The organism is Azospirillum sp. B510, assembly GCF_000010725.1.
GTDB classification, from domain to species: Bacteria; Pseudomonadota; Alphaproteobacteria; order Azospirillales; family Azospirillaceae; genus Azospirillum; species Azospirillum lipoferum_B.
This window is the reverse complement of sequence record NC_013860.1, coordinates 115,344-230,686: the sequence shown is the minus strand read 5'-3', so window position 1 is coordinate 230,686 and position 115,343 is coordinate 115,344. Positions and strand designations below refer to the sequence as shown.

General features: G+C 65.6%; 71 protein-coding genes and 8 pseudogenes (2 of these 79 cut by a window edge). 40 read left to right on the top strand and 39 right to left on the bottom strand.

Annotation, left to right across the window (positions count from 1 at the left end):
• The 3 genes from AZL_RS33800 to AZL_RS33795 all read left to right on the top strand — a co-directional run.
• A protein-coding gene (locus tag AZL_RS33800; RefSeq protein ID WP_012978701.1) for a class I SAM-dependent methyltransferase crosses the window boundary here: on the top strand, window positions 1-422 show its 3' portion. 2,179 nt of this gene lie to the left of the window's left edge; the window shows 422 of its 2,601 coding nt (coding positions 2,180-2,601); its start codon lies off the left edge, out of view; its stop codon occupies window positions 420-422.
• A gap of 229 nt (window positions 423-651) precedes the next feature.
• Window positions 652-5,415 (top strand): glycosyltransferase, encoded by a 4,764-nt coding sequence (locus AZL_RS33105; RefSeq protein ID WP_012978700.1) that lies wholly within the window; start codon window positions 652-654, stop codon window positions 5,413-5,415.
• Between the two features lie 58 nt (window positions 5,416-5,473).
• Window positions 5,474-9,196, top strand: a complete 3,723-nt coding sequence (locus AZL_RS33795) for a tetratricopeptide repeat protein (protein ID WP_158306038.1) — start codon at window positions 5,474-5,476, stop codon at window positions 9,194-9,196.
• A gap of 137 nt (window positions 9,197-9,333) precedes the next feature.
• On the opposite strand, the gene AZL_RS33790 is transcribed toward AZL_RS33795, so the two are convergent.
• Window positions 9,334-10,521, bottom strand: coding sequence for a DUF5672 family protein (locus tag AZL_RS33790; RefSeq protein ID WP_052293839.1), 1,188 nt, complete (start codon window positions 10,519-10,521; stop codon window positions 9,334-9,336).
• 250 nt (window positions 10,522-10,771) lie between these two features.
• Between AZL_RS33790 and AZL_RS33090 the strand changes: the two genes are divergently transcribed.
• From AZL_RS33090 to AZL_RS33075, 4 genes are all read left to right on the top strand, one after another.
• Window positions 10,772-11,695, top strand: coding sequence for a GDP-L-fucose synthase family protein (locus AZL_RS33090; RefSeq protein WP_371304270.1), 924 nt, complete (start codon window positions 10,772-10,774; stop codon window positions 11,693-11,695).
• A gap of 62 nt (window positions 11,696-11,757) precedes the next feature.
• On the top strand, window positions 11,758-13,719 hold the full coding sequence (locus tag AZL_RS33085; RefSeq protein ID WP_052293838.1) for a tetratricopeptide repeat protein: 1,962 nt from the start codon (window positions 11,758-11,760) through the stop codon (window positions 13,717-13,719).
• A 101-nt stretch (window positions 13,720-13,820) separates the two neighbouring features.
• Entirely contained in the window at window positions 13,821-14,408 is a 588-nt protein-coding gene (locus AZL_RS33080) for a D-sedoheptulose-7-phosphate isomerase (RefSeq protein ID WP_012978695.1), read from the top strand.
• Between the two features lie 99 nt (window positions 14,409-14,507).
• Window positions 14,508-16,517, top strand: coding sequence for a hypothetical protein (locus AZL_RS33075; RefSeq protein WP_012978694.1), 2,010 nt, complete (start codon window positions 14,508-14,510; stop codon window positions 16,515-16,517).
• A gap of 127 nt (window positions 16,518-16,644) precedes the next feature.
• Here the strand turns inward: AZL_RS33075 and AZL_RS33070 are convergent, their stop codons facing one another.
• Window positions 16,645-17,874 carry an acyltransferase family protein gene (locus AZL_RS33070; RefSeq protein WP_042447026.1) on the bottom strand — a complete coding sequence of 410 codons (1,230 nt, stop codon included), beginning with the start codon at window positions 17,872-17,874 and terminating at the stop codon, window positions 16,645-16,647.
• A 365-nt stretch (window positions 17,875-18,239) separates the two neighbouring features.
• On the opposite strand from AZL_RS33070, the gene AZL_RS33065 reads away from it, so the two are divergent.
• From AZL_RS33065 to AZL_RS33055, 3 genes are read left to right on the top strand one after another with little or no spacing between them, the layout of a single operon-like run.
• Window positions 18,240-20,396 (top strand): peptidase domain-containing ABC transporter, encoded by a 2,157-nt coding sequence (locus AZL_RS33065; RefSeq protein ID WP_012978692.1) that lies wholly within the window; start codon window positions 18,240-18,242, stop codon window positions 20,394-20,396.
• A gap of 10 nt (window positions 20,397-20,406) precedes the next feature.
• Window positions 20,407-21,804, top strand: coding sequence for an HlyD family type I secretion periplasmic adaptor subunit (locus tag AZL_RS33060; protein ID WP_012978691.1), 1,398 nt, complete (start codon window positions 20,407-20,409; stop codon window positions 21,802-21,804).
• Window positions 21,801-23,159: an SEL1-like repeat protein gene (locus AZL_RS33055; protein ID WP_012978690.1), complete on the top strand. Its 1,359-nt coding sequence runs from the start codon at window positions 21,801-21,803 to the stop codon at window positions 23,157-23,159. Before AZL_RS33060 ends, AZL_RS33055 begins: the two co-directional genes overlap by 4 nt.
• A gap of 59 nt (window positions 23,160-23,218) precedes the next feature.
• On the opposite strand, the gene AZL_RS33050 is transcribed toward AZL_RS33055, so the two are convergent.
• Entirely contained in the window at window positions 23,219-24,985 is a 1,767-nt protein-coding gene (locus AZL_RS33050; RefSeq protein ID WP_012978689.1) for a tetratricopeptide repeat protein, read from the bottom strand.
• A 617-nt stretch (window positions 24,986-25,602) separates the two neighbouring features.
• Between AZL_RS33050 and AZL_RS33045 the strand changes: the two genes are divergently transcribed.
• From AZL_RS33045 to tnpB (AZL_RS33025), 5 genes and pseudogenes are all read left to right on the top strand, one after another.
• Window positions 25,603-33,858, top strand: a complete 8,256-nt coding sequence (locus tag AZL_RS33045) for a beta strand repeat-containing protein (protein ID WP_148219837.1) — start codon at window positions 25,603-25,605, stop codon at window positions 33,856-33,858.
• The gene (locus AZL_RS35160) at window positions 33,821-36,442 is read left to right on the top strand and encodes a glycosyltransferase family 4 protein (protein WP_148219836.1); all 2,622 of its coding nucleotides are present in this window, start codon (window positions 33,821-33,823) and stop codon (window positions 36,440-36,442) included. The genes AZL_RS33045 and AZL_RS35160 overlap by 38 nt, the downstream gene beginning before the upstream one ends.
• Window positions 36,442-37,395 carry a lysylphosphatidylglycerol synthase transmembrane domain-containing protein gene (locus AZL_RS33035; protein ID WP_012978686.1) on the top strand — a complete coding sequence of 318 codons (954 nt, stop codon included), beginning with the start codon at window positions 36,442-36,444 and terminating at the stop codon, window positions 37,393-37,395. Before AZL_RS35160 ends, AZL_RS33035 begins: the two co-directional genes overlap by 1 nt.
• 203 nt (window positions 37,396-37,598) lie before the next feature.
• Window positions 37,599-37,997, top strand: a complete 399-nt coding sequence (locus tag AZL_RS33030; protein WP_042447023.1) for an IS66-like element accessory protein TnpA — start codon at window positions 37,599-37,601, stop codon at window positions 37,995-37,997.
• A pseudogene (gene tnpB / locus AZL_RS33025) lies at window positions 37,994-38,155 on the top strand (IS66 family insertion sequence element accessory protein TnpB); the annotation flags it as partial. The gene AZL_RS33030 and the pseudogene tnpB (AZL_RS33025), both read left to right, overlap by 4 nt.
• A gap of 19 nt (window positions 38,156-38,174) precedes the next feature.
• Here the strand turns inward: tnpB (AZL_RS33025) and AZL_RS33020 are convergent.
• The 3 genes and pseudogenes from AZL_RS33020 to AZL_RS33010 form a co-directional block, all read right to left on the bottom strand.
• Complete coding sequence (locus AZL_RS33020; RefSeq protein ID WP_012978683.1) at window positions 38,175-40,265, bottom strand: recombinase family protein; 2,091 nt, start codon at window positions 40,263-40,265, stop codon at window positions 38,175-38,177.
• A gap of 153 nt (window positions 40,266-40,418) precedes the next feature.
• On the bottom strand, window positions 40,419-40,631 hold the full coding sequence (locus AZL_RS33015; protein ID WP_012973089.1) for a hypothetical protein: 213 nt from the start codon (window positions 40,629-40,631) through the stop codon (window positions 40,419-40,421).
• 6 nt (window positions 40,632-40,637) lie between these two features.
• A pseudogene (locus AZL_RS33010) lies at window positions 40,638-41,832 on the bottom strand (IS66-like element ISAzs20 family transposase); the annotation flags it as partial.
• Window positions 41,833-42,009: 177 nt separating this feature from the next.
• Between AZL_RS33010 and istA the strand changes: the two are divergent.
• Window positions 42,010-43,524, top strand: a complete 1,515-nt coding sequence (gene istA / locus AZL_RS33005) for an IS21-like element ISAzs2 family transposase (RefSeq protein ID WP_012972683.1) — start codon at window positions 42,010-42,012, stop codon at window positions 43,522-43,524.
• 10 nt (window positions 43,525-43,534) lie between these two features.
• Complete coding sequence (gene istB / locus AZL_RS33000; RefSeq protein ID WP_012972684.1) at window positions 43,535-44,290, top strand: IS21-like element ISAzs2 family helper ATPase IstB; 756 nt, start codon at window positions 43,535-43,537, stop codon at window positions 44,288-44,290.
• A 148-nt stretch (window positions 44,291-44,438) separates the two neighbouring features.
• On the opposite strand, the pseudogene AZL_RS32995 reads toward istB (AZL_RS33000), so the two are convergent.
• From AZL_RS32995 to AZL_RS32985, 3 genes and pseudogenes are all read right to left on the bottom strand, one after another.
• Window positions 44,439-44,897, bottom strand: a pseudogene (locus AZL_RS32995) (IS66 family transposase); the annotation flags it as partial.
• An 82-nt stretch (window positions 44,898-44,979) separates the two neighbouring features.
• Window positions 44,980-45,327, bottom strand: coding sequence for an IS66 family insertion sequence element accessory protein TnpB (gene tnpB, locus AZL_RS32990; RefSeq protein ID WP_012973092.1), 348 nt, complete (start codon window positions 45,325-45,327; stop codon window positions 44,980-44,982).
• Window positions 45,324-45,716, bottom strand: a complete 393-nt coding sequence (locus AZL_RS32985; RefSeq protein WP_012973093.1) for an IS66-like element accessory protein TnpA — start codon at window positions 45,714-45,716, stop codon at window positions 45,324-45,326. Before AZL_RS32985 ends, tnpB (AZL_RS32990) begins: the two co-directional genes overlap by 4 nt.
• A 207-nt stretch (window positions 45,717-45,923) precedes the next feature.
• On the opposite strand from AZL_RS32985, the pseudogene AZL_RS32980 reads away from it, so the two are divergent.
• Window positions 45,924-46,325 (top strand): annotated as a pseudogene (locus tag AZL_RS32980) (transposase); the annotation flags it as partial.
• Window positions 46,326-46,363: 38 nt separating this feature from the next.
• On the opposite strand, the gene AZL_RS35155 reads toward AZL_RS32980, so the two are convergent.
• The 7 genes from AZL_RS35155 to AZL_RS33785 are packed head-to-tail and all read right to left on the bottom strand — an operon-like array spanning window position 46,364 to window position 52,539.
• Entirely contained in the window at window positions 46,364-47,236 is an 873-nt protein-coding gene (locus AZL_RS35155) for a DUF4422 domain-containing protein (protein WP_012978679.1), read from the bottom strand.
• A gap of 56 nt (window positions 47,237-47,292) precedes the next feature.
• Window positions 47,293-48,573, bottom strand: a complete 1,281-nt coding sequence (locus AZL_RS32975; protein ID WP_012978678.1) for a protoporphyrinogen/coproporphyrinogen oxidase — start codon at window positions 48,571-48,573, stop codon at window positions 47,293-47,295.
• Window positions 48,574-48,575: 2 nt separating this feature from the next.
• Window positions 48,576-49,511 carry an SDR family oxidoreductase gene (locus tag AZL_RS32970; RefSeq protein ID WP_148219834.1) on the bottom strand — a complete coding sequence of 312 codons (936 nt, stop codon included), beginning with the start codon at window positions 49,509-49,511 and terminating at the stop codon, window positions 48,576-48,578.
• Window positions 49,453-49,872 (bottom strand): WxcM-like domain-containing protein, encoded by a 420-nt coding sequence (locus tag AZL_RS32965; RefSeq protein ID WP_042447018.1) that lies wholly within the window; start codon window positions 49,870-49,872, stop codon window positions 49,453-49,455. Before AZL_RS32965 ends, AZL_RS32970 begins: the two co-directional genes overlap by 59 nt.
• On the bottom strand, window positions 49,869-50,978 hold the full coding sequence (rfbG, locus tag AZL_RS32960) for a CDP-glucose 4,6-dehydratase (RefSeq protein ID WP_012978675.1): 1,110 nt from the start codon (window positions 50,976-50,978) through the stop codon (window positions 49,869-49,871). Before rfbG ends, AZL_RS32965 begins: the two co-directional genes overlap by 4 nt.
• 5 nt (window positions 50,979-50,983) lie before the next feature.
• Window positions 50,984-51,754 carry a glucose-1-phosphate cytidylyltransferase gene (rfbF, locus tag AZL_RS32955; protein ID WP_042447119.1) on the bottom strand — a complete coding sequence of 257 codons (771 nt, stop codon included), beginning with the start codon at window positions 51,752-51,754 and terminating at the stop codon, window positions 50,984-50,986.
• Window positions 51,755-51,813: 59 nt separating this feature from the next.
• Entirely contained in the window at window positions 51,814-52,539 is a 726-nt protein-coding gene (locus AZL_RS33785) for a class I SAM-dependent methyltransferase (RefSeq protein WP_012978673.1), read from the bottom strand.
• A 166-nt stretch (window positions 52,540-52,705) separates the two neighbouring features.
• On the opposite strand from AZL_RS33785, the gene AZL_RS32945 reads away from it, so the two are divergent.
• Window positions 52,706-53,935 (top strand): ISAs1-like element ISAzs5 family transposase, encoded by a 1,230-nt coding sequence (locus AZL_RS32945; protein ID WP_012973506.1) that lies wholly within the window; start codon window positions 52,706-52,708, stop codon window positions 53,933-53,935.
• Here AZL_RS32945 and AZL_RS37365 read toward each other — a convergent pair.
• The 6 genes from AZL_RS37365 to AZL_RS36490 all read right to left on the bottom strand — a co-directional run bounded on the left by AZL_RS37365 (window position 53,932) and on the right by AZL_RS36490 (window position 72,177).
• A complete protein-coding gene (locus tag AZL_RS37365) occupies window positions 53,932-54,741 on the bottom strand; it encodes an IS3 family transposase (protein ID WP_012978672.1) in 810 nt (269 codons plus the stop codon). The two genes, AZL_RS32945 and AZL_RS37365, sit on opposite strands and share 4 nt — an antisense overlap.
• A gap of 192 nt (window positions 54,742-54,933) precedes the next feature.
• The gene (locus AZL_RS32935) at window positions 54,934-56,394 is read right to left on the bottom strand and encodes an efflux RND transporter periplasmic adaptor subunit (protein WP_012978671.1); all 1,461 of its coding nucleotides are present in this window, start codon (window positions 56,392-56,394) and stop codon (window positions 54,934-54,936) included.
• Window positions 56,391-57,227 (bottom strand): efflux RND transporter periplasmic adaptor subunit, encoded by an 837-nt coding sequence (locus AZL_RS32930; RefSeq protein WP_247894590.1) that lies wholly within the window; start codon window positions 57,225-57,227, stop codon window positions 56,391-56,393. Before AZL_RS32930 ends, AZL_RS32935 begins: the two co-directional genes overlap by 4 nt.
• Window positions 57,224-59,302: a TolC family protein gene (locus AZL_RS32925; RefSeq protein WP_247894589.1), complete on the bottom strand. Its 2,079-nt coding sequence runs from the start codon at window positions 59,300-59,302 to the stop codon at window positions 57,224-57,226. The genes AZL_RS32930 and AZL_RS32925 overlap by 4 nt, the downstream gene beginning before the upstream one ends.
• Before the next feature lie 79 nt (window positions 59,303-59,381).
• On the bottom strand, window positions 59,382-71,810 hold the full coding sequence (locus AZL_RS33780; protein ID WP_052293836.1) for an Ig-like domain-containing protein: 12,429 nt from the start codon (window positions 71,808-71,810) through the stop codon (window positions 59,382-59,384).
• A gap of 220 nt (window positions 71,811-72,030) precedes the next feature.
• Window positions 72,031-72,177 (bottom strand): hypothetical protein, encoded by a 147-nt coding sequence (locus AZL_RS36490; protein ID WP_158306037.1) that lies wholly within the window; start codon window positions 72,175-72,177, stop codon window positions 72,031-72,033.
• Between the two features lie 268 nt (window positions 72,178-72,445).
• Between AZL_RS36490 and AZL_RS32910 the strand changes: the two genes are divergently transcribed.
• Entirely contained in the window at window positions 72,446-73,354 is a 909-nt protein-coding gene (locus AZL_RS32910; protein WP_042447015.1) for a phage tail protein, read from the top strand.
• A 254-nt stretch (window positions 73,355-73,608) separates the two neighbouring features.
• Window positions 73,609-74,181 (top strand): D-glycero-alpha-D-manno-heptose-1,7-bisphosphate 7-phosphatase, encoded by a 573-nt coding sequence (locus AZL_RS32905; protein WP_247894588.1) that lies wholly within the window; start codon window positions 73,609-73,611, stop codon window positions 74,179-74,181.
• 57 nt (window positions 74,182-74,238) lie between these two features.
• Here AZL_RS32905 and infC read toward each other — a convergent pair whose 3' ends face one another.
• The 3 genes from infC to AZL_RS32890 form a co-directional block, all read right to left on the bottom strand.
• A complete protein-coding gene (infC, locus tag AZL_RS32900; RefSeq protein WP_012978665.1) occupies window positions 74,239-74,703 on the bottom strand; it encodes a translation initiation factor IF-3 in 465 nt (154 codons plus the stop codon).
• Between the two features lie 125 nt (window positions 74,704-74,828).
• Entirely contained in the window at window positions 74,829-75,023 is a 195-nt protein-coding gene (locus AZL_RS32895) for a hypothetical protein (protein ID WP_042447012.1), read from the bottom strand.
• A 356-nt stretch (window positions 75,024-75,379) separates the two neighbouring features.
• Entirely contained in the window at window positions 75,380-76,252 is an 873-nt protein-coding gene (locus AZL_RS32890) for a hypothetical protein (RefSeq protein WP_012978664.1), read from the bottom strand.
• A 212-nt stretch (window positions 76,253-76,464) separates the two neighbouring features.
• On the opposite strand from AZL_RS32890, the gene AZL_RS32885 reads away from it, so the two are divergent.
• Window positions 76,465-77,853 carry a nucleotide sugar dehydrogenase gene (locus tag AZL_RS32885; protein ID WP_148219847.1) on the top strand — a complete coding sequence of 463 codons (1,389 nt, stop codon included), beginning with the start codon at window positions 76,465-76,467 and terminating at the stop codon, window positions 77,851-77,853.
• A 61-nt stretch (window positions 77,854-77,914) separates the two neighbouring features.
• Here AZL_RS32885 and AZL_RS32880 read toward each other — a convergent pair whose 3' ends face one another.
• From AZL_RS32880 to AZL_RS32865, 4 genes are all read right to left on the bottom strand, one after another.
• Window positions 77,915-78,583, bottom strand: coding sequence for a DUF2076 domain-containing protein (locus tag AZL_RS32880; RefSeq protein ID WP_042447009.1), 669 nt, complete (start codon window positions 78,581-78,583; stop codon window positions 77,915-77,917).
• A 382-nt stretch (window positions 78,584-78,965) separates the two neighbouring features.
• The gene (cysN, locus tag AZL_RS32875; RefSeq protein WP_012978661.1) at window positions 78,966-80,912 is read right to left on the bottom strand and encodes a sulfate adenylyltransferase subunit CysN; all 1,947 of its coding nucleotides are present in this window, start codon (window positions 80,910-80,912) and stop codon (window positions 78,966-78,968) included.
• Window positions 80,912-81,850, bottom strand: a complete 939-nt coding sequence (gene cysD, locus AZL_RS32870; RefSeq protein WP_086935529.1) for a sulfate adenylyltransferase subunit CysD — start codon at window positions 81,848-81,850, stop codon at window positions 80,912-80,914. The genes cysN and cysD overlap by 1 nt, the downstream gene beginning before the upstream one ends.
• 152 nt (window positions 81,851-82,002) lie before the next feature.
• Complete coding sequence (locus tag AZL_RS32865) at window positions 82,003-84,237, bottom strand: biotin/lipoyl-binding protein (RefSeq protein ID WP_012978659.1); 2,235 nt, start codon at window positions 84,235-84,237, stop codon at window positions 82,003-82,005.
• Window positions 84,238-84,342: 105 nt separating this feature from the next.
• On the opposite strand from AZL_RS32865, the gene AZL_RS32860 reads away from it, so the two are divergent.
• Together AZL_RS32860 and AZL_RS36150 are read left to right on the top strand one after the other, a co-directional pair.
• Complete coding sequence (locus AZL_RS32860) at window positions 84,343-84,519, top strand: antitoxin MazE-like protein (RefSeq protein WP_042447006.1); 177 nt, start codon at window positions 84,343-84,345, stop codon at window positions 84,517-84,519.
• Window positions 84,516-84,689 (top strand): type II toxin-antitoxin system PemK/MazF family toxin, encoded by a 174-nt coding sequence (locus AZL_RS36150; protein ID WP_148219832.1) that lies wholly within the window; start codon window positions 84,516-84,518, stop codon window positions 84,687-84,689. The genes AZL_RS32860 and AZL_RS36150 overlap by 4 nt, the downstream gene beginning before the upstream one ends.
• Window positions 84,690-84,867: 178 nt before the next feature.
• Here AZL_RS36150 and AZL_RS35150 read toward each other — a convergent pair.
• Window positions 84,868-85,448, bottom strand: a pseudogene (locus AZL_RS35150) (ISAs1-like element ISAzs11 family transposase); the annotation flags it as partial.
• 270 nt (window positions 85,449-85,718) lie between these two features.
• Here AZL_RS35150 and AZL_RS32850 point away from each other — a divergent pair.
• Together AZL_RS32850 and AZL_RS32845 are read left to right on the top strand one after the other, a co-directional pair.
• A complete protein-coding gene (locus AZL_RS32850) occupies window positions 85,719-87,437 on the top strand; it encodes a hypothetical protein (RefSeq protein WP_148219831.1) in 1,719 nt (572 codons plus the stop codon).
• An 11-nt stretch (window positions 87,438-87,448) separates the two neighbouring features.
• Entirely contained in the window at window positions 87,449-88,414 is a 966-nt protein-coding gene (locus AZL_RS32845; RefSeq protein ID WP_012978655.1) for an NAD-dependent epimerase/dehydratase family protein, read from the top strand.
• A 40-nt stretch (window positions 88,415-88,454) separates the two neighbouring features.
• Here AZL_RS32845 and AZL_RS32840 read toward each other — a convergent pair whose 3' ends face one another.
• The 4 genes from AZL_RS32840 to AZL_RS32825 all read right to left on the bottom strand — a co-directional run bounded on the left by AZL_RS32840 (window position 88,455) and on the right by AZL_RS32825 (window position 94,099).
• Window positions 88,455-90,050 carry a GMC oxidoreductase gene (locus AZL_RS32840; protein ID WP_012978654.1) on the bottom strand — a complete coding sequence of 532 codons (1,596 nt, stop codon included), beginning with the start codon at window positions 90,048-90,050 and terminating at the stop codon, window positions 88,455-88,457.
• On the bottom strand, window positions 90,047-91,231 hold the full coding sequence (locus AZL_RS32835; protein ID WP_012978653.1) for a glycosyltransferase family 9 protein: 1,185 nt from the start codon (window positions 91,229-91,231) through the stop codon (window positions 90,047-90,049). Before AZL_RS32835 ends, AZL_RS32840 begins: the two co-directional genes overlap by 4 nt.
• Window positions 91,232-91,403: 172 nt before the next feature.
• On the bottom strand, window positions 91,404-92,390 hold the full coding sequence (locus AZL_RS32830; RefSeq protein WP_042446999.1) for a lysylphosphatidylglycerol synthase transmembrane domain-containing protein: 987 nt from the start codon (window positions 92,388-92,390) through the stop codon (window positions 91,404-91,406).
• An 89-nt stretch (window positions 92,391-92,479) separates the two neighbouring features.
• Window positions 92,480-94,099, bottom strand: coding sequence for a hypothetical protein (locus AZL_RS32825; protein WP_148219830.1), 1,620 nt, complete (start codon window positions 94,097-94,099; stop codon window positions 92,480-92,482).
• 363 nt (window positions 94,100-94,462) lie between these two features.
• Between AZL_RS32825 and AZL_RS32820 the strand changes: the two genes are divergently transcribed.
• On the top strand, window positions 94,463-95,482 hold the full coding sequence (locus tag AZL_RS32820; protein ID WP_063828262.1) for a glycosyltransferase family 2 protein: 1,020 nt from the start codon (window positions 94,463-94,465) through the stop codon (window positions 95,480-95,482).
• Between the two features lie 88 nt (window positions 95,483-95,570).
• Window positions 95,571-96,764, top strand: coding sequence for a glycosyltransferase family 4 protein (locus AZL_RS32815; RefSeq protein ID WP_012978649.1), 1,194 nt, complete (start codon window positions 95,571-95,573; stop codon window positions 96,762-96,764).
• 36 nt (window positions 96,765-96,800) lie between these two features.
• Here AZL_RS32815 and AZL_RS32810 read toward each other — a convergent pair whose 3' ends face one another.
• Window positions 96,801-97,592: a class I SAM-dependent methyltransferase gene (locus AZL_RS32810; RefSeq protein ID WP_148219829.1), complete on the bottom strand. Its 792-nt coding sequence runs from the start codon at window positions 97,590-97,592 to the stop codon at window positions 96,801-96,803.
• Window positions 97,593-98,129: 537 nt separating this feature from the next.
• Here AZL_RS32810 and AZL_RS32805 point away from each other — a divergent pair.
• The 9 genes and pseudogenes from AZL_RS32805 to AZL_RS36145 form a co-directional block, all read left to right on the top strand.
• The gene (locus AZL_RS32805) at window positions 98,130-100,043 is read left to right on the top strand and encodes a DUF2142 domain-containing protein (RefSeq protein ID WP_012978647.1); all 1,914 of its coding nucleotides are present in this window, start codon (window positions 98,130-98,132) and stop codon (window positions 100,041-100,043) included.
• Between the two features lie 4 nt (window positions 100,044-100,047).
• Window positions 100,048-100,911 carry a formylglycine-generating enzyme family protein gene (locus AZL_RS32800; RefSeq protein WP_012978646.1) on the top strand — a complete coding sequence of 288 codons (864 nt, stop codon included), beginning with the start codon at window positions 100,048-100,050 and terminating at the stop codon, window positions 100,909-100,911.
• A gap of 285 nt (window positions 100,912-101,196) precedes the next feature.
• Window positions 101,197-102,291 carry a GDP-mannose 4,6-dehydratase gene (gmd, locus tag AZL_RS32795; RefSeq protein WP_012978645.1) on the top strand — a complete coding sequence of 365 codons (1,095 nt, stop codon included), beginning with the start codon at window positions 101,197-101,199 and terminating at the stop codon, window positions 102,289-102,291.
• Complete coding sequence (locus AZL_RS32790; protein WP_012978644.1) at window positions 102,288-103,280, top strand: GDP-mannose 4,6-dehydratase; 993 nt, start codon at window positions 102,288-102,290, stop codon at window positions 103,278-103,280. The genes gmd and AZL_RS32790 overlap by 4 nt, the downstream gene beginning before the upstream one ends.
• 161 nt (window positions 103,281-103,441) lie before the next feature.
• The gene (locus AZL_RS32785) at window positions 103,442-104,293 is read left to right on the top strand and encodes an ABC transporter permease (protein WP_148219828.1); all 852 of its coding nucleotides are present in this window, start codon (window positions 103,442-103,444) and stop codon (window positions 104,291-104,293) included.
• Between the two features lie 5 nt (window positions 104,294-104,298).
• Complete coding sequence (locus AZL_RS32780) at window positions 104,299-105,072, top strand: ABC transporter ATP-binding protein (protein WP_012978642.1); 774 nt, start codon at window positions 104,299-104,301, stop codon at window positions 105,070-105,072.
• 227 nt (window positions 105,073-105,299) lie between these two features.
• Window positions 105,300-105,542: a hypothetical protein gene (locus AZL_RS32775; RefSeq protein WP_042446992.1), complete on the top strand. Its 243-nt coding sequence runs from the start codon at window positions 105,300-105,302 to the stop codon at window positions 105,540-105,542.
• 37 nt (window positions 105,543-105,579) lie between these two features.
• Window positions 105,580-105,915, top strand: a pseudogene (locus tag AZL_RS37355) (IS256 family transposase); the annotation flags it as partial.
• A gap of 1 nt (window position 105,916) precedes the next feature.
• A pseudogene (locus tag AZL_RS36145) lies at window positions 105,917-106,138 on the top strand (integrase core domain-containing protein); the annotation flags it as partial.
• A gap of 223 nt (window positions 106,139-106,361) precedes the next feature.
• Here AZL_RS36145 and AZL_RS32765 read toward each other — a convergent pair.
• Entirely contained in the window at window positions 106,362-108,047 is a 1,686-nt protein-coding gene (locus tag AZL_RS32765; protein ID WP_012978640.1) for a hypothetical protein, read from the bottom strand.
• Between the two features lie 157 nt (window positions 108,048-108,204).
• Complete coding sequence (locus AZL_RS36765) at window positions 108,205-108,495, bottom strand: hypothetical protein (RefSeq protein ID WP_211114173.1); 291 nt, start codon at window positions 108,493-108,495, stop codon at window positions 108,205-108,207.
• Here AZL_RS36765 and AZL_RS32760 point away from each other — a divergent pair.
• The 3 genes from AZL_RS32760 (at window position 108,494) to AZL_RS35140 (ending at window position 113,855) form a co-directional block, all read left to right on the top strand.
• Entirely contained in the window at window positions 108,494-110,422 is a 1,929-nt protein-coding gene (locus tag AZL_RS32760) for a tetratricopeptide repeat protein (protein ID WP_012978639.1), read from the top strand. The two genes, AZL_RS36765 and AZL_RS32760, sit on opposite strands and share 2 nt — an antisense overlap.
• 22 nt (window positions 110,423-110,444) lie before the next feature.
• Window positions 110,445-112,223, top strand: coding sequence for a tetratricopeptide repeat protein (locus AZL_RS32755; protein ID WP_042446986.1), 1,779 nt, complete (start codon window positions 110,445-110,447; stop codon window positions 112,221-112,223).
• An 81-nt stretch (window positions 112,224-112,304) separates the two neighbouring features.
• Entirely contained in the window at window positions 112,305-113,855 is a 1,551-nt protein-coding gene (locus tag AZL_RS35140) for a tetratricopeptide repeat protein (RefSeq protein WP_012978637.1), read from the top strand.
• Window positions 113,856-114,025: 170 nt separating this feature from the next.
• Here AZL_RS35140 and AZL_RS33920 read toward each other — a convergent pair.
• A pseudogene (locus tag AZL_RS33920) lies at window positions 114,026-114,998 on the bottom strand (IS1380 family transposase); the annotation flags it as partial.
• A 156-nt stretch (window positions 114,999-115,154) separates the two neighbouring features.
• Window positions 115,155-115,343, bottom strand: the end of a protein-coding gene (istB, locus tag AZL_RS32745) for an IS21-like element ISAzs2 family helper ATPase IstB (protein ID WP_012972684.1). It continues 567 nt past the right edge of the window; the window shows 189 of its 756 coding nt (coding positions 568-756); its start codon lies off the right edge, out of view; its stop codon occupies window positions 115,155-115,157.

The following is a 115,343-nucleotide window of genomic DNA, read 5'->3' as shown; positions in this document are numbered from 1 at the left end:
ACAGCACCATCGCGCGCCGGCCGATCGCGGCGCTGCGCTCATTCGCCGCGGAACGCGGGATCGCCGCGACGCTGGAGGGGGTGCGCCGGCTGCGACAGGACATCTTGGACCTGCCCGCCGACCACCCCGCCCGCGCCGTGACCGCCTCGCCCGATTTCTTCACGGCCAGCGGCTGCCGCGACCTGATGCTGCATGTCCATGAGCTGTCGACCAGCCTGCCATGGCTGGAGCAGGCGCTGGACGGCCTCGACCTCACCCTGCTGGGGTTCGAATTTGAGGATCCGGCCCCCTATTCGTTGTACCGCCAGCGGTTCCCGGACGATCCGGCGATGACGTCTCTGGCCCGCTGGACCCGGTTGGAAGAGGCGCACCCGACCCTTTTCGGCCGGCTCTACCAGTTCTGGGTCACCCGACGCAGATGAGCCGGCCCCCACCAGCATGGCATCAAATCATAAGAAGGAGTATTATCATGATATAAAACCATGATTTTATGGTAACATGACCTCATATCAGGAGCCTATTTGCGGGGATGGGCGATCCTCCGTCTTCGGGACTGGACGGGAACCAGGGTTAGCGGCCCATAGGCAAGGCCGCTTGCTTTCGACTAGAGTGCGCCCGCCCTGACCATTTTGCTTATGACCGGAGAACCGCATGCCGCCGCTGACCATGGATGGTCTGCCCAACCTGCAGGTTCTGTTCTGCGCACTGGCGAGCCCCGCCCATTATCCGCGTCCGTTCCTGTCCGGGCGCGAGGTGTTCTGCGGTCCTGATTGCCAGACCACCATCGAGGGGGACAGCGTCCTCACCATCGCGACGCCCCCCGGCGATTTCGACATGGCAGCACTGGTTGCCCGGCTGCCGGCCCATCAGAAGCCCGACCTCATCGTCATCAAGGCCGATGCCACCCGGCGCAACCTGGCCCGCAACCTTGATTCCATCCCCTGTCCGAAGCTGCTGCTGATCGGCGACACCCACCATCTGGCAGCCCCGATCGGCAATTTGATCCGCTATGCCACCAACGAGTGCTTTGACGCCATCATTCTCGACCATACCCGTCACCACGGTCATTTCTTCATCGAGGCCGGCTTCGATCGGGTCTGCTGGATCCCGGCGCTCGATTACGCGTTGCGTCACCGCGTCCTTGCGTCAAGCTTCCACCATGACCTCACCTTCGTCGGACAGATCGGGGGCTTCCACCCCTATCGCCGCCATGTACTGAGCGAGGTGATCCGGGCCGGGCTGCCGCTGCGGACTCTGCGCGGCACGCCGGAGGAGGCGGCCGATCTCTACGCCGCTTCGGCCGTCACGCTGAACTGTAGCCTGAACGGCGATCTGAATCTGCGGGTGTTCGAGGTCCTGGGGGCTGGCGGTTTCCTGATCACCGATGCCCTTTCCCCGGACTCCGGGCTGGAACGCCTGTTCACCCCTGGACGCCATCTTGTGACCTACCGCTCGCCCGGTGAACTGGTCGAGATGATCCGTCATTACCTCTCCCACCCGGAAGAGGCCCTGGCGATCCGCCAAGCCGGGCAGGCGCATCTGCTGGACACCCAAAGCCCCGCGATCAAGCGGGCCCAGCTCTATGGCCTGCTGGGAGGGGGACCGATCGATCCGGCGCTCCAGCTGGAGGCCCGGCCGGCTGCGGCGCCACTGCCCGCCCGCGGCCAGATGTTGGGCCACCGCATCGCCGCCTATGAGGCGGTCCAGCATCTGCACCTGCACGCCACCCGTCTGACGCTCCTGGCCGGGCCGGACGACCCGCTGGGTATGGCCTCGGCCGTCCTCGGCCTGCCGCGCGTGGTGGTGCCGACCCCGGATGTCCCGCCGTCCGACGCCCTGCCTCTGCCCCAGGCCGGGGGGGACGACCGCCTGGGCGAACGGCGCGTGGTGATTCTATCCTGGTCGACCGGACAGGGCGGTGTCGAGGAGTTGGTCGATGGGCGGCTGGCCAATGCCGCCGCCGAGTTTGCGGTTGTCGCCGGACCGGGCTGGGCGGCACGGAATGCCGCGGCGCTCCGGCTGGCCGAATGGGGCTTTACTCCGGACAAGGGGGCCGCCGGCCTGTACCGCTGCACCGACCGGATCCGCTTCACCGAACGCTCCATCCGCCTGGCAAGGAGCGGCCAGCCCTCTCCGCTGGCCGGCGCGCGCCTCACGGCCCTGGTGGCAGACGCCACCGGCACCGACCAGGCGATGGCGGCGGCACGGTTGGCGCAGCTGCTGGGCGACGCCGGGCTGCTGGAGCGCGCGGTCCAGCGCTGCGTCGCCCTTGACCGCAACCATGATGACGGGCTGCGGGTGCTGGCGACCCTGGCCGAGGCGAATGGCCGGCCGGCCGATGCCTGGCTTCTGACCGCCGAGCGGCTGCGCGCCCGCGGGCTGCCGGTGGATGCGGCGGTCGCGCTGCCGGGCGCGCCCGACCTTGCCCTGCTGGACCGGAAGGCGGCCGGTGACGCCCGCATCGCCCAGTACCGCGCCCTGATCACGCCGACAGTGGAACCGACCAAGACGCCGCGCCGGATCCTGGTGGTGACCAACCTGTTTCCGCCACAGGAGTTCGGCGGCTACGGCCGCAAGCTTTGGGAATTCTCGGCCGACCTTCTACGCCGCGGCCACGATGTCCGCATCCTGACCGCCGACGTTCCCGACCTCATCCGTCCCGGCATGGCGGGCACGGAGGATCTGGAGGAGCGGGTCGAGCGCGGCCTGACCCTCCATGGTTACTGGCGGGAGGGGAGGGCGTTCAATTTCGACGACCGCGAACGCTGCATCGCCATCCTGCGCGCGAATGTCGCCTGCGTGCTGGAGGCGGTCCGCCGTCATGGCAGCGAGGTCTGCCTGATCGGCAACCTCGACCTGATCGGCGCCCATTGCCTGACCCCGCTGACCCAGCAGGGCATCCCGGTGGTGCATTGCCTGGGCAACCAGCATCCGGGCTATGGCGTCGCGGAGGCGCCGCGTTCTCCCCTCTACCGCCCCGGCCCCGCCAGCCGATGGGTCGAGGCCCGGCTGGCGGAGGTGGGGTATGATTTCCCCGAGACGTCGCTGCTCTACCCCGGGGCGCGGGTCGATTATTTCTACCGGCCGGTCCTGCCGGAGCTCGACCGGCTGCGCATCGTGTTCGCCGGCCTCTATGTCGCCTATAAGGGACCCCAGATCCTGCTGAACGCCTTGGCCCTGCTGCATCAGGCCGGCATCGACTTTGAGTGCGTGATGGCGGGGGAGGGGGCGGATGCGGAACTGCTGGAACGCTCGCAGGCCTTTTGTCAAAAGCATGGCCTTGCCGACAAGGTGCGTTTCCAGGGCTTCCTCGACCGCCGCGGCCTGTTCGATCTGTTCGCCCGCTCCAATGTGCTGGTGTTCCCCAGCGTCTTCCAGGAGCCGTTCGGCATCTCGCAGGTGGAGGCGATGGCGGCCGGACTGACGGTGGTGACCAGCGCCACCGGCGGCAGCGGCGAGATCGTCCGCCATGGGGTGGATGGTCTGCGGTTCACGTCGGAGGATCCGGCCGATCTGGCCGCCAAACTGCGCGGCCTGCTGGACGACCGCGCCGGTTGGGCCCGGCTGGCCCAGGCCGGGCGGACCCGTGCCTTCGCCTTCACGGTGGGGCGCAGCGTCGACCGCATCGAGGCGGTCTTCACCGAACTGCTGGCCCGGCGCGGCAGCCGGGGGCAGGTGCTGCGGGCCGCGCCGGACCTGACCGGCTTGTGCGAGGACGCCGAGCTGATGACGGCTCTGCTGACCGAAGGCTGTGACCCGCGGGCGCTTGCCCAGGCGGTGGAGCGGCTCGACAACGGGCGTTGGACATGGCGGCCGCACCCGCAGGCGGAGGCGGCGGTGCGCGCGGCGCTTGACGCCCCCTCCCCCTCCTCCAGCGATCGGGCGGCGCGCAGCCTGGCGGCCCTGCTGCTGGCCCCTCCCTATGCCTGGACCGGGCTCGCCCCGCTGGCGGATATGCCGGTCTTCGCCTGCGAGCGTTATGCCGCCACACTGCTGGCCGCTCCCAGACTGTTTCAGGAGGTCGGGGAGGCCCGGCGCTATGCCGACCATATGGTGGCGGCGTTTCCGGCCCTTGCCCAGGCGGTGGAGGCCGAGGGTGACGAGGCGCGCAGGAACGCCACTCTGCGGGGGGCCACCGCCGTCAGTCTCGTTCCACTCTATTTCAATGATTGCAACCTGCTCCCGGCCTTGCGGGCGCGCTCGGCCCTGTACAGGGCCTTCCTGAGGATGCATGGGCTTGAGCCGGACTGGACACCGCCGTCCCGTCCCGACCGCCCTCTGCGCGTCGGCATCCTGGCGTCGGCGCTGGTGCCGCGGCCGGAAAGCTTCGCCGTTCTGCCGCTGATCCTGCATCCGCCCCCCGGTGTCGAGCTGATTGTCTATGCCCTGGGGCGAACAGGGCATCCCCTGGAGCAGGCGGTCACGGACACGGGCGCCCGCCTCTCGGTCCTCCCCGAAGCCCTCAACCAGCAGCTGGACGTTTTGCGGGCGGATGATCTGGACATCCTGTTCTTCGCCTCCAACATCGCCGCCGTCTTGAACAGCAGTTCGGCGCTTGCCTGCTGCCGCGTCGCCCGCGTCCAGGTGTCCAGCGTCGCCTCGGTGGTGACGAGCGGCTCTCCTTGTGTGGATTACTATGTCTCCGGCGCCCTGAACGAGACCGCACCGGACGCCGAGTCCCAGTACAGCGAGACCCTCATCCGTCTGCCCGGCCTGGCCCATTGCTTCCTCGACCCTGTGGAGGAACATGAGCCGCTCGACCAGGCGGCCATCCGCATGCGTCTCGGCCTGCCGGCGGATGTGGTGGTGTTCGGCTCCACCGCCAACGTCAACAAGATCATCCCCGACCTGCAAGAGGTGTGGGCTGCCATCCTGGCACGGGTTCCTGGCTCGGTGCTCCTCCTGATGCCCTATGGCCCGCATTGGAACCACTCCTATCCGGAGGCCCTGTTCCACGACAGCTTCCGCCAGCGGCTGCGCGCTGCCGGGGTGGCGGAGGATCGTCTGGTCATCCTGTCCGAGCGCGGGTGGGACCGCCATGATGTCCGGCGGGCGCTGGGCGCGGCCGACATCTATCTGGACTCCTTCCCCTTCTCAGGCTCGACCTCGCTGATCGAACCGATGGAGGCGGGGCTGCCGATCATCTGCCGCGCCGGCGCCACCTTCAGGGGCCAGATGGGAGCGGCCATGCTGACGGATCTGGGCTGCCCGGAACTGGTCGCCGGTTCCGACACCGATTACATCGAAAAGGCCGTTCGGCTCGCCAGCGATCGGGCGGCGCGGCGCGCGGCGGCGGCCCAGGTCGGTGCCGGCTTCGTCCGCCCGCCCCGTTTCAAGGACGCCGCAGGCTATGCGGCCGCCATGTACCAGGCCATGACGATGATGGTCGGGACATCGCCGGAACTGATCGAGTGAGTGGGAAAAGCCGCCGCTCCCCCATCCCTGACCGCCTTTCATGCCTTGGCAGCCGCTTATGACCCAGCTCCCTCCCCCGCACGCCGTACACCAGCCGTTACCCGTTCCGGCACCAACCGCCATCGACCTCTTCAACAAGGGAGTGGCACTGCTGCAGAATGGTCAGCGGGAGAAAGCCCGCGCCCTTTTCCGCAGTTTGGCCGCTCTCGTTCCCGACTTCGGCTGGTCGCATCTGGCGCTGGGGCAGATGGCGCTCGACGAGGGCATGACCGACAAAGCCGTCACAAGCTTGGCGGTCGCCCTGCGGACCGGTTGTGGTGATGCGGTGATCCGGCTCGTCACCGTGACAACGCGGCTTTGCCAGGAGGGGAGGCCCGGGGAGGCGGAGCGGGCGGTGAGGGCTCTGGATGTCGCCGCTATTCCAGAGACGGCAACCGGGCCCCTGGCTAGCGCTCTGGCCGACATGGGCGCGCTCTGGCATTTGCGGGGGCAACTGCATCGGGCGATGTGCTGGATGCGTCGTGCCTTGGCCCTCAGCCCCGGGGACACCCGCATCTGGGGCAATTTGGCGGCAAGCCTCAAGGTACAAGGATTGCTGGATGATGCGGAGCGGGCCTGTCGCCACTCCCTGGCACTGGACCCGTTGAACGACAGCACGCATGTCAACCTGTTGCAGACACTGGAGCATCAGCCGGATTTGTCGGAGACGGCCCTGTTCGAGGCCCATGCCGCCTGGGGCAGGCTTTATCAGGCGCAGGCGGCCGGCCGCCTGCCGCCCCCCGGCATCTCCCGCATTCCCGGACGCCGGTTGCGGATTGGGTATGTGGCGCTGAATTTTGCCGGTGGTCCGCGGCGCCTGTTCCTGACTCATCTGCTTGAGCATCGCGACCGCGAGGCATTCGAGACCATCTGCTACTCCGCCGATCCTGCGGAGGCCTCTCCGCCACCACCGCTCCGCGACGCGGCGGAGCAATGGCGCACGACGGCGGGGCTGAGCGACGAGGCGCTGGTTGCCCTCATCCGTGCCGATGAGATCGACATCCTGGTCGATCTGGACGGCCACAGCAACGGCAACCGTTTGCGGGCCTTTGCCCTGAAGCCGGCCCCAGTGCAGGTGAGCTGGATCGGCTATTTCCATACCACCGGCCTGCCGGCGATGGATGCCATTTTCATGGACGCTGCGATGGTTCGTCCTGGGGAGGAGGGGCGGTTCGTCGAGCGGGTCATCCGGCTGCCATACAGCCGATTCTGCTACAAGGCCCCCGACTGTGCCGGGGCTGTCGCCCCGCCCCCATCCGTCCGGCGCGGCGCCGTCACGTTCGGCAGCTTCAACCTGATTGCCAAGCTCAATCCCCGGGTTATCCGGGTCTGGAGCCGGGTGCTCCAGGCGGTTCCGGCCTCCCGGCTTTTGCTGAAGTCGATCAACTTGAGCGACCCGGTGGTCTGCCATCGTCTGGAGGAGGCCTTCGCGGTCCATGGCATCGGCCGGGACCGTCTGGAGCTGCGTGGTCCCAGCAGCCACGCGGCAATGTTCGAGGAATATGGCGATGTCGACATCGCTCTCGACCCCTTCCCCTTCACCGGGGGGATCACGAGCTGTGAGGCCCTGTGGATGGGGCTGCCGATCGTGACGATGCCGGGCGAGCGGCCGGTGTCGCGGCAAACGGCCGGCTTGCTGGATATTCTGGGCTTGAACGGGCTGATCGCCCGCGACGAGGACGAGTATGTCCGCATCGCCGCGGCGCTCGCCTCTGACTCGGAGCGGCTTCTGGCACTGCGCACCGGCCTGCGTCCCCGGATGGCCGCTTCCCCCTTGTGCGACAGCGCCGGCATGATCGGTCGGGTGGAGGCGACCTATCGCATGCTGTGGCAGGACCGCTGTGCCCGGTCTGAAGCGCGGGCCTCAGCCCTCCGGCTTGCGGCAATGGCCCCCGACCAGGCCTGCATGGCCCTGCTGGAGCGGACACGCACCCATCTACAGAACGGTCAGTCGACGGCGGCCTTGTCCTGTGGTCGGGCGGCTCTCGCCTGTGCCCCGCAGCATCTGGCGGCCATGATCAATCAGGGCACCCTGCTGATGCAAGGGCAGCGTCCGGTGGAAGCGGCCCTGTGGTTGCGCCGCGTAGTGGCGCTCGACCCGGCCGTTTGGCAAGCGCAGGCGGCGCTGTTGCGTGTCTTGGCCGAGGCCGGACAGCATTCTGCGGCGGTCGAGGCGGCCCATGCCGCCATGCGGCGCTGCCCGGAGCTTCTGCTGTGGGATCGCGACGCCCTTGTCGCGGTGTTCAACGCCGCGGTGGCGCTTTATCGGCGGGGGGATGCCCGAACGGCTCTCGCTGCGTTGGAAATGGTCGGACAGGCGGCTCCTGACCTCGCCCAGCTGAAAAAGGCCTTGTGCGCGTGCCACCATATGCTCGGCCAACAGGCGATCCAGGCCGGCGACCTCGGCACCGGGCGCCATCATTATGGTGCGGCTCTGCAGATTGATCCCGCGATCGCCGAACTGCACGCCGCGATGGCCGGGCTGGAGGTCAAGGAGCGACCCTATGCCGCAGCGCGGCACAGCCTGAGGGCTTGGGAACTGGAACCCGGCAATGCCGTCATTTACAGCGGCGCCTGGCAGCTGATGAACAAGATCGGCAGCGATTTCTCCTCGCTGGAGGAGCTGTCGGCCGATCTGGCCCGGCAGTGGAGCTACGCCGCCCAGATCGGCGTCGGCAACGCTTTGCGCCAAGCCGGTCGGGCGGACGAGGCACAGGCAGCCTACCGCATGGCAGCCTGCCTGTGCCCGTCCTATCCTTTCACCTATACGCGCCTTGGCTGCCTTTATGCCGTCACCGGCCGCCATGAAGAGGCCGACCGCTGCTTCGAACGGGTTGGCCACATCGGATCTCCGACGCGCGAGGAGGCGATCCGACTGTCGCCGGCATTCCTTGAGCGTCTTGACGGGGCTGGGGTTTCCCATCCCGGTACTGTCGAGATGCGCGATACCCCCATTCCGGACGGGATCGACCATATTCTGTTTTCAAGTGGCGACGCCGCCTACATCACGAAATTCGCGTTCTCGCTTGTCAATTCCATCAACCAGAACCACCCCCACCCCGCCGTCCTTCACATCCATGCGATCAATCCGGATGCGCGGTCCGACGCAGAGATCGCAAGGATAAAGAATGGCTTTCCTAGAATCCAGATCGTTTACAGTTTCGAGAAGACGGATATCGAACCATTCGGTGACGAGAAAAAAACCTATTTTGCCTGCGCCCGCTTTTTGATTCTGCCGTGTCTTCTTCAGATGTACGACAAGCCGATCCTGATGCTCGACATGGACCTGCTTTTGCTGCGCGATCCCTCCCCCCTCCGGGACATGGTGGGCAAGGCCGATTTCGCTGCGGTTGGCGGCAGCATGATGGAGATTTGGAACGAGATGTGGGCGGATGTCGTCTACATACAGCCGGGCAGGCGATCGGTCGATTTCTTCGACTTCGCCGCCCGATACATGCTCCATTTCCTGGTCACCGGCCGCTCCCGCTGGTTTCTCGATCAGATCGCCCTGTTCGTCGCCCGCCACCGCCAACAGCCTGACGAGAAGCGGGCAGAGATCCACATCCTGCCCAGTTCCATCCACAAGATGGAAATGGTCGTTCTCAGCGACGGTTCGATCCGGGGAGGCGACGACGCCTTCTTCTGGTCGGTCCATGCCAGCCTGCCGACCAGTGCACAGCAGATCACATCGCCCCAGTTCCAATCCTATTGCAAGTCCACGCCACTCGGCGAACCCTCATGACCCCCTGTGAAGGGAAAGGAATGGATAATCCCGGACACCGGACGTCGGAAGGGTAAGGCGGAACGATCATTCCGCGCGCTCGATGGGAGCATGGCCTGGGGGCTGACCATCGGAAGTCTTGACGGGTGTCGAAGCCTTCAGGAGCCGTTTTGTTGCTGCAAGGTTTCGGCCGCGGCCAGGATTTGCTCGAGCACGCCCCTGTCCTTATGCTCTGGCTCCAGCCCGAGAATGCGTGACGCGATGATCTGGGCCTGGATCGGACGACCGGTGTTCAGGTATGACACGGCCAGCAGGATCATGCTCCTCCCGATCAGGCTTGAGCGCGGCACATCATCGAGGAAATTCTCCAGCTGATCGGCATCAAGCAGGGTGTGCATGCGGAAGAGGCTGTGGAAGCCGAAGGTCTCCACTGGCTGTGTCAGCTCGGCACCGTGCTCGATGGAGAAACGATCAGCCAGCCCTGCCGGGGCATAGGTGATGCCGTAGCGCTCCTGCAGCAATCTCCGATAGGTCCGGCACATGTGGTAGTCTTCCGGATGGCACTCGACCACATCAGGATCGGCCGTCGCCTGGAGAAGCCGGCGGGACCGCAAGGAGAACCCGCCATTGCCCACATTCGCCTCGTCGGTGAACATGGTCCAGCGCGCCCCGATATAGTCGAAGGCGCGGAACTCCTCGGACCACAGGCGCGCGTCCTGGATGAACCCGTCCCATTGAACCAGAAGCACGTAGGGGGTTTCGATATGGCGGTGAAGTTCCTTAAGGACGAAGCGGCTGTAGGCCTCCGAACTGGGCAAGCGGTCGATCAGCCGGGTGCGGATGGTCGGCAGGGGAAAATCGCGGTCGCTCAGGAACAGCACATCCTCGAACTGACATTGGGCCAGGCAGTTCTTCAAGGCGACCAGCGCATAGTCATGGTAGAAGGTGTCGATGCAGCACAGGGTGACACCGGGAAGCTGTAGGCGGAGTGCCGGATCAGGCGCGCGCGTTCCGGGGCGCACCAGCAGCCGGCAACCGGGGCGGATCGCCACGTCGGCGGCGAACAGCCGGGCCAGATGATCGAACTCGCCGCGCCCCCGCAGGGCGCCGCCCAGTTCGGCGTCGAACAGCCGCACTTTGGGATCCTGGGCGCAGGCCTGGCTCGACAAGAGCTCGGCCATCAGCCGGTCGCCCCGCTGCCCCCGCAGCACCCCCCACAGGTAGAGCGCATCGGCGGCCTGGGGCACCTGCCTCAGAATCGCGCCATAGACCCCCTCGGCCTCGGGCAGGCGTCCGGCCTTGTGGTGCTGGATGGCGATCGCGAGCGCCTGCGAGGACGAGACCATGGATAAGGAGCAATCGGCAGGAACGGTGGATGGGGCTCTTATACCCGTGATCCTCCATTGATCAAACGGCCCGTTGCGCGGCGTGCCGCCCGACCCCGGCGCTATGGCGCGCGCAACCATGCCTGGACCCGATGCCGGTGCAATGCTAGGAATTCGCCGGTTTCCCGATTGGCAAGGATTGGTGCCGGTGAACAAGACGGCGGAATTCTCTTTGGACGGCAAGCGTGTTTGGGTGGCTGGGCATCGCGGCATGGCGGGATCAGCCGTCGTGCGCCGGCTCGCCCATGAGGGCTGCGAGGTGCTGACGGCCGATCGCGCCACGCTTGACCTGCGCCGCCAGGAGGCGGTTGAGCAGTGGGTGGCCCGGGAGCGGCCCGATCTGGTGTTCGTCGCCGCCGCCACCGTTGGCGGCATTCTCGCCAACTCCACCCGGCCCGCCGAGTTCCTCTATGACAATCTCGTCATCGAGACCAACATCATCCAGGCCGCCTACCGGACCGGTGTGAAGAAGCTGGTCTTCCTCGGCTCCTCCTGCATCTATCCCAGGCTGGCGGCCCAGCCGATGGTGGAGGAGGAACTGCTGGCCGGCCCGCTGGAGCCGACCAACCAGTGGTATGCCGTGGCCAAGATCGCCGGCATCAAGCTGTGCCAGGCCTATCGGCGCCAATATGGCTGCGACTTCATTGCCGCCATGCCGACCAACCTTTATGGCATCGGTGACAATTTCGACCTGCAGAGCGGGCATGTGGCGGCCGCGATGCTGGCGAAGATCCACCGCGCCAAGATCGAGGGACGCGACAACGTGGAAATCTGGGGGACCGGCACGCCCAAGCGGGAGTTCCTGTTCGCCGACGATCTGGCCGATGCCCTGGTCTATCTTGCCAAGCATTATTCGGACGAGCCGCACATCAATGTCGGAACCGGCCAGGAGATCTCCATCCGTGAGCTGGCGGAGTTGGTGGCCGCCGTCGTCGGCTACCGCGGCGGCTTTTTCCACGACACCAGCAAGCCGGACGGCAGCCCGCGCAAGCTGCTGGATGTCAGCCGGCTGACCGCGCTCGGCTGGAGCGCCCCCACCTCCCTGCATGACGGCTTCGCCGCGACCTACCGCTGGTACCTTGAGCATCTTGGCAGCGGTGTCGCCCTGCGCGGTCAGCCTGCCATGCTGTCCTGAGCCGCCGCCACGGCCTCGGAGGCTCCCGATCATGTCCACCCTGCCGCCTCCCGGATGATGTGATGAAGAAGAACTCCCGCAAGCCAGTCGCCAAGGCAAAGCACCCCCAGGCTTCGGCAGCGACCGGAGGCGGGCGCCGTTCGGCCACCGCGCCGGCGTCCTGCGCCGCGGCCTTCGGCGTTGCGTTGGGGCATCATCAGGCCGGGCGGATCGCCGAGGCCGAGGCCGGCTATCGGGCGGTGTTGCACCTCGACCCCGATCATCCCCACGCCAACAACAACCTGGCTTTGATCCTGCGTGGCCGCGGTGGGCATGCCGAGGCACTCGCCTGTTACCGCCGGGCGGTCAAACGCACACCGGACGACCCCCATCTGCACAGCAACTTCGGTTGCCTGCTGGTGGATATGGGGCAGGCCGCCGAGGCGCAGGCCGCCCTGCGCCGGGCAATCGAGCTGCAACCCGACTATGCGGAAGCCCATTTCAATCTGGGCAACGCCCTGCGCGGTGCCAATGACCTGGACGGGGCGCTTGCCTGCTACACCGAGGCTTTGAGGTTGAAGCCGGATATGGCTGCGGCCCTCAGCAACATGGGCGACCTGCTGAAGGGGCGGGCGGAGCTGAGCCGCGCCGTGGAATACTTCATGGCGGCCCTGCGCGCCGCCCCTCAGATGCCGGAGCCCTGCAACAACCTGGGCGAGACCCTGAAGGAGCAGGGGCGCATCACCGAGGCGGTGACCGTGTTCCAAAAGGGGCTGGGCGTCCATCCCACCCACGCCATCATGCACTCCAACCTTGCGTTCGCGCTGAATTACACGGCGGACGTCCCGGTGGAGATGATCTATCGCGTGCATCGTCATTGGGCAGAGCGGCATGCCGATCCCCTCCTGCCGGCAGGGCGCGCCCACGCCAATGACCCCAGGCCCGATCGCAAGCTGCGCATCGGCTATGTCTCCCCCGATTTCTGCGCCCACTCCGTCAGCTTCTTCGTTGAGCCGGTGATCCGCGAGCATGACCGCGCCGCCTTCGAGGTGATCTGCTATCCCTGCTCCGGCCGGTCGGATGCGGTGACCGAGCGGTTGCGGGCCGCTGCCGACCGATGGGTCCCGATCGTCGGGCTGTCGGATGAGGCGGCCGCCGCGCGCATCGAGGCGGATGGCATCGACATCCTGATCGATCTCGCCGGTCACACCGCGGAAAACCGCCTGCTGCTGTTCGCCCGCAAGCCGGCGCCGGTGCAGGTGACATGGCTTGGCTACCCCAACACCACCGGTATGCCGGCCATCGATTACCGCCTGACCGACGGGGTCGCCGACCCGGTCGGCCTGGCGGACCAGCTCAGTGCCGAACGTCTGGTGCGGTTGCCGCACGGTTTCCACTGCTACCAGCCGCCGGTGGTGGCGCTCCAGCCGCGCCCGCCGGTGCTGGACAGCGGTGTCGTCACCTTCGGCTCCTTCAACAACACCTCCAAGGTGACGGCCGAGGTGGTGCGGGTGTGGGCCGAGATCCTCAAACGCGTGCCGAATGCCCGGTTGCTTCTGAAGAGCCGGCAGATGGGCGATGACGAGACGCGTGCCCGCTACCGCAACAGCTTCATCACCCATGGAATCGACCCCGACCGGGTCGAACTGCTGGCCCGTATCCCGGCAGCCGATGGTCATCTGCGCGCCTATGACCGTCTCGACATCGCGCTCGATCCCTTCCCCTACAACGGCACCACCACGACCTGCGAAGCCTTGTGGATGGGGGTGCCGGTGGTGACGCTGGCCGGACGCAGCCATGTCGCGCGGGTCGGCGCCAGCTTGCTGACCAATGTCGGGCTGGAGGAGCTGATCGCCAGCGACGAAGCCGAGTATATCGCAAAGGCGGTCGCCCTGGCCGGTGATCCCGCGGCTTTGGCCGGCTTGCGGGCGGGGATGCGTGCCCGCCTGGAGGCATCGCCGCTGACCGACCACAAGGGCTTCACCCGCTCCCTCGAGGCGGCGTTGCGGGCAATGTGGCGGAGCTGGGCCGAGCGTGGCGGCTGAACCCGCCCAAGCCGCCCGACTTCCCAACGCATGTCCGCCTCCGCCGGCCCCGCCCGCGGAATCCTCCTTTCCAAGCCCCTGACCTTGAGGTTGCGAGTTCCATGGCGACTGATCTTTCCTCTCCCGTGTGCTTCGCCGACTACATCAACGCCAGTGTCGATGTCCTGCAGCGCACCGCTGACCATCTGGGGAGCGGACGGCTTGACGAGGCGATCACCGCCGTTACGCGGGCGCTCGGGCAGAACCGGGCGCTCCTGGTGTGCGGCAATGGGGGCTCGGCCTCGGACGCGCAGCACATCACCGGGGAACTGGTCGGCCGCTTCCTGAAGGAGCGCCGCGGACTGAAGGCAATCTGCCTGAGTTCCAACGCCGCGGTGCTGACCGCCTGGGCCAACGACTATTCCTACGACACGGTCTTCGCTCGTCAGGTCGAGGCCTACGGCGAGCCCGGCGGGGTCCTGCTCGGCCTCAGCACCAGCGGAAACTCCAAGAATGTCGTCGCGGCTTTCGAGGTGGCGCGGACCATGGGGATGACCACCATCGCCATGACGGGAGAGGGGGGAGGCAAGCTGGCGGCCCTGAGCGACATCCTGCTCGACGTGCCGTCACGCTCGACCCCCCTGATCCAGCAGGCCCACATCTGCCTGTACCACCATCTGTGCGAGCGTGTCGAAGCGCAGCTCATCTGATAACCAACCGCCTGAAGAGAACCGCCTCGGGCCGGCACCACGGCGCCGGCCCGAGGCGGCTTCCTCCATCTTCGGCGAGACGAGGCAGCGAGCGGGTCCATGATCGTGCTGCGTGATTTGGCTGAACACGCCTTTCGCCTCTATCAGCAGAACCGTTTCGACGAGGCGGACGCCGCCTGTCGCATCGTTCTTGCCCATCACCCCGACCATGCCGGCTTCCTGCAATTCCTCGCCACCATCCGGGTGCGCCAGAACCGGACCGCGGAGGGGCTTGTGCTGTACCGGCGAATCCTTGCGATTTCGCCCGAATGGATCGACGCCTGGTACAACCTTACGGTCGCGCTGGAGGGCGACGGCCGGCATGAGGCGGCCAGCGGCAGCCTGAAGCGTGCCGCCGCCATCGCTCCGGACGCGGCGGGCCTGTATGGCAAATTCGGTACTCTTTACCGCAACACCGGCCTTCTCGCTCTCGCCCGCCTCAACTTTGTGCGCGCGGCGCTCTTGGCCCCCGACGATGCGTCCATCCGGATCAGCCTGGGGGTCGCCTTGCGCGAACTCCGGGAGGTCAAAGGCTCCACCACGACCCTGGGTAAAGCCATCGCCTGCGATCCCGCGGCGGCCGAGGCCCATCTGCAGCACGCCCATGGCCTGCGCGAGCTCGGCCGCCTTGCCGATGCGATGGTGTCCTATGGGCGGGCCAGGCGGCTTGCTCCGGGACGAAGCGACATTCTGAATTATCATCTCTACTGCAAGCAGAACCTGTGCGACTGGCAGGATCATGAGGCGCTGTGCCAGGCCGTGCTCGACACCATCGACCAGGATGGAGGGACGGTCATCCCGCTCGCGGTTCTGACCATCCCGACCACGCCGGGACAGCAGCGTCTCGCGGTCGAACAGTTCTACCGGCGTCTGTTGGAACCTCAGGCTCCGGCCCCTCTCCCGTCCCGTCCGGCAGCCGCCCCGCGCGGTGCCCGGCCGTTGCGGGTTGCCTATCTCTCCGCCGACTTCTACGAACACGCCACCGCCTATCTGGCCGCCGAACTGTTCGAGCGCCATGACCGCAGCCGGGTGGTCCCGCTGGCCTATTCCTACGGCCCGGACGATGGCAGCCCGATGCGCCGCCGCCTGGAGACGGCCTTCGCCAAATTCTATGACATCCGGGCGGCCGGCGCCGACGAGGTGGCGCGCCATATGGCGGAGATTGGGGTGGATATTCTGGTGGATCTCAAGGGACACACCAAGAACACACGGTTCGACCTGATCACCCGCCGCCTGGCACCCGTCCAGGTCGCCTATCTGGGATATCCGGGAACCAGCGGCCTGCCGCACATGGACTATATCGTGGGCGATGCGATCGTCACGCCGCCGGACCACCAGCCCCATTACACCGAACAGCTGCTGCTGTTGCCGGACAGCTATCAGATCAACGGCCGGGATCGCCCGCTGCCGGAACGGACGCCGGTCCGGGCCGCGTACGGTTTGCCGGAGAACAGCTTCGTCTTTTGCAGCTTCAACGCCCTTCAGAAACTCTCCCCGGCCATCTTCGCGCTGTGGATGCGCCTGCTGGCGCGGGTGCCCGGCAGCGTACTGTGGCTTTATGGCGGCGCTCCGGATGGCGAACGCAACCTGAGGCGGGAAGCCGCCGCCAGAGGCGTGGCCCCGGACCGTCTGCTCTTCGCCTCCAAGCTGCCGCTGGCCGATCATCTGGCCCGCTACCGGGTTGCCGACCTGTGCCTCGACACTCTGCCCTACACCGGACACACGACCACCAGCGATGCCTTGTGGATGGGCTGTCCGGTGGTCACCTGCCTGGGCGGGACCTTCGCCTCCCGGGTCGCCGCCAGCCTGCTCACCGCCGCCGGTCTGCCCGAACTCATCACGCACACTCTGGAGGAGTACGAGACCCTGGCGGTGCGGCTTGCCGAAGACGCCACCGCTCTGGCGGCCCTGCGCCGGCACCTGGAAGACAATCGCTTGCACTCGCCGCTGTTCGATGCCAAGCGTTTCGTCCATCACCTTGAACGGGCCTATGACATCATGTGGCAGCTCCACGCCGGCGGACATCCCCCCCGGAGCTTCGCCCTTCGTGCGACCCACAGCCCGGATTGAGCGGGTCTTCGGCCGGGCCATGCCTCGCCGTTCCTTAGTGGCGAGCAGGACCGGCGCCGCAGCGGTGGCGCCGGGGTGGGGAATGCCCCGAGGTGGGACTAACCCGGAGGCAAGGGAATGCGCCGGCTTATGCCGCCTCCAGCGCACGCTCCGTCCTTGAGGAAAAGCGCTGTTTTGCCTGCCGGACAATCACCCGTCGCGCCGGCTCCTCAATGAACAGGTGGACCAAGGCCGACAGGGCCAGCGTGAGAGCCCAGCACAGAAGCAAAAGCCCCAGGCGGTTCTGCATCGCTCCCTCTCCCAACACGGCGCTGCCATAGCCGAGGACAACAGCCAGAACCGGGATGTGGAACAGATATACGGAAAACGAAATCCGGCCGAGGAAAGTTGCGACCGGCCAGGTGAGAACGCCCCGCCGGATCCCTGCGCAACCCAGGATCAAGGGCAGCCACACGGCGATGCTCATCCCGTTATGAAAGACAATCTCCGGTATGTCTGCGTGAAATCTCCAGAGGGCGTAAAACGCAACAGCCGAAAAACAGATCAACCTCCAGCCGTACCAGGCGCGGGGGCGCCTCCACAGATGATAAGCCAGCATCCCGGCGATGAATTCATGCAGGTGGCCAATGGGGACGAATTTGATGAATTGGGCAGCCAGATCACTGGCCATGTCGATGGTCACCTGGGTCGCCATCAGCTGATGGCTTCCGCCAAACACCTGCCAAACCGCGACAAAGACGACTGTGCTTGCCAGCCAGCAAAGGAGCGCCGCACCGGCCAAGCGCACCGCGCTGTTGCGCAGCATTTGAAGAAGGAAGGGGAAGCATAGATAGAAAAACACTTCGTTCGAAATCGACCATGTCGGGCAATTGACCGAACACGCCGCCCCGGGAAGCCACGCCTGTAGCCCAGCCACCGCCAGAACCGGTCCTGCCGTCAGCAGCGTCGCAACGGCTTTCTGGCCTGTTTCTTGAAAGTACAAAACGGCATTGATCAGGAATGGAAGACTGAGGACAACCGAAATGATGTAAGCGGGATACACTCTGGCAAAGCGCACCGCATAAAATTGATAAAGATCATTCCGGGAGAAGTCGACACTGGAATACCGATAACACAAAATAAACCCAGATAAAATGAAGAAAAAAGTTACACCAAGAAACCCTATCGATGCGGCCGGAATCAATGAAAAGCTTCCGAACAAGGCGCCTTCATAGTGAAACATCACCACCATGAAGCATGCAACAAACCTCAGGCTCGTCAGCGCCATCAGCTCGTCCGCACCATCCACCCTGTCCCGCCGGCTGAAGATCATCCTGAGATACTCAAAAACCATGTCTTTCAACCTTTGAATGCCCAAGCCCGGGCGCCTTGGTCCCGCGGCATTATCCGTTCCGCCTTCGCCTGGGAAGGGTGCCAACAACAATGGCGGCGGGACAGTGGCTGAACAAAGCGCCACCATTGTCTCTTTCAAAGGCTTGCGTCCACCCCCCTTGTGACAAACCGGCCCCGTACAAGCGCCATGCCGGCGACCTTCCGGTTGAAAGCGCCGCAGCAGGGGGCCGAATCATTTTGAGGGACACCCCGAAGCGCCCATGCTTAGGAGTTGAACGCCTCAGTCCGCTTGGCATAGTGTGGCCGCCAATCCGCCGCAGGGAGAAGCGTCTGGCAACGATGCCCGCGTCTGCCCGCGTCTGGAACCGGCTTTCGCTGCCAAGGCGACCTATGACCCTGATTTCAGAAGCTTCCTGCGCGCACACGGTTCTGCGCTGTTTTGCCAACATCGCCCGTCAGCGCGGGGTCGACATCTCGGCCGAACGCCTTCAGCATGATTTCGTCGTCGGCAATGAAGAAATCGACGGCGCGCTGATGGAGCGGATGGCCAAGCAGCTTGGCCTCAAATTCTCCGCGACGACCCTGACCTGGGAGCATCTTGAGGGGCTCGGCGATGCCTTTCCGGTCATGGTGCGCCTGCGCAACGGCAACGCCTTGATCGTTGCCGGCTTCGGCACCCAAGGAGAGGTTCCGGTCGTCATCGTCCAGGATCCGCTGGCCGACCAGGGCGTTCTGCTGCCGTTGGACCGCAAGCGCTTCACCGACGCCTGGACCGGCGAGGTCTTCCTGCTGAAGCGGCAGTATGGGCTGGGCGACGAGGAGCAATCCTTCGGGCTGCGGTGGGTTCTGCGCGAAATCCTCCGGCAAAAGCGCATCTTCCGCGACATCGCCGTCGCCGCCATCCTGCTCAGCATGATGGGGCTGGCTCTGCCGATCTTCTTCCAGTTGATCATCGACCGCGTCCTGGTCCACCAGAGCCTGGGCACGCTCTATGCGCTGATGGTCGGCATGATCGGTGTGATCGCGTTCGAGACCTGCTTCTCCTACCTGCGCCAGTACATGGTGATGCACGCGACCCGCAAGATCGACACGCGCATGAACGTGCAGGTCTTCAACAAGGTCGTCAATCTGCCGATGGATTTCTTCGAGCGCCGTCCATCGGGCGAGATCATCAAGAACATGATGCAGGCGGAGCGCATCCGCAACTTCCTGACCGGGCAGCTGTTCATGTCCCTGCTGGACATGGTGTCCCTGATCATCTTCCTGCCGGTCATGCTGGCCTACAGCGTGCCGATGGCGATGCTGGTCCTGGGCTTCACGCTGCTGATGGCGCTCAACATCGGCATCGTCATTCCGCTGCTCCGCCACCGGCTGAAGGCCCTGTATGACGCCGAGATCAGCCAGCAGTCCTTCCTGATCGAAAACATCCATGGCATGCGGACGGTCAAGTCCCTGGCGCTCGACGCCCGCCAAAAGCTGGAATGGGACCACCGGGTGGCGCGTTCGGCCGAACTGCGCTTCAACGTCGCCAAGGTGATGACCATCAGCCAGACGATCTCCGGCCCGCTGGAGAAGCTGATGATGGCCACCCTGCTTGGCCTTGGCAGCTATCTGGCGCTCGAAGGCGAGATGCAGATGGGGGCGCTGATCGCCTTCTACATGCTGGCCGGCCGTGTCGTGCAGCCGCTGCTCCAGGTCGCCCAGCTCGTCCAGCAGTTCCAGGAGGTCTCGCTGTCGGTCAAGATGCTGGCCAGCATCATGAACCACCCGAGCGAACAGGGCCGGGCCGGGCGCGGACTGCGGGTGCCCCTGCGCGGCAAGGTGGAGTTCCAGGACATCCGCTTCCGCTACAGCCCGACCGCGTCGCCGGCCCTGGATGGCGTGTCCTTCACCATTCCCGAGGGCGCCATCTTCGGCATCATGGGCCGCAGCGGATCGGGCAAGACCACCGTCACCCGCCTGCTCCAGGGTCTGCATTTCGCCGAGGAAGGCCTGATCCGCGTCGACGGCCACGACCTGCGCGAATTCGACATCGACCACCTGCGGTCCAACATCGGCGTGGTGTTGCAGGAGAATTTCCTGTTCACCGGCACCATCCGGGAGAATGTCGCCGCCGCCAAGCCGGGCGCCACCACCGACGAGGTGATGCGCGCCGTCCGCATGGCCGGCGCCGACGAGTTCGTCGAGCGGCTGCCCAAGGGGCTGGACACCAAGCTGGAGGAGGGCTCGGCCAACCTGTCGGGTGGTCAGCGCCAGCGTCTGGCCATCGCGCGGGCCTTGCTGATCGATCCCCGCGTGCTGATCCTTGACGAGGCGACCTCGGCGCTCGATGCCGAAAGCGAGGCGATCGTCCAGGCCAACCTGATGAGCATCGCCCGCGGCCGCACCGTCATCATCATCTCCCACCGGCTGTCGAGTCTGGTTCCTTGCGACGCCATCCTGGTGATGGACCGCGGCAAGGCGGTCGATCAGGGCAAGCACGGCCAGCTCCTGGAGCGCTGCGGCATCTACCAGCATCTCTGGCACCAGCAGAACCGGCATATCTAGGAGACCGACGGTGACGACCCATCAAATCGGCTCCATCCCGCTGGCCAAGGTGCCGGCGAAACAGAGCAAGGGTGCGGCGAAGGCCGCGCCGGAAGCGATCATCAGCCAGTTCCAGCGGGACACCGCGGCGATCGACGCCGCCCCCGATCCGCTGCTGGCCCGCATCGTCCTGCATATGCTGGCGCTCGCGGTCGTCTTGGCGGTCGTCTGGGCGATCGTCGTGAAGCTGGACCGCATCGTGGTGGCGCCGGGCAAGATCACCTCGCAGGAGGCCACGGTCTTCGTCCAGCCCCTGGACACGGTGATGATCAAGTCGGTCAATGTCCGGGCCGGCGACATCGTCAAGCCGGGCGACATCCTGGCCACGCTGGATCCCACCTTCGCCCAGGCCGATGTCGGGCAGCTGGAGGCGCGGCTGGCCAGCGTCGATGCCCAGGTGGCGCGGCTGGAGGCCGAATACAACGACCGTCCCTACACTCCCGCCGACGCCAAGGACCGCAACGCGGCCCTGCAGTTCGGCCTGTGGCGGGAACGCCAGGCGCAGTTTCGGGCGCAGTTGCAGAGCTATGCCGAGAAGATCGCGCGGGTGAAGGCCTCCATCGTGAAGAACGAGACCGACCGGTCCCATCTGGCCGAGCGGCTGAAGGTGGTCCGGGAGATCGAGGGCATGCGCAGTTCGCTGGCGGCGTCGCAGACCGGCAGCAAGCTGAACATGCTGTACGCCACCAACGACCGCATCGATATCGAGCGTACCCTAGTCTACAACGAGAATGAGCTGGCGGCCAACCAGCACGAACTCAAGTCGCTCTATGCCGACCAGGATGTCTACGTCCAGAACTGGAAGAGTTCGGCGATCGAGGAGTTGGTCAAGCAGCGCACCGAAAGCGATTCGCTGCGTGAACAGCTCAGCAAGGCGCGCAAGCGCGAGGATCTGGTCAAGCTGGAGGCGCCGACCGACGCGGTGGTGCTGGAGGTGTCGCCCAAGACCTCGGTCGGCTCGATGGCCCAGCCGGGCGAGGCTCTGTTCAAGCTGTTTCCGCTGGGCGGCGGTCTTGAGACCGAGATCACCATCGACGCCCGCGACCTCGCCTTCGTCCAGGTCGGCGATACGGTGCAGATCAAGCTCGACGCCTATCCCTTCACCGATCATGGGGCCCTGGAAGGGGTGGTGGAGACGATCAGCCAGGACGCCTTCACCGACCGCAACAACCCGCAGACCGGCACCCAGCCCTTCTACCGGGCCCGGGTCCGCCTGACCAAAACCGAGCTGCGCAACGTACCTGCCCACTTCCGCCTGATCCCCGGCATGCCGCTGAAGGCGGACATCAAGGTGGGCGAGCGGCGGGTGATCTCCTACTTCCTGCGGCCGATCCTGCGCGGTCTCAACGAAAGCATGCGCGAGCCATGAGTCTGATCTCCCGCCTGTTCAGCAAGCCGGCGGCGCCGATGGCCGCCGCCCGGCCGGATTTGCGCAAGGGCCTGGAGGCCCATGAGGCCGGCGACCATCTCGCCGCCTTGCGCCATTGGCTGCCGCTGGCCGAGCAGGGCGATGCCGAGGCCCAGTTCCGCGTCGGCCAATCCTATATCCGCGGCGAGGGGGTGGTCCGTAATTTCGGCGATGCCGCCCATTGGCTGCGCAAGGCCGCCGCCCAGGGGCATGTCGAGGCGCAATTCACCCTTGGCCTGTTCCTGGCCAACGGCGAGGGCGCCCCGCAGGACAACGCTCCCCCGGTCCGCTGGCAGCGCAGCGCGGCCCAGCACAATCGGGCCGCCGCCGAGGCCAACCTGGCCCTGCTGTTTCCCCATGGTCTTGGCGCGGCCCCCGACATGGCCGAGGCGCTGTCCTGGTACGAGAAGGCCGCGGCACAGAACCACGCCGAAGCGATCTACCATCTTGGCCTGTTCCACACCTTCGGCCAGGGTGTGCCGCAGGACTATGCGGCGGCGGTCCCATGGTTCCGCAAGGCGGCGGAACTGGGCCACGCCACGGCGCAGATGAAGCTCGGCTCCTTGTACGCCCAGGGCAACGGCGTGGCCCAGGACATGGCCGAGGCCCTGTCCTGGTACGAGAAATCGGCCGAGAACGGCAATGCCGGTGCGCAATTCAGCCTGGGGCTCGCCTGGGAGCATGGGCAAGGGGTGGAGCCGGATGCGGAGAAGGCCGCCCATTGGTACCGTCGCGCCGCCGAACAGGACCATCCGGTGGCCCAGCTCCATCTCGGCCTGCTCTACGCCTCCGGCCGCGGCGTGCCGCAGGACTATCGCGAAACCCTGAAATGGTGCCGGCTTTCGGCTGAGAAGGGCAATTCCAGCGCCCAGTTCAATCTGGGGTTGCTCCATGCCAGGGGGCTGGCGGGCGCGGCCGATTTCGGAGAGGCGGCCACCTGGTACCGCAAGGCCGCCGTCCAGGGCAACGTCAACGCCCAGGTCAATCTCGGCCTGCTGCTTCTCAAGGGAACCGGCGGGCGGCCGGAGGTTCTGGAAGCGGTTGACTGGCTGCGCCGGGCGGCCGCCCAGGGCCATTTCGCCGCCATGCTCAACCTCGCCTCGCTATACGAGACGGGGCAGGGTGGCGCGGTCAATCCGCCGCAGGCCTGCATGTGGTATCGGGTGGCGGCATCGGTGGCCCCGGAGAGTGACCGGGCGACGCTCCAGGCGAAGGTCGACGCCCTGCACAACGCCATGAATGCCGAGGAGCGGCAGAAGACGGACACGCTTCTCGAGGAGTGGCGCAAGAGCCTGCCGCCGGCGGCCGCGCACTGATCCTGCGGCCGGGGCTGCCCCTCTCCGAAGCGGGGAAGGCAGTCCCGGCGCGCGCGGGATCAGCGCGGCAGGGCGGCTGCCTTCGCCCGCAGCGCTTCCTCGACCCGTTCCAGCACCTCCTCCCAATCGCCGGGGCGGTTCTGCCGGAACAGACGCATGGTGGGATACCAGGGCGTGTCGTCGCGCCCGAGCAGCCACCGCCAGTCGGGGGCGAAGGGCAGCAGCACCCAGGTGGGGCGGCCGAGCGCCCCGCACAGATGGGCGACCGAGGTATCGACGCAGACGATCACGTCCAGGTTGGCGGCGATCGCCGCGGTGTCGGCGAAATCCCTGATCTCGGCGGACAGGGAAATCAGGCGCATGCCCGCCGGCGGCGTGGCCGCCAGCCCCTCGCTCGGCCCCTTCTGGATGGAGAAGAGGGTAAGGTTGGGCAGACGGGACAGGGCGGCGAAGGCCTCCAGCCGCAAGGAGCGGTTGCGGTCATTGCCATGGCCGGGCGACCCGGCCCAGACCAGCCCGACCCGCAAGCCCTGATGCGGGCTGAGCCGCTCGGCCCACTGGGCTGCCAGTTCCGGTTCCGGAAAAAGATAGGGCACGCGGGCCGGGATCGACTCGAGCGTCGTGCCGAACAGCAGCGGCAGGCTGAGAAGTTGGACATGGAGGTCGAAGGCGTCGAGCGGAACCGAGCCGGAGAGGATGGCGTCCGGCCGCACCACCCCCTTCATCAGGCGCTGAAGCGCCGGCTGGACGCCGAGCACCACCCGACCGCCGCGCGCCGCTATCATCGGGGCGTAGCGGCAGAACTGGATGCTGTCGCCGAGTCCCTGCTCGCTGTGCAGCAGGACGCGTTTGCCGGCGAGCGGCTCCCCGGTCCAGCGCGGCTTGGGCAGATCGGCAAGCACCGGCGCATCCTTGCAGCGCAGCCGGCCCTCATATTCGCGCCACCCCTCGCTGAACTGGCCGTCCAGCAGCAGTCCGATGCCGAGATTGCGGTGGGCGTCGGGGCTGGCGGGGTCCAGCCGCAGCGCCCGCCGGTACTGGAGGATCGCCTCGGCAAGGCGGTTCTGGGCCTGGCGGCTGTTGCCGAGATTGTTGTAGGCGGCGGTGAAGCCCGGATCGCAGACAAGGGCGTGGGCCTGGCAAGCCACGGCCTCCTCCAGCCGTCCGGCCTCCTGCAGGGTGATGCCGAGGCTGCTGTGGGCGGCGGCGAAGGTGGGATCGCGGGCGATGGCGCGCCGCTGCCACCGCTCGGCCTCGGCGATCCGCCCGAGTTCGCGCAGGGCGATGCTGAGATTGTTGCCGGCCGAGGCGTGGAAGGGATCGAGCGCCAGGGCGGCCCGGTAGCCGCTCACCGCCTCATCATAGCGCTTGTCGTCCTGCAGGCAGTTGGCAAGGCCGTTGCGGGTTTCCGCCACCTCCGGCCCAAGGGCGACCGCCCGGCGATAAATCGTCGCAGCCTCGCCCAGCCGGCCGAGCAGGCGCAGACAGAAGGCCAGCCCTGGCAGCGCCAGGTCGAAATCGGGGCGCAGGGCGATGGCCCGGCGGTAACAGGCGGCCGCGTCGCCGATACGCCCCAGATCCTGCAGGACGTTGCCAAGATTGAGGTGGGCCTCGGTCAATTCCGGGTTCTGCGTCAACGCCTCCCGAATCAAACGGGCCGCCTCCAGCGGCTGGCGGCGGCGCAGCGCGATCCCCATGAGGTGCAGGGCGTCGGGATGCCGGGGCGCCACCCGCAGGATTTGCCGGTAGATGTCGGCCGCCATCTCCAGGCGCCCGCCCTGGTGATGGCGGACCGCGATGGTGAGAGCCTCTTGAATGGTCGTCATACAGATGCCCGCCGCCCCAAGCTTGTCATTCTATTGCTGACTGTCTTCAGATCCCTGGAGAACGACCTTGCATACTCGGCTGATTGAATATCGATCAAGAGCTATGAACAGGAGTATTTTGTCTTTTCGCCCTCGGACACCTCATTTCCCGTGCGGTGGGAGTGGCGGGATCGCATGCCGGCGCGCGGATTTTTCTCATCTGTGACCGAAAATCCATACGAAATTTATCGTTTTAAATCAAATGATTAAGTTGGGGCTCAAGGGCGAGCGCGCCAAGTGATCCTGACGAGATAACCTCGGCGCATCCTCCCGAAGCGCAGTCACCGTAAATTCGATTGCACGGGTGTACCTCTTCGGATAGGAAAATGACGCTGCATAAGGCCGAATCATGCCTGAATGCCGCCTGCAAGACATGTGGATCGCGGATCGACAAGTTTTTGCTATGGGGTCAGAACGATATGGGGATCAAGTAAATGCCACAATCAACGTCCGGCACCACGATATGGCTTGTAACTGGAGGGGCCACCCTAAGCGTCGGCTCGTTCAACACCCTCATCGGTGATTCGAACTCCACAGATGTCGTAACGCTCAACGCCACGTCTGGAAGCACCATTCTGGTGACGGCGTTGGAGACCCTCATCGGCAACATCGGCAACGATCTTGTCACGCTGAGCTCCGGCAACACCCTCCTGGTCAGCCTGATTGAGACGCTGACCGGCGGTGCGGGCACGGATGTCATCTCGATCGACGGCGGCACGGCTGGCTCGACGATCCTCGTGTCGGCTCTGGAGACCCTGACCGGCAACGGCGGCACCGACATCATCACGCTGGGCGGTACGTCCGGCAACACCGTGCTGGTGTCCTTGCTGGAGACCCTGACCGGCAGCAGCGGCACCGACGTCGTCACGCTGGGCACGGCCGGCAGCACCTTGCTGGTCTCGGCGCTTGAGACGCTGACCGGCAACAGCGGCACCGATGTCGTCACGCTGAGCGGCACGGCCGGCAGCACGGTTCAGGTGTCCTTGCTCGAGACCCTGGCCGGCACCAGCGGCATCGACGTCGTCACGCTGACTGGCACGGTCGGTAACACCCTGCTGATCTCGGCCATTGAGACCCTGACCGGTGGCGCCGGCACCGACGCCGTCTCCCTGAACGGTGGTACGATCGGCAACACCCTGCTGGTCTCGGCCATCGAGACGCTGACCGGCAACAGCGGCATCGACATCGTCACGCTGAACGGCACGGCTGGCTCGACGATCCTCGTGTCGGCTCTGGAGACCCTGACCGGCACCAGCGGCACCGACGCCGTCACGCTGGGCACGGCCGGCAGCACCCTGCTGGTCTTGGCCATCGAGACGCTGACCGGCAACGGCGGCACCGATGTCGTCACGCTGAGCGGCACGGCCGGCAGCACGGTTCAGGTGTCCTTGCTCGAGACCCTGGCCGGCACCAGCGGCATCGACATCGTCACGCTGACTGGCACGGTCGGCAACACCCTGCTGATCTCGGCCATTGAGACCCTGACCGGTGGCGCCGGCACCGACGCCGTCTCCCTGAACGGTGGTACGATCGGCAACACCCTGCTGGTCTCGGCCATCGAGACGCTGACCGGCAACAGCGGCATCGACATCGTCACGCTGAACGGCACGGCTGGCAACACCGTGCTGGTGTCCTTGCTGGAGACCCTGACCGGCACCAGCGGCACCGACGCCGTCACGCTGGGCACGGCCGGCAGCACCCTGCTGGTCTTGGCCATCGAGACGCTGACCGGCAACAGCGGCACCGACGTCGTCACGCTGAGCGGCACGGCCGGCAGCACGGTTCAGGTGTCCTTGCTCGAGACCCTGGCCGGCACCAGCGGCATCGACATCGTCACGCTGACTGGCACGGTCGGCAACACCCTGCTGATCTCGGCCATCGAGACCCTGACCGGTGGCGCCGGCACCGACGCCGTCTCCCTGAACGGTGGTACGATCGGCAACACGCTGCTGGTCTCGGCCATCGAGACGCTGACCGGCAACAGCGGCATCGACATCGTCACGCTGGGCGGCACTGTCGGCAACACGCTGCTGGTCTCGGCCATTGAGACGCTGACCGGCAACAGCGGCACCGACGCCGTCACGCTGGGCGGCGGTACGATCGGCAGCACCCTGCTGATCTCGGCCATCGAGACGCTGACCGGCAACAGCGGCACCGACGTCGTCACGTTGAGCGGCACCGCCGGCTCGACGATCCTCGTGTCGGCTCTGGAGACCCTGACCGGCACCAGCGGCACCGACGCCGTCACGCTGGGCACGGTCGGCAGCACCCTGCTGGCCTTGGGCATCGAGACCATCACCGGCAACAGCGGCACCGACGTCGTCACGTTGAGCGGCACCGCCGGCACCACGGTGCTGGTGTCCCTGCTTGAGACCCTGACCGGCAACAGCGGCACCGACGTCGTCACGCTGGGCGGTGGCACGGTCGGCAACACGCTGCTGATCTCGGCCATCGAGACCCTGATCGGTAACAGCGGCCTCGACGCCGTCACGCTGGGCACCGCCGGCAGCACCCTGCTGGTCTCGTCCATCGAGACCGTGATCGGCACCGGCACCGGCACCGATATCGTCACGCTGAGCAGCACCGCCGGCAGCACGGTTTTCGTTGGCGCTCTCGAGACTCTGATCGGCAGCGCGTTCAACGATGCCATCTCCTTCAACAGCAATGGCAGCACGGTCCTGGTTTCGGCGATCGAAACCATTGCTGATACGACCACTGGCATTGATGTTGTCACGCTGGGCGGCGTCGGCAGCACGGTTCTGGTCGCCGGCCTGGAGACCCTGACGGGTACCAGCGGCACCGATATCGTCACCCTCGCTTCGACGGGCACCACCCTGCTGATCTCGGCCATCGAGACGCTGGCTGGTGGTGCTGGCACCGATGTCATCACGCTGGGTACGGGCGGCAACACGCTGCTGGCCTCGTTGCTGGAGACCATCGCCGGCAACAGCGGCACCGACGTCGTCACCCTCGGCGGCACCATCGGCAACACCCTGCTGGTCTCGGCGCTTGAAATCCTGGCCGGCAGCACCGGCACGGATGCCATCACGCTGGGCACCGCCGGCAACTCGATCATCGTTCGCGACATCGAGACACTGACCGGCAACAGCGGCACCGACGCCGTCACGCTGGGCGGCACGGCGGGCAACACCCTGCTGGCGTCGCTGCTGGAAACCATCACCGGCAGCAGCGGCACCGACGCCGTCACCCTGGGCACCATCGGCAGCACCCTGCTGGTGTCGGCTCTGGAGACGCTGACCGGCAACAGCGGCACCGACACCGTTACCCTGGGTTCGGCCGGCAACACGCTGCTGGCCTCGCTGCTGGAGACCATCACCGGCAACAGCGGCTCGGACCTGGTCTTCCTCGGCACCGTCGGCAACACCGTTCTGGTCAGCGGCCTTGAGCTCCTGATCGGCAACACCGGCACCGATGCCGTCACGCTGGGCACCGCCGGCAACTCGATCATTGTCCGCGACCTCGAGACGCTGATCGGCAACAGCGGCACCGACGTCGTCACCCTCGGCGGCATCATCGGCAACACCCTGCTGGTCTCCGCGCTTGAAATCCTGGCCGGCAGCACCGGCACGGATGTCGTCACGCTGGGCACCGCCGGCAACTCGATCATCGTTCGCGACCTCGAGACGCTGACCGGCAACAGCGGCACCGACGCCATCACGCTGGGCGGTACGGCCGGCAACACCGTGCTGGTGTCCTTGCTGGAGACGCTGACCGGCAGCAGCGGCACCGACGCCGTCACCCTGGGCACCATCGGCAGCACCCTGCTGGTGTCGGCTCTGGAGACGCTGACCGGCAACAGCGGCACGGATGTCGTCACGCTGGGTTCGGCTGGCAACACGCTGCTGGCCTCGCTGCTGGAGACCATCACCGGCGGTGCGGGCACCGATATCGTGTTCACCGGCAGTGCCGGCAACACCGTTCTGGTCAGCGGCCTTGAGCTCCTGATCGGCAACACCGGCACCGATGCCATCACGCTGGGCACCGCCGGCAACTCGATCATCGTTCGCGACATCGAGACGCTGACCGGCAACAGCGGCACCGACGTCGTCACGCTGGGCGGCACGGCTGGCAACACCCTGCTGGCGTCCCTGCTGGAAACCATCACCGGCAGCAGCGGCACCGACGCCGTCACCCTGGGCACCATCGGCAGCACCCTGCTGGTGTCGGCTCTGGAGACGCTGACCGGCAACAGCGGCACCGACGCCGTTACCCTGGGTTCGGCTGGCAACACGCTGCTGGCCTCGCTGCTGGAGACCATCACCGGCGGTGTCGCCACCGACCTGGTCTTCCTCGGCACCGTCGGCAACACCGTCCTGGTCAGCGGCCTTGAGCTCCTGATCGGCAACACCGGCACCGATGCCGTCACGCTGGGCACCGCCGGCAACTCGATCATCGTTCGCGACATCGAGACGCTGACCGGCAACAGCGGCACCGACGTCGTCACGCTGGCCAACACCGGCAACACCCTGCTGGTCTCCGCGCTCGAAATCCTGGCCGGTGGCACCGGCACGGATGTCGTCACGCTGAATGCCAACAGCACGCTGATCGTTCGCGACCTCGAGACGCTGACCGGCAGCGGCGGCACCGACGTCATCACGCTGGGCGGTACGGCCGGCAACACCGTGCTGGTGTCCTTGCTGGAGACGCTGACCGGCAGCAGCGGCACCGACGCCGTCACCCTGGGCACCATCGGCAGCACCCTGCTGGTGTCGGCTCTGGAGACGCTGACCGGCAACAGCGGCACCGACATCATTACCCTCGGCTCGGCCGGCAACGCCCTGCTGGTTTCGGCGATCGAGACCATCACCGGCGGTGCGGGCACCGACATCGTGTTCACCGGCAGTGCCGGCAACACCGTTCTGGTCAGCGGCCTTGAGCTCCTGATCGGCAACAGCGGCACGGATGCCATCACGCTGGGCACCGCCGGCAACTCGATCATCGTTCGCGACATCGAGACGCTGACCGGCAACAGCGGCACCGACGTCGTCACGCTGGGCGGCACGGCTGGCAACACCCTGCTGGCGTCCCTGCTGGAAACCATCACCGGCAGCAGCGGCACCGACGCCGTCACCCTGGGCACCATCGGCAGCACCCTGCTGGTGTCGGCTCTGGAGACGCTGACCGGCAACAGCGGCACCGACGCCGTTACCCTGGGTTCGGCCGGCAACACGCTGTTCGCGTCGCTGCTGGAGACCATCACCGGCGGTATCGCCACCGACCTGGTCTTCCTCGGCACCGTCGGCAACACCGTTCTGGTCAGCGGCCTTGAGCTCCTGATCGGCAACACCGGCACCGATGCCGTCACGCTGGGCACTTCCGGCAACTCGATCATCGTTCGCGACATCGAGACGCTGACCGGCAACAGCGGCACCGACGTCGTCACGCTGGCCAACACCGGCAACACCCTGCTGGTCTCCGCGCTCGAAATCCTGGCCGGTGGCACCGGCACGGATGTCGTCACGCTGAATGCCAACAGCACGCTGATCGTTCGCGACCTCGAGACGCTGACCGGCAGCGGCGGCACCGACGTCATCACGCTGGGCGGTACGGCCGGCAACACCGTGCTGGTGTCCTTGCTGGAGACGCTGACCGGCAGCAGCGGCACCGACGCCGTCACCCTGGGCACCATCGGCAGCACCCTGCTGGTGTCGGCTCTGGAGACGCTGACCGGCAACAGCGGCACCGACATCATTACCCTCGGCTCGGCCGGCAACGCCCTGCTGGTTTCGGCGATCGAGACCATCACCGGCGGTGCGGGCACCGACATCGTGTTCACCGGCAGTGCCGGCAGCACGATGAACATCAGCGCCCTGGAAATCCTGGTCGGCGATGCCGGCACGGATGTGGTGACCATCACCACGACGACGGCCAACACGCTGATCGTCCGCGGCATCGAGACGCTGACCGGCGGCAGTGCCTCCGACACCATCGTCCTCGGTGACACCGGCAGCACCATCCTGGTTTCGGCCATCGAGGCCCTGACCGGTGGCGCGGGCACGGACGCCGTCACGCTGGGTGGCACCTCCGGCAACACGTTGCTGGTGTCGGCTCTGGAGACGCTGACCGGCAACAGCGGCACCGACGCCGTTACCCTGGGTTCGGCCGGCAACACGCTGTTCGCGTCGCTGCTGGAGACCATCACCGGCGGTATCGCCACCGACCTGGTCTTCCTCGGCACCGTCGGCAACACCGTTCTGGTCAGCGGCCTTGAGCTCCTGATCGGCAACACCGGCACCGATGCCGTCACGCTGGGCACTTCCGGCAACTCGATCATCGTTCGCGACATCGAGACGCTGACCGGCAACAGCGGCACCGACGTCGTCACGCTGGGCAACACCGGCAACACCCTGCTGGTCTCCGCGCTCGAAATCCTGGCCGGTGGCGTCGGCACGGATGTCGTCACGCTGAATGCCAACAGCACGCTGATCGTTCGCGACCTCGAGACGCTGACCGGCAGCGGCGGCACCGACGCCATCACGCTGGGCGGTACGGCCGGCAACACCGTGCTGGTGTCCTTGCTGGAGACGCTGACCGGCAGCAGCGGCACCGACGCCGTCACCCTGGGCACCATCGGCAGCACCCTGCTGGTGTCGGCTCTGGAGACGCTGACCGGCAACAGCGGCACCGACATCGTCACCCTCGGCTCGGCCGGCAACGCCCTGCTGGTTTCGGCGATCGAGACCATCACCGGCGGTGCGGGCACCGACATCGTGTTCACCGGCAGTGCCGGCAGCACGATGAACATCAGCGCCCTGGAAATCCTGGTCGGCGGTGCCGGCACGGATGTGGTGACCATCACCACGACGACGGCCAACACGCTGATCGTCCGCGGCATCGAGACGCTGACCGGCGGCAGTGCCTCCGACACCATCGTCCTCGGTGACACCGGCAGCACCATCCTGGTTTCGGCCATCGAGGCCCTGACCGGTGGCGCGGGCACGGACGCCGTCACGCTGGGTGGCACCTCCGGCAACACGCTGCTGGTGTCGGCCATCGAGACGCTGGTCGGCAACAGCGGCACCGACGTCGTCACCCTCGGCTCGGCCGGCAGCAACCTGCTGGTTTCGGCGATCGAGACCCTCACGGGCGGTGCTGGCACCGACATCGTCTTCCTCGGCTCCGCTGGCAACACCATGCAGGTCGGCGCGGTGGAAGTGCTGGTCGGCGGCACGGGCACCGACGCGATCACGCTGGCCTCGGCCGGTGCGACGCTCGCGGTTCGCGCGGTCGAAACGCTCATCGGTGGTGTTGGCACCGAAGTCGTCTTCCTGGCCGATGTGATCAACACGGTGACCGTCTCCGGCCTGTCGATCCTGATCGGCGGCACGGCGACCGACGTCGTTACCCTGGCCGGTACGGCGGGCAACACGCTGATCACCCGCGCGGTCGAGACCCTGATCGGCAGCGTCAACAATGACGCGGTCATCCTGGGCGACTCCGGCAACCTCATGACGGTGTCGGGTCTGGAAACCCTGATCGGCGGTGCCGGTACCGACATCGTCTTCCTCGGCTCCAGCGGCAACAGCCTCACCGTCAGCGGGCTCGAGGTGCTGGTTGGTGGCGTCGGTACCGACGTTGTCACCATCGGCTCGGCGGGCAGCACGATCGCCCTGCGCGGCATCGAAACGCTGATCGGCGGTTCGGGCACCGAGGTGATCTTCCTGGGCGATACCGCCAACACCCTGACGGTTTCGCAGATCGACATCCTGATCGGTGGCGCATCGACCGACATCGTCACCCTGGGCAACAGCGGCAACACGCTGATCACCCGTGGTGTCGAGACGCTGATCGGCGGTACGGGCACCGACGCGGTCATCCTGGGTGACACGGGCAACACCATGACGGTGTCTGCTCTTGAAACCCTGGCCGGTGGCCGTGGCACCGACATCGTCTTCCTCGGCTCCAGCGGCAACACCTCGCTCGTCAGCGGCGTCGAGGTGTTGGTCGGCGGCGCCGGCAACGATGCGGTTACTCTGGGTACGGCGGGCAGCACGATCGCGCTGCGCGACATCGAGACGCTGTCCGGCACCTCGAGCAGCGATGTGGTCTTCCTGGGTGACACCGGCAACACGGTGAACGTCTCGGGCGTCTCCATCCTGATCGGCGGCAACGGCACCGATGTGGTCACCCTGAGCAACGCCAGCGGCAACACGCTGATCACCCGTGGCGTCGAGACGTTGATCGGTAACAGCAACACCGACGTGGTCATCCTGGGCGACACCGCCAACACCGTCTCGGTGAGCGGCGTGGAAGCTCTGACCGGCGGCGCCAACGCCGACGTGGTGACCGTGACCAGCGGAGCGATCCGCTTCACCGGTGGTGCGGGAGCCGACACGATCACCCTGCAGGCCAACGCCAACAACGACCAGATCGTCTTCCAGACGGGTGGTGATGGCGCGGCGGCCGGGGCGACCACCGGCTTCGACGTGGTCAACAACTTCCAGACTTCGGACCAGGTGGTCATCACGGGGGCGCTGCGCTCCTTCGTCGACCGCAACGGCACCGGCGTTCTGGAAAGCTCGACCCGCGCCACGGGCACGGTCGACATGCGCACGGACGAGGTGGTTGCCCTGTCCACGGCGGTGTCGAACCTCGCCGACACCGATCTGGCCAGCTTCCGCTCGGCTCTGGGCACGCTGACCAACTCGTCGGTGGGCGCCAACACCCTGGTCCTGGCTAATGACGGGACGAATACCGGCCTCTATCTGGTCACCGACTGGAACGGGGACGGCACGGTCACTGGTACCGAAGCCCGCCTGCTGGCGCGCTTCAACGGTGTCCTGCTCGGCACCGGCAACGTCACCGCCGGTTGATCGATCAGATCAATCGACGACTGGGAGAGGGGCGCCTTCGGGCGCCCCTTTTCTTTTGCCCCTGTCTTCCGCCCCTGCGCCACACGGCTTGACAAGAAAGGACCAAGGACGGAATGGTCTGCCGCGCGGTGTGCGGGTCCTTTCATGCGGCACGCGCAGCTTTGCCATTGCTGGCACATCAAAGGCCGTTCACATGCATCCTCATCTGGCGTTCACCTGGCAGCTGACCGAAATCCATGGCTGGGGGCTGGTCGGGGTCCACACCGCCTTGCATCTGCTCGAGCAAGGCCGTCCGCCGCTGCTGCTGGAGCGGCCCCTGATGAACAGCCTGCGGCCCGAGAACCGGGAGAAGCTGCAGTCTCTTGTCGGGCCCTGCGAACAGACGCTCGCGCTCGCCGCGCAACATCCGGGACGCCTGTTGCGGTTGCGGGAATTCGACGTGTTGCATGCCTTGGGCAATGGCTTCCAAGCCGGCCCGCCCAGCGAACGGTTTCAGGGCCGGCGCAACATCGGTGTCATCGCCTACGAGGACACGCGCTTCGATGCCGCTGTCCTGGAGCGCGCCCGCCGCTATGAGCGGATCATCGTTCACTCCACCTACAACCGGCAGATCCTGGAAGCCCAGGGCTTTACCAACATTGGTTTCGCCTTGCAGGGCATCGATGAGAGCGAACTGAAGGTTCCGCCGCCCTCCAAGCGCTTTGGCGACCGTTTCGTGATCTTTTCGGGCGGGAAACTGGAATTCCGCAAAGGCCAGGACATCGTGCTGGCCGCCTTCCTACGCTTCCATGCCCGCCATCCCAATGCCTTGCTGGTCACCGCATGGCAGAACGCCTGGACCGAAGTCGGCATGACCATGGCGGAATCGCCGTTGGCCGCCCATCCGCCGCGGGTGCGCGACAACCGTATCGACATCCGGCACTGGGCGTTTGAGAATGGCGCGGACGAGAGCAATTTCCTCGATCTCGGCTTCCTTGGCCGCCACCAGATCGCCGGCATTCTCGCCGACTGTGACGCCGCCGTCTTCCCCAACCGCTGCGAAGGGGCCACCAACCTCGTCGCCATGGAGGCGATGGCCTGCGGCGTGCCCACCATCCTGTCGGCCAACACCGGCCATATGGATTTGGTCGTGGGTGACGTCTGCCTGACGCTTGACCACCAGAAACCGGTGCCTGATCGCAACGGCAGCCGCATCGGCTGGGGCGAATCCTCGGTCGATGAGTTGGTCGAACGGTTGGAAGCCCTGTACACCGACCGCAGCGGCGCCCGCGCCCGCGCGGACCGGGCGCAGCGCTTTATCCGGGGCGAGCGGACCTGGAGCATCTTCGCCCAATCCTTTGTCGCGGCGATCGAAGAGGGGGCAGGCGTCGCTCCCACCCCCCCCCCCACGGTTCCATCCTCCGCTCCCGCCTCCCCACCCCAGACCGTCCGCATCCAGGACGCCCTCATTCTCGCCCGGCATCATCATGAGGCCGGGCGGCCGGCGGAGGCCGAGGACATCTATCGCCGCGTCCTGGCCGTGCGTCCGGACCTGCTCGCCGCCCGCAGCGGGCTTGTCCGGGTCCTGCAGGCCCAGGGCCGGTCGGCGGCGGCGCTCACGCTCGGCCGGTCCGTCATCGCACTGCAACCAAAGGATGTGGATGGCTATGTGGATTTGGGGGATACGCTGCGGCGTGACGGCGACCATCCCGAGGCCTTCCGGCTGTTCCGGCGCGCGGCGGCATTGGATCCGAAAAGTGTTGCCTCTCCAACCATCCTTCATGCCGATGACAAGGCCGCCGCCCAGGGCTCAGCGGAACGGCAAAGCCCACCCAATGCCGGACAATGGATGGATGCGCCGCTGACGATCATCTATCGGACCAGATCGCACGCCAACGACCGGCTCGCCGGCATGCGCGCTTGCCTGCGCAATCTGGTGGGGACATTCGCGGCGCCGGCCGGGCGTCTGGCTGTGGTGGTTGGGGATGACGACAGCGGGAGGGGGGAGCGCATCGAGCGGGAGCTGAGCGGGCTCTCCTTCCATTCGGCCCCCCTTCATATCCACCGGAGCGGTGCGGATGAGGCGGCTTCCTGGCGTCTGGCCCTGGATCTCGCCCTGGAGCGGCCGGACGGGGATTTGGTCTATTTCGTCGAGGACGGCCATCTGCATCTGCCGAACGCCGAGTGTCTTTTGCGCGAAGGGCTTGGGCATGCCGATTACGTCAGCCTCTACGACCCGCCCTGGCGATATCGCCCGGCGCCGGCGGCTGGAGGGGCGAGGGAAGCCGAGCGCACCACCGAGAGCATCAGGGCGGCGCGCCTTCTCCTCACGCCTTCCTCCCATTGGGCATTCACCGACTCCCTGACCATGACCTTCGCCGTGCGTGTCGGCACGCTGCGGCAGGACAGGGATGTCTTCCTCCTCGCCGCAGAGCCGGGCTCGTCCATCGCGCCTTCCGAACTCTTCGCCGAGCTGGCCGCCCGCGGTCGCGGGATTCTGGCCTCCATTCCCGGCCACTCCACCCGCACCGAGCCGGCCATGCTGTCGCCGCTGGTGGACTGGGCGGCGGTTGCCGCCGCCTCGGCGGAAGCGCCGGTCCCGTGATGGCGCAGCGCACGGCCCTTCTGGGCTATCCTCTGAAGCTTGTGGTCAGTGTCCTCATTCTCCTGTTCCTGCTGAGCCGGGTCGATCTCGCGGAGGTTCTGCAGGAATTCTCCTCCATGCGTCCCACCCACGCGCTGGTGGCCATGGCGCTGCTGGCGGCAACCCACGGCGTGAATGCCGTGAAGCTGCGAGTCCTGCTGCCGGACCGTCGGGTCGGCACCTTGCTGGCCTATACATTGATCGCCCAGGCCTATGCCCTGCTGCTGCCCGGCCAGATCGCCGGCGAGGCGGTCAAAGCCTACCGTCTGAGCCAAGGCGAGGGACGCCAGGCGGGAGGAGTCGTCTCCGTCGTGCTCCTGGACAAGCTGATTGGCGGGCTCGCCATTCTCCTCTTGATGCTGGCGGGTGTCCTGGCCGACCCGGCGCGGCTTGGCGGGAGCGGGCTCTTGTGGCCGACGGTCGCCGCCTTGGCGGGGCTGGCGGCCGCCATCGCCTGCCTGGCCTGGAAGCCCGCTCAAGACGGCTTGCTGCGCCTGTTTCCCGGTGGTCGGGGCTGGCGAGGGTGGGTGGGGTGCCATCTGGCGCATTTCCTCGCCATGTGGCGGGCCCAGGCGATGCAACCGCACACGCTGTTCTTGTGCCTGGCTTACAGCATCCTGTCGCAGCTCCTGACCATCTCCGGCAGCGTCCTGTTCGGTTTGGGCCTCGGCATCGATCTCGGCTATGCCATCTGGTGCGTGATCATCGGCGTGCTGACCGTGATTCTGCTGGCCCCGCTCACGGTTGGCGGCATTGGCTTGCGCGAGATTTCCCTGGTCGGCATGCTCGGGCATTTCGGCGTCCCCGCCGATCGCGCCCTTGCCCTGGCCATGGCCATCTTCGCCTTCCAGATCATGGTCGCGGCCTTCGGCATTGCCATTGACCTGTTGGTCCTGCGCGAAAGACGGACCTGACCCCATCATCACGGTGATCTCCGTGATGATGGGCATGGTGAGCCGCACCGGGTTTGCTGGAGGCCCCGTTTCTTGAGAGACTGGGTTCAACATGAGTAACCGTCCGACGATGGCCGCCTTGCGGGGAGTGGACGAAGCGGGCTGAGTGGGGACGCCGCGGATGGCCGCGGCTTGGTCCTATGTCCAGCCCCATGGCTATACTTATGACTTACCAGCGCGTTGAGGTGATCACGGGATCGGAGAAGCGCCGCGTTTATAGCGCCGCGGACAAGGCGGGCTTGGTGGCGGAAGCGTTCCGGCCCGGCGTGGTGGCCTCCGAGGTGGCCCGCCGGCACGGCCTCAACGTCAGCCTGCTGTACCGCTGGCGCCGGCAGATCGAGGAGGGGCAGGCGAGCCCGTCGCCCGAACCAGCGGTGAACTTCGTGCCCGTGCGGATCGCCGACGCCCCGCCGTCCATCCCGGACGACAAGATGGCGCCCCTTCCGCCTGCCGGAACCGGCATCATCGAGATCGTGCTGCCCAGTGGCCATTGCCTGCGCGTCGATCGCCATGTCGATGCGGGCGCCCTGCGTCGGGTCCTCGCCGTTCTGGAGCGCCGATGATCCCGGTCCCCGCCGGGGTGCGGGTCTATCTGGCGATGGGCGCCACCGACATGCGCAAGGGCTTCGACGGCCTCGCCCTGTTGGTCCAGGAGGTTCTCAAGAAGGATCCCTACTCCGGCCATCTCTTCCTGTTCCGGGGCCGCCGACCAAATCGCGTGACATAGTGCATCCCTCCTTTCACAATCCTGGCAGCGGCATCGTCTCATCTCTTTGATAATCAATGAGGTTCTTGGGGCGCCGCGCCTTAATCTCGTTCACGCCCGTTCGCACGGCGTCCGTGTCCAAGGCTGCCACGGGAATGTGCCACGGGGCCGATGAGACAAGCTGCGTTGCCGGCAGGATCCCACGCTGAATAAGGCGGTGTACGGAGGGAATCGAGATGCCGAGCCGCTTCGCTGCCTTGTCGGCCGTCAGCGTCTCGGGACGGGGTACAGTCGGGTCGAAATCGGAAAGGCCAAGTCGCTCCCGCAACAACCGAACCTTCACGGTCGTCCAGGTCTCTCCGTTATCGCTTCGGCACTTCATGCGGTTCAACGTGACGGAGATCTCATGATCCGGCCAATGCCCGGACAGCTTGCGCACGACCTCCACCGCTCCTGGATGTGCTTTGTTCGCTCGACGCCCGGTCCTGGCCCGTGGGACACGCAGTTCGGTGTGTCGGCCACCTACCCAGTGGATCCGCAGCACCGCCTCGTGCGCTGTGTCGTCGAGGTCGATCACCACCTCCTCCACGAGTAGCCGGGTCAGACGTTGCCGAGTTCGCGCGTCCGCTGTCGGTGCATTCCAGGCCGCCGACAGATCGTGAGCCAACCCCAGAAGAGCCGCCCTGTTCACCCTTGGGCGCGCCGATGAGCGCGCCTCGGCCTCGGCAATCCGACGTTCGATCTGCGCCACCCGTTCCAGAGCCGTATTCCAGCGCGCTTCCAGTTCTCTCACAACATGGCGCTTTTCCGGCTCCACGAGGTCGTACCGGCGAGCCGCCAACGAGGCATCATAGCGGGCCGCCTCCAACTCGCGCTCCAGCGCTGCCCGCTCTTCCGCCCCCGCCGCAGCCGCCTGGTCGGCGGCAAGCAGGGCAGCCTCCACCGCTCTGGTAGAGACGGCTTCCAGCATCTGCGCCACGACCGCCCGGTCGACACGAATACCGCCGATGCCGATGCACAGACCGACACCGACATGGGCATCGTCACCTCGGCATTGGTACCGGTGGGCATGCCCCGACTGCATGCCGTAGAAGACCCGCATCTTGCGACCGCAGTGCCCGCACCGGACCAGCCCGGTCAACAGAGCACGGCCACCACGGCCAGCTTTGCGGGCGGCACGCTTCTGCATGTGGGCATTTTCCTCGAGCATGCGCTGATGCTCCTCGAACTCGGCCCAGGTGATGTAGCCCTCGTGGTTGTCGCGCAGCAGGGTATTCCAGTCGGTGCGCTCTCGTTTATGCCCGCTCGTCTTCCGAGCCCGACCCTCGACAACGCGAGTCCGATTACCCCGTCGGCCGAACACGTAGGCGCCGGCATAGATCGGGTTCTGCAGGACCTGGATCACCGTGTGGTAGGCCGGCGGCTGCCAAAGGATTTTGCAGGCGATGAGGTTGCGCCGCACGACGGGGAGTGACAGCTCGGCGGCGCGCGCCCAGAGAAAAACTTGGCGGGCGCTGCCCAGTTCGCGGAACTTGCTGAACAGCATCCGGATCGCGCCGGCAACGCGCGCGTCAGGATCGATTTCGATCCGTCCGGCCTCGTTCCAGCAGTAGCCGGGCGGTAGCGTGAACCGCAGTTCGCCCCTACGGGCTTTTCCGTCTCGGGCTTCGATGCCGCGTTGACGCAGCAGGCTGAGTTCGTACTCCGACATTGTTCCCTTCAGGCCGAGCAGAAGGCGGTCGTTCAGCAGCCTTGGATCATAGACCCCATCTGGGTCGACGACCAACGCCCCAGCCAGAGCACAAAGGTCAATGAGGTGGTGCCAATCCCGGCCGTTGCGGGCCAGCCGCGATGCCTCGATGCAAGAGACGGCACCGACGGTGCCGGCGCAGACCGCCGCCACCAGCTTCTGAAAGCCAGGACGGCATTCGAGGCCGGAACCGGAGCGGCCAAGGTCCTCATCGATGATCATGACATCGACGAACCCAGCCGCCCGTGCGGCATCAGCCAAGTCATACTGTCGGCGACGGCTTTCCGTGTGGTTGATCAATTGACCAGGTGTGGATTGGCGAACATAGATCGCGGCACCGCGGCCCAGATGATCAACGGTGATCTTGGTGCTCATGGGCCTCCTCCCTGTTCTCCATGTCGAGATGGGCGCCCACAGCTTCCAAGAGGAGATCCGCCAGTACTTGCACGACTTCGTCCGGAACGGCGATGTCCTGAAGCGGAACAGAGGTACGCATCCGGTGAGTGACGCGGGTGCGGATCGAATCGTTCAGCGTGCTGCTCGGTGGATTTGGATGAGTTCCTTAAGGCTTTCGACGCCATCTTCGGTCAGGGCATGGAACCACTGCTCGCCTGGGCCGAACACGGCCAGGCAACCGTCCTCCGGCTCCAGCTCGATGGCAATGTCGATCAGCCATTCGACGTCCTCGCCGAGGATCTCGGCGACGCGCTCCATGGTCACGAGGTTGCGGGTTCTGGCCATGGTTCCTCAGATCGCCGTGGTCGCCTCGTGCAGCCGCTTCCATTCCCAGGGCAGCAGTTCGTGCAGCTTGGTCTGCGGCAGATCGTTGATGCGGGCCAGGACGTCGGCCAGCCACGCCTGGGGATCGATGTCGTTCATCTTTGCCGTCACGATCAGGCTGTACATGGCGGCGGCGCGCTGCCCGCCTCGATCCGATCCGCAGAATAGCCATGCCTTCCTGCCAAGGGCGATTCCACGCAACGCTCGTTCGGCAGCATTGTTGGTCAGGCAGACCCGTCCGTCACGCAGGAAGCGGGTGAAGCCTTCCCAGCGGGTCAGCATGTAGTCCATCGCCTTGGCCACCGGCGCGTGCTTCGACATCCCGGCCCGGGCCGTTCGCATCCAGTTTTCCAGTTCCTCGACCTGGGGCTTGGACAGCTCTGTGCGCACCGCCAGACGGTCGGCTGCCGAGCGCCCGAGGGCTTCGCGCTCGATGTCGAACAGCGGGTCGATGCGCCGCACCGCCTCCAGCGCCAGCGGAGAAATCGGGGGCGCCCCCTTGCCGCGCCGCTTGTTGGCGGCGATATCGGCGAGTTCGAAGAATTTCCGACGCGCGTGCGCCCAACACAGGACCTCGGCCACGGGCTCCGGCTGGCGGCTCGCGTCGTAGAGGCGGTTGTATCCGGCATAGGCGTCGGCCTGCAGCACTCCGGCCCAACCGGCCAGATGTGCCTCGGGATGCCCGCCGCCACGGTCGCGGGAGTAGTGGAACAGCGCCGCCGGTGCCGCCGCGCCCGCGAAGGGGCGATCGTCGCGCACATAGACCCAGATGCGGCCGGTGTCGGTCTTGCCCTTCGCCAGCACCGGCACGGTCGTGTCGTAGCTTCGCTGGCCCTTCGGGCTCGCCGTGCAACCGCTCCGCCGCCAGCACATGCGCTGCGAGCCGGTCGAGCAGCGGCTTCAGCACGCCGCAGGCCGCCCCCACCTGGTCGGCCGCGGTGGACAGGCTGATCTCCATGCCCTCCTTGGCGAAGCGCTCGCACTGGCGGTTCAGCGGCTGATGCTGGCCGAACTTCTCGAACAGCAGCGTGGCCAGCAGGTTCGGCCCCGCCCAGCCGCGCGGCGTGGTGTGGAACGGTGCCGGCGGCTGGCTGATCGTCTCGCAGTCCCGGCAGGAGAATTTCTCGCGCACCGTCTGGATGATTTTCCACCGCGCGGGAATGTGCATATTTCGGCGGAAAGCACCCAGCGGGAACGGCGGAAAGCGCCCGGGCAGAACGGTGAAAGCGCCCAGCCGTTTCGGTGAATTCGCCCACCCGTAGGAGTGGTGGTATCGGGGTCCGAACCAGCCTTTGGCATCCCCATGATCTTTCCACGGCACAGGCCAAGGAGGATCGGGATGCCCCGAGCGAGGTCGGACATGCGGCGGATCAGAGAAGTCCTTCGTCTGCGGGATGAGTTTGGCGCCAGCCAACGGCAGATTGCCGATGCCTGCCGGCTGCCGCGCAGCACCGTGCGCGATTACCTGGAGCGGCTACGGGCCTCCGGGCTGCAGTACGCGGATGTGCTGGGCTGGACGGACGTCGAGCTGGAGGAGCGGCTGTTCCCGCCTCCGGTCACGTCGGCGCGCCCGGTGCCCGACTGGCGGCACATCAGCCGGGAACTCGGCCGCCGTGGCGTAACGCTGCGGCTGCTGTGGGAGGAATACCTGGAGGTCCATCCCGGCGGCTATCGCTACACCCAATTCGTCCAGCATTTCCGGGCATGGCAGGGTGCTCATGCCGAGCCGCGTCTGCGCCGGGAACATCGGCCGGGGGCGGCGATCGAGGTTGATTACGCTGGGATGACGCTGACCGTCGGGCTCGGCGCTGAGGCGCGGCAGGCCCAGGTGTTTGTCGCCTGCCTGCCGTATTCGGGCTACGTCTATGCCGAGGCGACCTGGACCCAGCAGGCGGAGGAGTGGCTGGCCTCCCACACCCGGCTGTTCGAACATCTGGGCGGCGTGCCGGGCAAGCTGGTGCCGGATAACCTCAAGGTCGGCGTCAGCCACGCCTCCTTCTACGATCCGGCGATCAACCCGGCTTATCACGATCTCGCCCGGCACTACCGCACCGCCGTCCTGCCGGCCCGGGTGCGGCGCCCGCGCGACAAGCCCAGCGCCGAGAACGGCGTGCAGCAGGTCGAGCGGCGGGTGCTGGCCCCGCTGCGCGATACGCCCTTCGCCACGCTGGACGCCGCCAACGCGGCCTTGCGCGACAAGCTGGCCACCCTCAATGCCGCTCCCTTGAGCCGCCGGCCGCAGGACACGCGCGCCGGCCTGTTCGCCGCCGAGGAGCAGCCGACCCTGCGCCCCTTGCCGCCGGACCGCTTCGTGCCGGGCACCTGGGCGCGCCACAAGGTCCCGCCCGACTATCATCTCGCTCTCGACGGCGGCGTCTACTCGGTGCCCCACACGCTGATCGGCAAGACGGTCGACGTGCACAGCACCGCCGGCGTGATCAGCGTCTTCCTGCGCGGCAAGCGGATGGCCTGCCATGTCCGCCGGCAGGACGGCGCCACCGTGACGCTGGACGCCCATCGCCCCGCCAACCACCGGGCCGTCGCCCGCTTCACCCCCGATGCCATCCAGACCGAACTGGCCGCCATCGGCCCGGCCGCCGCGCTGCTGTTCGAACGCATCCTGGCCGGCGCCGATCACCCCGAACAGGCGGTGCGGGCCGGGATCGGCCTGATCCGCTTGGCGGCCACCCACGGCACCAGCCGGCTGGAGCAAGCCTGCCAGGCGGCGCTGGAGGCCAACGTCGGATCCTACCGCTACGTCCAGCGCTGGTTGACCGCTCCCCCGGCCACAACGGCGGACGCGGCCGGTGCCGGCGAGCACACCAATCTGCGCGGCCCTTCCTACTATCACTGACGGAGATACGATGATGAAGCACGTCAACCACGAGCGGCTGCGCCAGTTGCGGCTGTACGGCATGGCCAAGGGGTTGGAGGCGCTGGAACGCCTGCCCGATCGCGGCCAACTGGCCTTCGACGAGCAGTTGGGCACGCTGATCGAGCGGGAAGCGGCAGAGCGCGCCAACACCGCACTCGCCAGCCGACTGAAACGTGCCCGGCTGCGCCAGACGGCCTGCCTGGAGGACCTCGACCTGCGCACCCCGCGTGGGCTCGATCGCGGTGTTGTGCGCGAGCTGGCCACCGGGCGCTGGGTGAAGGAGAACCGGCCGGTTCTGATCACCGGCCCGACCGGGATCGGCAAGACCTGGCTGGCCTGTGCACTCGGCAACCAGGCGGCGCGGGAAGGCCACAGCGTACTCTACACCCGGCTGACCCGCCTGCTGGACGATCTGGCCACCGCCCGCCTGGACGGTTCGCTCGCCCGGCTGCTGCGACGGATCGCCCGGCTCGACCTGCTGATCCTGGATGACTGGGCGATGACCGAGCTGACCGCGCCTCAGCGCCTGGACCTGATGGAGGTGATCGATGACCGCCACGACCGGGCCGCAACCATGCTGGCCACCCAAGTTCCCGTGGCCAACTGGCATCGGCTCATCGGCGATGCCACCTACGCCGACGCCATCCTCGACCGCCTCGTGCATCGGGCCTACCGCATCGACCTGCATGGCGACTCCATGCGCCGCACCAAGGCCGATGCCGCCAGCGAAACCCCCGACACCTAAGGCCGGTGCTTGGCAACCAAACCCACAACCTTCATAACGTAAATCCAGGGTTCGGCCCCGGCTCCCACCAGCTTGCAATTCGGGTGGGCGCTTTCGCCGAAACGGTGGGCGCTTTCAACCGAAACGCCTGGGCGAATTCGCCGAAATACGCAGGAATGCGCTCGGCCGTCTCGGTCACGCTTTCACCCAGCTTGCACAGCCGGGTCGAGCCGCAGCATGGGCACACCGCCGGCGCCGGGATCACGACGCGCTCGCGCGGCAGGTGCGCCGGGAACGGCTTGCGCGACGGCGCCTTGCGGGTGATGCGGGCCGCGCCGGTCGCCTCGGCCACCTGTTCCGCCGCCAGATCGTCCTCGCCGACGCTTGCCTGCGCCTCCTCCAACTGGAATTCGAGCTGGCCGAGCAGTCGGGAGGTCCGTTCGGAGCGCCGGCCGTAGAGGTCGCGCTGGAGCTTCTCGATCTGGAGCTTCAGGGTGGCGATCAGCGCCTGGTCGCCGGACCGTTCGGCCCGCGCCTGGGCGGCGTCCGCCTCGGCCAACGCAGCTCGGCCCCGCGCTTCGATCAGCGCGGCGCGCAGGGCGTCGATGGTGTCGGGCAGGGCGTCCATGGGGCCGGATTGTACCCGGAAACCCGCACCGATCCTCGCTCTTCCCGCCGGAGAGCGGCGGGTTGATTCACTGTGCCGCAGCCTATCCGGCCGAGCGCGGTCTCCAAGTCTGCTGCGGATTGCGCCAGTCGATGGCGTCGAGCAGATACGCGAACTGGGACGCGGAAATGGCCACGGCTCCGCTGGCCGGGCTGGGCCAGATGAAACGGCCCCGTTCAAGCCTCTTGGCGTACAGCGACATGCCGAGCCCGTCATGCCACAGGCACTTCACCATGTCACCGCGACGCCCACGGAAAACGTATAAATCGCCGGCATGGGGATCGCGGCCAAGACCCTCCTGGACCTTCAGCGCCAGAGAGTTCATCCCGCAGCGCATGTCGGTGACCCCGCCCGCCAGCCAGACCCGAACGCCCGAGGGGACCGGGATCATGCCGACCGTCCCGACAGCGCGGCGATCACCGTGCCGACCAGGGCCGGATCGACCGGGCCGGTGATGCGCAAGCGCGCCGTCGCGAATTCGACCTCGATGAGACCGGCTGGTGGGGCCGCTGGCGCCGCTGTCGGCTCTGCCACCTCCTCCGGTGCCGGAGCGTCGGTGGCGACGGTGATCGGCATGAAGGCGGGCAGCCGGGGCTGCTGACCGAAGAACTGGCGGCGCCAGCGGTACAGCAGGCTGACGTCCACGCCCAGGCGCCGGGCGACTTCGGTCGCCTTGACGCCCGGCTGGAACGCCTCTTCGACCAGCCGCAGCTTCTCCTCGTCGCTGAACTGCCGCCGCCGCTCCTGGCCCGTGATCACCTCGACGCGTTGGATAGTCATAGGGACTGCCATAGGGATAGCCATAGGGACAGGCACAATGATTCAGCTTCCCCGCTCGGTCACAAGGCGGCGCTCGGCGGAGGGGTACGGCCCAGGCGAGCAGTGGTTCCATGCCCTGACCGAAGATGGCGTCGAAAGCCTTAAGGAACTCATCCAAATCCACCGAGCAGCACGCTGAACGATTCGATCCGCACCCGCGTCACTCACCGGATGCGTACTGTGTTGACCGACACCAATGGCTTGCTGGTCGCCGCCATCGTTCATGCCGCCGACATCCAGGACCGTGATGGCGCCCCGGCGCTCCTCGCCTCCGTTCGCACACCCTACCCTTGGCTTCGCCACGTCTTCGCGGATGGCGGCTACGCTGGACCCAAACTGGAAACCGCTTTGGCCCAGATCGGGACATGGACCCTGGAGATCGTCAAGCGGTCCGACGCCGCCAAAGGCTTTGAACTGCTGCCCCGGCGCCGGGTCGTCGAGCGCACCATCGCCTGGCTTAACCGCAATCGGCGCCTCGCCAAGGACTTCGAGGCCACCGTCGAGAGTGCCGTCGCCTGGATCTTCATCGCAAGCGTCAAACTGCTCTCAAGACGGGCGGCCAGGACATAGACACAGCTATGCCGATCCCGAGTCCGACTCTAAAGAGATCATATTGCACGCCCAACCGAAGTATATATACCACTCTCATATTGAGAAAGGCAGCTAACCATTGGAAGGTCGAAGAGGTTAGACTCAGGATTTCTGAATACATAATCCAGAACGATTACTGCAATCAATCTTTCAGCAATGTAGCCCAAATCTCTACCTTCTATCTCGATCCCCTTAGCTTGAAACTCTAGCTCTACCTCTCTCATAACATCAAAGAGAGTTTCCATAATATCAGAAAAAATTGATGATTTCATCATAAACATTGTGCAATATGGCGCCCAAAAATTATTCTCCAATTCATAATTGAAAACAGAAAACTTCCCTCCTCTTTTTTGCAAAATTGATGAAAATATATCCCAATGATAATCCTTATGAACTTCTCGAAAGAAAGATGCAATGCTCTTTCCTGTTAAAAGTCTCTGAGTACAAACAATACCATTTTCGGTATAATTCTTTATACTTCTCGCAATAGATTCTGAGACAGAATTCATTGCATTAATTAATCTTTCAAAATCCCTCATGCCAAAATTAATATACAGATTAGGGTGGCGAGAAACCGCTCTTCTTATCATTTCTGCTTCTGGAAACAACTCTCGAAGTTCCGGCGTATCAAAGAAGAAAAATCTTCTATAATGTTGAAACCCAACCACATCGAAATCATTTAAATGATTTTTCCACACGCTATAATGAGCGCGCAACTCTCCATAGGACGCGGATTGAAACCCCGAGTCTTGCAGATTTCTTCCCATATTATCACCGAAGAATCCAGATGGGAGGGTGCCTGAACACCCAACCATAAAAGGGATAAATGGATATGCTTGTGGTGTCTTCATCCCTTCCTTATGGTGCACCGTAAATATACCGATACGCACTTCTTCTTCCTTTCATCTTTGACAGACTCATATAGCCTTCTAAAAAGCTATATCTACTAAATTCTACCTATTATATTTAAAATGGCTTGATGGCCAGACATAAAACTTTGATTGCTCCATAAATAAGCCCACTCCCCAAAGCGTCCAGCAAGGGAAATTCCTGTACTCTCTACCCAACTACGCACCAAGTCACGCCGTTTTTCCATGCCAAGATCAAATACTACATTTGCATACCGAAGGCGCTTATGATGCGTAAAGCGTACATCATTTCTACAAGAAATACCAAACTCCTCCACGGCAGAAAGACAATTCTCAACCATCTGATCCACAGATTTTTTGATAGGAGATTTAACAGATGAGTACAGTTCAAACTGAAGAGAAGAGCAACCAGAAGGAGCATTTTCCGGAGACTTCCAAGATGGCGAATAAACTCTTGCTGCCAAGACATCTGAATCATACACATAAAACCAAAGGCTGGGTATTGATATTTTAGAATTAAATCCAATAGAAACAAGATCAACACAAGTTGCAAATAATGTTTTAGAAGCTGAGCAAACAGAATCCGGCACATCCGGCATCATTGAAACCAAGTTAGGAAGCGGCAATGTACTCACAAGATGATGATACCTCCAATATTTCCCTTCTGCCGAACGGACAACACGATTTTTATAATCAACCTCCACAATCCTTTGCCCGCATTCCACATCCGCCATCTGAACGAGCGGAGAAATAAAAGATCCATATCCCCCTTTTTTCGGGTAGCGCATATGATTTATATAATAAGTATTAGGAGCACGCTCACTCAATGCTCCACGAAGAACCTCTTTGAGATCGGAACGACGCATACGCTGTCCAATCCAATCTATTCCAAGTTGTTCAGCTGATACAGTCCAATACTTTTTTGTATAGGCAACAGGCCACCGCTCAGCAATGGGTGCTCCGTACTGCTGCACAAGCCATTCCCGATAATTGTTGACCTCTTGCCGTGGCTCATGCACAAGTCCATCAATCAACGCAATTTTTTCTTCTACAGATAAGGGATAGAGATTATTTTGCACTGGGTGCCGTAGCCAAATCCCATTATCGCGACAAAAAGATGTTGCTTCATGGTCAATCCAGGGAGTTTGGTCAAAAACCGCACGCACTTCAGGTTCAGTTGCAAAGGAAAGATGTACGCCATTGTCAAAGCGGAAACCATCTACCTCAAAACTACGTAGCAGCCCCCCAGGCAATAATGCTTCTTCCAATACTGTAGCACTTAAGCCACAATTTCGTGCCGTTGCCGCAGCGGACAAACCAGCGATTCCGCCACCGAGAACCAGCACGTCAGTAGTCATATTTACATTCTCCGACGATAAGCTTCAAGTTCCTGTACATAGCAACCAAGGGACTGGTGCCAAGGTGGCATAACATCAAATCCAGCTGCAGCCAACATTTTATTTATTGCTGACTCATTGGGAGATACCGGTGCTCTTCGAACAAAGTTTACAGGCTTTACTTTTATTTGAATACCAGCAGCCCTCAATATTTCAGAAACATAGTCAAGACGTGAAACGCGACGACCGGGACCAACACAGTTAAAAATACCCTCTATATTTTTTTCAATAAGACTTAATGAAAGCGCCGCCACATCATTCGCAGATGTCGGGTTTCCTATCTGCCGAGGATTAGCGCCAATCTCTGACTTGCTCTCTGTTTCGACAAGTCGAGACCAAACAAAATTCTTTTTCTGCTCAGGGAGTCCGCCAAATATCCACCCCAATCTCAAAATTAATGCATTGCTATGAGCTTCTAGAACAGCTTCTTCTCCAACTGCTTTAGTATGATGATGCACTGTTGTTGGGCGCAGCATATCGTCCTCAACATACGGCTCCTCTTTCCAATCTCCATAGCAGCCTGTGCTGGAAAAGTGAAGCATCGCAGCGCCAGATTCAGAAGCTCCTTTAGCCAAAGCACCTGCTAGTCCGACGTTAACAGCAAATGCACGTTCCGGTGCATCCTCCGCACCCTCTACATCAGTGTCAGCGGCGCAATTGATGATCAAACTTGGATTCACGCCCACCACTTTTGCAATAACACTGTCTAGATGATGAAGATCAAGCATATCGCGTCCAAGAATTATCTTGGATGCGGCCGGAATAATGGCGTCAAAAGCACTTCCCAAAATTCCAGATGCCCCAACCAAAAGAATAGGTCCTTTGGTCTTTCTCATATCTTTAAGGACGGAATTCTCTAAATTCATTGATTTCTCTGACCTCTGCTTCATCTGGATCATGGACGTGGCTTGCAATATTTAATACCAGACTGCTTCCCATTGCTTCTCCACGGAATGCCATCCAGAGCCCAGGTGGTACAGTGAGACGATAATATAAATGTTTATTCTCTTCTGAGAGGAGAAATTTTTTGCACTCGTTCGAGGATTCATCATAAACAGAGAAATTGATAGTACCTTTCAAAACAATCAAATTCATGGTCATTAAACGGTGACGCTTCCAACCTTTTGTTTCTCCTGAAAATATTTCACTTATGTAAGCCTCTCCAAATCCTGCAAAACCTGCGTCATCGACCCTTATTCCGTGCCGTACTTCGCCTTTTGGAGTGGGAATACGTTTCAAGGGAGTCAAAAAAGTCATCATTTAGAATCACTCCAAGCAATATTTCGATCTGCTGCAAGATTTTCATATGCGGTGATCTGCTTTAGGCTAGTAGATTGGGCGTCAGCTTTATCCTGCAATACAGCCCGATACCACTCACCCGTCATTTGCACAGCCTCTTGATAATTTAGAACCGGACTCCAACGCAAACCCAATAGGGCTTTGTCACAGTTCAACTTTAGCAAGCCAGCTTCATGAAAAGGGATTTGGTCAATAATTTCATAAGCTTGTTCAGGCGCAGAATGCCCCCAGATGCGCGCAAGGTCGTTCAGCAGTTCAACGACAGTCCGACTTTGCTCAGCGCGCGGGCCAAAATTGAAGGCTTCTCCATGCTGCTTTGCAGTGGCAGCAAGGGTTGCTCCCAAAGCTAGATAACCGCTCAACGGTTCGAGAACATGCTGCCATGGTCGCGTCGCCGATGGGCTGCGTAGAAGAACACGTTCTCCTGCACACCAGGAACGAACACAATCGACAACAATACGATCGGCAGCCCAGTCCCCTCCACCGATCACATTGCCTGCACGGCCGACAGCAATGCGTACAGGATGATGCTCCTTGAAGAAGGAATGAACATAGCAACGGATTACAAGCTCTGCAGCCCCTTTAGAACCACTATAAACATCTTTTCCACCCAAAGAGTCTGTTTCGCGATACCCCCACACCCACTCAACATTGTCGTAACATTTATCACTTGTGATCATTATAACTGCGCAAGGCCAGTCAACTGATCGCAACGCCTCCAAAACTACGTTAGTACCAATAACGTTAGTGGACATTGTCTCGATGGGATCAGAGTAAGAACGAGAAACGATCGGCTGCGCCGCAAGATGGAATACAAAACGTGGGCGAGCCTGATGCAGGACTCTTTGGAAATGCTCCAAATCACGAACATCACCGATGTTGTGATGAAGCAGGCTATCCAATTGTGCCATCTCAAAAAGAGCGGGATTTGTGGGTATATCCCGTGAATACCCGTGGACAACAGCACCGAGCTGGTGCAGCCACAGACCAAGCCACCCCCCCTTAAACCCAGTATGGCCCGTCACAAGGACAGGTTGATCGCGATAAATATCCTGGAATGAACTCATCACTTTCACCAAATCTTCCAAGGAGCTTGATCAGAACGCCACATTTCTTCGAGAACAGTTTTATCCCTTACCGTATCCATAGGCAACCAAAAGCCCGTATGCCGGTATAGCGTAAGTTGCTGATCGTGAGAGAGCTTTTCCAAAGGCCCTCTTTCAAAAGTTGTATCGTCTCCTTCAATAAAATCTAGAACTTGGCGGGACAATACAAAGAACCCCGCATTGATCCACCCAGCTTCGCCTATCGGCTTTTCTTGGAAAGCATTAACCACATTTCCTGTTACGCTAAGCTGCCCAAAGCGACCAGGAGGCTGGGCACCAGTTACTGTAGCCATACGTCCCTCTGCTCGGTGATGCGCAAGCAAAGATTTAATATTCACATCGCCAACACCATCTCCATATGTCATCATAAATTCTTCATCTTCTCCAAGATAAGCACTGATACGCTTTACTCTTCCTCCAGTCAGCGTAGAGTCTCCAGTGTCAATAATTGATATATTCCACGGCTCTGCCATGGAATTTTCCAATCTCATCTCACCACTCTTTAAGTTTACATGGATATTTGAATTGTGAATTGCGTAGTTTGCAAAATACTCTTTTATCATATAACCTTTATATCCAGCACATATTACAAAATCATTGAATCCATGGGTTGAATATATTTTCATAATATGCCAAATAATTGGCCGACCCCCGATCTCAACGAGCGGCTTAGGTCTCTGAGTTGTTTCTTCAGAAAGTCGAGTTCCGAGCCCGCCAGCAAGAATGACTACTTTCATCTCCACTACCCCTTGCGTTTTGAGAGTGATTTCATTTTCCACCAATTCTCTCAAGACATCTAAAGAAATTTCTTGGCAGATATGAACATCGTTGAAGATATTAATTTTAGGTGCGTCAGATTTTTCTCAAGGAATTCGCTTGTAGACTTATCAAAAAATTTCAAATGAGCTGCGATAGGCACAACAAAAAGTGGAGTCCTGTTAACAACTTGGCAGCCCTTGCTTTCAATAAGTTTAGGCAAAGCGCTATCACCAAAACAGCGGTAAACCTCTCCCCCGGTCAGCGCGCGCCATCCAACCAACAACCGGTTCGGGCTGACGCGCCGGGGCGCATCGAGCACGATGCCGCGGCGGGACAGCGCAGCCATATGGCCGATCATCGCGTCAGGATCGGCCACATGCATCAGCACCCGCGACGACACAGCAACGTCGTAGCTGGGCTCCACCATCCCCTGAGGTGCATCGGCAACAATGTCGCCAAGCCGGCAGGTAATGCTGAGCCCTCTCTCCCGCGCCTTGGCATCCAAACGCTCCAGCATCGTTTCCGACTGGTCAAAGGCGATCACCTCGTAGCCAAGCTCGGCAAAAGCCAGAGACAGCTTGCCAGTGCCAGCTCCCATGTCGATGACCGAGCCGCTCGGACCGGCAAGCCGGCGGACCTGGGTAACGAAATAGTCAACCTCTACACTGTTGACATAGTCATCCTCGCCGATCCGGCGTTGGGCATCATATTCGGACACCAACGTCGGCGAGCGGTAGTTAGCCTTGTTGTCGATTCGGTCCATCGGGTCCAGCCTACCGCTCAGAGTCCTGCATCGATGCGGAACAAACCGCAGTCGCCCCGGTAAGTCAAGGATAGCGGCAGGCAGGGCTCCGAAGTCGGGTTAACAGCGGTTTACGAATTGGGAAGTTTCTGATTCGGTGGAGGCTCTCGTCTTGGAAGGTCCTCCCATGAGTTCGATCGAAGCCGGCTTTGGTGAGAAATCGCGGCTGAAGGCGCTGCTGGAACATTTTTCGCGGATCGACGACCCGCGTGCTCCCTGGCGGGTCGCCTATCCGTTACCGGAGATCCTGCTTCTGGCGGTGTGCGGGACGATCGCGGATTGCGAGGATTACGAGGCGATCGCCGCCTGGGGTGAAGCGCGGCTCGACTTTCTGCGGCGCTTCCAGCCCTATCACCATGGGGTGCCGAGCGGACGCTGGCTGACCGTGTTCATGAACCGGATCCCTCCCGGCCTGTTCCAGGACTGCTTCCTGTCCTGGGTGCGCGAGGCGTGGCCCGACCGGCCGGAACTGGTCGCCATCGACGGCAAGACCTCGCGACGCAGCCATGACCGCAGCCTTGGGCAGGCCCCTTTGCACTTGGTCTCGGCCTTCGCCACCACCAGCCGTCTGGTCCTCGGCCAGGAGGCCGTCGAGGACAAAGCCAGCGAACTGGCGGCCATTCCGGTTCTGCTGGAGCGCCTGGCGACCGAGGGCGGGCTCAAGGGCGCGATCGTCACCATCGACGCCATCGCCTGCAACGCCACCATCGCCCAGGCCGTTCGCGACGCCGGGGCCGACTATCTGCTGGCGGTCAAAGCCAACCAGCCCACCCTGCGCGACGAGATCGAGAGTTTCTTCACCAGCGCACCGCCGGAGACGCTCGATCACGCCGCCGATATCGACAAGGGCCATGGCCGGATCGAGCAGCGCGCGGTCACGGTCGCGCGCCAGGTCGATTGGTTGAGCGGCGCGCGGCGTTTTCCCGGCGAAGTCCGCCTGCCCGCCGTCGCCGCCATCGTTCGGGTGGTCAGCAAGACCGAGCTGAAGGATCGTTGCCGCACCGACACGCGCTATTACATCACCTCCGCCCCGCTCGCCGCCCAGGCGGCGGCCGAGGCCGTGCGCGGCCATTGGCGCATCGAGAACCAACTGCACTGGCTGCTCGACGTCGTCTTCAACGAGGACCAGTCCCGCTTGCGCAAAGGCCACGGCGCCCTGAACATGGCCGTCGTCCGCCACTTCGCCATCAACCTCGTCCGCAAGGCCGCCGAACCCGCCCGGCCGCGCTCCGGATTACGGCGCGCCACCAAAAAGCCGGCCGCCACTCCCAGACCCACCAGCATCAAGCTCCGCAGGAAGCTGGCAGGCTGGGACACCGATTACCTCAACGCTATCCTCGACGTTAATATCCGTTAACACGGATTCGGAGCCCTGGGAGCCGAGTGCAGTCGCTTGCGATTGTAGTAGCCTTCGATGTAGGCGAACAGGTCCCTGCGAGCGGCGTCGCGCGTTGGATAGCGGGCGCCATGAACGAGTTCCGCTTTCAAACTGCCGAAGAAGCTTTCCATCGGAGTGTTGTCCCAGCAGTTGCCTTTGCGGCTCATCGATTGGATGATTGCGTTGTTCATCAGTGCCTTGCGGTAATCCCCAGCGGCGTATTGACTGCCGCGATCCGAGTGGTGCAGGAGGCCGGGCTGGGGCCGTCGCCGCTGGATCGCCATGGTCGGGGCAGCCAGCGGCAGTTCGGTGCGCATCTGGTCGCGCATTGCCCAGCCTACGGCCTTGCGGCTGGACAGATCCAGGACGACGGCGAGATACAGCCAGCCCTCGTCCGTCGGGATGTATGTGATGTCGGTGAGCCAGGTCTGGTTCGGCTTTGTCGGGGCAAAGTCGCGATCGAGCCGATTGGGCGCCACCGGCAAACCGTGCCGGCTGTCGTCGAGCAACTGTCGGTTCGCTGCCTTGCGTGGGCTCTCCGGTCGTGTGCGCCAAGCATAATAGCCGTTCCATCTGGACGCGGGCGAGTTCGCGTTTCCAACGGGCGATTTCCGATGCTTGATCGGCTCCCCTGACCCGGTGAGGCGGCGCTGCCATTTCCGCAATACCGAGGGCTGCACTCTCAATTCACGGGCGATCTGCGCAAGCGAGCGGCCGCTGCTGGCCAACAGAGCCACCGCCTCTTGCTTGAACTCGTCCGTAAAGATGTGCCGTTTCGTCGTCATTCTTAACCTCTCCGCTCCATCTGGAGCTTAGCAGAGGTGCCCACTGATTCGGAGGAGGACCAAAGCCGGCTTCTATCGAACTCATGGACTGCCCTTCCAAGACGAGGGCTCTACCGAATCAGAAACCTCACCGTTCGTAAACCGTCGTTAACCCAGCTTCGGAGCCCTGCAATCTCGGCGCGGTTCAATGCCTCAAACTCCCAGCGACTGGCGCAGCAGGGCCAGCGGGCGGCGGAACAGGTAGAGGGCCAGCGGCACGCGGTCGCCCAGGATCTTGGCGGTGCCGCGCAGACCGATGCGGGGCGGGGCTTCTCCCGGATTCCGGCCCGGCTCCAGCGCCGCCTTGACACGGTAGGACAACACGCCGGCCGCCGACAGGCCTGCTTCGTAGCTGGCATGGGTCAGGCGGGCCTGGAGGGGATGGAGCGGGTCGACGTTCAGGAACAGTTCGACCGGAGAGCCCGGTTCCAGCACCAGGGCGTCGCCCACCGGCACCATGATGTCGATCTCCGGCGCCTGCGGGTCGGCCAGCGTCAGCACACGCTCGCCCACCGACAGCGGCTTGCCCAGCCAGTCATTGACGTCGGTGAAAACGGCGATGCCGGGGCGCTCGGCCTTGACCGTCACCCGGTCCAACAGGTCGCGGGCGAGCGCCATTTCGGCCCGGCGCAGCTCCACCTGGGCGCGAAGCTGGGCGATGCGGGCCTTGGTCTGCGGGTCGGCGAAGGCGGCCTGCGAGGCGGTCAGCAACTCCGCCTCCGCCTGGGTCAGTCCCTTGCGCGCCACCTCGAAGCGGCTGCGCAGGACGGTGGACTCGAAGCTGAACAGCGGCTGTCCGGCCGCCACCGCCTCGTTCGGCTGCACATGGAAGCGCTCGATCACCCCGTCCAGTGGAGCGGCGACGATCACCGGGTTGCTGGTCTGGATCTCGGCCGGCGCCAGGGTGGACATCGGCACCGGGATGGCGAGCGCGCCGGCGACCGCCAGCAGGACCAGCAATGGCAGCGCGGCTCGCCGCAGTCCATGCCGTTTCGCCCGCCGGCCCGACAGCGCCCACCAGGCATGGCCGTAGCCTTCGGTCAGATGGCCTAGCAGCAGGATCTCGCCGTCGGTCCAGGGCTCGTCCCGGCCGAGCCACAGGCCGGCCAGGGGCGGACCAACCTTGTCCATGCCTGCCGCTGGAGCGTCGGACAGGGCGTCGCGCGGAGCTTCCGGCTTGCGCAGCGGACACCACAGCACCTGTGCCGGTCCCCACTCGCCCCAGGCGCCGCGGACGCCGACGGGCAGAGTGGCGGGGTCGACGACATGGACGGCATTGGCCTGCGTCCCGGCCGCGACGGCGCGCGCCGCCGCCTCCAGCCATTGGGCGAAGGGAGCGTTCGGTTCCAGAACCGCGATGTTCGACACCGCCTCCAGCGCCGGCCGGCCCCGTCCGTCCACCGTCAGGAAGGCCGCCTGTCGGTAGGAGATCAGCCGGCGGGTCTGGTTGACGATGTGATAGCGCAGCTCCGGCGCCGTCCCCTGCCGCCAGGCCTGGCGCTGCAACTCCAGCAGCATCAGCAGTCCGTTGACCGGCTGTGCCGCTCCTCCCTGCTGCACCGCCTGCGGGGGGGCCGCATGCTGGGGCGGGGACTGGGCCGTGACCGTGCTCATGGCTTCGCGGCACCGGGCTTGGAGGCTCCCTGGGGCCCGGCCGGCAGTGCCGATAGCGTTGGTTCCGGAAAGATCGCGGTGCCGCTCATGCCGGCGATCATTCCGGTCGGAACGCTTTCGCCGGTCAATCTGGCGGTGACCTTCACCGATTGGCTGGCCGGATCGACCTTGGCGCCGGGCAGCACCACCTCGCCCGGCAGGGTCATGCCGGTTTCGTCGACGCGCAGGTCGAAGCGTTGCCCCGGCTTCAGCCACACCAGCCAGGAGGATGGGACGATCAGCTCCACCTTCAGGTCGCGGTCGGACAGGATTTCCAGCAGCGGCGCGCCGGCGGCGACCGACTCATGCTCCTGGATGCGGCGTTCGACCGCCCGGCCGTCGAAGGGCGCCTTGATCTCACAGCGCCGGGCCTGGACCTCCGCCTTGCGGACGTCGGCGCGGGCGACCTGGGCCTTCGCCTCGGCCAGCTGCACCTCCGCCTCGCCGATGGACCGCAGGCTGTTCAGGCGCCGGTTGACCCGCGCCGTCACCTCCGCCGCGTTCAACTGGGCGCGGGCGGCGTCCAATTCGGCTTGATAGCTGGCGCAGTCGAAGGCGACCAGCAGGTCGCCGGCCTTGAAGCTCTGGCCGGCGTCGACGCTCATGCGGGCGATGCGGCCGGGGATTTCGGAGGACAGGACCGCATGCCGCCGAGCCTCGATCAGCGCGCGAACCTGCCCCTGCGCGGCGTCCTGGGCCGACGCCGGGGCGGAGGCGATGCCTCCGCCCAGCAGAATGGCCGGCAGGATGGCAAGGATCGCCACGGCGCCGGTCGCGGCACCGGGACGGGTCACAGCGACGCCTGCTTGCCGACGGTCCGGCTGTCGGACTGGCTTTCCTCTGCCGAAAGGGTACGAACGGTGCATTCCCGCTGCTTGTCCTTCACACGCTGGCAGAACCGGTCGGCCCCGGCGCGGTCGGCGAAGCCGCCTGCGCGCAGCTGGGTGATCAGCTTGCCGTCTCCGCTGCGCCGGGTGGTGATGTACAGGGCGCCGGCCCCTTCCGTTGCCGGTCCCAGGCGTTTGGCGATCATATCCCATTCCTGCGCGGCGAGCCTGTGGCTTGCGTAAGCCCCAAGATCGGCCTGGATGACCGGAGAGAAGGAGGCCGACGCAACCGGGGTGGCGGCAGGGGCGGCAAGGGGAGTGCGAGCCGCCGCCTTTGCCGGGGCGGCGACCACAGCCTTCGGCGCGTCCGCGACCGGAACAGGGGCCGGAACGGCCGCCATGGGCACCGCCGGCTTGGCGGGCTCAGCTTTGGCGGCTTCCGGCGCGGCTTCCGGCGCCGCTCCGGTGCCGCCGGCCTTGGCCGCCTCCCGCGCCAGATCCTTCACACGCAGAACGCTGTTGGCGCGCTCCTGCCAGGAGGACAGGCCGGTGGCCACCGCCCGGGTCAGGCTGGGCAGGTCGTCGGCGGGAATCGTCTCGGGCAACGGATCGACGCCGGCCGACACCATGACGCGGGCATAGGCGTTGTGCAGATCGGCCAGCACCAGATCGCGGCGCAGATCGGACAGCAGCGCCGCCACTTCCGATTGGATAACCCCCAGCTCGCCGCCCTGGCCAGCCTCGCCGACATTCATGTATTGCGAGCGGATGCGGGTGTCGAGATCAGCCTGCTCGGCGGTCAGGGCGAATTCCTGCTTCAGCTCGCGGAACTGTAGCACCGCCACATGCACCTGGCTCAGCACCGCCATGCTCAAGGCCTGACGGCGGAAGTCGACCAGCTCCTCCTGCGCCTCGGCGTAGGATTTGGTGGCGGGGGCGGAAACCAGATTGATCAGGTTCCAGCTGATCCGTGCGCCATAGTCCGCCCAACGCTGGTTCAGCAGGAAGCTGTTGCTGTCGTAGCGCAGGGCGGCGTTGACATCGATGCCCGGCAGCAGCTTCAGCAGAGACCGCCAGGTCTCGTCGGCGGAGATGCGCTGGTTGTAGCTTTCCTCCAGCAGTTCCGGCCGGTTCAGCAGGGCGTAGGTCTCCAGCGCCTCCACCGCGATCTCCAGCTTGGGCGGCGTCTGCATGACGCTCGCCTGCGGCAGCTCGATCTCGAACGGTTCGCCCGGCGGCAGGCCCATCAGCGCGCCCAGCTGCGCCTTCGACGCCACCAGCTCGCGCCGCAGCGACTGCAACTGCCGCAGGGTCTCCACCAGGGTGCGGGTATAGTTCAGCGCCTGCAGCGGAGCCTGGAGGCGCAGCGCCTCCAGCGTGCGGGCATCGCGCCGCGCCCCCTCCACCCGTTTTTCCAGCGGCTCCAGCCGCCTCAGCAGCCGTTCGGCCGCCACCGCGCGCCAATAGGCGGTCCGCACGTCCTGCATGATGCCCTGGACGACGCGGCGGCGGCGCTCATTGGCGATCAGCACCAGATTGGCGTTCTGCCGCGCCCGCAGATAGCTGACGCCGAAATCCAGGATGTTCCAGGTGAAGGCGAGGTCGCCGGTGCGGCGGTGCTTGTCGGTGGCGGTGGTGCTCTCGCCCGTGCGCCGCCCGGTGGCGAGGTTCAGGCTTTCCGACCCGGCATCATTGTTGCGCCCGACATAGCCGGCGGCGGCCACCACGCGCGGCAGCATGTCGTAGCGCGATAGATCGAGCTGATCGGAGGCGACCGCCATCTCCATCAGCTTCACGCGCTCGTCGAGATTGTACTTGATGGCGCGCGCCATCGCCTCGTCCATTGAGACCGCTTTGGTCAGCGGCTCCTGCGGGGTCAGAACGACCCCCAGATCCTTGCGGACGCGGGCCAAATTCTCCTCGGCGGTCAGCGGCTCGGGTGTGATCGAGCAGCCGGCGGACAGCAGGGACGCCGCCAGGACGGCGGCGGGCACCACCGAAGAAAGCGGGCGGCGGCGAAGTTGGGCGGTCGAAGTCTTCATGGCGGGGGTAATTCCGTTCGGCGCAACAATGTTCGGGAGGAAAGAAACGGCAGGGGCGGGAGGGAGGGAAGGGCCGCCGTCAGGCGGCCCAGCTGTCGGGAAGGACATGGCTGGCGAGGGCGGCCAGCAGCCCGGCGGCGCCGGCCGCATCGCCGTGGGCGCGGGCGACCTGACGGGCGAAGCCGGGCGAAGCCGGCATGATCACGGCGCGATCGTCGGTCCCGCGCTCCGCCCCGGCATGGCCCTCGCCACCCGGCGGGGTGCTGCCGCCATCCTGGGGCGGAGCCTGTGTCTCGCGCTGTCCCTGCGGCTGTCCCTGCGGTTGGGTTTGGGGTTGCTCCTGTGTCTGGGGCTGGGTCTGCTGCTGGGGTTGGCCCTGGGAGCCCGGCTGTCCGGCCGCCGGGGGACGTACCTGTCCGGTATTCTGTCCGGTACCGAAGCCGGTGCCCCGATTCTGATTCTGGACCTGCCCATTGGTCGAAGTGCTGTCCGGCGTGCCGGTCTGGCCACCGGCGTTGCTGCGCGGCGCTCCCCCCGTGCCGGCGCCAACGCCAGTGCCTGTGCCGGGGGCGCCACCGAGCCCGCTGCCAAGCCCGCTGCCCAATCCGGCGCCCAGACCGCCGCTGATCCCGCCGCCCAATCCGGAGCCCAGACCACCGCTGAATCCACCGCCGATCCCGCCACCCAGTCCGGTTCCCGCTCCGCCGCTGGAAACGCTGCCGGAACTGGACGAGCCGCCGCCGACGCTGTTCAGCGTCACCGAGCGGCCGGCGTCCGTGCTGGACGAGCCGCCGCCGACGCTGCTCAGCGTCACCGAGCGGCCGGCATCCGTGCTGGACGAGCCGCCGCCGACGCTGCTCAGCGTCACCGAGCGGCCGACATCCGTGCTGGACGAGTTGCCGGGGAGGCCGCCACTGCTGCTGGCGGCACTGTTGCCACCGCTCGGCAGGGTCGGCATCGACCCGCTGTTGCCGAGGCCGCTCGACGGGCTGCCGGAGGAAGGGCCGTTGGACGAGGAGGCGGTCGAAGAGCCGCCCGACAACGACGGCCCGTTGCCGCTGCCGGTGACGGTCGAGGTCGTGGCCGGGCTGTTGGTCGTGTTGATGGGGCTGGTCGTGGTGGTGGGTGTCGTCGTCGTGGCGCGGGCCACCGCGACCGTCACCGTTGCCGTGGTCGAGCCGTTGCCGACGAGATCGCGGGCCTGGATGCTGATCGACCGGCTGGTCGCCGTACCGGCGAAGCTCGGATCGTTGGCGCTTGACCGCAGACCGATCGCCCGCACCGCGGCCTGATAGTCGGCAGCCGACGCCACACCGGTCAGCACGATGCCGGCGCCGGCGCGGGTCGCGGTGATGCCGGCCGGCAGGCTGCCGATCACCAGCTCGTCGCCGTCGCGGGCGTCGGTCAGCGTGACCGTCACCCGGTTCAGCGGACTGGCGTCCGACAACGAGACGGCGGTTCCCAACGTCGCCGTGCCGCCGGCACTCAGCGTCGCGGTGGCTCCGCTGGTGGACAGCAGCGGGGCCCGGGTATCGACCGTCAGGCTCAGCGTGCCGGATCGGCCGATGTTGCCAGCGGGGTCGGTTGCGGTGGTGGCGACGCTGTGGCTACCGTCGGCCAGCGGGGTGGTGACGGCGAAGCTCCAGCGACCGTCGCCACCAGCGGTGACGATACCGGCGGCCACGCCGTCGATGATGACGGTGACCGTGCTGTTCGGCTCGGCCGTGCCGGTCAGGGTTGGCCGGGGGCTGGAGATGACGTTGGCCGCATTGTCGACCCCGGCGATCACCGGGGTCGACGACAACGGGGCCCGGGTGTCGACCGTCAGGCTCAGCGTGCCCGATCGGCCGATGTTGCCAGCGGGGTCGGTTGCGGTGGTGGCGACGCTGTGGCTACCGTCGGCCAGCGGGGTGGTGACGGCGAAGCTCCAGCGACCGTCGCCGCCAGCGGTGACGGTACCGGCGGCCACGCCGTCGATGATGACGGTGACCGTGCTGTTCGGCTCGGACGTGCCGGTCAGGGTCGGCCGGGGGCTGGAGATGACGTTGGCCGCATTGTCGACCCCGGCGATCACCGGGGTCGACAACAACGGAGCCTGGGTGTCGACCGTCAGGCTCAGCGTGCCGGATCGGCCGATGTTGCCAGCGGGGTCGGTTGCGGTGGTGGCGACGCTGTGGCGACCGTCGGCCAGCGGGGTGGTGACGGCGAAGCTCCAGCGACCGTCGCCGCCAGCGGTGACGGTACCGGCGGCCACGCCGTCGATGATGACGGTGACCGTGCTGTTCGGATCGGCCGTGCCGGTCAGGGTCGGCCGGGGGCTGGGGATGACGTTGGCCGTGTTGTCGACACCGGCGATCACCGGGCTGGAAATCACCGGGGTCGACAACAGCGGCGGCGTGGTGTCGATGGTCAGGCTCAGGGCCGTCGAGGTGCCGCTGCTGTTGCCGGCCCGGTCGGTCGCCTGGCTGGTGACGGCATGGGTGCCGTCGGCCAGCGGGGTGGCGGGCGTGAGGCTCCAACTGCCGTCGGTCCCGGCGATGGCGGTGCCGACCGCCACCCCGTCGACCAGGACGGTGACGGTGGAGCCGGGCTCCGCCGTGCCGCCGAGGGTCGGGCGGTTGAGGCTGGTGAGCCCGTCGGTGGCGGAGGCGCCGGTGTCCTGCCCAGGGGCCAGCACCGGAACCGAGGGCGTGTCCGGCGCCACGGTATCGACCAGGACGTTCTGGAGCCCCGGCATACCGCTCAGCGTCGCCGGCAGCGCGATGCGGACCCGGTCGGTGATGCTGCCGCCATTCAGGTTCAGCCCGGTGACGGCGATGCCGTCGGTATCGCTGTCGCCCGCCTGCACCACATAGTCGAAGCGCAGGATGGACCCGGTGCTGGCGGACGCGTTGTAGACCGCCTGCCGGGTCTGGCCGCCGATGTCCAGCGTGATGGTCGGCGCCCCGTTGACGATCACCGCCTCGCTCATCTGGATGAAGAAGCTCAGCGTCCGGCCGGTGCCGTACAGGCCGTCGTTGGGGACGACGATGGTGCGGATCGACGGCGCCGTGGTGTCGATGACGATGTCCTTGTTCGCTCCCAGCGTGCCGGCATCGCCGGGCGTCGCCAGGCGCAGGATGCCGGCGTTGCCGGCGATGTCGGTGATCGACCCGGCGAGCGCCGCCGTGCCGGCGGCGTCCAGGTCGGCGGCGGTGTCGCCCGCCTGCACGGTGTAGGTGAAGGTCAGGGTGTTGGTCCCGGACCCGCCGCTGTAGCTGGCGCCGCGGCCGGCGTTCAGCGCCAGCGTCGGCGTGCCGCTGACGCTCACCGCCTCGCTGAAGGTCACCTGGATCGTGATGGTGTCGCCGGTGGTGTAGAGGCCGTTGGCGGTGCTGGCGGTCACGTTGGTGACGGTGGGGGGCAGGCTGTCGACGCGCACGGCCGCGGTGCTGGCGACGTTGTTCAGCGTGCGGATCGCGCTGTTGCCGATCAGGTCGGCGATGCCGCCGTCGCTGATCGAGGCGCCGATACCGATGCCGTCGGCGTCGGTCAGGTTGCTGCCCACGATGTAGCGGAAGGTCAGCGCGGAGCCGCCCGATCCCGACAGATAGGCCGCCTGCACCACCGTGCCGTCGTCCAGCGTGATCGCCAGCGTCGGCGTGCCGGTGACGCTCACCGCCTCGCTGAAGGTGACGGTGACGTCGATGGCCTCGCCGGCCCGGTAGGTGCCGTTCACCGCCGAGACGGAACTGACCGTCGGGGCGGCGGTGTCGATGACGATCGCCTTGTTGGCGCCCATCGAGCCGGCGCCGCCCGGTGCCGCGAGCGTCAGGATCGCGTCCAGGCTGGTCGAGCTGTCGGCGATGCCGCCGCCGTTCAGCGTCAGCGCATTGATGGAGGCATAGTCGAGATCGGTGGCGTTGTCGCCGTCCTGCACGATGTAGGTGAAGGTCAGGGTGTTGGTCCCGGACCCGCCGCTGTAGCTGGCGTCGCGGCCGGTGTTCAGCGCCAGCGTCGGCGTGCCGCTGACGGTCACCGCGCGGGAGAAGGTGACGGTGACGGTGACGGTGCTGCCGGCCTTGTAGGTGCCGTCGGCGCTGCTGGCGCTGACCGACGAGACGGTCGGGTTGACCAGGGCGGTCAGGACGAGGTCGTTGCCGGTGCCGCCGGCGTAATCGACGGTGTAGAGGTCGCCGTTGCTGCTCAGCGTGGCGCCCTGCGCCAGCCCCGACAGGGTGCTGGACACCGTGCCGGCGCCGGTCTGGTCGATGACCCGGTAGGTGGCGGCGTTGACGGCGGTGAAGCCGTTGACGCGGGTGACGGTGACGGCGCTGGAGCCGCTGGACAGCGTGACGCCGCCGCTGACGATCACCTGGTCGTAGCCGCCGGCCGCCGTGCCGGCGATCTCGACCGCCAGGGTGCCGCTCATCGCCAGGCTGCCGTTGACGGTCAGCGTGCCGACGCCGTTGTTGGTTCCGGCCACGCCGGGCGCCAGCGTCGCGCCGGAGGCCACGGTCAGCGTGTTGGACGAGTTGCTGGCGAAGATGCTGCCGGTGCCGCCCAGCGTGGCGCCGGAGGCCACCGACATGCCGCTGGTGCCGGTCAGCGCGCCCGTCACCAGCAGGGTGCCCGCCGACACGGTGGTGCTGCCGCTGTAGGTGCCGGTGCCCGACAGGGTCAGCGTGCCGGTCCCGATCTTGGTCAGCCCGTCATTGCCGCCCGAATTGCCGCCGATGCCGCCCGACAGGGTCACGGCGACGGCGGTGTCGATGGTGGCGCCGAAGTTGCCGATGTCGAAGACGTTGTCGATGGTGCCCGCCGCGGTCACCGTCAGGGTGCCGCCGTTCAGCGTCACCGTCCCGCCGCCCAGGTTGGCGTCGCCGGCCACGCTCAGCGTGCCGCCGCGCACCGTGGTGGTGCCGGTATAGGTGTTGGAGCCGGACAGGGTCAGCGTGCCGCTGCCCATTTTGAGGATGTTTCCGGCCTGGTCTTCCCTGATGACGCCGGAGAACAGGGTGGATGCGTCGTTCTCACCCATGGTCAGGGTGCCGTTGTTCAGGGTGACCGTGCCGTCGCCGGCCAGCGAGCCGATCGTCTCGCTCACGCTGTCGTCGAAGAGCAGGGTCGCCCCGGCCGACACCGTCACGGCGGAGGTGTCCCCGATGGACGAGCCGCCCTGGAGCGCCACGGTGCCGGCGCTGATGGTGGTGGCGCCGGAGTAGCTGTTGCTGCCGGACAGGGTCAGCATGCCGCTGCCGGTCTTGGTCAGCCCGCCGGTGCCGTCGATGCCGCCGGAGAAGATCGTGTTGGTGTTGTTGCCGCCCGTGGTCAGCGTGTAGGCGCCCAGCGTCACCGTGCCGGCGCCGGCCAGCGACCCGATGGTCTCGCTGGCCGACAGGGTCAGGAAGGCGCCATAGGCGACGGTCACCGCGCTGCCGTCGCCGATGGCGCTGCCGCCACTCGCCCGCAGGGTGCCGGCCGACACGGTGGTGGCGCCGCTGTGGCTGTTGTTGCCCGACAGCGTCAGGATGCCGGTCCCGGCCTTGGTCAGGGTGGCGGAACCGGACACCACGCCGGACAGCGTCACCGCGTTGGCGTTGGTGATGGTGGCGTCGCTGTTCACCGCGATGGCGTTGGATACGGTCACTCCCGAGCCGGTCAGGGTCAGGCTGCCGCCGTTCAGGCTGACCTGACCCGAGCCGAGGTTGGTCGAGCCGGCGGTGCCGCCGCTGGCGGCGCTCAGCGTGCCCGACGTCACATAGAGGCTGGAGAAGCTGTTGTTGCCCGACAGGGTGGCCGTGCTGGAATTGGCCGCGACGCTCAGCGCGTAGGACCCGGTGATGTTGCCCGACAGGGTGGCGTTGGCGGTGGCGGCGACGGTGGCGTTGCCGGTCAGGGCGACGGCGTTGGTGTAGGTGGCGGCCCCGGTCAGGTACAGCGTGGTGCTGGACGCCAGGGTGATGGCGCCGGTGCCGATGTTGGTGGCGGCGCCGATGCTCAAGCCGCCGGCCGACACCGTGGTGGCGAAGGTCGAACCGCCGTTCGCCGTGCTGGACAGCGTCAGCGTGCCCGCGCCGGCCTTGGTCAAGGTGTAGCCGTTGCCGGAAATCGCCCCCGACAGGGAAACCGCCGCGCTGTTGGAAATCGTCGCGCTGCCGGTCATGGTGGTCGCGTTGACCAGCGTCGTCGCGCCGGTGACCTCCAGCGTCGTGTCCGCCGCCAGCGTCACGCTGCCCGTGCCCAGCCGCGCCGCGTCATCGACCGACACCGTGCCGTTCCCCACGGACAGGTTCCACGCCGAACCGTTGCTGGTCCCGCTCGACAGGGTCAGCGTGCCCGAGCCGGTTTTGGTCAAGGTGTTGGTCCCGCCGGTGATGTTGCCCGACAGGGTGACGTTGTTGGCATGCAGCGCGATGGTCGCGTTGCCCGACAGGGTGACGTCGTTGGACACCGTCGCGGCGGTGGCGAAGTCAAGGGTGCTGCTGCCAGCCAGGGTCAGCGTGCCTGACGCCAAGCCGCCGCCGCTGCCGATGCTCAGCGTTCCGGCCGATACCGTGGTCTTAAAGCCGGCGGTTGAACTGTTGCCGGTCAGGGTCAGGGTCCCCGTCCCGGTCTTGGTCAAGATTGCGTTGTTGCCGGCGATGATGGTCCCCGAGAATGTCGTGCTGTTGCCGTTGCCGCCAACGGTCAGGATTCTCGACCCGAATGCGATCTGGCCGGCGCCGGCGATGGAACCGACGGTCTCGTCGCCGCTCGCGACGCGGAAGGTTGCCCCGGTGTTGACGGTGACCGCCGAACTGTCGGCGATGGCGCTGCCCCCACTCGCGGTCAGGGTGCCCTCCGACACCGTGGTGGCGCCGCCGTAGGTGTTGGTCCCCGACAGCGTCAGTGTGCCGCTGCCCGCCTTGGTCAGGGAGCCGGTGCCGGAGGCGCCGGAGCCGTCTTTGATGGCGCCGGCGAAGGTGCTGTTGCCCGATTGGCTGACGGTCAGCGTCTTGGTCTTGTCGATCCACACCTTGGATGTGGCGACGCTGGAGGTCAGGGTGCCGATGGTCTTGTCCACCGTGTTCTGCAACTCGCCGTTGGCGTTCAGGGTCACCGACGTGGTGTCGCTGATCGCGGTGGCGCTCGACAGCACCAGCTTGGACGTTGAGTTCGCCCCGCCAACCGTGACCGAGCCGTCAAAGCTGTTGCTGCCCGACAACACCACGGTGCCGCCGTTGGATATCGCCAGCGACGGCGTGCTGGCCCCGGTCAGCGCGCCGCTCAGCGTCAGCGTGTTGCTGGTGCCGTCCATGTCGATGGTCACGGCGCCGTTCATGGTGATGGCGTTGCCGATGGTCATCGAGCCATAGTCGCCATTGATCAGCAGCTTGGTGCCGTCGTCGAAGGTGATGGTGCCGGCCTGGCTGTTGCCATAGTTCCAGGATTGGTTGGTAAGCGAGAGCGTGCCCGCCGCCACCTCCAGATCCCCGGACCAGGTCGAATTGGTGGTGCCTCCACTGGTTACATAACCCACGGTCAGCCCCAGCACGCCGGCGCCGGTCTTGGTCAGCTTGCCGGAGCCGGAAATCTGGCCGGCCAGGTTGATCCCATTCCCCGCGCCGGTAACCCCATAATCGATGGTGCCGCCACCGCTGCCCAGCGTGAAGGCATTGAGAATGTCCACCGTGCCGGAGCCGCTGGTGAATGTGAGCGTCCCCCCGCCACTCAGGGTCACCATGCCGCCGCCGAGATTGCGGTCATTGGTGACCGACAGCGTGCCGGCCGACACCGTGACGTCGTTCAGGCTGGTCCCCGAGGGGATGCCGCCGTTGCTGTAAGAGACATTGGTTCCGCCCAGGGTCAGCGTGCCCGCCCCGGTCTTGGTCAGCGACGAGGTGACCACGCCGTCGTCGGCCAGCGACGAGTTGATCGCCAGCGTGTCGCCGGTGGCGACGCTGATCCCGAGCGCCCCGTCCAGGGACAGGGATTGGGAGGCGATGGTGATCGCCTGGCCGCCGCCGCCGCTGTTCACCGCGAGGGTGACGCCGCTGGCCACCGCATAGGTGCCGCCAAGGGTGATGGTGCCCGACAGCCCTGTGTCGAACTTGATGGTGACCGCGGAGGCGCTGTGATTGTTGATGGCGTTGTTGGCGTAATACAGCGCCTCGCGCAGGTCGAGGCCGTTGCCGTCGGAAAGGTCGGTGGCGTAGGTGCCCGTCGGTGCGCTGCTGTCGATGTTCGCCACCGTCACCGTCAGGTCGTTCGATACGGTGATGGTCAGGTCTTTTTGGTAGGTGCTGTTGGACCCGTGGCCGTCGTCGGCCTGCACCCGCACGGTATAGCTGCCGACCGCCAGGGTCGACGGGGTCGCCGCCTTCAGCGTCGTGCCGAAGATGGTGAAGATCCCGGGCCCGCTGGTGGTGGCGCTGCTCGGATCGGTGATGCTGACGATGGTGAAGGTCCATGAACTGTCGTCGACGTCGGTGGCCGACAGCGTGCCCACGGTGGCGTTGCTGGAATCGAACTTGCTGACCGAACTGGCCGTCAGCGCGATGTCGGTCGGCGCGTCGTTGACCGCCGTCACCGCCACCGTGCGGGTGGCGGCGGTCGCGGTGTTGCCCGCCCCGTCGGTCAGGGTGAAGCTGACGGTGCGGTTCGCCGTGCCCGGATTCTCCGACGTGCTGTCATAGCGGATGGCCCGGATGACGTCCCGGATGTCGTCCGCCGTGGCGGTGGAGGCGAAGGTGATGGTCCAGGCCGCGCCATTGGTCACGTTGTCGGTGGTGACCGTGCCGATGACCGTGGTGCCGGAGCGCAGATCGGTCCCGGACACGTTGATGCCGGTGGCGGTGCCGGTCGGCAGCGACAGCCGGTCCGTCGCCTCGTTGTTGGCGGTGATCTGCACCGACAGCACCGAGGAGCCGGGCGACCCGGTCTCGGTCACCGTGGCGTCGCCGGCGATGGCGGCGGCGGCGCCGTTCTCGGTGTAGGGGTGGGCCGTGCCGTTGCCGATCGTCACCGTCGGCGCGGTGGCGTCGATGGTCACGGTCAGCCCGTTGGAGGCGCTCGATTGATTGCCCGCCGTGTCGGCCGCCTTCACGGTCAGGGTGTGGCTGCCCGCCGACAGCGCCGACCCCGGCGTGATCGACCATCGGCCCATCCCGTTGGTGACCGCCGTGCCCAGCACGGTGGCGCCGTCGGTGTCGTACAGCGTCACCGTGGTGCCCGCCTCCGCCGTCCCGTTGAAGGTCGGCCTCGTGTTGCTGGTGACGTTGTCGCTGTTGGACGGCCCGCTGTCGGTGCCCGCGGTCATGTCGGCGGCGGACGGCGCGGCGGGGGCCGTGTTGTCGATGGTGTAGGTCTGGCCGGTGTAATTGCCGTTGCCGGTTCCGAACCCGCCCAGCTCCGTCATGGACCCGGAGGAGATGATGCTGTCGTCGTCCACCAGGTTGAGCCCCAGCGTCCCGTCGCCGCCGACCCCCGTCACCGACACGGTCCAGGTCGTGCCGCCGTCGCTGGTGGAGGGCGTGCCGATGGTGCCGGTCGCCGTGCTGGTGGTGGCAAGCGCGAAGTCGGTCGCGTCCACCCCGCTCACCGACTCGCTGAACGTCACCGTGAAGTCGACGGAGGTCGCGTTGGTGGTCTGGGTGCCGGTGCGCACGATCGACCGCACGGTCGGGGCGTTGCTGACGATGATGGTGGCGGTCGCGGTGCTGCCGCCCAGCCCGCCATCGGCGTTGCTGGTGGAGGCCTGCACGTTGAAGCTGCCGTTGTTGCTCCCCGATGGGGTGAATTTCAGCCCGGCATTGGCCTGGGCGAAGGTGATGAAGCTGCCCGTGGTGATCTGGGTGGTGCCGTCATTCTGATAGAGCGTGCCGTTGACGATGTTGGTGATCTTGAAGTACGGCACCTCCGTGCCGTCCGCCGCGTTGCGGCTGATCACCAGACCGCTGGAGGTCTGGGTTCCCGGCACCGTGGTCGCGCCGGTGACGCTCGGCGTGTCGGCCACCGGGTTGACGGTGATCGCCACCGTGTCCTGGTCCTGCTCGCTCGACCCGTCGCCGGTCGTGCCGGGATCGGCGCCGGTGTTGCCGCGGTCGTTGGTGGTGATGGTGAGCGTGTCGGAGCCGTGGTAGTTCGCGGTCGGCGCGTAGGAGAGTCCGGCCAACGCGGTGTTGATGGCGCTGATCGTGCCGGTGAACACCATGCTGGCGTTGGCGGTCCCGGTGCCGGTGGTGAAGCTCAGGCCGGTGGTCCCCGACAGCGTCAACGTGCCGTGGAGGACGCCGAGCGTCACCTGCACGCTGTTCGACCCGGCATCCACGTCGGCGATGCTGATCAGGTTGCTGTTGCCGCTGGAGAAGACGAGGCTGGTGTCCTCGTTGGTGCTCTGCGCGCCGGGGACCGTGTTGACCGGCGCGTCGTTGACGTCGCTCACCGCCAGGGAGACGGTGGCGGTGTTGCTGGAATAGGCGGTGGTGCCGCCGGTGCCGGCGATGGTCGCCGTGCCCCGCGTCGCGCCGCTGGAGGCCGTTCCGCTGGTCTCGTCCCAGGCGCGGAAGGTGAGGGTCGCGATCTCGCCGGTCTGCTGGTTCGGCACGAAGCGGACCAGCGCCGTGCTGTCCAGCAGCAGGGCGGAGCTGGACAGGTCGCCGAAATCGTACCAGTTGGACCCGCTGTCGGTGGAGTATTTCCAGCCGGCGCTGCCGCCGCTCGACCCGGTCTTCGCCGTCACCGCGATGCCGGACGCCACCGACCCGCCGTCGGGATCGCTGTGGTTCAGGCCCGAGGTGCCGAGGATGGTCGCGACGGAGACCCCCGTCATCGCGGTGTTGTCCTCGGTGATCGAGGGCAGGGTCACCGTCTGGCCGCTGGCGATCGTCGGCGCGTCGTTGACCGCGGTGGCGGTGACGGCGACGGTCTTGGTCGCGGATTTGGTGGTGCCCCCCACATCCTCCGACGCAACGACCGAAATGGAGCGGCTTACCGGCGCCTGCGAGGTGTTCTCGTACTTGATCGCCCGCAGCGCGTCTTGCAGTTCGGTTTCGCTGGCACCGTTGCGCGTCAGCGTGATGGAGGCGGAGCCCGAGCCGGTGAACGTCACGGCGCCATAGGTGGAGCCGGAGGTTCCGGTCAGGCTCAGTTGTTCACCCGCCACCGGGTTGTCGAGCGTGACAACCACGGTCGTCAGGGTGCCCGTGGGGTCGCGGTGCGTAAGGGTGGCGGCGGGCGCGATGGCGACGCCCGCCCCGTCCTCGGTGAACGAAATGGCATTGTCCGCCCCGGCCGCGGCACCGTTCAGATCGAGCCTCGGACCGGTGGGCAGAATGATGTTGCTGATGTTGATGTTATCGACCGCTACCGCAAAGTGTCCATCTGTCGTGGTTAGCTCGAACCAAGAGATGTTCTGGAATAGCGTGGGATCTTGTTGTGTCGCTAGATTGAGTGTTGAAAATGAGCTTGCGCCAGCCGGTATGGTTATGCTCGCCGATCCTTTTGATGTCGTAATAACGACATTGTCATTCTGCCCAACGGCTGTCGTTTGGAATGATGCAAAATCTATTGAATTTATATTAAACGTTTCTTCTTGCGTGAAATCAAAACGCGCCTTTGTTTCCGATAGATCTTGGGCCTGATCGTTATCTCCCTGGCCAATCTCTAAAGCTTCTGCGAAATTAGTGTTGTTTGGGCTTAGGGCGGCGTCTTGGGTTGTGGTTGTGACTCTGAGTGTCGCGTCGGCGTTTTGTAGGTAATAGGTAAGTTCCTTGCCGCTGGGCGTGATCACGGTGCCTGCGGTATTGGGATCGAAATCAAAAATAAAAGGCCCCGGGCCCGCCAGCACATGGGAGTAATCGTTCTGGAGAGCTGGCGTTGCGACGACCCCGGTCTCGATGCTGCCGTGCGTCCGCTCCAGAACCCAGTTGCCGCCGAGTTGTGCGGCGCCGGTCAGATCGTCGGATGCTGCGACGTCGGCGCCGGTCGCCTCCGCGACCGCATTCATGAAGCGGTCGCCGCCGTCGCTGGCCACCTCGCAGCCGTAGAGCAGCAGGTCGCCGTCCGCGGTCAGGGCGCCGCCGAGAGCCGCCAGATCCCCGGCGCGGGTGGACACGGCGGCGCTGTCGAGCGTCAGCGACCCCAGCCGCACCTCGCCCTCGCTGCCATGGCTCAGCACATGGACCGCGTCGTAGCCGGTCTTGCCCTGCGCCCACTCGGCCATCTGGGCCAGACCGTCCTTGGATCCGTCGAGCAAGACCACTTCCACGCCCGGCCTGATGCCGTTCGCCAGCGTCCGCCAGTCGGCGACGCCGGTGTCGATGAACGCGACCTCCTTGCGGCCGCCGTTCGCCGCCGGATCGGCCGCGGCCAGCACCTGATAGTCAGGCGCCTTCGGCGCGGCCGCCTGGAGCGCCTTGGCCGCGTCGGCCAGGGCCATGGCGTGCTCCTGGCCGTCGGCACCGTCCGTTTTGCCGTCCACCGCGTGCGCGGCCGCCTGTTGGTCGGCGTGATCGGTCGCCGTGGCCGCCCCGGCGGCGTCGAACATGAACCGGGGTTCCAGCGCGAAAGCGGCGATTGAGGGACGTGCTGAGCCTGAAAGGTTCGCATCGCGCTTGCGGCTGTGCGTGCGACCCCCGGTGGTGAATGCCCATCCACGAATGCCCATCACGTGCCTCCCAATCGCCAAGGCGCTCCACGCATACGGGTGACGCCGCGGCCCTCCGCCATCTGGATCGGTTATAGCGGAGCAATCTTCAGAAGTTCAATCAGCGTTCGATCTCGGCGATGCGATCGTTCCAGCTGTGAATTTTCAGGGCCAGGTCCGTTGAGCGCGGAATCCCGGCCGGGTGCGGGCGGCGCATCAAATTCCTGGAAAAGTTAAGAAATCCCATATCGCTCTTTTGGCGAATCATGAAGAAAAATATCGGGAATGGACCGTTTATTGAATACGAATGGATGCAAAATTTCTTAATAACCGTGATGGTTTCATTTGTATGCTGGAAATTATTTTCAATATTTCATTTGGGAAAATGATTATCTCCGGAGATTTATTCATGGATATTGGAAATTTCTGTTTTCAATTCGGCAAACCGTCACGTATAGATTCATGGCCTTGCGCATATGGCATTTGTCACAAAGGTTGCCATCGGCTCCAAACAACCGGAGAGAATCGAGCGCGCCATGCAGAAGACCCGTTCCATCCTCCTCGCCACCGCCACCATTCTGATCGGCGGCATCGGCGGTCTCCCGTCCACCGCCTCGGCCTGCAACTCGGAGCCGTACATTGGTTCCATCTGCACCTTCGCCTTCGATTGGTGCCCGCGCGAATATATCCTGGCCGACGGCCGGACCCTGAACATCCGCGAGTATCAGGCGCTGTTCGCCCTTATCGGCTTCCGCTATGGCGGCGACAACGCCACCGTGTTCGCCATTCCCGACCTGCGCGGCCGCGCCGTCTACGGCACGGGCAAGAGCCCGGTTCTGCCCAACACCATCGGCATAGGGCAACAGTTCGGCGTGCAGCAGGTCACCTTGAACTACACCCAGGTGCCGATACCGCCGCACACGCACCCCGCCAGCTTCTCCCCGACCTACGGCGGTTCTCCCGCGGTGGCGTCCGGCCCGGCCTCGCTGAACCTCAACAACGCGCCCGTCACCGGCCTGAGCGTCACCTCGACGCCCTCGCTGTCGGGCACGGTGAATGTTCCGGCACCGACCATCGCCCAGAGCGGCACCGGCGGCAGCGCCACGCCGGTCGCGAACGGTTCGCTGGGCAAGGCAGGCAACGCGGGGGCCTCGCTCTACGGCTCGACGGCGGCGGACACGGTGATCGGCAAGCCGACCAACAACGTCCCCGTGACGGTCGGCGGCACGATCGCCAACACGGTGAGCGGCGGCACGGTCAGCGGAGTGGCGAGCGGCACCGTTACCCTGCCGGTGACCGGCGGCCAATTGGTAACCGGCGGCACCGTGACGGTGGGCGCCAACACCGGCTCCGGGACGGCAGCGCAGGCGACGATCACGCAGTCGCCCGGCCTGGGCCAGACGGTGTGCATCGCGGCACTCGGCCTCTACCCCAACCGGCCGTAAGACAGGACGGCAGGCCCCCTCCCCGCATCCGGCGGGGAGGGGGCGTGCCGTCACAAGGCGCTCGCCCCTTGGCGCCGGAACCATGCGGGAAATGAGTGGCGCTCTCCCCGGCGCACGATCGCGGACCTTGACCCGACGAACCGCCACCGGTCCGATGCCGGACCGGATCGGCATTGACAATGGCGGCGCCAGAGCGGCTTCTCAATCAGACCGGATTCAAGCCCCCACCGTGTGAAAGCCCGACAGCAGCCATCATGCCCGCCGCCGCCATGCCCGACGATCCATCCCAGGCCCAGCACAGCCGCCGCAGAGCCGCCTTCTTCGACCGCGACGGCGTGCTGAACGAGGATGTCGGCTTCGCCCACCGTCCCGACCAGATCATCTGGATGCCGGGAGCGCGGGAGGCGGTGAAGCGGTTGAACGATGCCGGCTTCCTGGTCTTCGTCGTCACCAATCAGGCCGGGGTCGCCCGCGGCCTCTACAGCGAGGAGCATGTGCGCACCCTGCATCGCTGGATGCAGCAGGAACTGCGCGCCGTCCGTGCCCATGTCGACGCCTTCTATCATTGCCCGCACCATCCCGAGCATGGCCAGCCGCCCTATCGCGCCGACTGCGCCTGTCGCAAGCCGGAGCCGGGGATGCTGTTGCAGGCGATGGCCGAATGGCCCGTGGAGCGCAAGGGCAGCTTCCTGATCGGCGACCGCGACACCGACCTGCAGGCGGCGCAGCGGGCTGGGATCGACGCGACGCTCTATCGCGGCGGTGACCTCGACGCCGTCGTCGCCGGCATTCTGGCACGCTCCATGCGGGGGTCGGAGAAGCGATGAACGTGAAGAACAGGGGCGGGGCGGCGCACCGCCCCGCGTGATCCCTTTGGCCCAGGCTCAGCGCGGGGCCAGCACCATGACCATCATGCGGCCTTCGACCCGGGGCATCTGCTCGACCTTGGCGATGTCCTGGAGCTGGTCGCGCACGCGGACGAGCACGTTCAGACCGAGATCCTGGTGCGCCATCTCACGACCGCGGAAGCGCATGGTCATCTTGACCTTGTCGCCTTCCTCGATGAAGCGGATGGCGGAGCGCATCTTCACGTCATAGTCATGATCGTCGATGTTCGGCCGAAGCTTGATTTCCTTCAGCTCGATGATCTTCTGCTTCTTCCGCGCCTCGTTGGCCTTCTTCTGCTCCTCGAAGCGGAACTTGCCGTAATCGAGGATCTTGCAGACAGGCGGATCCGCTTGGGGCGCCACTTCGACGAGGTCGAGGTCGGCATCCGCGGCGGCATCCAGCGCTTGGCGGAGCGGCACCACGCCGACCATCTCGCCGTCGGCGCCGACGAGGCGGACCATACGGGCGGTGATTTCACGGTTGAGGCGCGGGCCTTCGCGGACGGGGTCCGCGTCGTAGAGCTTGGCTATGGTGATCTCCTGTGGTCGTGGAATGGGTACAAAGAGGCTGGCCCGGGTCAAGCGACTCAGCCCAGGATGTCGAGCACAATCTGCCGCAGTTCGCCCCGGGTCAAGCCGGACGGCTCCGGATCGGAGCGAAAATCCGGCTTTTTCCCCTCCAATGCGGCGAAATGGCCAGCGGCGGCGGGAGTGGACAGGCGGATGGAGGCCAGCTGGGCCGGCGCGTGCTGGGAATGGGCGGACAGCATCGAGGTCGTCATGAAAATCCTCCAGGCCGGATGGGCGGACCGATGGGATCGGCGCCGGCCGGCTCTTCGTGAGTGTGGCGTCTTGAAACGGGAGCCGCCGCGGCGAGCAGCGCCGGACAGGCTCCGATAAAGCGGAACAGAGGCCTCGCTATGGGCATGTTCCAAAAGGCTGGCATTCCCGGAGAAGGTTCCCTCCCGCCAAGGCGGCGAGGGCAGGGAAACGCACCGCACAAGCGGTTTTCAGCCTTTCCCCAGATGGGGAAGGACCCGCCGCTTTTCAAGCCGCTCCGTTCCATCGCGGTGGCGGGCACGACGGATGGCGCGGCGAATGGCAGGATGGATGGCGATGCCGCGGGCGGAGAGCGCCTTTACGCCTTTCCCACCGCCCCGCGCATGAGTCGAAGATAGTCGAGCACGCGGGCGGTGCGCCAGTCTGGATCGGCCCAGCCGCCGGCCTCCCGGGCGCGGCGGCAGGCGGCCACCGCTTCCAGCCGGTGCTGGCCGGTCAGCGGGCGCAGGTCGGCCGGGATGGTCGCGATCCAGGCGTCGGCAAGCTCCGCCGGCGGAGTGGGGCCGGCTTCCAGCCAGCGTTCGGCATCCTGGAAATGGTTGCGGCACATCAGCGCGATCATGTAGTCGCAGGCCGATTGCAGGCCGGGAGCGAGTCGGCCGGGGCTGACCGACAGGATCGGCAGCAGCGGGGCCAGCGTTGGCGCCAGATGGTTGGCGTAGAGCGTCGCCGCCCAATAGCGCTCCGCCGTCCGCCGGAAATGACCGAGATCGCGCACCGGGACCAGACCGCAGGATTCGATGGGGAGGATTTCCACCTTCGGCTTGGTCACCACCACCGTGTCGTTCGACACGTCGACATAGAGCCCGCCGACCTGCAGCGCATTCTGGAAATACTGCTCGCGCAGGACGCCCCAGACGCTCCGCAGCACGCCGCCCTCCTCGACGAAGGCGCGCAGCGCACGCTCCATCGGCCCGGCCGGCCGGGCCAGACGCTGCGACAGGCGGGCGAAGAGGTCGGTGGTGATCTCCTCGCAGCGGCCATAGGGATAGGGCTTGCCGCCGGCCGGCGGCAGACCGGCAAGCGCCCGGTCACTCTCCCCGCGCAGGGCCATGAAATAGTCGTGCAGCGCCTGCGGATCGCCGCCCAGATGGCGGGCCGTCAAGGCCGACTGGCGGTCGTCGACCGGGGCGATCTGCTGGGGCAGGAGGGGCGGGGATTGCAGCGTCATGGCGGGCGGGATCCGTCGGTTCCAGCCAAATTGGCACCCTTGGCCGCCCCGGCGCCAGTGTTTCCAACCGAGGCCGGCGCAGTCCCAACCTCATACACGGACGGAGCGGGGGGTTGCGCAAAGCCCTCCCGACCGTCACACATTCGGCTGTCGCAGGCGGGAGGCCCATCCGGACGGCCCGGCCCTTCGAAGCGTCGATACGGAACGGCATGATGAGCACAATGGACAGCGCGCCCGAGACCCGGATTACCGAGCCCCAGGCGCCCGACATCCAGTCCCTGGAAAGCGCCTATCGCGGCCGCCGCGCGCGGGTGGCGGTGATCGGGCTCGGCTATGTCGGGCTGCCGCTGGCCCTGGCGCTGACCGGGGCCGGCTTCGCGGTCACCGGCTTCGACATCGACGCGGGCAAGGCGGCGGCGCTGAACGGTGGGCGCTCCTACATCCGGCAGATCGCCGACGACCGTGTCGCCCAGGCGGTGGCGACCGGACGGTTCCGGGTGACGACCGACGCCGACGAATTCGTCGCCTGCGATGCGGTGATCGTCTGCGTCCCCACCCCGCTGTCGCCACAGCGCGAGCCGGACCTGAGCTTCGTCGAGGCATCGACCCGGCTGATCCGCGACCGGCTGCGCCGGGGTCAGCTGGTGGTTCTGGAATCGACCACCTGGCCCGGCACCACCGACGAGGTGATGCGGCCGATCCTGGAGGAGACCGGGCTGGTCAGCGGCCGGGATTTCTTCCTGGCCTATTCGCCCGAGCGCGAGGATCCCGGCAACATCAGCTTCACCACCAGCACCATCCCCAAGGTGGTCGGCGGCGACGACGAGGGCGCGCGGCGGCTGGCGGTGGCGCTCTACGAGCAGGTGGTGCCGCAGGTGGTGCCGGTGTCGGGCACGCGGACGGCGGAAGCGACCAAGCTGACCGAGAACATCTTCCGCTCCGTCAACATCGCCCTGGTGAACGAGCTGAAGATCGTCTTCGAGCCGATGGGCATCGACATCTGGGAGGTGATCGAGGCGGCGAAGACCAAGCCCTTCGGCTTCATGCCCTTCTATCCCGGTCCAGGGCTGGGCGGACACTGCATTCCGATCGACCCCTTCTATCTGACCTGGAAGGCGCGGGAGTACCAGATCTCCACCCGCTTCATCGAGCTGGCGGGAGAGGTCAACACGATGATGCCGCGCCATGTGGTCGACCGCCTCGCCCTGGCGCTCGACCGCCGGTTCGGCATCGGGCTCAGCCGGTCGCGCATCCTGCTGGTCGGCATGGCCTACAAGAAGAATGTCGACGACAGCCGGGAATCGCCGGGGCTGCGGCTGATGGAGATGCTGCTGGAGCGCGGGGCGGCGGTCGACTACCACGACCCCTTCATCCCCGTTCTGCCGGTCACCCGCGAGCATGCCGCACTGGCCGGCCGGCGGTCAGTCGACTGGACGGCGGAGCGGCTTGCGGGGTTCGACGCCGCGGTGATCGTCACCGACCATGACGGCGTCGACTACCGGAGCCTCGCCGTCCATTGCCCGCTGGTGGTCGACACCCGCAACGCGATGCGCGGCGTCGCGGACCTGGAGGGTTTCGCCGACCGCATCGTCAAGGCCTGACGGGACCCAGCCGGCGGGAGGAAGGCCGGCCCTCCTCCTCCCGCCGCTCTGGAGAGCGGGATCAGACTTCCTCCTCGCCGCCGAAGTCACCGCCGAAATCACCCCAGCCGCTGTCCGCCGCCGCCTGTTGGGCATGGTCGGTGGCCGCCGTGGCGGCGGCGGTCGCGGCCTCGCCCGCCATGGCTTCGCCGCCGGAGAACATGCTGGACAGAGCACTGCCGATCAGCATGCCGCCGGCCACGCCGGCCGCCGTCTGCATGGCACCGGCCATGAAGCCGCCGCCGGCCCGCGGCGGCTGGGCATAGGCGGCAACGCGCGGATCGCCATAGGCGGGAGCGCCGACCGCGGCGGGCGGACGGCCCCAGGGCGAGCCGGGAGGCATGGCGGCGGCCGGGGAGATGGCGGGTGATGCCGGATATGACGGCTGTTGGGCCGGCTTGGCGCTGCCGCCGAACAGGCTGCCGAACAGGCCGCCACCACCGGACTGGGCGGAGGCGGCTGGGCGCTCGCGCAGCTGGCGCTCAAGCTCTTCATTGCGGGACTGGGTGGCGGCGAGCGCCTGCTCCATCATCACGATGGCCTGGGCCATCAGATAGGGGGCGGCGGGCTGGCGGGCGATCCGCTCGCGGATCAGCGCCTCGGCCTCGGGATCGCGCGGGCCGGATTGCGCCTCGGCCTGATGCAGCTTGGCGAAGAGGTCGTCGATGATCTGGCGTTCGGTCTGGTCCATGGCGATGCTCGTTCTCATGAAGACGTTGCGGGAAAAGTCCCGCTTCCGGCGCCTGCATCCGGAAAAGGCGCAAGACCGCGGTCGCACACCGGAAGGGCGGAGTGCGTCGGAGAGGCATCGGAAGCGGGAAGGGGCCGGAGCCGGGGCGGGCTTCCCAGGCGGGAGGTTGGGAAGACGGTCTGGCAAAAGGACATCGGTCCCTCCAAGTGCGGTCACGCCCGTCGGCGCAAGAGCAGGTGAAGAGATCCGACATCGCGACCACGTCTAAGTCGCCAGAGGGGCCCGGATCCAGGTGACCAGCACGTGGCCCCGGCCCCGCCCGCTGTCAAGACGGCGCACAGGCGATTCGCATCCGGACGGCAACGGGCGCGGCGCTCCTTCCTCAGATCACCCCACGCCGCCCCAGTTCCCCGATCACCTGGGCGACCATCTCGTCGGCCGTCCGCCCGACACCATTCAGCGTGATCTCCGGCGCCTCCGGCGGCTCATAGGCGCTGTCGATGCCGGTGAAATTGGGGAGTTGGCCGGATCGCGCCTTCCGGTACAGTCCCTTGGGGTCGCGGGCCTCGCAGATCTCCAGCGGCGTGTCCATGAAGATCTCCAGGAACTCTCCGTCCTCCAGCAGGGAGCGTGCCATCAGGCGCTCGCCGCGGAAGGGAGAGATGAAGCTGGCCAGCACGATCAGTCCGGCCTCCACCATCAGCTTCGCCACCTCGGCGACGCGGCGGATATTCTCCACCCGGTCGGCGTCGGTGAAGCCGAGATCGCGGTTCAGGCCGTGGCGGACATTGTCGCCGTCCAGGAGCATGGTGCGGTGGCCGAGCCGGTGCAGCTCCTGCTCCAGCCGGTCGGCGACGCTGGACTTGCCGGAGCCCGACAGGCCGGTGAACCACAGCAGGCAGGGCTTCTGCAAGCCGCCGGCCCGCGCCGCCTTGTCCAGCTTCGAGGCGTGACGGTGGATGTTCGAGGCCCGGCGCAGCGGGAAGCGGATCATGCCGCAGCCGGCGGTCGCGTTGGTCAGCCGGTCGATCAGGATGAAGCCACCGGTCTCGCGGCTGTCGCCATAGGCATCGAACGGGATCGGCCGGTCGAGCGCCAGATTGCACAAGCCGACATCGTTCAGCTCCAGTCGCTTGGCGGCAAGCTGCTCCTGGGTGTTGACGTTGATGGCGTGCTTCAGCTCCGTCACCTGGGCGCCAACCGTCGCCGTGCCGGCCCTGAGCAGATAGGAGCGGCCGGGCAGCAGCGGCTGCTCGTCCATCCATACGACATGGGCCGCGAACTGATCGGCCACCTCCGGCCGGGCGGCGGCGGCGGCGATCATGTCGCCGCGGCTGGCATCGACCTCGTCGGCCAGCAGCAGGGTAACCGCCTGTCCGGGCAGCGCCGCCGCCAGTTCGCCGTCCAAGGTGACGATCCGCGCCACCCGGCTGGTCCGCCCGCCGGGCAGGACGGCGACGGCGTCGCCGGGCCGCACCGTGCCGCCGGCCACCGTGCCGCAGACGCCGCGGAAATCCTGGTTCGGCCGGTTCACCCATTGCACCGCCATGCGGAAGGCGCCGAGCCTCTCTTCGGCGGACGCGTCCACGCCCTCCAGATGGTCGAGCAGGGTGGGGCCGCCGTACCAGCCCAACGCGTCCGACGGCGTGGTGACGTTGTCGCCGGTCAGCGCTGAAACCGGGATGCAGGCGACCTCGGCGATGCCGAGGCGCCCGGCGAAGGCGCGGTAGTCGGCGGCGATGCGCTCGAAGGTGCCCTGGTCCCAGCCGACCGCGTCCATCTTGTTCACCGCCAGCACGACGTGGCGCACGCCCAGCAGCGACACGATGGTGCTGTGACGCCGGGTCTGGGTCAGCACGCCCTTGCGGGCGTCGACCAGCAGCACGGCGGCGTCGGCGGTCGAGGCGCCGGTGACCATGTTGCGGGTGTACTGCTCGTGGCCCGGCGTGTCGGCGACGATGAACTTGCGCCGGTCCGTGGTGAAGAAGCGGTAGGCGACGTCGATGGTGATGCCCTGCTCGCGCTCGGCGGCGAGTCCGTCGACCAGCAGCGCCAGGTCGAGCCGGCCGGCGCCGGTGGTGCCGAAACGGCCGGACTCCGCCTCCAGGCTGGCGAGCTGGTCCTCGAACAGGCATTTGCAGTCGTAGAGCAGCCGGCCGATCAGCGTCGACTTGCCGTCGTCGACCGACCCGCAGGTGATGAAACGCAGCAGATCCTTGCCGTTCCGGCGGTCGAAACAGGCCCGCATCCCGCCCGCCGCATCCAAGGAGGCCGGATCCAAAAGGGCCGCATCCGGCGGCGCGCTGTCGGGATCGAGGTCCTTCGGCATCAGAAGTAGCCTTCCTGCTTCTTCGCCTCCATCGAGGCGGCGGCATCCTGGTCGATCACGCGGCCTTGCCGTTCCGAACTGGTGGAGAGCATCATCTCGCGGATGATCTCGGGCAGGGTGGCGGCGGTGCTGCGCACGGCCCCGGTCAGCGGATAGCAGCCGAGCGTCCGGAACCGCACCCAGGCCATCTCCGGCGTCTCGCCCGGCCGCAGCGGCAGGCGGTCGTCATCGACCATGATCAGGGCGCCGTCGCGCTCCACCACCGGGCGCGGCCGGGCGAAATAGAGCGGCACCACCGGAATGGCCTCCTGGTGGATGTATTGCCAGATGTCCAGCTCGGTCCAGTTCGACAACGGGAAGACGCGGATGCTCTCGCCCTTGTGGATGCGCCCGTTGTAGAGGTTCCACAGCTCCGGCCGCTGGTTCTTCGGCTCCCAGCGGTGGGAGGATGTGCGGAAGGAGAAGATGCGCTCCTTGGCGCGGCTCTTCTCCTCGTCGCGCCGCGCCCCGCCGAAGGCGGCATCGAAGCCATGGGCGTCGAGCGCCTGCTTGAGTCCCTGCGTCTTCATCACGTCGGTGTGGATGGCGGAACCATGGCTGATCGGGCCGACGCCCTGGCGCAGGCCGTCCTGGTTGACGTGGACGATCAGATCCAGCCCGAGATCCCGCGCCGTGCGGTCACGGAAGGCGATCATCTCCCGGAACTTCCAGGTCGTGTCGACATGCAGCAGCGGAAAGGGCGGCCTGGAGGGATGGAAGGCCTTGCGCGCCAGATGCAGCAGCACCGAGCTGTCCTTGCCCACCGAATAGAGCATGACCGGCTTCTGGAACTGGGCCGCCACCTCCCGCATGATGTGGATGCTCTCGGCCTCCAGCCGCTGGAGATGGGTGAGAGGGTCGGGGATGGTCTGCACGGGCGCCGGACTCTCCTCTGGCATGGAGCGGGGCAGGCAGGTACGGAAACGCCCCTCACCATATGGAGGAAAGTCTTTACGAAGGGTAACGCTCCCCGGTTGTGGTGCCGTTCATCACCGGCATCGGCGCCGCCCTCGGCAAGAACCCTGCCGGCGGGCCTCGCCTCCAAGCCCGATCAGAACCCCGTCTCGCGGATCAGCACCGACGCGGCCATGCGCCAGAAGCGTTCGGCGATGCTGCGGGCCTCGCCCGACACGCGGACGATGCCACGGGTGACGCGTTCGGGTCCCTCCCGTACGCCGCCGGCCGCAGCCGGGTCGACATCCAGGGTGACGCGGTAGACCGCTTCAACCGGGGTGAGCGCGCCGCGGCCGGCTCCGCCGCGCGGCTGGCCCGGCTGCCCGTTCTGGGCCGCCTGTCCCTCCACCGCCACCGGGCCGCCATTGACCGAGGCGAGGGCCGGCACGTCCAGGACCGATACGGCGACCGGATCGACCGCCCGCACCCGGGCGGCCCGTCGGGGAGCCAGTGGATCGTCGGGGTGGAATTCCGCGCCAGCCCCCGGCCGCAGACGGTCGAAATCGCCCTCGCCGACATAGCCGACCAGCTCGCCGCCGCCCGGCGCCACCACCATCGCCAGCGGCAGCTTCGGCCCGATCCAGCGGCCGGGGGTCAGCCCATCCTCCATGTCGCGCACGGTGCCCGACAGCGGAGCGCGCACCACCAGCCGCTCGCGGCTGTCGAGAAACCCCTGCCGCTCGGCGATCGCGGCGGCCAGATCCTCCTCCATCGCCCGCACGCGGTCGAGCTGCTCGCGGCTGGCGGTCATGCGGGCGATCTGGTCCTGCAACCAATCAATGCGCAGGTTGGTCTGGTGCAGCTTGCCCTCCAGGTCGGGGGCGGTCAGACGGAACAGCGGCTCGCCCTCCACCACCGTCCGGCCACGGGTGACCAGAATCTCCTCCAGCCGGGCGGGAAAGGGGGCATAGACGGTGGCGAAGCCGGACGCCCGCCAGACCACCGGCACCGACACGGTGCTGGTCACCGGCAGCAGCGTCAGGACGACCGCCGCCGCCAGCCCGGCCAGTGTCAGCCCGGTGCGCAGGTTCGGCCGGAAGCGCTCGCGCAGGCCCCACCAGGCCCCGGCCTCGTTCAGGAAAGGACGGGCGACGAACCAGCCTATCTCGATGGCGAACAACAGGATCCCCAGAACCTTGATGGCGACATGGTAGACCAGCAGCGCGATGCCGAGGAACAGCACCAGCCGGTAGACCCAGGTGACGTAGGAATAGACCAGCAGGATGCGGCGGCGCCCCGCCGGCATCTCCTCCGGCGGGGCCATGCCCAGGCCGAACAGCCATTCCCGCAGCTTCCAGCGCGCCATGGCGAAGCCGCGCTCCTGCAAGTTGGGCACGTCCAGCGCGTCGGACAGCAGGTAATAGCCGTCGAAGCGCATGAAGGGGCTGAGGTTGATCGCCAGCGTGGTGACCCAGCTGACCGTCGCCAGGAAATAGGCGGCGCTGCGCAGCGGACCGTCGGGCAGGAAGCTCCAGGCCAGCGTCGCGAAGACGGCGATCGTCAGCTCGGTGGCCATGCCGGCGGCCCCCACCGCCAGCCTCTGCCGGCGCGAGACCAGCCTCCAGGCATCGGTGGTGTCGGTGTAGAGCACCGGCCACATCACCAGGAAAGCCACTCCCATGGTTGGCACCCGGCAGCCGAAGCGCTTGGCAGTGTAGGCATGGCCAAGCTCGTGGCAGATCTTGGTGCCAAGCAGCGTGACCCCGTAGAGCGCCAGTCCTTCGGGCGAGAAGAAATGCTGGAAGGTGTGCAGGAAGGCATCCCACTGGCGCGCCACCAGCAGCCCGGCCAGGATCGCGGTCATCAGCACAAGGACCAGCCAGCCCCGACTGTAGAAGGGCGCCACCAGCCCCACCGTCGCCGACAGGAAACGGTCGGGCCGCGCCAGGGGGATGCGGAAGAACAGATAATTGTGGACCAGCCACCAGAACCAGCCGGTCTTCCGGGCCGCCGCCTGCTGCGCCAGATAGGCGGTGTCGGTGGTGACGGTCAGGTTGCTGACCGCCAGGAACCGGTGGAAGCCCATGATGTCATCGATCGTCGGCTCGAACAGGCTTTCCGCCGCCACCGCCGCGGCGATGGCCGACGGAGTGCCGTTGTGCCAGTGCGCGATCAACGCGAAGGCCTCCGGCCCGATGCGGAAATAGCGGTTGCGGACCGGATCGTGAATGGTCCAGCCCGGCGCCCCGTCCTGCCCCGCCGGTGCCGGCAGCAGGGCCAGATCGTCGCGCAGGCCCGGCAGTCGCAGGGAGCCCCGCGGGTCGACGGGAGCGAAACCGGCAACGCCGGGGCCAGCAGAGGGATCGGTGGTCGGGGTGAGGGCGATGGACACGGGGGATGGTGCCCTTTCGGGAAAACGGGTCAGGAGTGACGCGGAAACGCGGAGCGGCGGCTCTGTGCCTGGGTCGCCGTTGAGGATGTGGGACAGGAGCCTGCCATGCCCGCGATCCGCCAATCCCCGCGCGAGAAGGTGAAGGCGTACCGTGCACGGGTTCGGGCGCAGGGCCTGCGCCCGGTGCGGTTCTGGATCCCGGACGTCCGCAACCCGGCCTTCGTCGCGGAAGCCCGGCGCCAGCCCCTGGCGGGCTGGGGACCGCTGGATGACGGGGAATGAAACAGGGCGAGATCTGGATGGTGGCCAGCGACAGCGGCCAGATCCAGCCGTCCCGAATCATGATGGACAAGATCATGGCCATCCCGCGGGTCAAGGTCGGGCAGCACATCGGCGGCATCGAACATGAACAGGGGTTCAAGCGCGAAAGCGGACATCAAGGGACGTACTGAGCCCGAAAGCTTTGCATCGCCCTTACGGCTGTCCGCGCGGCCCCCGGTGATGAATGCCCATCCACGAATGCCCATCACATGCCTCCAAGTCGCCAACGCGCCCCACACATACGGGTGCTGCCGCGCCCCTCCACCATCTGGACCGGTTATAGTGGAGCAATCTTCAGAAGTTCAATCAGCGCAGCAGGTAGTCGCCGCCGCGCTCCCGGATGAGGCGGGCGGTCTCCTCCTGACAATGGATGGCGTCGGCGGTGACCAGATGGCCTTGGAGGTCCAGGCACTCCAGCAGGGCACGGGCGGCCAGGATCTCGCTGTCGCCCTCGGCCACTCGGTAGCTGTGCTGGCCCACCACCAGCCGTGTCGCCGAGGCGAACGCCGTCACCACAGCCAGCGGGTTGGACCGGGCCGCGTCATCGAAGGAGCGGCGCAGCGTCTTGCCGTCGATGGCGATCACCCCAGCCCCGGCCGTTCCAAGCCCCTCCAGGAAACGGCCAAAGCAGGCGGCAAAGGCCACCGGTCCAACAGCCGGAAGATGCGCGAGAAGGTGTCGTGGCTCGGCACCCCGTTCTCCAGACGCAAAAACGACCGAAACAGCCCCTCGCGATCCACGGCGAAGTCGGCAAAGTCGGCACAACTCTCCGCCCCGCACACCGTTGCCGTCAGCGCGATCGTCAGGATCTCCAGCAGGTCATGCCGCTTGGCGTTGCCCGTGCGTGGGGCCGGCAACGCATCAAACGCTTTCTCAAACCACGACTGCATCGGGGGCTCCAAAATCGGCGATAAAGCCCCTTACAGAATCCTTTTCTCTCACACACGCTACTCGATTTTTCCAAATGCGATTCCCCTGGGGCACAGAGCAGGGTTATCGCATTTGACACCCTCTCCCGTCCCGGGAGAGGGTGTCAAATGCGATAGCCGTGGGGCACAGAGGGTGCGGGCTTGCCCCATCCCCCGGGCTTGGGCTAAAGCAGCGGGTCTCAACAGTGTCTGGCCCGTCCCAGCGCCGTGACTTCCGGGGGACCGTGCTCGATGTCGTCTTTGTTGGCCAACGGCAAGCCTGGGCGCAACAGCCCGCCCAACCTTCTGCGCTGGATTGCCCCCGCTGTCGTGACGGCGCTTTTCCTGGCTTTCGCCGCAGGCTCCTTCGCCTACTATGCCCAGCATGCCTTCATCAACGCCGACTCCTGGGCCGTTTACGACATGGCCCGCAGTTTCGATGAGCATTTCTACCAGGGCGTCCTGATCCGGCAATTCCACCTGAACCTGGATTACGGCGCCAGCTACGCCTTCCTCGGCCCCATCCTGGTTTACGCAACGGAAGCGCTCACCGGCCTCGGCGCCTACAGCCATTACCTCATTTCCGCCCTCGCCGGGCTGGGCGCCCTGCTGCTGGGCGGGGTGATCCTGGGCAAGGCCGCCGGCGAGCGGCGCTCGCCCGCGGTGACGCTCGCCACGCTGCTGCTGGCGGTGACCGCCTTCAATGTCTGGGAGTTCTACCGCGACATCTATCGGGCCTCGACCATTCCGATCGCGCTGTTCTTCATCCTTGCGGCGGTGGCGCAGTTCCCCCGGTGCGGTGGCCTGTCCGCCGGCCGCGCCGCCCTCATCGGCGTGACGATGGGGCTGGCGGCGATGACGCGTTTCGACGTCAACCTGCTGGTGGCGGCCTTCACCATGGTCATCCTCGTCACCGCCGGCGCCCACCGGTTTCGCGCAGCGGCCGGCTATGTCGGCGGCGTCCTGCTCACCATTTCGCCCTGGATCCTGTTCTCGCTCCTGGTGTTCGGGCGGGTCTACGCCTCCGACAACGCCATCGTCGCCATCGCGGTCAAGCAACTCCTGTCGCTCGACCTGATCCCGCCCGGCGAGCCGACGCTGTTCGTCGATTTCTCCGGCTGGTTCGCCCGCGTCTCCGCCACCGGGGCCGATTTCCTGCGCATCCTGGAGGCCATGCTGGCGCGCAGCCCCTTCGCCTGGCTGTTCCTTGCCGCGGTTCCCGCCCTGGCCCTCGGGCTGGCGATCTGGGGGCGGGCGGGACGGGAACGGAAGCCCGCCACAGCGGGCGGGGCGGCCGATGGGATGATGGATGAGCCCTTGCGCTACCCCCTCACCCTGACGCTCGTCGCGGCGGCCGGACTCCTGCTGTTCATCGGCCCGGTCGCCACCGGCTACCAGATCAACACCCGCTACTACTCCATGACCTTCCTGCTGTGCGCCCTGGCGCTCATCGGCTGGATGCTGGCGGGAATGACGGCGGCGGAGCGGCGGCTGGGGCGGCGGGGCCCGCGCCTCGCGCTGGAGGCGGTGGTGACCTGCCTGTGCCTGGCCGGCTTCCCGACCATGCTGCGCGAAGCGTTCGAGCAGGGATGGCCGCCGCTGCATTTCAACGAGGCGAACCGCTTCGCCGAGGCGCATCCCACCCTGATGCGCTGCGTTCCCGCCGACGGCCGCACGCTTCTCCTGTTCCGCTACACCAGCCAGACCCTGCAGGACGGCATCCGCTTCGGCGTCCTGGCCCGCCGTACTGTCCTGATCATGCCCAACAACTGGCCGGACGTGTCGACCGGGCGCAAGCTGGCCTTCCTGCGCGACGCCCGTGTCAGCCATGTCTGGCTCGACGAGGCGGAGTCCCGCGACGGGCTGGTGGTTCCGGAAATGGTGATGGAGCCGATGGCCGGCTGTCCGGGCTTCTACCGTCTCGCCCCTCCGCCGGGTCAGGCCACCGCCGGGTCGCCATTCCCCAACTGAGAGAGGCTCCCATGCGGCACATCGTCATCGGCTCAAGCGGTTTCGTCGGCCAGCGGCTGGTCCAGGCTCTGCGCGCGGCCGGGAAGCCGGTCGTGGCGTTCAGCCGCGCGCCCGCCCCCGACGGCGGGGATGCCGGCCTCTTCGTGGCGGGCGACCTCCGCAAGCCGGAGGACCTCGACCGCCTCGGCATGCGGCCCGATGACGTGGTCCACCATCTGGCGGCGCGCCATTTCGGCAACGGCGTGCCCCGCCATGACCGCGACGCCTGGTTCGACGCGGTCAATGTCGGCGGTACCCGGACCCTGCTGGCGGCGATGCGCGCGGCCGGGGTGCGGAAGATGGTCTTCTTCTCCACCGACATGACCTATGGGCTGCCGCAGCGCCTGCCGGTCACTCCCGACCACTCCCAGCACCCGCTCGGCCCCTATGGGCGGAGCAAGCTGGAGGCCGAGACCCTGATCCTGCGGGCGGTACGCGAGGAGGGGCTGCGGGCCACCATCTTCCGCCCCCGCCTGATCAGCGGGCCGGGCCGGCTCGGCACCCTGGCGACCCTGTTCAACCTGATCCGCCGCGGCCTGCCGGTGCCGATGATCGGCAGCGGGCGGAACCGCTACCAGATGATCTCGGTCGAGGATTGCGTGCGCGCCGCCTTGCGAGCGGTGGAAGCCGGCTGCCCCACCGGCCCCTTCAACCTGGGCTCCGAGGCGCCCAAGACGGCGCGCGAGCTGCTGGGCGCGGTGATCCGCCATGCCCGCTCCCGCTCCATCCTCATTCCCACCCCGGCGCGGCTGGTGACGGCGACCCTGGCGCTGCTCGACCGGGCCGGGCACCCGCTGATGTATCCCGAACAGTATCTGAGCGCCGATGCCGACTTCGTCTTCGACACCAGCACCACCCGCGAACAGCTGGGCTGGCGGGCCGAGGACGACGATGTCGACGTGATGATCGCCGCCTATGAGGCCTTTCTGCGCGTATGACTCCGGCGGCCGGCGATGATGACCGCAAGCGTCCCCGGCGTCAGGCCATCATCTCGCCCAGCACGCCGGTACTGATGCGCAAGGCGTTCGCCATCACGGTGTAGGTGGTGGGAGTGCCGGGAATGGAGGGCAGGACCGAGGTGTCGACCACATGCGCCCGCCGGGCGCCGAACGGGCGACCCAGCACATCGGTCTGTCCCGGCCCCGGCGCACGGCTCATCGGCAGGGTCCCGCCGAAATGCAGGCTGTGGCCGGGCGGGCTGCTTTCCGCCAGGAAGGCCAGCGGCCGGCCGCCGAACAGCCGGTGGAAGCGGCCGAGCCGGCCCATGAACTCCCGGAAGATCGGGCGGGTGTCGGGCCAGGGGCCGATCTCGACATGCCCGAGCCCGTCATCCTCGCGCACCCGGTAGCGCAGGCTCCCGGAATCGTTGGAGTGCAGATAGACCATCCCGATCATCATGCGCTCGAACATCGGCGTGCCGAACGGCATCAGCGCCGCGGCGAGACGGCCGAACTTCGCCTTGAGCGACTCGAAGAACAGGTCGTTCACACCATAGAGCTGGCAATGCACGGTGTGAGGGGTGGTGCGCAGCCCCACATCCTGGATGAAGACCTGGGCCAGCGTGTTGGTCCGCTCGCTGACGGCCCCCTTGGCCGCACGGTAACGCAGGTAGGGGAAATAATATTTCTGGCTGTCGCGAATGACGAAGTCGCGGTCGCACAGACCGTGGGAGCGGGCGACGATGGCGGTGGACCCGAGCACTCCGCAGGCGATGAACAGCCGGTCGAAGCGGTGCGTCTCGCCGCCGCCGCCCTCCACCAGCCGGCAATGAGCGGTGATGCCGTCCTCTCCCTCGACATAGCGCGAGACGTAGCGCCCTTTCAGATAGCGGAAGCCGGGGCGGCCCGCCAGGGAGCCGATGACATCGGCGGCGTTGAAGATGGCCCGGTGCGGACAGCCATGCATGCACAGGCCGCAGGAGGTGCAGCCCATGCCATTGATGGAATGCTTCGGCCCGACGGCGAGCTTGGCGCGCCCGCAGCGCAGGCCCGCCACGGCGAGAGCCTCCCGCCCGTCCGCGACGCCTGCGAGGATGCGCTGCCCATGCAGGCTCAGCGGATGATGGGGCTGGGCCGACAGGCGGGCGTCATAGAGCTCGTCGATGCCATCGACCACCCCGCTGACATCGACGATGGCGTCGAGCGCGGCGAAATGGGGGGTGAGATCGCTGGCGGGAAACGGCCAGTCCGTCATGTCGCGCTGGGCCACGGCGCACACATTGGCGCCCCAGGCGTTGCTGAGCCCGCCGAGCGCCAGCGAGGTCTCGATGTGCAGACCCGCCCCGGCGGACAGGCGATTGACCGGGATCGAGCGGTAGACGAAATCGGAGCCGAAGGGCAGCTTCGGCGGCAGGCTGGCGCTCGCGCCGACCACGCGGCGGCGTTGGGCGGTGACCGCGTCCAGGAAGCGGTCGCGGTCGACCGGCCCGTCGGCCCGGGTGAAGGGTTCCAGATGCTCTTCGATCTCAAGGCCGACGTCGATGACGGTGACCTCGTACCCGGCCTCCAGGAAGCGGTGGGCGACCGCCGCTCCGGAGGGACCCGATCCGACAATGCCGATCTTCTGGCGGCTCACGACGACTCTCCGCGGATCACCCAACCCGCTTCGGCCGCGCGGCCATCCTGCGGGGCGAGGTGCTGCTGCATGCAGATGTTGTTGCCCCGGCACGGTGCGGTGTCCATGGTGTGGACACAGGGCGCGCAGAAGCATTTCCGGTAGACGACCGTCTCGCGCGCCCGCTCCGTGAAGGGGGCAAGCCGCCGATATGGCTCGGTCGGCCCCCAGTAGGAGGTGATCGGAACCTGCAGAAGACGGGCGATGTGGTTGACGCCGGAGTCGATGGTCAGCAGCTCATCCACGCCCGTGAGCCAGCGGGCGGAGCCGGCAAGACTCTCCTGACCCGCCAAGCTGACCACCCGCCAACCGGGCAGGGCGGCGGCGAGCGCGTCCTGGCTGCGCGCGGCGCGCTCCCGCTCGGCCGGACCGCCCAGGATGAGCAGGCTGCCCGCCGCCTCCGGATGGCTCCGCCTGATCAGGCTGGCCCATTCGGCGTCCTTGAACTCACGCTCGGGCACCAGATCGGAACAGTAGGGCGCCAGGGCGAGCACCGGGCGCGGAAACTCCGCCGGTACCGGCCGCGGCGTCTCCAGGCCGTTATGGGCGCGGAAGCGGCGGGCGGCCTCCTCCATCGATGGCACCTGGCCGCCGAGCAGCCGGGCGATCTGGGCGTAGGCGAGATAGATCGGCGCGCTGTCATTGTAGAACAGCGAGTGCGTGCTCAGGTTGTTCTGCCATTGATTCCAGCTCAAGGTCAGCCCAATGCGGTTGCGCGCGAGGGTGAGCAGGCAGAAGACACTGGTCAGTTTCGAATGCATTTCGAAATTGATGATCGTGTCGGCCCGGAAGACCATGCGCGCGACATGCAGGCAGCTGAGCAGGAAGCGGCCGAGGCGGTCGGTCGAGATCACCGCGTAATCGTCGAAGACGCCGGTCAGCTCGGCGAATTTCTTGACCGCCGGGGAGCAGAGCAGGGTCAGGCGCCGGTCGGGATAGCGGTCGCGCAAGGCCAACAGGGCGGGCAGGGCGATCAGCAGGCTGCCGCCGCCGAGGATCTTCACCACCACCAGCTGGCCGCGGATCTCAGGGGTGTGATCCCGCCGCAGGAGCTTGTGCGCCGCCCAGACCACCGGGGTGAACAGGATGGCCAGAACCGATCCGATCCAGTAGTCGGCTTGTTTGAGCGCCTTGAGATTCATGGGCGAGGCTCATAGCACGGCGCTGTCGACCGCCACAAGGCGATGACCGGGACGGGCGGGGGCGGACAGGCCGCCGCCGGCTGCATGACCGTCTGCGGCCGAACGCCGCAAGGGCGCCGCCGGGACCCCCTGCATGGGCGCCGGGAGGGGCGCCGGTGGGGGGCCCGGCCGGTCACCGGCGGGCGGACGGGCGGGGCTCCGGCGGCTTGACCAGCCACAACACCCCGCCGGGCAGTGAGCCGATCAGCAAGGCGGTGCCCAACAGAACCGAGACCAGGAAGGCGTCGTCCGTGCCGATCCCCTGGGCATGCAGTCCGGCGACCATGGCGCCCTCGCGAATGCCCCAGCCGTTCAGGGAGATGGGCAGCGAGGCCAGGGTCAGCGCGATCGGCACCACGGCGAAGCCGGCCTGGATGCCGATCGGCGCGCCAAGGCCGCGGGCCAGCAGCAGCACCGCGCCGACGAACAACATCTGGACCAGCACCGACAAGGCGAGCGTCCTGGCCGCCGCCAGGGTAGCGACGCCCTTTTCCGCCCCCTTCAGCATCGCCTGGACCGTATCGAGCGCCCGCAGCCGGATCCTTGCCGGCAGCGGGACGCGATTGAGCAGCAGGAGGCCGCCAAAACCACCGACCATCACGCCGCCGGCGAGCAGCCCGGCCAAGGCGAAGTCGGGAGCGGCATCATGAAGCAGCGCCACGGCGGCGACGAGGTCGAGCAACAACAATCCAAGCAGTCCGGCCAGACGGTCCAGCAGCAGGCTGGCCACCACCGCGTCGGCGGCATGGCCGGACCGGTAGGCCAGCCAGCCGCGCACGGCGTCCACCCCGACCCCGGCCGGCAGGACCTGGCCGAAGAACTGGCCGACCCAGCTGTGATGGACGGCCTGGCCGAAGGGCAGGGACAGGTTGACGGCGGCGCAGGCGCCCTGCCAGCGGATGGCGGTCACCAGCAGGCCGCCGCAGACCAGAAGGAACCCGGCGAACAACCAGCCCTTGTCCGCCTGTTCGAGCCGCTGCACCGCCAGCAGCCAGTCGACCCGGCGCAGCAGCCAGACCACCACGGCCAGGGTGACGGCCGCCTTGGCCGCGAGCAGCCATTTGGCCCGGCCGGCGAACTGTCCAAACGGAGGTGCGGCGTTGTCGAAGGAGACCGGCATCCTGAACCCTTCACCTTCCTTTGGGACTGCAGGCGCAATATCCCATGACCCCGCGTTTGGCAAGGCCCGCCCTCCGGGCCGCCTTGCGCTCAGGCGGCGTCGGCCAGCCCCAGATGCCGGCGCAAGGCCCCGGCCATGCGGTCGAAGACCGCCGACCATGGCTCATCGGGCCGCTGACGGAACAGGGTGGCGCTGTCGTAGAAGGGGCTGTCGCCGCGATCGACCAGCCAGCGGCAATCCGGAACCGGGCGCAGGGCGACCCAGGTCGGCGCCCCGACAGCGCCCGCCAGATGCGCGATCACGCTGTCCGCCGTGATCACCAGATCCATCTGGTGGATCACCCAGGCCGTGCTGACGAAGGCCTGCTCGCGATCGGCGAAATAGGGATCGAGCGGCCGCTCGACCGTCAGGCCCAGACCGGCCGCCGCCTCGTCGGGCGGCTCCGGTTGCAGGCTGATCAGCCGGATGCCGTCGCGCATCAGCAGCTTGGCGAACAGCGCCAGCGGCAAGTCCTTGCCGGGGTCGGTGGTGGTCCATTTGATGCCGATCAGGAACTCCTCCTGCCGGCGCTCCAGCATCGGCGCCCGGTGCGGGCTTTTGGCGATGTCGATGTAGGCGGCGCTGCCGAAGCAACGGGCCGGGTCGGTCTCGAGCATGTAGAACAGGTCGAAGGACTGCACCCGGAAGTCGGCGGCGGGCAGGCGGTCGCCCTGGCTCACCACGCTGGTCACCCCTTTGCCCAACGCGCACAGCGCCTTCAGCGCCGGCACGCAGACGACATGCGCCGTCATGCCGTGCCGGTCCAGGTAATCGGCGTAGCGCAGGCACTGGATGACATCCCCGAAGCCGGACTCGCCATGGATGATGATGCGGGCGCCCGGGCGGATGTGACCATCCCACAGCGGGATCGGCCAATGGGTGGTCCACCAGCGGACGGGCTCATACTCGTATTTGAGCGCCAGCAGTTCCTTGAACGCGTCCCACCGCCCAAGCCGGAAGAACAGATGCATCAGCATCATGCCGGCATGCGCGTGGCGGCTGCGATCGCCCGCCGCCACCGCGGCACGGCGGTAGAGGCCGGCGGCATCCTCGAATCCCCCGCTCATCTCGGTGAAATAGCCGAGATTGAACAGGATCTCGAAGCGGGCCGGATCGATGCAGGCCGCCACCCTGGCAAAGCCGAGCGCCTCGCCGGGACGGCCCTCCTTGCCGCGCAGCGAGGAAGCGGCGGCGAAATGCTGAAGGAGCTGCGCATAGGCGGCCGGCGACCGCCGGAGCTTGGGCAGCAGCGGGGCCAGGGCCTGGAGATGGCGTGCCAGCCTGTCCGTCCCGGCATCGGGCGCGCTCTGGGCCAGCTGCTCCAAGGCCAAGGCGGTCAGCCACCCGAAGGTCTGGTCGAGCGGGGCGGTCATGCCATGCCGGTCGACCGCCCGCCCGAGAAGCTCCAGGCCGCCCATCGCATCGCCGCGCTGGATCAGCACGAGGGCCAGCCCGTGCAGGGCATCGTGATGCCCCGGCTCCAGCGCCAGGATGGCGTCGTACAGCAGGCGGGCCAACAGCAGACGTCCTTCGACATGATGGTGCTGGGCATCCTGAAGGGCGGCCGCCAAATCCAGCGGCCCCTGGCAAAGCGCCTCCAGCCCGCGCGGCAGGGGCTGCCGGCTGAGCGCCTCTTGCAACCACATGGCCTCGCCGCGCGGACCGCTCACCTCGCTTCGGGCCGCATCGGGGGGCTGGGCAACCGCCGCGGCCGGCAAACGAGAGGCTTCGTCGGACATTGTGCACCCGTGATCGCGGCTGATGATGTGGCGTCTGGCGGAGGATCCCCCCGGCCGGCCGCTCATATCATCCGGCGGTTTCGCGACGAAGAGGAAAAGCGCCCGACCGCCTCGGGGCGACGGCGGCCACCGGGCCGGGGCGCCGTCCGACAGCCCCGGCGGGACCCGCCTGCGCCGGGAGATTGCAATTGACTTCAAGGGGAGAGCCGCTAGGAAAGGGAAGCGGCGGACTGCCTGTTGCCGCGGACATGGCCGGATGGGACCTGCGCCGCTCCGGTAGGAAGCTGGTGAGTCATGAACACGCGGATGCTTTCCGTCATCGCCCCCTGCCATAACGAAGAAGGGGTCATCGCCGAGTTCCACCGGCGGCTGTGCGCGGCGCTCGAAGGGATCGACGAGGAGCTGGAATTCATCTATGTGGATGATGGCAGCACCGACCGCACTCCCCTCATCCTGCACGAGATCTGCAAGCGTGACCCGCGGGTGGCTGTGCTGCGGCTGTCGCGCTGCTTCGGCCATCAGATGGCGCTGACCGCCGGTCTGGACCATGTCGAGGGCGACGCCGTGGTCATCATCGACGCCGATCTGCAGGACCCGCCCGAAACCATCCTGCCCATGCTGGAGCGATGGCGCCACGGCGCCCAGGTGGTGTATGGGCAGCGCCTGTCACGCGAGGGCGAGGGACGGTTCAAGCTGATCACCGCGAAAGCCTTCTATTGGCTGATCAACGCCATTTCCGACGTGCACATCCCCTCCAACGTCGGCGATTTCCGGCTGATGGACCGCACCGTGGTCGATGTGGTGCGCTCCATGCCCGAACAGCACCGTCTGCTGCGGGCCATGATCAGCTGGCTGGGCTACCGGCAGGAGGCGGTTCCCTATCACCGCGAGCGCCGCTATGCGGGCGTCACCAAATACCCGCTGCGCAAGATGGTGCGGCTGGCGCTCGACGGGCTGGTCTCCTCCTCGGCGGTGCCCCTGCGCATCGTCTCGATCGTCGGACTGGTCACCTTGCTGTCCTCGATCCTTGGGATGGCGGGGGCCTTGGCCTGGTGGATGTCCACCGGGCGCTGGGTTCCCGATCCGCTTTCGGTCTTCCTCATCGGCCTGCTGTTTTCCGGCTTGCAGCTCTTCTGCTTCGGAGTGATGGGCGAATATATCGGCCGCATCTATGGCGAGGTGAAAAGCCGCCCGCTGTATCTGGTCGGCGAGCGGCTGGGCAAGGGTGGCGATGCCGCCGGCCGGACGCACCGCGGCGGCAGGTCCGGCACCGGCGATCCGCACACGATGGCGATGACGGACGCCAGCCGATGAGCCGCCTTGACGGATGCGGTGACAGGCTTCCTGACCGACTCAAGGCCACCTCCGCCTTTTGTGCCGCTGGCGTGACGGGGATTGCGCTGTGAAATTGCTGTTTCTCAATTACGAGTACCCGCCGATCGGCGGGGGAGCGGCCACCGCAAGCCGGCACCTGATCCGCGAATGGACGGCGATGGGGTGCGAGGTGCGGGTTCTGACCAGCCATTTCACCGGCCTGCCTTGGCGCGAAGAGACCGATGGCGCGGTGATCCACCGTCTGCCCGCCTTCCGCCAGCGGCTGCACCGCGCCCGTGTCGGCGAGATGGCCGCCTATATGGCGGGCGCCGCGCTCGTCTCCCCGGTGCTGGCGGCCCGCTGGCGGCCCGACGCGGCGCTCGCCTTCAATGGCATTCCCTGCGGGCCGGCCACCTGGTGGCTGCGCCATCTGACCGGCGTGCCCTATGTCGTCTGCCTGCGCGGCGGCGATGTGCCGGGCTTCCGCTGCGAGGGGATCGACCGTTTCCACCGGCTGCTGGCGCCCTTCACCCGCTCGGTGTGGCGCCAGGGTGCGGCGGTCACCGCCAACAGCCCGGGCCTGGCCGAACTCGCCCGCGCCTTCATGCCCGAGCTCGAAGTCCCGGTCATTCCCAACGGGGTCGACAGCACGCTGTTCCACCCGGCATCGCCGGAAGCCGGAATAGAAGCCGGGAGCGAAGCCGGCGCGGCGGGGCGCCCGGTGCGGCTGCTGGCGGTCGGTCGCCTGGTCGCGCAAAAGGGCATCGACGTGCTGATCGACGCCCTGGCCCGCCCGGAGCTGGCCGGCGTGGAACTCGACGTGGTCGGCGATGGCGGCTGGCGCACGGCGTTGGAGGAGCAGGCCGCCAGGCTCGGGCTGGCGGGGCGGGTACGTCTGCATGGCTGGCTCGACCGCGCGGTGCTGGCCGGGCTGTACCGCACCGTCGACATCTTCGTCCTGCCCTCGCGCGACGAGGGCATGCCCAACGTGGTGCTGGAGGCGATGGCCAGCGGGCTGCCGGTGGTCGCCTCCGCCGTGGCCGGCGCGCGTGATCTGGTGGTGGAGGGCGAGACCGGCTTCCTGGTTCCGCCCGAACAGCCGGACGCCCTCGCCGGCGCGCTTCTCCGCCTGACGGCCGACCCGATGGCCAGGCGCGCGCTCGGCGACCGGGGCCGCCGGCGGGTCGAGGAGCATTTCTCCTGGCGCTCGGCCGCCCTGTCCTTTCTGGAACTCGTCGAGCGGGGCATCGCCGGCAAGGCCGCGTTGCGGTCGGCGGGGTGAGGCGCCGGCCGGCCGGAACAACGGCTCAGGCGATGATCAAGGCTGCGGATCGGGCCGGCGCGCCAGCACGAAGATATAGTCGCCGCGTGTCCAGCGGTTGGCCAGGAACAGGCCGTAGAGCGCGGTGGTGATGAGACGCCGGACCATGCCGTACCGGCCTTCGGTGCCGCGCGCGCCAGTCAGGGTCAGCAGGTCGCGGTACAGCGGCGAGTAGAAGGGGAATCCCCATTCGACCACCCGCTCGATCGTCAGGCCGGTCGCCTCGATCTTCGCCTGCAACTCGCCATGGCGGTAGTTGCGCACATGCCCGACACTGGTCTCATAAGGGCGCATGCGCCCTTGCATCGTCGCGACCAGCAGGTATTTCCCGGTCATGCGGGCCAGGTTGGCGATGGCGGTCACGTCATCCTTGATGTGTTCGACCACATCGGTGCACAGGACGAGGTCGAACCGGCGCTCGAGCGCCCCTTCGGTCAGGTCGAGGCGGAAGAACTCGGCGTCCGGCGTGCGCTGCCGGGCGATGCGCAGCGCGCTCTCGGAAAAATCGGCCCCGGCATAGTGCGCCGGTTTTGCCGGCCTCAGCATCTGGATGAGCGAGCCCTCGCCGCACCCCACGTCTAGCACCGTGCTGATCGGCAGGGCGGCGATCAGGCGGGTGATGATGCGGCGCAAATGGCGTCCGGTCGGACCGTAGCGGCGCATGTCGGTCCATTTGCTGTCCCACCCCTCGTCATAGCCGGCCAGGGCAAGGGCGGCGGGCGTGGCGGGATCGTTGGACGGCGCCGCGGACAGGGACGTGGTCGGCAAGGGCTCGGAGGACATGGCCATCGGCCTCTCTGAAAAAGAAGGGCTGCACGGTCGGCCGGTTCCCGCAAGCCGGGAAGCCTGCCGCTTTGACGGAAGCGGGATCCTGGGGCCAAGAGGAACGATCGGGCGTCCCCGCCCGGACGGGTCCGGAGCGATGCTGGCGGGACAGACCATTCTTGGGAGAGGACCATCGGCTGACGCCGGCGGATCATACCCTGGGGGATGGTGAAATCAACCGCCTTGTCCGGGGGAAATCGCCATGTCGGACCGGATGCTGCGGCCCGCGGGCCGTCACCGGGAAATCCTGAAGGACAGGACAGGCTGCAAAGCATACTCGTTCCGGACCATCCTCCCAGACCATCAGCGTGAAGTTGATCGGGATTGACTGCGGCAATCCTTTGCTTGCCCTCATCAATTCACAAGCCGGTCACAAGCCGGGATGTTGTGATTGACAATCCGGAGCGCCTCCTCCTATGGAGTTGGTCGCAAAACCTGACGCGGCCACAGTCATTGCCACCCTGGGCAGCCGCGAACCGACGCTGATCGAGACCGACCGCCATGCCTGCGTGGAGTTCAAAACACCATCCCCCACGCGATGCGCTCGACAGGGATGGCGGCCATCCGGCCACTCCCCGGCCCACAGGCCGTGGAAACGGGGCGGCCGCCCTGCTGTCCGGCCTGGGCACCCGCATCGGAGCGGTCACCCGCAACCTGGCGCTGATCTATTTCTGTCTGGCCGCCAGCACGGTGCTCACCCTGGCCTGGCTCATGCCCCCCTTCCAGAACCCTGACGAGCTCGCGCATTTCCAGCGCATTGACCAGCTCTCCCGGGGCGGGTTGATCGGCCACCGCTTCGGCCGCGGCTACAGCGGCGGAGCGGTGGACGCCCATATCGAGCAGGCCCATGCGCCCTTTGCCCTGCTGCCCTTCCATCCCGAGCGGAAGGTGTCGTCGGACATGCTGGTGCGGGCCGAGCGGCTGGGCTGGGGAGGGGAACCGACGCTCAACCAGTTCCCCAACACCTCGATCTATTCCCCCTTCTGCTATCTTCCCGCCATCGCCGTGGTGACGGCCGGCAAACTGGCCGGGCTTCCCCTGGTCGAGACTTTGCACCTGACCCGTGCGGTCAACGGGCTGATCGCCGTCGCCATCGCCACCGCGGCCATCGCCATCGCCGGCGCCCCGGCGCCGCTGCTCTTTGCCGTCCTGACCTTGCCGATGGCGTTGGGGCAGATGGCCGCGGTCTCGCAGGACGGCATGATCCTGGCCCTGACCGCCCTGGCGGTGGCGCTGGTGACCCGTGGCCTCGCCTTCGGCGGCTGGTCGCGGGGGTCCCTGGCGCTTCTGTGCCTGTGCCTGGCCGTGGCGTCCGCCGCCCGCCCGCCCTATGCCCCGCTCGCCCTGCTGATCCTCGCCTTGCCCGGCGTGGCGTGGCGTCACCGGCTGGCCGGCGCGGGAACCGTCGTCGGGGTTGTCGTGGGATGGTCGCTGTTGGCGGCGACGCTGGCGCAGGTGGTGATCGACCAGCCGGACGTCTTTCCCAATCCGACGGCCCAGCTCCACCGGCTCCTGGAATCCCCGGGCCGGATACTGCCCATCGCGGTCGACACCCTGACCCGATACGCCTCCTCCTATGCCGAGCAGTTCGTCGGGACGCTCGGCTGGTTCGACGTGATCCTGCCGCGATGGCTGCATGGCGCCGCGGCCATCGGCCTCGCTCTTGCGATGGTGGCCACGCTCGGCGGTCAGGCCCCCGGTCGCATGGCCGCCGCCCCGGTGAGGGCGGCGGCGGCGGGCGGCATCCTGCTGGCGGCGGCGGCGATCTTCGCCATCCAGTATCTGACCTGGACCGATGTCGCCGGCCCGGTGGTCCTCGGGGTCCAGGGCCGCTATTTCCTGCCGCTGGCGCTGATGTGCGGCCTGGTTCTGCTGCCGTTCGGGAGGTGGTGGGCGGGCGGCGTCCCGCAAGCCGCGGCCCGGCTCGTCATCGCCGGGCTGCCCTTCCTGTTCGTTCCCACCATGATCGGGCACATCGCCGAGCGCTATTATCTGCAGCCCGAACAGATCCGGGTCCAGGTGGTGGAGCGGGCCGACGGCATGTTCGAGCCGGGAGGCTCGCTCGACATGGTCAGCATGGACAGCGCGCCGGCGGGAACCCCCGCCACCCTCGTGCTGTCGGGCTGGGCCAAGCTGTCGATGGACGACCCCACCCACAGCCTGACCCTGATCGCCCCGCCGGGCACCACGGTGGTGTCGGCGATCAGCCTCCGGCGCCCCGACGTCGCCACCTTTTTCAAGGATCCCGCCCTTCTCTGGTCGGGTTTCCAGATCACCCTGACCATGGTTCCTCCCTCCGGACGGGCCCCGGCGCTGTGCCTCCTCTCCGACGACGCCCAATTCGGACGGTTCGTGCTGGCCGCGCCGGCCGATCCCGCAACCGGCAAGGCGCCTTGCGCCGCCATGACGCGATGATCTGATGGACATGCGCTCCTCCTCTCTTCCCGCCCTGGCCGCCGCGGCCGGGCTGTGGATCGTCCTGATCGCGAATTTGTCCGGTGCCGCGGCCGCTGATCCGACAGGATTGCGCGATTGCGCGGATCTCACCCCCCGCGGCACACCGGTTTGCCCGGAGATGGTGATGATTCCGGCGGGACAGGCACTGATGGGCTCTCCGGCGGATGAGCCGGGTCACCGCCCGGACGAGGCGCCCCGCCACCCCATCACCATCGGCCGGGCCTTCGCCGTCGGGAAAACCGAGATCACCTTCGGCCAATGGGATGCCTGTGTGGCCGATGGCGGCTGCCAGGGTCATCGTCCGGCGGATTTCGGCTGGGGACGGGGCGAGCGGCCGGTGATCGGCGTCTCCTGGAATGACGCCCAATCCTATGTGCGGTGGCTGGGGCGCAAGACGGGACAGCGCTATCGGCTGCTGAGCGAAGCGGAATGGGAGTATGCCGCAAGGGCCGGAACGGCCACCCCCTTTCACAGCGGATCGGAGATCGGCGCCAGCCAGGCCAATCTGCTCGACCCGCACTCCCGCGAGCATTTCGCCTATCGGCGGAGCACCGTGCCCGTCGGCAGCTTCGCGCCCAATGCATTCGGGTTGCAGGATGTTCACGGCAATGTGTGGGAATGGGTGGAGGACTGCTACAGCCCGTCCTATGACGGGGCGCCCGCCGATGGCGGCGCCTGGACGGCCGGGTCATGCCAGTATCGGGTACTGCGTGGCGGCTCCTGGTATCAGGTCATGACCGCCGCGCGGGCGGCGAACCGGAACTGGGCCGACCCCGCCTACCGGAGCAACGACATCGGCTTCCGGGTGGCGCGCAGCCTGGAATAGGTCTCGGAACAAAACTGGGAATGAGGCCGGGAGACGTCCGTGCGGCCTGCCGGTCTTCGGGGGTGTCCTCCGCTTCCGGGAAGGCCAAGCGGCGCGCTTTGGAGGTGGGATGCCGCCCCTCCCCCCCCCTTCTGGGGGAGCGCGACATCAAACATCTTGCCATGCCAAAAGCTTTGACGATACATGAAGGCGCCGGATCCGCCCGAACTCTGTGCGGTCTAGCCCCCCTGTCCAAAGGCCGCGCGCCCTGGACATGTTCGTGGTGTGGATGCTCCAAGCGGAAGGATGATGCAAGTGCGTAAGGTTGCCCTGATCACCGGCGTGACCGGTCAGGATGGTGCGTATCTCTCCGAGCTCCTGCTCAGCAAAGGATACGTCGTGCATGGCCTCAAGCGGCGCTCTTCGTCCTTCAACACAGGCCGTGTCGAACATCTCTATCGTGACCCGCATGAGAAGGACGTGTCCTTCTTCATGCATTACGGTGACTTGACGGACTCGACCAACCTGATCCGTCTGGTCCAGCAGATCCAGCCGCACGAGATCTACAACCTCGCCGCGCAGAGCCATGTCCAGGTCTCCTTCGAGACGCCGGAATACACGGCCAACGCCGACGGCATCGGCACCCTGCGTCTGCTGGAGGCGATCCGCATCCTGGGCCTGGAGAAGACCGCGCGTTTCTATCAGGCCTCCACCTCCGAACTGTATGGCAAGGTGCAGGAGACGCCGCAGAAGGAGACGACCCCCTTCTACCCGCGCAGCCCCTACGCCGCCGCCAAGCTCTATGCCTACTGGATCACGGTGAACTACCGCGAGGCCTACGGCATGCATGCCTCCAACGGCATCCTGTTCAACCATGAGAGCCCGATCCGCGGCGAGACCTTCGTCACCCGCAAGATCACCCGCGCGGTCGCCTCGATCGAAGCCGGCAAGCAGGATTGCCTGTATCTCGGCAATCTGGACGCCCAGCGCGACTGGGGCCATGCGCGCGATTACGTCGAGGGCATGTGGCGCATGCTCCAGCAGGACCAGCCCGACGATTACGTGCTGGCCACCGGCCAGACCCAGTCGGTGCGGCACTTCGTCGAGCTCGCCTTTGAGCATGTCGGCCGCAGCCTTGAGTGGCGCGGCAGCGGCGTGGACGAGGTTGGCGTCGACACCGCCTCCGGCAAGACCGTCGTGCGCATCGATCCGGCCTATTTCCGCCCGACCGAGGTGGATCTGCTGCTGGGCGACCCGTCCAAGGCCAAGGCCAAGCTCGGCTGGAGCCACACCACCAGCTTCCGCGATCTGGTGCGGGAAATGATGGAGGCGGATCTGGCGACGATCGCCGGGCGCGCGCCCGCCGGGTCACCGCTTGTCCAGAGCCTTCTGACCGAATGAAGACCGCCCCCAAAACGGCGCTGATCTTCGGCATCGCCGGGCAGGATGGCTCCTGGTTGGCGCAGCTGTTGCTGGAGCACGGTTACAGCGTGCACGGGACCTCGCGCGACCGCGAGGCCTCCGGCTTCACCAACCTGCGCCGGCTGGGGCTGTTCGAACGGGTGCGCCTGCATTCCGCGGTGTTGACGGACTTCCGTAGCGTCGTCCAGGTCATCCATGAGGTTCGGCCGAGCGAGATTTACAACCTCGCCGGTCAATCCTCGGTCGGTCTGTCCTTCGAACAGCCGGTGGAAACCCTGAGCAGCACCACGCTCGGCACCGTCAACATCCTGGAGGCGATCCGTTTCCTCGGCATCGAGACGCGTTTCTACAATGCGTCTTCCAGCGAATGCTTCGGCAACACGGAAAAGAGCGCGGCGGATGAGAGCCATCCGTTCCACCCGCGCAGCCCCTATGGGGTAGGAAAGGCCGCGGCCTATTGGGCGGTGGCCAATTACCGCGAATCCTACAACCTGTTCGCCTGCTCCGGCATCCTGTTCAACCACGAATCTCCACTGCGCCCATCCCGTTACGTGACGCAGAAGATCGTGCGCGGGGCCGCAGACATCGCCGAGAGAAAGACCGACCGCCTACAGCTCGGCCAGTTGGCGATCGAGCGCGATTGGGGATGGGCTCCGGAATATGTCGATGCGATGTGGCGCATGCTGAACCACGACCAGCCGGAGGATTTCGTCATCGCCACCGGCGAGGCCCATCCATTGGAGGAGTTCGTCAACGCCGCTTTCGCCTATTTCGGCCTCGATTGGCGCAGCCATGTCGAGATCGATGCCGGCCTGCTGCGGCCGTCCGACATTACCCACAGCGTCGGCAACCCGCAAAAGGCCAAGCGGCTGCTTGACTGGCAGGCGGAAACCAAGATGCCGGCCATGGTGCACAAGCTCATCGATGCTGAAATGGAGCGCCGTCGGAGCAGTCTGGCCATGGCCTGACGGATGGGGCTGGGAACCGTCGCGGGCCGAAAAATGGGCTCCCTCTCCTCGCGGGGAGCCTCTGTTCCCGATGGTGCCGGGGTGCTGCTTCAAAGGCCTAGAGCGCTGTGTTACGGTGCCCCAGCCCTGGCTGGGTGCCGCTGATCGTAAGGCATTGCCAAATGTACATGGGAAAACATCCCGCTATCCTCAGCGAGCAGTCCCCTGTTCGCAGCTTGAGCGGCAAGAGCCGTTTGCGCGTTGCGGTCAGCGACCTTGTTCAAGGAGCAAGGCTCTGGGGACTGTGGGGCTTGATGGCCTGGTTCGATATCAAACAGAAATACAGGGGCTCGCTTCTGGGGCCATTCTGGATCACCATCAGCACGGCTGTGATGGTGGCGTCGATCGGCACGGTCTATTCCCATATCTTTGCCATCGACATGCAATCCTATTTGCCGTTCCTGTCGCTCGGAATTCTGATCTGGGGTTTGATCTCCGGTATGATCACTGAATTCTGTGGCGTTTTCTTGGGTAATGAATCGGTCATCAAGCAAATTCGGATGCCGTTTTCTGTGCATGTCTACCGCCTGATCGCCCGGAACTTCATCATCTTTGCCCATCACATTCCGGTCTATATCGCGGTGGCCCTCTATTGCCAGGTCGAGCTGGGCTGGGACGCGTTGCTGGCGCTGCCCGGGGTCGTCATGTTGGTGTTCACCACGATCCCGGTGGCTGTCTTTCTCGGGATGATCTGCGCCCGCTTCCGGGATGTGGCGCCCATCGTACAGAGCCTGCTGCAACTGCTGTTCTTCGTCACCCCGATCATCTGGCGGCCGGAAGCGCTCAAGGAAAATCTGTCCTGGGCGTATCTGAACCCGTTCTACGCCCTGATCGAGATCGTGCGGGCTCCGCTGATGGGCCAACTGCCGCCAGCCGCACTGTGGAGCATGGCGCTCGGCACGGCGGCGGTGTCGTGGCTGGTGGCCTTTCCCTTCTTCGCGCGTTTCCGCGCCCGAATCGCTTACTGGCTGTGAATGCGATGAGCTCAATCCGTCTGCGTGATGTTACGGTCGAGTTTCCCATCTACCAGGGCAGCAACCGGTCGCTGAAGAAGATGGTCATGGGGGTTGGCGGCGGCCATCGCCGCCTGCGGGAAACCCAAGGCCACCGCGTCGTCGTCCAGGCCCTGCAACGCATCAATCTGGAGATCAGCCATGGCGACCGGGTTGGTCTGATCGGCCCCAACGGGGCGGGCAAGACCACCCTGCTGCGCGTCATGGGCGGGGTGTATGAACCGGTGGCCGGCGAGATAGAGATCAACGGCCGCGTGGCGCCGCTGTTCGACATCCATCTGGGCCTCAACATGGATGCCACCGGCTATGAGAACATCCTGTTCCGTGGCCTTTACATGGGCATGTCTCCGAGCGAGATTCGCCAGCACATCGAGGAGATCGCCGCCTTCACCGAACTCGGCGAGTTCCTGTCCATGCCGATGCGGACCTACTCCTCCGGCATGCAACTGCGCCTGGCCTTTGCGGTGGCGACCTGCGCGACCCCAGAAATCCTGCTGATGGACGAGTGGGTTCTGGCCGGCGACGCCCAGTTCTTCGAAAAGGCCCGCCAGCGTCTCAGCCGCTTCGTCAACCAGTCGAACATCCTGGTGCTGGCCTCGCACAACGAACAGCTTCTGCTGGAATGGTGCACAAAGGCCGTCTACATGGCCAACGGTCAAGTGCAGGCCTTCGGCCCTGTCCGCGAGGTGCTAGCAGCCTACAATCCAGCGGCCCTGGCCGGGGAGCATGCCGCGCGCTGAAGGGCAGGGTCGTCCATCCTGGGGAGAAGATCGTGTCCCGAGGCATGGTGTAGGATTGGGCAAACGCATCATCATAGGTCCCCGCGATCTGGTCGTGGGCGTCAGACGGCCACGGCAGGCAGGCTGACGATTGGATCATCGCCGAGAGCCGCCATTGTTTCCAGATGCTATGGGACGGCGTGACGTTGCGTCACGCTGAGGCATTTGGAACCGATGGAGACGCTCCCATGCAGCAGCCCGAGATCGGCCGCTCGACGGCCACCTTCGTTCCCGACGAAACCCTGGTTGCGGTCATTGAAATGAGCCTGTCCACGTGGCTCGTTGCCGGGCTTGTGCCCGGTGTCGACCGGCGTCCTTTGAAGACGCTCAGCCCCGATGAGAACGACCTTCTGCTTCTCCTGGATGGCTGGGAGCTATGCGGGAATCTGGGTGATGACGGTGTGAATAGGGCGGCGTATCGAGGCGGGTGACGAGCCTGCCAGAACCTCCACAAGGGAGCGATACGCTATGAGCGAGGATAGCAAGGTTGTCCGGCTGCGTCAGCCGGAGGAGATCGAGGATGCGCTGACCGCCATCCTGTGCACCGGTGCGCGCCGGCTACTGGAGCAAGCGATCGAGGCGGAGGTTGAAACCTTCCTGGCGTCCCTGAAGGACATCACATTGCCGGACGGCCGCGACCGGGTCGTGCGGCACGGCCATGGCCCCGAACGCACCATCCAGACTGGCATCGGGCCGGTGGAGGTCCGTCGGGCCAAGGTACGCGACCGCGGCGGTACCGAGGCTGGCGAGCGGATCCGCTTCACCTCGGCGATCCTGCCGCGCTGGGCGCGGCGCACCAAGACAACACGACAACGCCTTGGCCGAGACCATCAACGGCCTCTACAAGACCGAGGTGTTCCGACGCTGCGGCCCATGGCGCGCCCTGGAGGCCGTCGAGTTCGCCACCCTGGAATGGATGGACTGGTTCAACCACCGGCACCTGCTCGAACCCATCGGCAACATTCCTCCCGCCGACGCCGAAGCGCGCTATTATGCTCAAGTCGAGGACGTCGCCATCGCGGTGTGACTCAAGCCAAATGGCCTCCGACAAACCCGGAGCGGTTCAGATCCGACTGTCCCGGAAACAAGGACCACCTCACGGCTATATCACCCCGGACCAGGCCGAGCTTCGAGCCGCTTAACCCGGTGTCCTTTCTGCCGGGGGAAGGTCACATTCACGCTGCACCGAAAATGCGGAAAGACCAGTTTGACGTGTCGCCTGGCACGCAATGGTCATGCTTTCGTCCCGGTCAACCGGGAGGGCGGCGGTAGATCATGACTCCTGGCACATCCTGGCGGACATAGCCATCGGCGATGAGGGCGTCGATGTAGCGGTGCGCCCAGTTCTGGAAACGGGACAGCTCCGTTCCCTGGATGGCCCAATCCACCACCACCACGACGGGAGGTCGGGCTGCCCGGGTCGTCGCGATGGCCCGGTCTATCCAGCCGGGATCGCGGAGCAGGAAGGAATCATCGACGAAATACTCACGCAGCAGCATCCGGTGGCCGGTCATGAACGCCATGCCTGGACAGAAGGGCACACAGACGATGCGCTCGTCCGGGGCCGCTGTCGCCGTGACGAGGTCGCGCACCCCTGCCAGCTGGCTGTATTCGAGCGGAGACACGCGGACCGCCGGGACGGTCTGGGCGGTAAAGCGTTCGGTTCTCTGGCTGGAGCCGGCGATGGACCCCGTCCCCGGCGCGGTAAGGCCAAGCTGCAGGAAACAGACGGCGATGACCAGCGGCAGGACCGCCACGCTTCCAGCCACAGCGGCTCCGAGCGTCCGGGAGGGACCGCACAATGCACGCGCTTCGGTCACGAGAACACAGGCCAGCACCAGAAAGCCGGGCATGAAGTTCGCGACATGGGGGAGATCGGGCCGGAACAGGAAACAATGCGGCCATGTCGCCAAAGCGCCGGCCAGGACGACCAACAGAACCGGCACCCGTTCGCCACCAGACAATGCCAAGCGAAAGAGGATCACCAGGCCGAACAGGCCGAACACCAGGAGGGGGCCATAGATCAGGACGGCGAGCAACGCATCCGGTTGGGCTGTCCAAAGGCCGCTCAATGCGGAGAGTGCCGGGCGGGCCAGCAGGGTTCCAGCCCCGCTCTGCTGGGCTGCAAACGCATCCACCGCACCTGCCGACGGGCGGAACACCGCCAGGAGATACTTCAGGATGGCGATGGGATAATGCAGAACCTCCATCGTCACCAGATCGAGATAGCCGCGCATCGCCGCCCGCACCAGAACAGGCGACTGCACGACGAGGAGCGTTGCCAAGGCGCTTGCCCCCAGGACCGTCAGGCGCCGTTCCCAGGCGCCGTCCCGTCGGGACCAAGCTCCAAGAAGCAGCAGGCCGGCCAATGGGACGCAGAAGAGGAAGCCGAAGTCGGCCCGGATCTGGAACGTGACCGACAATCCCACGGCCGGAGCCAGCACATCCACCGGCCGCATGGTCCGCCAGCGTTCGGCCAACCGCAGCTGGAGGCAGGTGTTGAGCAGTGCGCAGAAGGGGTAGAAAGCGGTGGCTGGGTAGGCGGGCACCAGGACCGCGATCAGGGTCGCCAGGAAAGCGAGGGGAGGATTGCGGGTGGTGCGCGCGACCGTCAGATAGAGGAGCGCTGAGGTTGCCGTGATCGTTGCATAGAAGATCATCTGGACGGCGTGCCAGGACGGTCCGGTGAGTGCGAATACCAGCTGACCAAGCTTGAACCACATCAGCCCATAGGGGTAGGCCAGCTCGTGCGGATCGGTGCCGAGGAGAAGCTCATAAGCGATCTGGGCATACATCCCATCATCGGCGGTGTTCAGTCCGCTATCGATGTAGAGGCTGTAGTAGCCCACCGACACGATCAGAATTGCCATCGCCCCCGCAATGGCCGCAAGACCAGCCGGCCATGTGGCGCGTGGAATGGAAAAGGCGTTTGTCATGAATCCGGCCCGTCCTGTGGTGCACGTCTCCAGAGCCCACCCCCCGCCGAAATCGATCAACGGAGCAACGAAAGATCAAAGGACTCACTGGAGAATTTTCTGAATACTGCAGAAACGCCTGCGCGCTTCGACCATGTACAATAGCGCCTGATGAGGGTCAATTGCCTCGCTCCTGGAAAATGCGTACCCCATCATGAATTCGGGACGACATGATTTTCTCATCACCCGCCATCGGGAAGCTCGCTTCAGCTCCGCCATCGTCTCCCACTTTCTGCGAGTAATGCCGGACGGAGGGCTTACAGGCTTGTATGACCATCATGCCGCTTGCCAGGCAGGCCGTGTGATGGTGCCGCGAGGATGCCGAGACTTCCGCCGTCGATGCTGTTGAAGCCTCCCGGCAGTCAGGATAGGGTGCCGCACCCTTCTCCCAGCCCCACTGGATCGTCATGGTAACGGTTGCCGAAGCATTGCAGGTCGCGGTCGATCATCACCGGGCCGACCGCCTTGGCGAGGCTCGTGAAATCTACCGGCGGATCCTGGCTGTCGACGGCCGCAACGGGCAAGCCCTGCATCTGCTGGGGCTGGTGGAGCGGCGGCTGGGGAACCCCGACGAGGGGATCGCCCTGATCCGGCAGGCCGTCGCCATCCTGCATGACTTCGCCGAAGCCCACGCCAATCTCGGCAACGCCTACCGCGCCGTCGGCCGCGTCGAGGACGCGGCCGCGGCCTATCGCCACTCCATCGCCGTCAATCCCGGTTCCGCCGCAAGCTACCACCTGCTGGGTGTCCTGCTGTGCGGGCAGGGCGGTCCACGCTCGCAGGAACAGGCCATCGCCGCTCTGATGCGAACCCGCAGCCTGACACCCGACAATGCGGACGTTCACCACGATCTCGCCATCGCCCACAAGCAGGCGGTTCGGTTGGAACAGGCGGCGGCGGGGCAGCGTCGTGCCTTGGCCTTGCGGCCGGACTTCACGTCGGCCTGGATGACGCTGGGCAATATCCTGACCGAACTCGGCCAGCGGGAACGGGCGCTGCAAGCCTATCAGCGGTCGTTGCGGGTGCAATGGGCGTCGGCGGATACCCATTACAATTACGGCAATGTGCTCTACACGACGGGGCGTTTGGCGGAGGCGGCGGCCCATTACCGCCACGCCGTCGACCATGGATTGGCTCCCGCCCTGGTCCGGGAAGCCGCCGCGTTCGTCGATCTGGGGCATGACGCCGAGGCCGAGGCCAGCTTGCGCGCCGCCTTGACGGTGCCGGGCAGCGATGTGCCGAGCGCGCTTGAGATGCTGACCACGCTGTTCATCCGGCAAAAACGCCTGGATGAAGGGCGGCGCTTCTTCAGCACCTTCAGGCACCCGCATGCCCCGTCCCCGACCACCTATGCCGCGGAATGCCTGACCGCCATCGCCGAAATCGATCTTGAGGAAGGCCGCAACGCCGAAGCCCTGGCTCTCTTGAACCGGGTCAACAGCCACGGCAGCCGTTTCTTCACCGTCAAGTCGATCGCCGCCCTGCGCCATACATTGGCCGGGATGAGCCTGGAATTGAAGCGGCCGGTCAATCCCGACCCGAGCCGGCCGCGGGTCGGCTCCTCCTCGTTGGCGACACATGGCCGCTTCGCCCACAATGTCTTCGAATATATGCTGGTGCGGCTTTACGCCGAGACCTACGGCCTGACACTCGAGACCCCGGACTGGGTCGGCGGTTATTATTTCGGCCTCAACGATCCACGCCCGACGGCTCCGCTCCGGCCACTCTATTTCCCGCGCCGGATCATCAACGAGCTGGTCGACCAGCCCTCCGGGACGCCGCTGACCGATTGCGACATTCTGTCACCGCTCGGCCCCTACCATTATCCGGAGCGCCACCGCGCCCGCATCCAGTCCTGGTTCCAGCCGCGCCCGGTATGGATGCCCTGGGTCGCCCCGGCGGTGGAGCGGCTGCGGGCGCTTGGCAACACGGTGGTGGCGTTGCACATCCGGCGTGGCGATTTCGTCCTTTTCCGCTACACCATCACCGAGACGGCGTGGTATGTGGACTGGCTGAACGGGATCTGGAAGGATCTGGACCGGCCGGTGCTCTACATCGCATCGGACGATCCCGCCATTGTCCAGGACTTCGCCGCCTTCCACCCGGTGACGCTGAACGATATCGCGGAACCTTGGGCTGGGCTGGAATATCTCCAGGATTTCCATGTCCTGGCCAATGCCGATATCCTCGGCGTCAGCGCCCAGAGCGGCTTCAGCCGGCTGGCCGCCTTGCTGAACACCCGTGCCCGGCTGTTCGTCGAGCCCGATGCCGAGGCGGGGCGGGTCCAGCCCTACTCTCCCTGGACCCCTGACGACCATCCTGAGCAAGCCTCTTGACCGGCCGCGAGTAGGACGAGCGATGGAACCGACCACACAGCACGCTGTCGAGCTTTACCGCGCCGGCAAGATCGAACAGGCCTTGACTGTTCTGGATGCAGTCTTGGCCGTCAGGCCTCAGGACTGGATGGCGCGCAACACACGCGGTGTCGTGCTGTGCCGGTTGGGGCGAGCGAACGAGACCGTGTCAATCTTCACCCGTCTCCTGACGATCGACCCCACCTTCACCGAAGGCTGGTTCAATCTGGCGCTCGCCCATCGCGCGCTGGGCGACACCATGGCCGCCGCGGACCACCTGCGCAAGGCGGTGAAGCTCCAGCCGGCCCAGCCGCTGTTCAGCACCGAGCTGGGATCTCTCTTGCATGGGCAGGGCCTGCTGGGGGCCGCAGCCAATCACCTGCGCCGCATCATCCTGCTTCATCCCGACCAGGCATCCGGCTATCTCAACGCCGCCGTGTCGCTGATGTCCGATGCCTGGTACGGCGATGCGGAAGCGCTGCTGCGCCAGGGCCTGCAACTCGATCCGCAGAATGCCGATATGGCCATGCGCTTGGGGCAGGTTCTACTCTCCTGCGGACGCAGTGCCGAGGCAAAGGCCGTGCTGAAGCCGCTGGCCCAGCGTCTTCCCGGCCATGGAGAGATCGCCCAGAGCCTGGAACGCGCTCAACTGTCCGCCGGCATTTCGGCCGAGGCCAGCAGAACAGACGGAGCACCGGATGGTATCGTGGTCCGGGGACCTTTTTCGGTCCTGTCGGGCTATGGTGATCTGGCGCAACGCTTTGTGCGCCAGATGGCCGGACAGGGAGCGGCGCTGAGGCTGCTCGGTCTGACCGGGGCGGAAAGCTGGCGCCCGCCGGAGGGCAATGCCGATGCCCCCATCCGTCCTCGCGCGGCTTTGAGCTTCCTAACCCCGATGCTGGTGGAGCCGATCCCCGGCGTGCCGACCGTCAACTACACCATGTTCGAGGGTACCCGCATACCGAAGAGCTGGGCACGGGCGAACGCCGCCCATGACCTGGTGGTGGTGCCGACGGAATCCTCGCGACAGGCTTGGCTTGAGACCGGCCATCCGGACGACCGGCTGAGGGTGTGCCCGCCGGGCATCCATGTCCACCCTGGCGATGAAGCCGACCCACCGCGCAGCATCCTCGCGCCAACCGGACGGCCGATCGCCGATTACCGCGTGCGCATCCTCAACATTTCGGACTTCATCGCGCGCAAGAACATCGACGGACTCCTGCGGGTCTGGCTGCGGGCGACGAGCGCCAATGACGATGCAATCCTGATCTTGAAGTTGGGTAAGGGTGGTCCGACCCTGCAGCAGGAGTTCGCGCAGCTTCTTCAGCAGACAGCCCGTATGGTCGGCCGCCGTTTTGAAGAAGCGGCGCCAATCGCCGCCCTGATGGGGCGTTATGATGAATCCGGCATCTCAACCCTTTACCAGCTGGCGACCCATTACTGGAGCATGTCGCACGGAGAAGGATGGGATCTGCCGATGACCCGGGCCGGCGCCAAGGGGCTGGGACTGATCGCGCCACGGAACAGCGCCTATGCAGCGTACTTGGATGATGAGATCGCCCATCTGATACCCTGCACCACGGGGCCGGCCTATATGCCTTACAGCAAGGCGATCTATCCGCCGTTTCAAGGTATTGATTGGTGGAATCCGGATGAGGATGTTGCATCAGATTTTCTGATTGGCCTTCTTCGAGATAAAATACAGATAAAAAGTCCGAAGATTCAGATATTGGAAAGGTTCAGTTGGGATTTTCGGGCACATAATCTTCTGAAGATCCTGTAAAAAACTCCATTTGTTATCTTTCGTTGTGGAATATTTTAAACTCTGCGCTGGCTAGAGTTTTTATGGGAGAGATGATCAAAAATGAAAAGCGAAAATTTCTCAAGTGATATCACAATTGAATTTGAAAGAGCGGTTTCAAAGCAAAAAAATGGAGAGCCTGAAGAGTCTCTAAAAATATATCACAAAATAGAATCAATAATGCCGAATAATTTTCAGGTGGCGAACAACATGAGAATAGCAGTCCTAGAATCAATCAATAAGGGAATATTGTTACACAATAATGGATATTTTAGTGAGGCGGAGGGTGTTTTTGAGAAAATTTTAGAGGTTGATGGACATAACCATAATGCGACCATGATTCTTGGGATCATCAAAAGATACAAAGGAGAATTCAAGGAAAGCTTAAATCTTATTGCAAAATCTGTTGCTCTCGATCCAGGATCCGAGGCGTCCAGAATAAATTTACAGGAATCCATAATTATTATATCAAATGCTGCCGCTGAGCTATATCGGAAGGATGATTTCGTCAATGCTGCTTCTTTGCTGGAAGCGATCTTATCAATACGGCCCAAAAGATATATCTCTGCAGATGATGCGGCAAGGCTCTTTAAACAGTGCCAGGCTACTGCTGCACAGCTTTACAATAGGAAATTTCATAATGAATCCGCAAGATTGATCAGAAGCATTTTGAGCAACTACCAAAGTGCAGAATCGCTTCATATTGCGGGTTTGATTGCGGCTGATCAGAACAAACATGTTATAGCTGTGAAAATTTTTGAATCTGCCATTGATCAATCACAAAACAATTCGAATTACTATATCAGTATGGCAAAATCGCTTTATGCATTAAAGCAATATGAGGCCGCAGAAAATGCTTTTTCCATGAGTCTTGAGAGAGACAGTTCCTATATTATTCAGAAAAAAACTGTTATTAATCAGATAAATCATTATGTCCATAATGGAAAATATAATAGAAATAAAAGTCTTTTGTTTTGCACGTCTTATGTCGATAGTGATGATTCCTGGAACAAAAGGTACAAACTTTGGATGGAATATTATAAGAACTCTGTTTTGGCGCGTCATAATATATGTATGATTGATGATGGAGGAGGCCATCGTCCTGATTGTGGAGATATTATATTTCATAGGTTCGATAATCGCCTTGGCAGGAAATCTGAAACGAATTTTCCTGGATGGTGGAGAAGTTTTCTTTTTTCGGTTGAAATCGCAAGGCGTGAAGGCTGCAACAAAATCATTCATATTGAGTCCGATGCCTTTCTTATTTCGAACAGGATCATGCTTTATATAGATTCTATCCAGAATGGTTGGGTTTCTTTCTGGTGCAGACGCTGGCAAATGCCAGAGTCTGCTATACAGGTAATTTGTGAAGACAATTTTGACAAAATATCAGAAATATCTGAAAAAGACCTGCGCAGTGATTTTTTTCTCAAAAGTGCAGAAAGCCTTCTTCCTTTTACGGAAACAATAAAATTCTTCAAGGGTGATCGATATGGTGAGTATATAGACCATATACCGGATGACGCCGATTATGTTTGTCAACTGAGCGGGAATATGAGACATGCCATCAACATGATGGTCAGGCTTATTCCGCCGACCCGGGTCAAGGCTTAGCCGCCATTATGCACCGCGCTTCGGCAGGGAGACTGGCTTTCGGCAGTAACTCCCGTTAAGGTTGTCGGCGGGCATGCCCTTCCGTTGCCTGCCGAGAACGGCACGGCTTTGTGCGATTGGTTTGGCGGGTTGAGGCGGCGGGGTTTCTTGGGGGCAGGTTGCCCCGGCGGTCAGGTGACCAATCGCGGCAGGCGGCTGAGGAGGAGCCGCAGGATGTCCTGATAAGGCGCGGCGGAGGGCAGATGCAGCTTGATCTGCGTCTTCATCTCGATGACGCGGGCAGCGATCTTGATCAAGCGCAGGCGCAAGGTGTTGAATTGGGGCGACGCGCCAGGATGAGCGCTTGGGCATCATCGAACGCAAGGACCACATCAGCCAATAAGCTCCGGCGTGCAGGAACAGGCGGAACTGGTTGGCGGTGGCCGTGCAACAAGAGGTGCGGTCGGCGGCCAGATGGGTTTTCCAGGACTTGATGTGGTTCTCAGCCTGACCGCGCCGACAGTAAATGTCCTGATAGAGCGTGCGGGCGTTGCCGCTTTTCAGGCTGGTGACGACGAAGCGGCTGTCGGTGCCGCCCGGCCCGGCTTCGACACGGGCGACGATGCGCTCGACCCGGCTCCAACTGGCGGCACCGTCGTGGAATTCTTTGAAGCGGCGCAGCTTTTCGCCATCGGGGGCGGCGCCGAACCGGGCTTGGGTGCTGGCCTCCAGGGTTTCGACATGGCGGCGCAAGGTGGTTGTCGGGGCCACGCCGAAAATGAAGTCGATGCCGTTGGCGCGGCACCAGTCCAGCACCTCCGGGCAGCAATAATGGCTGTCGGCGCGCAACAGGATGGTGGTCTTGGGCCAATTGGCGCGGATCGCGCGCAGCAGACGGCGCAGGAAGGCGCGGATTTCCACGCCCTTCGGCCGCTTGGCGGGACGCAGCACGGCGGCGACGAAGCGGCCTTCGCCATCGAACACCACGATGGGTTGGAAACCGTATTCGTCGTAATGGGCGTTGAACAGGCGCAACTGCTGCTCGCCATGCACCGCGTCGAAGGTGTCGTCGATGTCGAGCGTGATCCGCTTGGGCACGTGGCGGAACGACGCGCAGTAAAGATCGACCATGGCCCGGCCCATGCGCAGCAGCGCCCGGACATCGGACTGCGTATTTCGGCGAATTCGCCCAGGCGTTTCGGTTGAAAGCGCCCACCGTTTCGGCGAAAGCGCCCACCCGAATTGCAAGCTGGTGGGAGCCGGGGCCGAACCCTGGATTTACGTTATGAAGGTTGTGGGTTTGGTTGCCAAGCACCGGCCTTAGGTGTCGGGGGTTTCGCTGGCGGCATCGGCCTTGGTGCGGCGCATGGAGTCGCCATGCAGGTCGATGCGGTAGGCCCGATGCACGAGGCGGTCGAGGATGGCGTCGGCGTAGGTGGCATCGCCGATGAGCCGATGCCAGTTGGCCACGGGAACTTGGGTGGCCAGCATGGTTGCGGCCCGGTCGTG

What these genes read in the sequence shown, in the direction of transcription:
- AZL_RS32785 (WP_148219828.1), top strand. Translation starts at nt 103,442, where the DNA reads ATGTACATGGGAAAACATCCCGCTATCCTCAGCGAGCAGTCCCCTGTT.
- AZL_RS32845 (WP_012978655.1), top strand. Translation starts at nt 87,449, where the DNA reads ATGCGGCACATCGTCATCGGCTCAAGCGGTTTCGTCGGCCAGCGGCTG.
- AZL_RS32965 (WP_042447018.1), bottom strand. Translation starts at nt 49,872, where the DNA reads ATGATGACTTTTTTGACTCCCTTGAAACGTATTCCCACTCCAAAAGGC.
- AZL_RS32765 (WP_012978640.1), bottom strand. Translation starts at nt 108,047, where the DNA reads ATGACAAACGCCTTTTCCATTCCACGCGCCACATGGCCGGCTGGTCTT.
- AZL_RS32820 (WP_063828262.1), top strand. Translation starts at nt 94,463, where the DNA reads ATGAACACGCGGATGCTTTCCGTCATCGCCCCCTGCCATAACGAAGAA.
- AZL_RS32790 (WP_012978644.1), top strand. Translation starts at nt 102,288, where the DNA reads ATGAAGACCGCCCCCAAAACGGCGCTGATCTTCGGCATCGCCGGGCAG.
- AZL_RS32945 (WP_012973506.1), top strand. Translation starts at nt 52,706, where the DNA reads ATGAGTTCGATCGAAGCCGGCTTTGGTGAGAAATCGCGGCTGAAGGCG.
- AZL_RS33795 (WP_158306038.1), top strand. Translation starts at nt 5,474, where the DNA reads ATGACCCAGCTCCCTCCCCCGCACGCCGTACACCAGCCGTTACCCGTT.
- AZL_RS33090 (WP_371304270.1), top strand. Translation starts at nt 10,772, where the DNA reads ATGGCGGGATCAGCCGTCGTGCGCCGGCTCGCCCATGAGGGCTGCGAG.
- istA (WP_012972683.1), top strand. Translation starts at nt 42,010, where the DNA reads ATGCCCCGAGCGAGGTCGGACATGCGGCGGATCAGAGAAGTCCTTCGT.
- AZL_RS32880 (WP_042447009.1), bottom strand. Translation starts at nt 78,583, where the DNA reads ATGGACCAGACCGAACGCCAGATCATCGACGACCTCTTCGCCAAGCTG.
- AZL_RS32890 (WP_012978664.1), bottom strand. Translation starts at nt 76,252, where the DNA reads ATGACGCTGCAATCCCCGCCCCTCCTGCCCCAGCAGATCGCCCCGGTC.
- AZL_RS33035 (WP_012978686.1), top strand. Translation starts at nt 36,442, where the DNA reads ATGGCGCAGCGCACGGCCCTTCTGGGCTATCCTCTGAAGCTTGTGGTC.
- AZL_RS32905 (WP_247894588.1), top strand. Translation starts at nt 73,609, where the DNA reads ATGCCCGCCGCCGCCATGCCCGACGATCCATCCCAGGCCCAGCACAGC.
- AZL_RS33105 (WP_012978700.1), top strand. Translation starts at nt 652, where the DNA reads ATGCCGCCGCTGACCATGGATGGTCTGCCCAACCTGCAGGTTCTGTTC.
- tnpB (WP_012973092.1), bottom strand. Translation starts at nt 45,327, where the DNA reads ATGATCCCGGTCCCCTCGGGCGTTCGGGTCTGGCTGGCGGGCGGGGTC.
- AZL_RS32775 (WP_042446992.1), top strand. Translation starts at nt 105,300, where the DNA reads ATGCAGCAGCCCGAGATCGGCCGCTCGACGGCCACCTTCGTTCCCGAC.
- AZL_RS33015 (WP_012973089.1), bottom strand. Translation starts at nt 40,631, where the DNA reads ATGGCCAGAACCCGCAACCTCGTGACCATGGAGCGCGTCGCCGAGATC.
- AZL_RS32850 (WP_148219831.1), top strand. Translation starts at nt 85,719, where the DNA reads ATGTCGTCTTTGTTGGCCAACGGCAAGCCTGGGCGCAACAGCCCGCCC.
- AZL_RS33030 (WP_042447023.1), top strand. Translation starts at nt 37,599, where the DNA reads ATGACTTACCAGCGCGTTGAGGTGATCACGGGATCGGAGAAGCGCCGC.
- AZL_RS33785 (WP_012978673.1), bottom strand. Translation starts at nt 52,539, where the DNA reads ATGGACCGAATCGACAACAAGGCTAACTACCGCTCGCCGACGTTGGTG.
- AZL_RS32760 (WP_012978639.1), top strand. Translation starts at nt 108,494, where the DNA reads ATGGTAACGGTTGCCGAAGCATTGCAGGTCGCGGTCGATCATCACCGG.
- AZL_RS37365 (WP_012978672.1), bottom strand. Translation starts at nt 54,741, where the DNA reads ATGACGACGAAACGGCACATCTTTACGGACGAGTTCAAGCAAGAGGCG.
- AZL_RS32830 (WP_042446999.1), bottom strand. Translation starts at nt 92,390, where the DNA reads ATGCCGGTCTCCTTCGACAACGCCGCACCTCCGTTTGGACAGTTCGCC.
- AZL_RS36765 (WP_211114173.1), bottom strand. Translation starts at nt 108,495, where the DNA reads ATGACGATCCAGTGGGGCTGGGAGAAGGGTGCGGCACCCTATCCTGAC.
- AZL_RS32925 (WP_247894589.1), bottom strand. Translation starts at nt 59,302, where the DNA reads ATGAAGACTTCGACCGCCCAACTTCGCCGCCGCCCGCTTTCTTCGGTG.
- AZL_RS33780 (WP_052293836.1), bottom strand. Translation starts at nt 71,810, where the DNA reads ATGTTCGACGCCGCCGGGGCGGCCACGGCGACCGATCACGCCGACCAA.
- AZL_RS32970 (WP_148219834.1), bottom strand. Translation starts at nt 49,511, where the DNA reads ATGATCCAGATGAAGCAGAGGTCAGAGAAATCAATGAATTTAGAGAAT.
- AZL_RS33050 (WP_012978689.1), bottom strand. Translation starts at nt 24,985, where the DNA reads ATGACGACCATTCAAGAGGCTCTCACCATCGCGGTCCGCCATCACCAG.
- AZL_RS32860 (WP_042447006.1), top strand. Translation starts at nt 84,343, where the DNA reads ATGCCCGCGATCCGCCAATCCCCGCGCGAGAAGGTGAAGGCGTACCGT.
- AZL_RS33075 (WP_012978694.1), top strand. Translation starts at nt 14,508, where the DNA reads ATGATCGTGCTGCGTGATTTGGCTGAACACGCCTTTCGCCTCTATCAG.
- AZL_RS33020 (WP_012978683.1), bottom strand. Translation starts at nt 40,265, where the DNA reads ATGAGCACCAAGATCACCGTTGATCATCTGGGCCGCGGTGCCGCGATC.
- AZL_RS32985 (WP_012973093.1), bottom strand. Translation starts at nt 45,716, where the DNA reads ATGACTATCCAACGCGTCGAGGTGATCACGGGCCAGGAGCGGCGGCGG.
- AZL_RS36490 (WP_158306037.1), bottom strand. Translation starts at nt 72,177, where the DNA reads ATGATTCGCCAAAAGAGCGATATGGGATTTCTTAACTTTTCCAGGAAT.
- AZL_RS32780 (WP_012978642.1), top strand. Translation starts at nt 104,299, where the DNA reads ATGAGCTCAATCCGTCTGCGTGATGTTACGGTCGAGTTTCCCATCTAC.
- AZL_RS32975 (WP_012978678.1), bottom strand. Translation starts at nt 48,573, where the DNA reads ATGACTACTGACGTGCTGGTTCTCGGTGGCGGAATCGCTGGTTTGTCC.
- AZL_RS32935 (WP_012978671.1), bottom strand. Translation starts at nt 56,394, where the DNA reads ATGAGCACGGTCACGGCCCAGTCCCCGCCCCAGCATGCGGCCCCCCCG.
- AZL_RS33080 (WP_012978695.1), top strand. Translation starts at nt 13,821, where the DNA reads ATGGCGACTGATCTTTCCTCTCCCGTGTGCTTCGCCGACTACATCAAC.
- AZL_RS36150 (WP_148219832.1), top strand. Translation starts at nt 84,516, where the DNA reads ATGAAACAGGGCGAGATCTGGATGGTGGCCAGCGACAGCGGCCAGATC.
- cysD (WP_086935529.1), bottom strand. Translation starts at nt 81,850, where the DNA reads ATGCCAGAGGAGAGTCCGGCGCCCGTGCAGACCATCCCCGACCCTCTC.
- AZL_RS33790 (WP_052293839.1), bottom strand. Translation starts at nt 10,521, where the DNA reads ATGGTCTCGTCCTCGCAGGCGCTCGCGATCGCCATCCAGCACCACAAG.
- AZL_RS32800 (WP_012978646.1), top strand. Translation starts at nt 100,048, where the DNA reads ATGGACATGCGCTCCTCCTCTCTTCCCGCCCTGGCCGCCGCGGCCGGG.
- cysN (WP_012978661.1), bottom strand. Translation starts at nt 80,912, where the DNA reads ATGCCGAAGGACCTCGATCCCGACAGCGCGCCGCCGGATGCGGCCCTT.
- istB (WP_012972684.1), top strand. Translation starts at nt 43,535, where the DNA reads ATGATGAAGCACGTCAACCACGAGCGGCTGCGCCAGTTGCGGCTGTAC.
- AZL_RS32755 (WP_042446986.1), top strand. Translation starts at nt 110,445, where the DNA reads ATGGAACCGACCACACAGCACGCTGTCGAGCTTTACCGCGCCGGCAAG.
- AZL_RS32835 (WP_012978653.1), bottom strand. Translation starts at nt 91,231, where the DNA reads ATGAATCTCAAGGCGCTCAAACAAGCCGACTACTGGATCGGATCGGTT.
- AZL_RS35140 (WP_012978637.1), top strand. Translation starts at nt 112,305, where the DNA reads ATGAAAAGCGAAAATTTCTCAAGTGATATCACAATTGAATTTGAAAGA.
- AZL_RS32910 (WP_042447015.1), top strand. Translation starts at nt 72,446, where the DNA reads ATGCAGAAGACCCGTTCCATCCTCCTCGCCACCGCCACCATTCTGATC.
- AZL_RS33055 (WP_012978690.1), top strand. Translation starts at nt 21,801, where the DNA reads ATGAGTCTGATCTCCCGCCTGTTCAGCAAGCCGGCGGCGCCGATGGCC.
- rfbF (WP_042447119.1), bottom strand. Translation starts at nt 51,754, where the DNA reads ATGAAAGTAGTCATTCTTGCTGGCGGGCTCGGAACTCGACTTTCTGAA.
- AZL_RS32885 (WP_148219847.1), top strand. Translation starts at nt 76,465, where the DNA reads ATGAGCACAATGGACAGCGCGCCCGAGACCCGGATTACCGAGCCCCAG.
- AZL_RS33065 (WP_012978692.1), top strand. Translation starts at nt 18,240, where the DNA reads ATGACCCTGATTTCAGAAGCTTCCTGCGCGCACACGGTTCTGCGCTGT.
- AZL_RS32805 (WP_012978647.1), top strand. Translation starts at nt 98,130, where the DNA reads ATGCCTGCGTGGAGTTCAAAACACCATCCCCCACGCGATGCGCTCGAC.
- rfbG (WP_012978675.1), bottom strand. Translation starts at nt 50,978, where the DNA reads ATGAGTTCATTCCAGGATATTTATCGCGATCAACCTGTCCTTGTGACG.
- AZL_RS32895 (WP_042447012.1), bottom strand. Translation starts at nt 75,023, where the DNA reads ATGACGACCTCGATGCTGTCCGCCCATTCCCAGCACGCGCCGGCCCAG.
- infC (WP_012978665.1), bottom strand. Translation starts at nt 74,703, where the DNA reads ATGGTCCGCCTCGTCGGCGCCGACGGCGAGATGGTCGGCGTGGTGCCG.
- AZL_RS33085 (WP_052293838.1), top strand. Translation starts at nt 11,758, where the DNA reads ATGAAGAAGAACTCCCGCAAGCCAGTCGCCAAGGCAAAGCACCCCCAG.
- AZL_RS32810 (WP_148219829.1), bottom strand. Translation starts at nt 97,592, where the DNA reads ATGGCCATGTCCTCCGAGCCCTTGCCGACCACGTCCCTGTCCGCGGCG.
- gmd (WP_012978645.1), top strand. Translation starts at nt 101,197, where the DNA reads ATGATGCAAGTGCGTAAGGTTGCCCTGATCACCGGCGTGACCGGTCAG.